General features: G+C 68.2%; 112 protein-coding genes and 3 pseudogenes (2 of these 115 only partly in view). 51 read left to right on the top strand and 64 right to left on the bottom strand.

Annotation, left to right across the window (positions count from 1 at the left end):
• Together UAA55_RS12575 and UAA55_RS12570 are read left to right on the top strand one after the other, a co-directional pair.
• Positions 1–1,070, top strand: partial view of an O-antigen ligase family protein gene (locus UAA55_RS12575; protein ID WP_322953130.1) — the 3' portion only. It extends 328 nt beyond the left edge of the window; 1,070 of the gene's 1,398 nt are visible here — the last part of the coding sequence; the start codon falls outside the window, past its left edge; the stop codon is at positions 1,068–1,070.
• A gap of 105 nt (positions 1,071–1,175) precedes the next feature.
• Entirely contained in the window at positions 1,176–1,520 is a 345-nt protein-coding gene (locus tag UAA55_RS12570; protein ID WP_322953129.1) for a hypothetical protein, read from the top strand.
• A 67-nt stretch (positions 1,521–1,587) separates the two neighbouring features.
• Here UAA55_RS12570 and UAA55_RS12565 read toward each other — a convergent pair whose 3' ends face one another.
• From UAA55_RS12565 to UAA55_RS12550, 4 genes are all read right to left on the bottom strand, one after another.
• Positions 1,588–2,550: an NAD(P)H-dependent flavin oxidoreductase gene (locus UAA55_RS12565; protein ID WP_322953128.1), complete on the bottom strand. Its 963-nt coding sequence runs from the start codon at positions 2,548–2,550 to the stop codon at positions 1,588–1,590.
• 263 nt (positions 2,551–2,813) lie between these two features.
• Positions 2,814–3,095 carry a hypothetical protein gene (locus tag UAA55_RS12560; RefSeq protein ID WP_322953127.1) on the bottom strand — a complete coding sequence of 94 codons (282 nt, stop codon included), beginning with the start codon at positions 3,093–3,095 and terminating at the stop codon, positions 2,814–2,816.
• Between the two features lie 267 nt (positions 3,096–3,362).
• Positions 3,363–4,259, bottom strand: coding sequence for an SDR family oxidoreductase (locus UAA55_RS12555; RefSeq protein WP_322953126.1), 897 nt, complete (start codon positions 4,257–4,259; stop codon positions 3,363–3,365).
• 34 nt (positions 4,260–4,293) lie between these two features.
• Entirely contained in the window at positions 4,294–5,040 is a 747-nt protein-coding gene (locus UAA55_RS12550) for an SDR family oxidoreductase (protein ID WP_416235186.1), read from the bottom strand.
• 144 nt (positions 5,041–5,184) lie between these two features.
• Between UAA55_RS12550 and UAA55_RS12545 the strand changes: the two genes are divergently transcribed.
• The gene (locus tag UAA55_RS12545; protein ID WP_322953125.1) at positions 5,185–6,069 is read left to right on the top strand and encodes a LysR family transcriptional regulator; all 885 of its coding nucleotides are present in this window, start codon (positions 5,185–5,187) and stop codon (positions 6,067–6,069) included.
• Between the two features lie 102 nt (positions 6,070–6,171).
• Here the strand turns inward: UAA55_RS12545 and UAA55_RS12540 are convergent, their stop codons facing one another.
• From UAA55_RS12540 to UAA55_RS12515, 6 genes are all read right to left on the bottom strand, one after another.
• Positions 6,172–7,125 (bottom strand): NAD-dependent epimerase/dehydratase family protein, encoded by a 954-nt coding sequence (locus UAA55_RS12540; protein ID WP_322953123.1) that lies wholly within the window; start codon positions 7,123–7,125, stop codon positions 6,172–6,174.
• An 83-nt stretch (positions 7,126–7,208) separates the two neighbouring features.
• On the bottom strand, positions 7,209–8,039 hold the full coding sequence (locus UAA55_RS12535; protein ID WP_322953122.1) for a substrate-binding periplasmic protein: 831 nt from the start codon (positions 8,037–8,039) through the stop codon (positions 7,209–7,211).
• A gap of 137 nt (positions 8,040–8,176) precedes the next feature.
• On the bottom strand, positions 8,177–8,506 hold the full coding sequence (locus tag UAA55_RS12530; RefSeq protein ID WP_322953121.1) for a hypothetical protein: 330 nt from the start codon (positions 8,504–8,506) through the stop codon (positions 8,177–8,179).
• Positions 8,507–8,626: 120 nt separating this feature from the next.
• Positions 8,627–9,997, bottom strand: a complete 1,371-nt coding sequence (locus tag UAA55_RS12525) for an MFS transporter (RefSeq protein WP_322953120.1) — start codon at positions 9,995–9,997, stop codon at positions 8,627–8,629.
• A 9-nt stretch (positions 9,998–10,006) separates the two neighbouring features.
• A complete protein-coding gene (locus UAA55_RS12520; protein ID WP_322953119.1) occupies positions 10,007–10,408 on the bottom strand; it encodes a hypothetical protein in 402 nt (133 codons plus the stop codon).
• Positions 10,408–10,716, bottom strand: coding sequence for a PadR family transcriptional regulator (locus UAA55_RS12515; RefSeq protein WP_322953117.1), 309 nt, complete (start codon positions 10,714–10,716; stop codon positions 10,408–10,410). The genes UAA55_RS12520 and UAA55_RS12515 overlap by 1 nt, the downstream gene beginning before the upstream one ends.
• Before the next feature lie 134 nt (positions 10,717–10,850).
• On the opposite strand from UAA55_RS12515, the gene UAA55_RS12510 reads away from it, so the two are divergent.
• On the top strand, positions 10,851–11,198 hold the full coding sequence (locus UAA55_RS12510; RefSeq protein WP_322953116.1) for a winged helix-turn-helix domain-containing protein: 348 nt from the start codon (positions 10,851–10,853) through the stop codon (positions 11,196–11,198).
• Between the two features lie 8 nt (positions 11,199–11,206).
• On the opposite strand, the gene modC is transcribed toward UAA55_RS12510, so the two are convergent.
• Genes modC through modA form a run of 3 tightly spaced genes read right to left on the bottom strand, consistent with a single transcriptional unit; the run spans position 11,207 to position 13,853 of the window.
• Complete coding sequence (gene modC / locus UAA55_RS12505) at positions 11,207–12,301, bottom strand: molybdenum ABC transporter ATP-binding protein (RefSeq protein WP_322953114.1); 1,095 nt, start codon at positions 12,299–12,301, stop codon at positions 11,207–11,209.
• On the bottom strand, positions 12,301–13,014 hold the full coding sequence (gene modB / locus UAA55_RS12500) for a molybdate ABC transporter permease subunit (RefSeq protein WP_322953113.1): 714 nt from the start codon (positions 13,012–13,014) through the stop codon (positions 12,301–12,303). The genes modC and modB overlap by 1 nt, the downstream gene beginning before the upstream one ends.
• Positions 13,015–13,037: 23 nt before the next feature.
• Positions 13,038–13,853, bottom strand: a complete 816-nt coding sequence (modA, locus tag UAA55_RS12495) for a molybdate ABC transporter substrate-binding protein (RefSeq protein ID WP_322953112.1) — start codon at positions 13,851–13,853, stop codon at positions 13,038–13,040.
• A 286-nt stretch (positions 13,854–14,139) separates the two neighbouring features.
• On the opposite strand from modA, the gene UAA55_RS12490 reads away from it, so the two are divergent.
• Both UAA55_RS12490 and UAA55_RS12485 read left to right on the top strand, forming a co-directional pair.
• Positions 14,140–14,517 (top strand): hypothetical protein, encoded by a 378-nt coding sequence (locus UAA55_RS12490; protein WP_322953111.1) that lies wholly within the window; start codon positions 14,140–14,142, stop codon positions 14,515–14,517.
• Between the two features lie 111 nt (positions 14,518–14,628).
• On the top strand, positions 14,629–15,111 hold the full coding sequence (locus UAA55_RS12485; RefSeq protein WP_322953110.1) for a glutathione peroxidase: 483 nt from the start codon (positions 14,629–14,631) through the stop codon (positions 15,109–15,111).
• A 138-nt stretch (positions 15,112–15,249) separates the two neighbouring features.
• On the opposite strand, the gene UAA55_RS12480 is transcribed toward UAA55_RS12485, so the two are convergent.
• The 5 genes from UAA55_RS12480 to UAA55_RS12460 form a co-directional block, all read right to left on the bottom strand.
• Positions 15,250–16,347: an IS5 family transposase gene (locus UAA55_RS12480; protein WP_322953108.1), complete on the bottom strand. Its 1,098-nt coding sequence runs from the start codon at positions 16,345–16,347 to the stop codon at positions 15,250–15,252.
• 128 nt (positions 16,348–16,475) lie between these two features.
• A complete protein-coding gene (locus UAA55_RS12475) occupies positions 16,476–17,099 on the bottom strand; it encodes a GNAT family N-acetyltransferase (protein ID WP_322953107.1) in 624 nt (207 codons plus the stop codon).
• 96 nt (positions 17,100–17,195) lie between these two features.
• Positions 17,196–17,624, bottom strand: coding sequence for a hypothetical protein (locus UAA55_RS12470; RefSeq protein WP_322953105.1), 429 nt, complete (start codon positions 17,622–17,624; stop codon positions 17,196–17,198).
• Between the two features lie 107 nt (positions 17,625–17,731).
• On the bottom strand, positions 17,732–19,165 hold the full coding sequence (locus tag UAA55_RS12465; RefSeq protein ID WP_322953103.1) for a short-chain fatty acid transporter: 1,434 nt from the start codon (positions 19,163–19,165) through the stop codon (positions 17,732–17,734).
• 83 nt (positions 19,166–19,248) lie between these two features.
• Positions 19,249–19,833, bottom strand: a complete 585-nt coding sequence (locus UAA55_RS12460; RefSeq protein WP_322953101.1) for an RDD family protein — start codon at positions 19,831–19,833, stop codon at positions 19,249–19,251.
• 669 nt (positions 19,834–20,502) lie between these two features.
• Here UAA55_RS12460 and UAA55_RS12455 point away from each other — a divergent pair.
• Positions 20,503–20,649 (top strand): annotated as a pseudogene (locus tag UAA55_RS12455) (transposase); the annotation flags it as partial.
• 295 nt (positions 20,650–20,944) lie between these two features.
• Here UAA55_RS12455 and UAA55_RS12450 read toward each other — a convergent pair.
• The 11 genes from UAA55_RS12450 to UAA55_RS12400 all read right to left on the bottom strand — a co-directional run bounded on the left by UAA55_RS12450 (position 20,945) and on the right by UAA55_RS12400 (position 30,567).
• The gene (locus UAA55_RS12450; RefSeq protein ID WP_322953100.1) at positions 20,945–22,057 is read right to left on the bottom strand and encodes a type I restriction endonuclease; all 1,113 of its coding nucleotides are present in this window, start codon (positions 22,055–22,057) and stop codon (positions 20,945–20,947) included.
• 130 nt (positions 22,058–22,187) lie between these two features.
• A complete protein-coding gene (locus UAA55_RS12445) occupies positions 22,188–22,436 on the bottom strand; it encodes a hypothetical protein (RefSeq protein ID WP_322953099.1) in 249 nt (82 codons plus the stop codon).
• 1 nt (position 22,437) lies between these two features.
• Positions 22,438–23,331 (bottom strand): retroviral-like aspartic protease family protein, encoded by an 894-nt coding sequence (locus tag UAA55_RS12440; protein WP_322953098.1) that lies wholly within the window; start codon positions 23,329–23,331, stop codon positions 22,438–22,440.
• A 285-nt stretch (positions 23,332–23,616) separates the two neighbouring features.
• Complete coding sequence (locus tag UAA55_RS12435; RefSeq protein ID WP_322953097.1) at positions 23,617–24,630, bottom strand: retroviral-like aspartic protease family protein; 1,014 nt, start codon at positions 24,628–24,630, stop codon at positions 23,617–23,619.
• A gap of 171 nt (positions 24,631–24,801) precedes the next feature.
• Complete coding sequence (locus UAA55_RS12430) at positions 24,802–25,269, bottom strand: VOC family protein (protein WP_322953095.1); 468 nt, start codon at positions 25,267–25,269, stop codon at positions 24,802–24,804.
• Between the two features lie 111 nt (positions 25,270–25,380).
• Positions 25,381–26,730 carry a 2-hydroxycarboxylate transporter family protein gene (locus UAA55_RS12425; protein WP_322953093.1) on the bottom strand — a complete coding sequence of 450 codons (1,350 nt, stop codon included), beginning with the start codon at positions 26,728–26,730 and terminating at the stop codon, positions 25,381–25,383.
• Between the two features lie 120 nt (positions 26,731–26,850).
• Positions 26,851–27,465, bottom strand: a complete 615-nt coding sequence (leuD, locus tag UAA55_RS12420) for a 3-isopropylmalate dehydratase small subunit (RefSeq protein ID WP_322953092.1) — start codon at positions 27,463–27,465, stop codon at positions 26,851–26,853.
• Entirely contained in the window at positions 27,465–28,889 is a 1,425-nt protein-coding gene (gene leuC, locus UAA55_RS12415; protein ID WP_322953091.1) for a 3-isopropylmalate dehydratase large subunit, read from the bottom strand. The genes leuD and leuC overlap by 1 nt, the downstream gene beginning before the upstream one ends.
• A gap of 72 nt (positions 28,890–28,961) precedes the next feature.
• A complete protein-coding gene (locus UAA55_RS12410) occupies positions 28,962–29,873 on the bottom strand; it encodes a LysR family transcriptional regulator (RefSeq protein WP_322953090.1) in 912 nt (303 codons plus the stop codon).
• Between the two features lie 14 nt (positions 29,874–29,887).
• Positions 29,888–30,253 (bottom strand): Crp/Fnr family transcriptional regulator, encoded by a 366-nt coding sequence (locus tag UAA55_RS12405; protein ID WP_322953089.1) that lies wholly within the window; start codon positions 30,251–30,253, stop codon positions 29,888–29,890.
• Entirely contained in the window at positions 30,241–30,567 is a 327-nt protein-coding gene (locus UAA55_RS12400) for a Crp/Fnr family transcriptional regulator (protein WP_322953088.1), read from the bottom strand. Before UAA55_RS12400 ends, UAA55_RS12405 begins: the two co-directional genes overlap by 13 nt.
• A gap of 105 nt (positions 30,568–30,672) precedes the next feature.
• Between UAA55_RS12400 and UAA55_RS12395 the strand changes: the two genes are divergently transcribed.
• On the top strand, positions 30,673–31,461 hold the full coding sequence (locus UAA55_RS12395) for a class II aldolase/adducin family protein (protein WP_322953087.1): 789 nt from the start codon (positions 30,673–30,675) through the stop codon (positions 31,459–31,461).
• A gap of 44 nt (positions 31,462–31,505) precedes the next feature.
• On the opposite strand, the gene ppk2 is transcribed toward UAA55_RS12395, so the two are convergent.
• A complete protein-coding gene (gene ppk2, locus UAA55_RS12390) occupies positions 31,506–32,489 on the bottom strand; it encodes a polyphosphate kinase 2 (protein ID WP_322953086.1) in 984 nt (327 codons plus the stop codon).
• Between the two features lie 186 nt (positions 32,490–32,675).
• On the opposite strand from ppk2, the gene UAA55_RS12385 reads away from it, so the two are divergent.
• Complete coding sequence (locus tag UAA55_RS12385) at positions 32,676–33,173, top strand: PaaI family thioesterase (protein WP_322953085.1); 498 nt, start codon at positions 32,676–32,678, stop codon at positions 33,171–33,173.
• A 4-nt stretch (positions 33,174–33,177) separates the two neighbouring features.
• On the opposite strand, the gene UAA55_RS12380 is transcribed toward UAA55_RS12385, so the two are convergent.
• The 3 genes from UAA55_RS12380 to UAA55_RS12370 all read right to left on the bottom strand — a co-directional run bounded on the left by UAA55_RS12380 (position 33,178) and on the right by UAA55_RS12370 (position 37,934).
• Positions 33,178–35,409 carry a CocE/NonD family hydrolase gene (locus tag UAA55_RS12380; RefSeq protein WP_322953084.1) on the bottom strand — a complete coding sequence of 744 codons (2,232 nt, stop codon included), beginning with the start codon at positions 35,407–35,409 and terminating at the stop codon, positions 33,178–33,180.
• A 113-nt stretch (positions 35,410–35,522) separates the two neighbouring features.
• Positions 35,523–36,407: a LytR/AlgR family response regulator transcription factor gene (locus tag UAA55_RS12375; protein ID WP_322953083.1), complete on the bottom strand. Its 885-nt coding sequence runs from the start codon at positions 36,405–36,407 to the stop codon at positions 35,523–35,525.
• A 42-nt stretch (positions 36,408–36,449) separates the two neighbouring features.
• Entirely contained in the window at positions 36,450–37,934 is a 1,485-nt protein-coding gene (locus UAA55_RS12370; RefSeq protein ID WP_322953081.1) for an MFS transporter, read from the bottom strand.
• A gap of 283 nt (positions 37,935–38,217) precedes the next feature.
• Between UAA55_RS12370 and UAA55_RS12365 the strand changes: the two genes are divergently transcribed.
• Positions 38,218–39,267, top strand: a complete 1,050-nt coding sequence (locus UAA55_RS12365; protein ID WP_322953080.1) for a LacI family DNA-binding transcriptional regulator — start codon at positions 38,218–38,220, stop codon at positions 39,265–39,267.
• A gap of 19 nt (positions 39,268–39,286) precedes the next feature.
• Here UAA55_RS12365 and UAA55_RS12360 read toward each other — a convergent pair whose 3' ends face one another.
• Complete coding sequence (locus UAA55_RS12360; protein WP_322953079.1) at positions 39,287–40,939, bottom strand: tryptophan halogenase family protein; 1,653 nt, start codon at positions 40,937–40,939, stop codon at positions 39,287–39,289.
• A gap of 346 nt (positions 40,940–41,285) precedes the next feature.
• Between UAA55_RS12360 and UAA55_RS12355 the strand changes: the two genes are divergently transcribed.
• The 6 genes from UAA55_RS12355 to UAA55_RS12330 all read left to right on the top strand — a co-directional run bounded on the left by UAA55_RS12355 (position 41,286) and on the right by UAA55_RS12330 (position 49,786).
• On the top strand, positions 41,286–43,589 hold the full coding sequence (locus tag UAA55_RS12355) for a TonB-dependent receptor (RefSeq protein ID WP_040849611.1): 2,304 nt from the start codon (positions 41,286–41,288) through the stop codon (positions 43,587–43,589).
• Between the two features lie 225 nt (positions 43,590–43,814).
• A complete protein-coding gene (locus tag UAA55_RS12350; protein ID WP_322953077.1) occupies positions 43,815–44,882 on the top strand; it encodes a LacI family DNA-binding transcriptional regulator in 1,068 nt (355 codons plus the stop codon).
• Positions 44,883–44,936: 54 nt separating this feature from the next.
• Positions 44,937–46,403 carry a D-xylose transporter XylE gene (gene xylE / locus UAA55_RS12345; RefSeq protein ID WP_322953075.1) on the top strand — a complete coding sequence of 489 codons (1,467 nt, stop codon included), beginning with the start codon at positions 44,937–44,939 and terminating at the stop codon, positions 46,401–46,403.
• A gap of 97 nt (positions 46,404–46,500) precedes the next feature.
• Positions 46,501–48,090, top strand: a complete 1,590-nt coding sequence (locus tag UAA55_RS12340; RefSeq protein ID WP_322953074.1) for an MFS transporter — start codon at positions 46,501–46,503, stop codon at positions 48,088–48,090.
• A 104-nt stretch (positions 48,091–48,194) separates the two neighbouring features.
• A complete protein-coding gene (locus tag UAA55_RS12335) occupies positions 48,195–48,950 on the top strand; it encodes a hypothetical protein (protein ID WP_322953072.1) in 756 nt (251 codons plus the stop codon).
• A complete protein-coding gene (locus UAA55_RS12330; RefSeq protein ID WP_322953071.1) occupies positions 48,947–49,786 on the top strand; it encodes a hypothetical protein in 840 nt (279 codons plus the stop codon). Before UAA55_RS12335 ends, UAA55_RS12330 begins: the two co-directional genes overlap by 4 nt.
• A gap of 21 nt (positions 49,787–49,807) precedes the next feature.
• On the opposite strand, the gene UAA55_RS12325 is transcribed toward UAA55_RS12330, so the two are convergent.
• Both UAA55_RS12325 and UAA55_RS12320 read right to left on the bottom strand, forming a co-directional pair.
• Entirely contained in the window at positions 49,808–50,794 is a 987-nt protein-coding gene (locus tag UAA55_RS12325; RefSeq protein WP_322953070.1) for a tetratricopeptide repeat protein, read from the bottom strand.
• A gap of 35 nt (positions 50,795–50,829) precedes the next feature.
• On the bottom strand, positions 50,830–51,783 hold the full coding sequence (locus UAA55_RS12320) for a LysR family transcriptional regulator (RefSeq protein WP_322953069.1): 954 nt from the start codon (positions 51,781–51,783) through the stop codon (positions 50,830–50,832).
• A gap of 190 nt (positions 51,784–51,973) precedes the next feature.
• Between UAA55_RS12320 and UAA55_RS12315 the strand changes: the two genes are divergently transcribed.
• Genes UAA55_RS12315 through UAA55_RS12295 form a run of 5 tightly spaced genes read left to right on the top strand, consistent with a single transcriptional unit; the run spans position 51,974 to position 56,720 of the window.
• Positions 51,974–53,218 carry an acyl-CoA dehydrogenase family protein gene (locus UAA55_RS12315; protein WP_322953067.1) on the top strand — a complete coding sequence of 415 codons (1,245 nt, stop codon included), beginning with the start codon at positions 51,974–51,976 and terminating at the stop codon, positions 53,216–53,218.
• Positions 53,219–53,222: 4 nt separating this feature from the next.
• Positions 53,223–54,113, top strand: a complete 891-nt coding sequence (locus UAA55_RS12310; protein WP_322953066.1) for an SDR family oxidoreductase — start codon at positions 53,223–53,225, stop codon at positions 54,111–54,113.
• A complete protein-coding gene (locus UAA55_RS12305) occupies positions 54,110–55,237 on the top strand; it encodes a phosphotransferase family protein (protein ID WP_322953063.1) in 1,128 nt (375 codons plus the stop codon). The genes UAA55_RS12310 and UAA55_RS12305 overlap by 4 nt, the downstream gene beginning before the upstream one ends.
• 4 nt (positions 55,238–55,241) lie before the next feature.
• Positions 55,242–55,961 carry a histidine phosphatase family protein gene (locus tag UAA55_RS12300; protein ID WP_322953061.1) on the top strand — a complete coding sequence of 240 codons (720 nt, stop codon included), beginning with the start codon at positions 55,242–55,244 and terminating at the stop codon, positions 55,959–55,961.
• 9 nt (positions 55,962–55,970) lie between these two features.
• Positions 55,971–56,720, top strand: coding sequence for an SDR family oxidoreductase (locus UAA55_RS12295; RefSeq protein WP_322953060.1), 750 nt, complete (start codon positions 55,971–55,973; stop codon positions 56,718–56,720).
• On the opposite strand, the gene UAA55_RS12290 is transcribed toward UAA55_RS12295, so the two are convergent.
• Together UAA55_RS12290 and UAA55_RS12285 are read right to left on the bottom strand one after the other, a co-directional pair.
• Positions 56,717–56,857, bottom strand: coding sequence for a hypothetical protein (locus UAA55_RS12290; protein WP_322953059.1), 141 nt, complete (start codon positions 56,855–56,857; stop codon positions 56,717–56,719). The genes UAA55_RS12295 and UAA55_RS12290 overlap by 4 nt on opposite strands.
• Positions 56,858–56,876: 19 nt before the next feature.
• Positions 56,877–57,746 carry a DUF4349 domain-containing protein gene (locus UAA55_RS12285; protein ID WP_322953058.1) on the bottom strand — a complete coding sequence of 290 codons (870 nt, stop codon included), beginning with the start codon at positions 57,744–57,746 and terminating at the stop codon, positions 56,877–56,879.
• A 247-nt stretch (positions 57,747–57,993) separates the two neighbouring features.
• Here UAA55_RS12285 and UAA55_RS12280 point away from each other — a divergent pair, with 247 nt between their 5' ends.
• The 5 genes from UAA55_RS12280 (at position 57,994) to UAA55_RS12260 (ending at position 65,073) form a co-directional block, all read left to right on the top strand.
• Positions 57,994–59,487 (top strand): metallophosphoesterase, encoded by a 1,494-nt coding sequence (locus UAA55_RS12280; protein WP_322953057.1) that lies wholly within the window; start codon positions 57,994–57,996, stop codon positions 59,485–59,487.
• Between the two features lie 25 nt (positions 59,488–59,512).
• On the top strand, positions 59,513–60,214 hold the full coding sequence (locus UAA55_RS12275) for an HAD family acid phosphatase (protein ID WP_322953056.1): 702 nt from the start codon (positions 59,513–59,515) through the stop codon (positions 60,212–60,214).
• 102 nt (positions 60,215–60,316) lie between these two features.
• Positions 60,317–61,666 carry a DUF3667 domain-containing protein gene (locus tag UAA55_RS12270; RefSeq protein WP_322953055.1) on the top strand — a complete coding sequence of 450 codons (1,350 nt, stop codon included), beginning with the start codon at positions 60,317–60,319 and terminating at the stop codon, positions 61,664–61,666.
• Between the two features lie 209 nt (positions 61,667–61,875).
• Complete coding sequence (locus UAA55_RS12265; RefSeq protein ID WP_322953054.1) at positions 61,876–62,277, top strand: hypothetical protein; 402 nt, start codon at positions 61,876–61,878, stop codon at positions 62,275–62,277.
• Between the two features lie 234 nt (positions 62,278–62,511).
• Positions 62,512–65,073: a DUF3141 domain-containing protein gene (locus UAA55_RS12260; RefSeq protein ID WP_322953053.1), complete on the top strand. Its 2,562-nt coding sequence runs from the start codon at positions 62,512–62,514 to the stop codon at positions 65,071–65,073.
• A gap of 6 nt (positions 65,074–65,079) precedes the next feature.
• Here the strand turns inward: UAA55_RS12260 and UAA55_RS12255 are convergent, their stop codons facing one another.
• Positions 65,080–65,958 (bottom strand): hydrogen peroxide-inducible genes activator, encoded by an 879-nt coding sequence (locus tag UAA55_RS12255; RefSeq protein ID WP_322953052.1) that lies wholly within the window; start codon positions 65,956–65,958, stop codon positions 65,080–65,082.
• Positions 65,959–66,112: 154 nt separating this feature from the next.
• On the opposite strand from UAA55_RS12255, the gene UAA55_RS12250 reads away from it, so the two are divergent.
• Both UAA55_RS12250 and UAA55_RS12245 read left to right on the top strand, forming a co-directional pair.
• Positions 66,113–67,594: a catalase gene (locus UAA55_RS12250; RefSeq protein WP_322953051.1), complete on the top strand. Its 1,482-nt coding sequence runs from the start codon at positions 66,113–66,115 to the stop codon at positions 67,592–67,594.
• A gap of 498 nt (positions 67,595–68,092) precedes the next feature.
• Positions 68,093–68,800, top strand: a complete 708-nt coding sequence (locus tag UAA55_RS12245; protein ID WP_322953050.1) for a LysE family translocator — start codon at positions 68,093–68,095, stop codon at positions 68,798–68,800.
• An 8-nt stretch (positions 68,801–68,808) separates the two neighbouring features.
• On the opposite strand, the gene UAA55_RS12240 is transcribed toward UAA55_RS12245, so the two are convergent.
• From UAA55_RS12240 to UAA55_RS12225, 4 genes are read right to left on the bottom strand one after another with little or no spacing between them, the layout of a single operon-like run.
• On the bottom strand, positions 68,809–69,267 hold the full coding sequence (locus UAA55_RS12240) for a periplasmic heavy metal sensor (RefSeq protein WP_322953049.1): 459 nt from the start codon (positions 69,265–69,267) through the stop codon (positions 68,809–68,811).
• A gap of 46 nt (positions 69,268–69,313) precedes the next feature.
• Positions 69,314–69,748 (bottom strand): hypothetical protein, encoded by a 435-nt coding sequence (locus tag UAA55_RS12235; protein ID WP_322953047.1) that lies wholly within the window; start codon positions 69,746–69,748, stop codon positions 69,314–69,316.
• A complete protein-coding gene (locus tag UAA55_RS12230) occupies positions 69,745–70,359 on the bottom strand; it encodes a sigma-70 family RNA polymerase sigma factor (RefSeq protein WP_322953046.1) in 615 nt (204 codons plus the stop codon). The genes UAA55_RS12235 and UAA55_RS12230 overlap by 4 nt, the downstream gene beginning before the upstream one ends.
• Complete coding sequence (locus UAA55_RS12225; protein WP_322953045.1) at positions 70,356–71,228, bottom strand: sterol desaturase family protein; 873 nt, start codon at positions 71,226–71,228, stop codon at positions 70,356–70,358. Before UAA55_RS12225 ends, UAA55_RS12230 begins: the two co-directional genes overlap by 4 nt.
• A gap of 180 nt (positions 71,229–71,408) precedes the next feature.
• Between UAA55_RS12225 and UAA55_RS12220 the strand changes: the two genes are divergently transcribed.
• From UAA55_RS12220 to UAA55_RS12190, 7 genes are all read left to right on the top strand, one after another.
• On the top strand, positions 71,409–71,690 hold the full coding sequence (locus UAA55_RS12220) for a cysteine rich repeat-containing protein (protein ID WP_322953044.1): 282 nt from the start codon (positions 71,409–71,411) through the stop codon (positions 71,688–71,690).
• Between the two features lie 154 nt (positions 71,691–71,844).
• Positions 71,845–72,603, top strand: coding sequence for an ATP phosphoribosyltransferase (gene hisG, locus UAA55_RS12215; RefSeq protein WP_322953042.1), 759 nt, complete (start codon positions 71,845–71,847; stop codon positions 72,601–72,603).
• Complete coding sequence (gene hisD, locus UAA55_RS12210; protein WP_322953041.1) at positions 72,593–73,885, top strand: histidinol dehydrogenase; 1,293 nt, start codon at positions 72,593–72,595, stop codon at positions 73,883–73,885. Before hisG ends, hisD begins: the two co-directional genes overlap by 11 nt.
• A gap of 12 nt (positions 73,886–73,897) precedes the next feature.
• Positions 73,898–74,398: a UPF0262 family protein gene (locus UAA55_RS12205; RefSeq protein WP_322953040.1), complete on the top strand. Its 501-nt coding sequence runs from the start codon at positions 73,898–73,900 to the stop codon at positions 74,396–74,398.
• Between the two features lie 8 nt (positions 74,399–74,406).
• The gene (locus tag UAA55_RS12200; RefSeq protein WP_004272607.1) at positions 74,407–74,895 is read left to right on the top strand and encodes an arsenate-mycothiol transferase ArsC; all 489 of its coding nucleotides are present in this window, start codon (positions 74,407–74,409) and stop codon (positions 74,893–74,895) included.
• 112 nt (positions 74,896–75,007) lie between these two features.
• Entirely contained in the window at positions 75,008–75,526 is a 519-nt protein-coding gene (locus UAA55_RS12195; protein ID WP_322953039.1) for a T6SS effector amidase Tae4 family protein, read from the top strand.
• Position 75,527: 1 nt separating this feature from the next.
• Positions 75,528–75,926: a hypothetical protein gene (locus UAA55_RS12190; protein ID WP_145608715.1), complete on the top strand. Its 399-nt coding sequence runs from the start codon at positions 75,528–75,530 to the stop codon at positions 75,924–75,926.
• 12 nt (positions 75,927–75,938) lie between these two features.
• Here UAA55_RS12190 and UAA55_RS12185 read toward each other — a convergent pair whose 3' ends face one another.
• A complete protein-coding gene (locus tag UAA55_RS12185) occupies positions 75,939–76,877 on the bottom strand; it encodes a hypothetical protein (RefSeq protein WP_322953037.1) in 939 nt (312 codons plus the stop codon).
• A 267-nt stretch (positions 76,878–77,144) separates the two neighbouring features.
• Between UAA55_RS12185 and UAA55_RS12180 the strand changes: the two genes are divergently transcribed.
• From UAA55_RS12180 to UAA55_RS12170, 3 genes are all read left to right on the top strand, one after another.
• Positions 77,145–80,495 (top strand): S41 family peptidase, encoded by a 3,351-nt coding sequence (locus UAA55_RS12180; protein ID WP_322953036.1) that lies wholly within the window; start codon positions 77,145–77,147, stop codon positions 80,493–80,495.
• An 86-nt stretch (positions 80,496–80,581) separates the two neighbouring features.
• The gene (locus UAA55_RS12175; RefSeq protein WP_322953035.1) at positions 80,582–80,818 is read left to right on the top strand and encodes a type II toxin-antitoxin system Phd/YefM family antitoxin; all 237 of its coding nucleotides are present in this window, start codon (positions 80,582–80,584) and stop codon (positions 80,816–80,818) included.
• Between the two features lie 8 nt (positions 80,819–80,826).
• Complete coding sequence (locus UAA55_RS12170) at positions 80,827–81,279, top strand: PIN domain-containing protein (RefSeq protein ID WP_322953033.1); 453 nt, start codon at positions 80,827–80,829, stop codon at positions 81,277–81,279.
• Here UAA55_RS12170 and ybaL read toward each other — a convergent pair whose 3' ends face one another.
• The 6 genes from ybaL to tyrS all read right to left on the bottom strand — a co-directional run bounded on the left by ybaL (position 81,280) and on the right by tyrS (position 90,997).
• The gene (ybaL, locus tag UAA55_RS12165) at positions 81,280–83,025 is read right to left on the bottom strand and encodes a YbaL family putative K(+) efflux transporter (RefSeq protein ID WP_322953032.1); all 1,746 of its coding nucleotides are present in this window, start codon (positions 83,023–83,025) and stop codon (positions 81,280–81,282) included.
• Positions 83,026–83,250: 225 nt separating this feature from the next.
• Positions 83,251–86,868, bottom strand: coding sequence for a M1 family aminopeptidase (locus UAA55_RS12160; RefSeq protein WP_322953031.1), 3,618 nt, complete (start codon positions 86,866–86,868; stop codon positions 83,251–83,253).
• 53 nt (positions 86,869–86,921) lie between these two features.
• Positions 86,922–87,812 (bottom strand): ABC transporter ATP-binding protein, encoded by an 891-nt coding sequence (locus tag UAA55_RS12155; protein ID WP_322953030.1) that lies wholly within the window; start codon positions 87,810–87,812, stop codon positions 86,922–86,924.
• Between the two features lie 138 nt (positions 87,813–87,950).
• Positions 87,951–89,246 carry a hypothetical protein gene (locus UAA55_RS12150; protein WP_322953028.1) on the bottom strand — a complete coding sequence of 432 codons (1,296 nt, stop codon included), beginning with the start codon at positions 89,244–89,246 and terminating at the stop codon, positions 87,951–87,953.
• A gap of 159 nt (positions 89,247–89,405) precedes the next feature.
• Positions 89,406–89,726, bottom strand: coding sequence for a hypothetical protein (locus tag UAA55_RS12145; RefSeq protein ID WP_322953027.1), 321 nt, complete (start codon positions 89,724–89,726; stop codon positions 89,406–89,408).
• Positions 89,726–90,997: a tyrosine--tRNA ligase gene (gene tyrS, locus UAA55_RS12140; protein WP_322953026.1), complete on the bottom strand. Its 1,272-nt coding sequence runs from the start codon at positions 90,995–90,997 to the stop codon at positions 89,726–89,728. Before tyrS ends, UAA55_RS12145 begins: the two co-directional genes overlap by 1 nt.
• Before the next feature lie 110 nt (positions 90,998–91,107).
• Between tyrS and UAA55_RS12135 the strand changes: the two genes are divergently transcribed.
• Entirely contained in the window at positions 91,108–92,202 is a 1,095-nt protein-coding gene (locus UAA55_RS12135; protein WP_322953025.1) for an anhydro-N-acetylmuramic acid kinase, read from the top strand.
• Here UAA55_RS12135 and UAA55_RS12130 read toward each other — a convergent pair whose 3' ends face one another.
• Complete coding sequence (locus tag UAA55_RS12130; RefSeq protein ID WP_322953022.1) at positions 92,203–93,105, bottom strand: AraC family transcriptional regulator; 903 nt, start codon at positions 93,103–93,105, stop codon at positions 92,203–92,205.
• Positions 93,106–93,271: 166 nt separating this feature from the next.
• Between UAA55_RS12130 and UAA55_RS12125 the strand changes: the two genes are divergently transcribed.
• Positions 93,272–94,030 (top strand): SDR family NAD(P)-dependent oxidoreductase, encoded by a 759-nt coding sequence (locus UAA55_RS12125; protein WP_416235185.1) that lies wholly within the window; start codon positions 93,272–93,274, stop codon positions 94,028–94,030.
• An 8-nt stretch (positions 94,031–94,038) separates the two neighbouring features.
• Here the strand turns inward: UAA55_RS12125 and UAA55_RS12120 are convergent, their stop codons facing one another.
• Both UAA55_RS12120 and UAA55_RS12115 read right to left on the bottom strand, forming a co-directional pair.
• A complete protein-coding gene (locus tag UAA55_RS12120) occupies positions 94,039–94,815 on the bottom strand; it encodes a substrate-binding periplasmic protein (RefSeq protein ID WP_322953020.1) in 777 nt (258 codons plus the stop codon).
• 94 nt (positions 94,816–94,909) lie between these two features.
• Complete coding sequence (locus tag UAA55_RS12115; protein WP_004271979.1) at positions 94,910–95,566, bottom strand: alpha/beta hydrolase; 657 nt, start codon at positions 95,564–95,566, stop codon at positions 94,910–94,912.
• 261 nt (positions 95,567–95,827) lie between these two features.
• On the opposite strand from UAA55_RS12115, the gene cysE reads away from it, so the two are divergent.
• The 4 genes and pseudogenes from cysE to UAA55_RS12095 all read left to right on the top strand — a co-directional run.
• Positions 95,828–96,568, top strand: a complete 741-nt coding sequence (gene cysE, locus UAA55_RS12110) for a serine O-acetyltransferase (RefSeq protein WP_322953018.1) — start codon at positions 95,828–95,830, stop codon at positions 96,566–96,568.
• 36 nt (positions 96,569–96,604) lie between these two features.
• The gene (locus UAA55_RS12105; RefSeq protein ID WP_322953016.1) at positions 96,605–97,768 is read left to right on the top strand and encodes a cysteine desulfurase family protein; all 1,164 of its coding nucleotides are present in this window, start codon (positions 96,605–96,607) and stop codon (positions 97,766–97,768) included.
• An 80-nt stretch (positions 97,769–97,848) separates the two neighbouring features.
• A complete protein-coding gene (locus tag UAA55_RS12100; RefSeq protein WP_322953014.1) occupies positions 97,849–98,529 on the top strand; it encodes a hypothetical protein in 681 nt (226 codons plus the stop codon).
• Positions 98,530–98,711: 182 nt separating this feature from the next.
• Positions 98,712–99,446, top strand: a pseudogene (locus UAA55_RS12095) (YoaK family protein); the annotation flags it as partial.
• Positions 99,447–99,505: 59 nt separating this feature from the next.
• Here the strand turns inward: UAA55_RS12095 and UAA55_RS12090 are convergent.
• On the bottom strand, positions 99,506–100,279 hold the full coding sequence (locus tag UAA55_RS12090) for a CocE/NonD family hydrolase (protein WP_322954446.1): 774 nt from the start codon (positions 100,277–100,279) through the stop codon (positions 99,506–99,508).
• A gap of 204 nt (positions 100,280–100,483) precedes the next feature.
• Positions 100,484–101,310: pseudogene (locus UAA55_RS12085) on the bottom strand (CocE/NonD family hydrolase); the annotation flags it as partial.
• 578 nt (positions 101,311–101,888) lie between these two features.
• Between UAA55_RS12085 and UAA55_RS12080 the strand changes: the two are divergent.
• The 7 genes from UAA55_RS12080 (at position 101,889) to UAA55_RS12050 (ending at position 107,046) form a co-directional block, all read left to right on the top strand.
• A complete protein-coding gene (locus tag UAA55_RS12080; RefSeq protein ID WP_040848268.1) occupies positions 101,889–102,203 on the top strand; it encodes a ferredoxin family 2Fe-2S iron-sulfur cluster binding protein in 315 nt (104 codons plus the stop codon).
• Positions 102,204–102,316: 113 nt separating this feature from the next.
• Positions 102,317–103,453: a tRNA 2-thiouridine(34) synthase MnmA gene (gene mnmA, locus UAA55_RS12075; RefSeq protein ID WP_322953012.1), complete on the top strand. Its 1,137-nt coding sequence runs from the start codon at positions 102,317–102,319 to the stop codon at positions 103,451–103,453.
• Positions 103,454–103,506: 53 nt separating this feature from the next.
• A complete protein-coding gene (locus UAA55_RS12070) occupies positions 103,507–104,421 on the top strand; it encodes a class I SAM-dependent methyltransferase (RefSeq protein WP_322953011.1) in 915 nt (304 codons plus the stop codon).
• A gap of 96 nt (positions 104,422–104,517) precedes the next feature.
• Positions 104,518–105,039, top strand: a complete 522-nt coding sequence (locus UAA55_RS12065) for an META domain-containing protein (protein ID WP_322953009.1) — start codon at positions 104,518–104,520, stop codon at positions 105,037–105,039.
• A gap of 951 nt (positions 105,040–105,990) precedes the next feature.
• Entirely contained in the window at positions 105,991–106,347 is a 357-nt protein-coding gene (locus UAA55_RS12060; protein WP_322953008.1) for a hypothetical protein, read from the top strand.
• Between the two features lie 10 nt (positions 106,348–106,357).
• The gene (locus tag UAA55_RS12055) at positions 106,358–106,603 is read left to right on the top strand and encodes a hypothetical protein (RefSeq protein WP_322953007.1); all 246 of its coding nucleotides are present in this window, start codon (positions 106,358–106,360) and stop codon (positions 106,601–106,603) included.
• A gap of 251 nt (positions 106,604–106,854) precedes the next feature.
• Positions 106,855–107,046 (top strand): hypothetical protein, encoded by a 192-nt coding sequence (locus UAA55_RS12050; RefSeq protein ID WP_322953006.1) that lies wholly within the window; start codon positions 106,855–106,857, stop codon positions 107,044–107,046.
• Positions 107,047–107,105: 59 nt separating this feature from the next.
• Here UAA55_RS12050 and UAA55_RS12045 read toward each other — a convergent pair whose 3' ends face one another.
• The 9 genes from UAA55_RS12045 to UAA55_RS12005 all read right to left on the bottom strand — a co-directional run.
• Positions 107,106–107,804 carry an SOS response-associated peptidase gene (locus UAA55_RS12045; protein ID WP_322953005.1) on the bottom strand — a complete coding sequence of 233 codons (699 nt, stop codon included), beginning with the start codon at positions 107,802–107,804 and terminating at the stop codon, positions 107,106–107,108.
• Positions 107,805–107,829: 25 nt separating this feature from the next.
• Positions 107,830–108,177 (bottom strand): hypothetical protein, encoded by a 348-nt coding sequence (locus UAA55_RS12040; protein ID WP_322953004.1) that lies wholly within the window; start codon positions 108,175–108,177, stop codon positions 107,830–107,832.
• A gap of 341 nt (positions 108,178–108,518) precedes the next feature.
• Positions 108,519–108,788 (bottom strand): hypothetical protein, encoded by a 270-nt coding sequence (locus UAA55_RS12035; RefSeq protein WP_322953001.1) that lies wholly within the window; start codon positions 108,786–108,788, stop codon positions 108,519–108,521.
• A gap of 125 nt (positions 108,789–108,913) precedes the next feature.
• Positions 108,914–109,039 carry a hypothetical protein gene (locus UAA55_RS12030; protein ID WP_322952999.1) on the bottom strand — a complete coding sequence of 42 codons (126 nt, stop codon included), beginning with the start codon at positions 109,037–109,039 and terminating at the stop codon, positions 108,914–108,916.
• Between the two features lie 3 nt (positions 109,040–109,042).
• The gene (locus UAA55_RS12025; RefSeq protein ID WP_322952998.1) at positions 109,043–109,486 is read right to left on the bottom strand and encodes a hypothetical protein; all 444 of its coding nucleotides are present in this window, start codon (positions 109,484–109,486) and stop codon (positions 109,043–109,045) included.
• Complete coding sequence (locus tag UAA55_RS12020) at positions 109,483–109,941, bottom strand: 3TM-type holin (RefSeq protein WP_322952997.1); 459 nt, start codon at positions 109,939–109,941, stop codon at positions 109,483–109,485. The genes UAA55_RS12025 and UAA55_RS12020 overlap by 4 nt, the downstream gene beginning before the upstream one ends.
• 59 nt (positions 109,942–110,000) lie before the next feature.
• Complete coding sequence (locus UAA55_RS12015; protein ID WP_322952996.1) at positions 110,001–110,279, bottom strand: hypothetical protein; 279 nt, start codon at positions 110,277–110,279, stop codon at positions 110,001–110,003.
• Between the two features lie 108 nt (positions 110,280–110,387).
• Positions 110,388–110,837, bottom strand: coding sequence for a structural protein (locus UAA55_RS12010; protein WP_322952995.1), 450 nt, complete (start codon positions 110,835–110,837; stop codon positions 110,388–110,390).
• 4 nt (positions 110,838–110,841) lie between these two features.
• On the bottom strand, positions 110,842–111,050 hold the 3' portion of the coding sequence (locus UAA55_RS12005; protein ID WP_322952994.1) for a hypothetical protein. The gene runs 4 nt beyond the window's last position; 209 of the gene's 213 nt are visible here — the last part of the coding sequence; its start codon lies beyond the right edge, outside the window; it ends in the stop codon at positions 110,842–110,844.

The raw sequence follows: 111,050 nt of genomic DNA, 5'->3' as shown, positions 1-111,050 counted from the left end.
GGGCGGTATCCGTGCTGTGGACGCCTGTGCGCAAGGACGGCGTGGGGCAACTGCTGACTTTCCTGTACACGGTCGTGCCCTTCCTGTTCTGGATCGGCACCCTGCGCGAGGTGGATGACCGGCGGCGCTGGCTGCTGATCCGCTGGGCCGTCATCGGCATGGTGGTGGGCCTCGCCATCTTCGCCATCGAGGTGGTGGGCGACCAGCCCATCTATCGCCTGGAAAAGGCGCTGGAGGGCACCAAGGTCGACCACGACCGGGCGCTGAACCGGCCGGCGGTGCTGTTCGCCACGCTCGCCTGGCCCCTGGGCCTGGGCTTGGCCCGCCTGGCCTGGGTCACGGGCCGGGGGGCCTTCGCCCGCCTACCGGCGCTGACGGCGATACGGCCGCCCCCGGCGGGGCGGGCCATGCCCTGGGCCTGGGTGATGCCGGCGGCCTTCTTCCTGACGGCGCTGGGTGGCACCAGCGCCTCGGCCAAGGTGGGCCTGGGTGTGGGCCTGGTGTTCTACGGCTTGGCGCGGCTGTCGGCGCGCGCGGCGCGGGTGGTCGTGATCGCGGTCCTGGTGGCCGGTCCCATCCTGTCCATCCCCATCTCGTTGAGCCTGCACCGCGCCGGTCTGACGGAAGAGGCGCGCATGCCGTGGAGCTTCCGCCACCGGGTGGAGATCTGGGACGTGGCCGCCCGCCGCATCCTGGAAAAACCCCTGGTCGGTTGGGGCCTGGACAGCTCCCGCAACATCCCGGACGAGGGCGAGGTCTCCAAGTTCCATCCCGAATCCCCCATCATCCCCCTGCATCCACACAACATCTTCCTGCAGGTGCTGCTGGAATTGGGGGTGGTGGGCAGCCTGCTCTACGCCTGGCTGGGCGTGGGCCTGGTCTGGGGCACACGGCGCCTGCCGGCCTATGCCCAGGCCTCGGCGCTGGCCGCCATCGCCGCCACCATCGCGGTGGGCTGCTTCTCCTACGGCGCATGGCAGACGTGGTGGCTGTGCGGCATCATGTTGGCGGTGGGCCTGCTGGAACTGAACCTGCCGGCCGGGTGGTGGACGCGGGCCAACAAGGCCTGACGCGGGCAGGCCAGCATTGCTGGCGACTTGCCCCCGGCGGGCTGGCGGGGGTAAATGGCAACCCCATATCCATCGCCTAACCGCTCTTCCTTCGAGGATCCGTCCATGCCGCCCGTGAAAAAGAACCCGCTGAACCTGAACGCCCTGCAGCTGAAGACGCTGACCCTGCTGCAGGTCCTGGCCGGGCTCGAGGGCGTGGGCCAGCCGGTGGTCGAGGGGGGCGTGATGGTCGACCGCTTCCCGCACGCCCACGGCAACCACTTCCACCTGGGTCCCTACACCGTGATGTCCGCGGACGCCACGGGTCTGTCCAACCAGGCGGCCTGGGTGGCGCTGGAGCGCAAGGGCCTGATCAAGTCGCAGTTCCCCAACGCCGCCATCGTGACCGAGGCGGGCCTGGCCTACGACACGGGTATCCGCGGCCAGATCCTGCACGGCTCCGACCACTGAGGTCGGTCCGAAACGACGAGGGGCGCGACGGCCGGACCGTCGCGCCCCTTTTCATTGATCCGTGCGCTTACAGGCCCAGCAGGCGCTTCCTGGCGGCCGCGTATTCGTCTTTAAGCTTGGCGATCAACTCGGCCGTGGGCAGGACGTCGCCAATGGCGCCCACGCCCTGGCCGGCGCCCCAGATGTCCTTCCACGCCTTGGCGCCCGAGGCCGCCGCGCCGAAATTCATCTTGCTGCGGTCCACCTGGGGCAGGTTGTCCGGATCCATGCCGGCGGCCACGATGCTGGACTTCAGGTAGTTACCGGCGACGCCGGTGAAGAAGGGCGTGTAGACGATGTCGGACGCGCTGGCGTCCACGATGGCCTGTTTGTAGCCGGCGGCGGCGTTGGCTTCCGTCGTGGCGATGAAGCGTGTGCCCATGTAGGCGAGGTCCGCGCCCATGGCCTGCGCCGCCAGGATGGCGCCGCCGGTGGCGATGGCGCCCGACAGGATGATGGGGCCGTCATAGAAGCGCCGCACCTCCCCCACCAGGGCGAAGGGGCTCAGCGCTCCGGCATGGCCGCCGGCCCCGGCCGCCACCAGGATCAGCCCGTCCACCCCGGCCTCCAGCGCCTTTTCCGCGTGGCGCAGGCTGATGACGTCGTGGAACACCAGGCCGCCATAGCCGTGAACGTGCGGGACGATGTCGCCGGGCGCGCGCAGCGAGGTGATGATGATCGGCACCTTGTGGCGGACACACACCTCCATGTCGTGCTCCAGCCGGTCGTTGGACTGGTGGATGATCTGGTTCACGGCGTAGGGCGCGATCTTGGCGTCCGGATTGGTGGCGCGGGCGTCGGCCAGGGCGGCGTCGATGCGCGTCAGCCATTCGTCCAAGGCCTCCTTCGGCCGGGCGTTCAGCGCCGGGAAGGATCCGACGATGCCGCCCAGGCACTGGGCGATGACCAGGTCGGGGTTGGACACGATGAACATGGGCGAGGCGATGACCGGCAGCGCCAGGTTCTGGGCAAGGACGGGCGGCAGGCTCATGGAATGGCGTCTCCCCTGGGATTCTTTTAGACGGCCGCGCGGGGCCGGCCCCGCCTCAATGCCATGGGGTCCAGGGGCCGTCAATGCGGGGGAGAGGGGCGCTTTTCCAGCCAAAACCACAAAGCCCAGGCGCAGCCCACTGCGGCGGGGCGGAAATTTTCGGCATGACGCGCATAAGAAAACGGGTGGGGACCGGGGGCGGCCGGCCCCCACCCAAGAAGCCTCGGGCGGGAGGGGGAACCACGGGACTGGGGTTGGAAACCTTAAGGATAGTTGCGCGGCACCGGCGCCGGGGGCGGCGCCATGGTGGCGGAGTTGGGCGGGGCGACGCTGCCGATCAGGTTGTTGTCGGCATCGTAAACGGCGCCGCCGCCGGCGGGATAGAACACCACTTGGCCGGCGGTGCGGCCGCGCTCGTCCACCATGCGGTAGCTGTGGCTGAGATCCACGCGCTCGGATCGGGGCGACCCGCAGGCGGCGACGGTGGTCAGGGCGGCTGCGGCCAGCAGGCCGCGCCACGGGAAACGGTGGCGATTACCTTCCATGATTTTCTCCGGTCAGCATGGGTTTCAACGCGCCCCCAAGTCTTCTTCACGGATCAGGACATGACGCTGCAATAACCAATCACAGGTGGAACGCTAACATGGGAACCGCCACCTGTCATGAAGCAGTCCGACGTAGGCGGAAAGGACGGTGAATTCCCTTGCTTTGCTTTCAAATGACAAAATGGGGGTGGCCTAGTACTGGTACACCCCCTTCCGGCCTACGCGGCTTGGTTTAGAAACGCCGGGCGGACTATGCGGCTTGACGCTTCAGGACGCCTTGGGCGACAGCAGATCCTCCAGCCCGATGCGGCGGAACATCTCGGCTCGCACCCGGTCGGCGACGCCGTTCACCACTTCCGCGCCGTCCTGCGACGGGTCGATGTGGGTGCGGAAGGGGCGCTTGCCATGGGGTAGGCCAACCACCCGCGCGATGGCCTCGGCCACGCTGGCGGCGTCGGCGTCCGGTGGCTCCAGCGCCGCCAGGCCCTCCAGCGCCCGGGTGGGCACTCCGGCATAGGGCCCCTCGTTGTATTCGGCGGCGCGGACCGTGTCGGCCGGCGATCCCGAATGGGCGAAGTGGTTGGTGCCTTTGGTGAAGGCGCCGGGGACGATGATGGCGGTCTCGATGCCCCAGCGGGTCAGTTCCGAGGCGTAGCTGACGGCCAGGCTGTCCATGGCGGCCTTGGCGGCGAAATAGGGCGCCAGGTAGGGCGGGGTGCCGCCCCGCGTGCTGCTGCTCGACACCCACACCACCAGCCCCTTGCCCTGGCGTCGCAGGTGGGGCAGGGCCGCCCGGTTCAGCCGCTGGGTGCTCAACACGTTGATGTCGAACAGCTGGGCATATTGCTCCGGCGTGAAGGCCTCGGCCGGGCCGAAGGACATGTGGCCGGCATTGTGCACGATGACGTCCAGGCGGCCGGCCTCATTGATGATGTGGGCCACGGCGGCTTCGACCGAGGCGTCTGACTGCACGTCCATCTCGGCCGTGCGCAGGTCCACGCTATGCTCGGCGGCATAGGCCTTGGCCTTCTCCACCTGGGGGGCGTTGCGGCCTTGGGTGTCGCGCATGGTGGCGTAGACGGTGTGGCCGGCATGGGCCAGGGCGCGGGTGGCCAGGGCGCCGAAACCGCTGGAGGCGCCGGTGATGACGATGATCTGCCTCATGATCGGGTGCTCCTCAATTCCAGGGTTTCGGACTTCAGATGATGCCGCCGTTGGCGCGCAGGACCTGGCCGTTGATCCAGGCGCCGTCGGGGCCGGCCAGGAAGGAAACGGCGGCGGCGATGTCCTCGGGCTGGCCCAGGCGCTCCAGCGGGGCCTGCTTGGCCAGGCGGTCCACCACCTCTTGCGGCTTGCCGTTCAGGAACAGCTCGGTGGCGGTGGGGCCGGGGGCGATGGCATTCACGGTGATGGACCGGCCGCGCATCTCCCGCGCCATGATGGCGGTCAGCGCCTCCACCGCCGCCTTGGTGGCGGCGTACGCGCCGTACGTGGGCGGGTACAGCCCCACGACGCTGGAGGAGAAGTTGATGACGCGGCCGCCCTCACGCAGGCGCTGCGCCGCCTCGCGCAGGGTGTTGAAGGTGCCCTTCAGGTTGATGTCCACCAGTTTGCTGAAGGCGTCGTCGCCCATGTCGGCGATGGCGCCCAGCGTCATGATGCCGGCGTTGTTGACCAGGATGTCGACGCCGCCGAACGCGGCCTCCACCCGGTCGAACATGGTCTTCACGGCCTGGGTGTCGGCCACATCAGCCTGGACGGTCAGGGCGCGGCCGCCGGCGGTTTCGATCCTGGTGGCGACGGCTTCGGCGGCGGCGACGCTGCCGGCGTAGTTGACGATGACGGTGTGGCCATCGCGGCCCAGCCGCTCGGCGATGGCGGCACCGATGCCGCGGGCGGCACCGGTGACGAGAGCGACCTTCTTGCCGTTCGTGTTCATGGTCATGATGTGATCCTTTCCTTCCGCCGGGCTGGCGTCGTCGCGGCCCGCCGCAGTCGATGAAGGAAAGGTGCGCTCTAGGTGTTTCTGGATAAATGGCGTAAATTTGCCATCATTATCCAAAAATGATCAATAATCAGCAGGCGACCTATGGACCGTTTCGACGCCATGCGCGTCTTCACCCGCATCGTGGAACGGCGCAGCTTCACCGCGGCGGCGGAGGATTTGGGCATGCCGCGCGCCACCGTGACCCATACCCTGCAGCAGCTGGAGGGCCGGCTGGGCACCCGGCTGCTGAACCGCACCACCCGGCACGTCAGCCCCACCCTGGACGGCGAGGCCTTCTACCAGCGCTGCCTGCGCCTGCTGGCGGATGTGGAGGAGGCGGAGGGCGCCTTCCGCGCCACCGACCCCAAAGGCCTGCTACGGGTGGACGTGCATGGCAAGCTGGCGCGGCACTTCCTGTTTCCCACCCTGCCGGACTTCCTGGGCCGCCATCCCGGCCTGGACCTGAACATCAGCGAGGGCGACCGGCTGGTGGACCTGGTGCGTGAGGGCGTGGACTGCGTGTTGCGCGCGGGCGAACCGCGCGACAGCGCCTTGATCGCCCGCCGCGTGGGCCTGATGCCGCAGGCCACGGTGGCCAGCCCCGCCTACCTGGAGCGCCACGGCGTGCCCGCCACGCCCGATGACCTGGCCGACGGGCACCAGGCGGTGAATTTCGTGTCGTCCACCACCGGCCGGCCTTTCCCTTTCGAATTCATGGTTGGGGACGAGATGCGCAGCCTGACCCTGCCGGGGCGGGTCAGCGTGGCCAGTGCCGAAAGCTTCACGGAGGTGGCCCGCCTGGGTCTGGGCCTGATCCAGACCCCGCGCTATCACCTGGGCCCGGATCTGGCGGCGGGCCGGTTGGTGGAGGTGCTGCCCCTCTACCCGCCGCCGCCCATACCCGTCTCGGTCCTTTATCCCCACAACCGACAGCTGTCGCCGCGCGTGCGGGTATTCGTCGACTGGGTGGCCGGGTTGTTCCGATAGCGTTCCCTCACGCGCCGGGCGGCCACATCCGTGGCCTGTATGCGCGTCCTGGGGCTTCCCCGCATTTTGGTCCGCTGGCGCTCTCCTAAATGCCGCCGCCTATTAGAGGGTGGATCGGGTGCCGTGCAGATAGGCCCGCACGGTACGGGCCAAAGCCTCGTCCTGGTTCAGGGGCGGGTGCCAGTCGAAGGCGTCGCGGAAAGCCGTGTCGTCGATTTCCAGCGATCCCGTCAGGCGGTCGGCGATACCGGACAGGCCGGGCAAGTGGCCGGCCAAACTCCAGAACGCCGCCGGCAGGGGAAGCAGCCAGGGCCGCTTGCCGGCGGCGGCGGCCAGGGTGGCCACCAGGCTGCTGGTGGATAGGGCTGGCTGGTCGGCCACCAGGAAGGTGCCGGTGATGTCGTCCCGTTCAACCGCCCGGGTGATGGCGTCGGCCAGGGTGTCCAGGCTGACCAGGCTGCGCCGGTTGGAGATGCCGCCCAAGGGCAGCACCGGCCAGCGGGTGGCCAGGCGCAGCAGGGCCGCCATGTTGGCCTTCACCCCCGGCCCATGCACCAGGGGCGGCCGCAGGATGGCCAGCGACAGCGGGCCGCCCGGCGGGCACAGGGTGGTCAGCGCCTCTTCCGCTGCGCGCTTGGATTCGCCATAGGCGTCCTCCGGCAGGGCGGGATCCAGTTCCGTCAGAGGACGGCCGGGGCTGTGGTCGCCCTGGGCCTTGACACTGCTGACATAGACCAGGCGACGCAGCCCCGCCACTTGCGCCGCCTGGGCCAGACGCACGGTGGCGGTGACGTTCAGAGCCTGCAGCGCGGTTGGCGTGACGTTGCGCTGATGCGCCAGGCCCGCCAGGTGGACCAGGGCCTGCGCCCCCTCCAGCACCGGAGCCCAGTTCACCGGGCCGGCCAGGTCGCCCACCGGTGCCGGGGTCACCCCGGTGGGCAGGCCGGCGCCGGCGTTGCGCACCACCGCGATGACTTCATGTCCCCCGGCCAGCAGCCGGGGCAGCAGGGCCCGGCCCACGAACCCGGTGGCCCCGGTCACCACGATCTTGGCCATGTTCGTTTCCCTTGATTACCCGTGATCCCGCGCTTGAATCGCATGGAGGCGGCGGGCAGGGCAACGAAGGAAACCGCCAGGCTTTACTGATAGTTCCGGATGATGCGGTCCAGGGTGCCGTCGCGGCGCAGGGTGTCCAGCGCGGTGCGCAGGCGGGCCACCAGGTTGGCGTCGGTGCCCAGGTTGCAGGCGATGCCCACCGGGGCCACGCTGAAGGTCAGCACCGGTTCCACCGCCACCCCCGCCTGGCGCGCCAGCCAGCGGCCGCTGATGGCCCCGGCGGCGGCCAGGTCGGCACGGCCGGCGGCCAGCATCGGCATCTGGTTGGCCAGCGCCACCTCGGTGATCTCCAGCCCTTGGTCCCGCAGCGTGGTGGCCAGCATGGTGCCCGCCGGCACCAGGATGGACAGGGGTGCCCCCCGCGCCTGGGCCTCGGCCGCCAGGGTCTTCACCTCATCCAGGCTGGCCAGGGCATGGGTGCCATCGGGATGGGCGCGGTCGTAGTGCAGCCAGTCGGTCCGGGCGAACAGGGCGGCCCCGCCCTGCGCGATGGGCGCCACCCATTGGAACTGGGTCTGCCGCTCCGGCGTCTCGTTCGCCGCGAACAGGCAGGTGCCCGGCAGCTCCTGCACCATGTGATAGCCCCGCCGCCACGGCATGACCTGCACCTGGTAGGCGATCCCGGCCGACGCCATCAGGGACGGCAACAGATCGCCCATGATGCCTGTCAGCCGGCCAGTGGCCGGGTCGGTATAGTTCAGCGGCGGGTTCTCCTCGGTGATCAGCGTCAAGGAAACCGCCGCCTCCCCCGCCCCCGCCGATGGTGTCATCCATAACAAGGCGCCCAGGCACAGCGCCAGCCGCACCAGGCGGGGCACACGGGAAAGAGGGGCTGCGGCGGGGGTACCGGACATCGCTTCCTGGCGGCGGCGCTGCGGAGGACGCTCCGCGCCGGGAAGGGTTGGGACGGACGCCGGGCGGAATGAGGCAGTCTCCGCCCGGATTACCTACCAAGTTCTTAACGACGTCGGAGGCAAGGTTCCCGCCGGCGTCATTGCAGGTTCGCGGCGGTGGCGATCTTGTGCCGCACCACGCCGCTGGCGGCCGCCAGGGCCGCCGCGCGCTGCAACAGCCAGCCCCGCATCTCCGGCGGCTGGCGGTCCAGGATGGCCTCCACCGCCAGCGCATCGCCCGCCGTCATGTCGGTGGCGGCGTTCAGCAACAGTTCCGCCAGTGCCCGGCAATCGGCCGCTTGGTCGGCCGAGCCGGCATGGAAGAGGTGGCGCATGCGTGCGGCGGCGCCATCGGGATCCTGGCTGTACAGGCGGCACGCCGGGTCGGAGATCTGTGGATCGGTATCGGGGCTATCCGGTGGCGTCATCTGGCCGTTCCTTCGGGGAAGAAGAGGTCAGTGGGGACGGCGAATACCCTAACATCCGCCCCAGGCCGGGGGGAGGTCGCCAAACGGAGAGGGTCGTTCGGGCTAGCCCCCCACGGGGACCTAAACCGCCGCAGGATTCTCGATGGGCGTCTCCGCCGGTGCCGCCACCGGAGGGGTGCGGACCGGCATGGCGATGGCGCGCAGGGATTTCGACGTCAGGCCCAGGGCGACGATGCCCCACAACGCCAGGCCGCTGCCCAGGAACATGATCTGCGGCGGGACATAGCGCATCAGCCAGCCGCATAGCGCCGCCGAAAGGGGCGCGAGGCTCATGACGATGAACATGAACAGGCTCATGCCACGGCCCAGCATGGCGGGGGGGATGCGGCGCTGGATCCAGGTGAAGACGCCGATCTGGATGAAACCCGCCAGGCAGCCGGCGATGGCCATCAGCAGCGCGGCCTGCCAGGTGTGCCGGGCCAGGCCCATGGGCATGAACACCAGGGCCACCAGGCTGTCGATCAGCAGGATGGTGGCGCCCAGGGTGCGCAGGCGGAAATTAGGCCGGGCGCCCGACACCGTCATGCCCACCAGCGTGCCCACGCCATGCAGGCCCATCAACAGGCCGAAGCCGTCGGCGCCGTCGGCCAGCCGGTCGCGGGCGAAGACGGGCAGCACCGCCTGCAGGGGGCCGCCGATAAAGAAGGTGGTGGCGGAGAAATAGAGGCACAGGGCCCGCAACTCCGGATCCCGCCAGAAGTGGCCGATGCCGTCGCCGATGGAGCGGAAGACGGCGCCCAGGCTCTCCCCCTTCCGCGCCAGGCCGTCGCCCGGCAGGGTCAGCATGCGCACCTGGTACAGGGTGAGGGCCGAGATGACGAAGCTGGCGCAATCCACCAGGAAGGCGGCGCCCAGCCCAGCCAGGTCGCTGGGGGCCTGGGCGCCCGCTGCGGCCTTGCCGCTGCCGCCGACCATGGCGATCAGGCCGCCGGCCATCAGCGGGCCCAGCAGCAGGGTGGCCTGGCGCAGGCCCATCATCGTGCCGTTGGCGGCCTGCAACTGGTCGCCTGGCACCACGCGGGGCAGGATGGTGGTGCCGGCCGGGATGCTGAAGGCGCTGGCCAGGCCGATGCCGAAGGCGACGACGCACAGCACGGGAATGGTCAGGGTGCCGGTCAGGACCCCGGCCCCCAGCCCGCCCAACAGCACCGCGTTCACGTATTTGGTCAGCAGCAACACGCTGCGCGCGGGATAGCGGTCCACCAGCGCCCCGCCCACCAGCAGGAAGACGGCGCGCGGCAGGCTGATCAGGCCCAGCACCAGGCCCATGGCCAGGGTGTCGTTGGTGACGGCCAGCACCAGCCACGGCATGGCCAGCAGGCTGAACTGGTCACCCAGCATGGAAATGACGCCACCGCCCACCAGCCACAGGAAGTTGCGATTGCGCATCAGAGGGTTGGGCGGGCGCTTCGGCTTTGTCTCGGTGGACATGGGGCTGCCTCAGGACAACGGGGGTTTGGTGGGGCTGTTGACGGTTGGCTTGGGCGCTCGCGCGCGTTTGATCTTGGCCGCCGGTGGTGGTGGCACCGGCGGTGGCGCCTGGGTGTATTCCGGTGGCAGGGGTGGTTGACCGCCGGGGAACAGGCCCATCAGACGCGCCCGTTCATAATCGGGCGGGCGGATGTCGCCCGCCTCGACGGTTTCCACCAGCTTGGCCAGCCAGGCGTTCTCCGTTTCCAGGTGGGCCAGGCCGTTTTCCAGGATGGCCCGCATGCCTGTGGAATGGATGGGGGCCAAATAGTCCGCCAGGGCCTTCAGGGGACGATAATAGTCCCGTTGCACGGCCAGGCGCTGGCGTAGCGCGTCCGCCACCGCGCCGTGATCCGCATGGTGCAGGAACATCAGCGCCGGATAGAGCGGGTGATAGCGGGGGAGACGTCGGCCAGCCGTTCCGCCATCAGGGAGTGGAACCGGGCACGGCCGGCGGGCGTCAGGCCGTAGGTGGTGCGTTCGCCGCCACGGGCCACCGCCTCCACCCCCTTGGCCTCGATCAGGCCGTCCCGGGCCAGGCTGCGCACGGCGTAGTACAGCGTGCCCACGTCCACATCGATGTAGTGGTCGACATGGGCAGCCGTCAGCCGCCGCTTGATTTCATAGGGGTGCAAGTCGCCGCTCTGCAGCACGCCCAGGATAAGGAGTTCCGCCTTCATAGTTTAATCAAACTAATATAGTTTAATTCAACTATCAACGGGATTTCACCCGGGTCTTATGTCCCCAGGTTTTGCGCCCGGGGGGCGCGCATGCCCCTTGCGGGCGAACGCCACCCGCAATTCAATGCGCACCCATGAACCGCCTCACCCTCCGCATCGATTTTGGTGACCAGGGCGCCGTCGGCCCCGGTAAGATACGTCTGCTGGAAGCCATCGCCGAGCACCATTCCATCTCCGCCGCCGGGCGGGCGATGGGCATGTCCTATCGCCGCGCCTGGCAGCTGGTGGACGCCCTGAACCAGACCTTCGCCCAGCCGTCGGTCACCACCCAGGTTGGTGGCGGCGGGGGTGGGGGGGCCGCCCTGACGGAGTTCGGGCATGAGCTGGTGGCCGCCTACCGCGGCATGGAAAAGGCGGCGGCGGAGGCGACGGCCGACATCCGTGCCAGTCTGGTCAGCCGCTTGCGCGCGCCCGGCGCCTGAAGGGACACTCAACTACCGAGCGCCACCGCCTTGACGATGGCCCACAGGGGCTGGCCCGCCGCGATGCCCAGCGCGTCCGCGCTGGTGCGGGTGACGCGGGCCAGCACCGGGGCGCCCACGCAGTCCAGGCGCACCACGCGGCTGCCGTCCGCGTCCTCCCGTACGTCGGCGACGATGCCGGGAAGGATGTTCAGGGCCGACAGGCCCTGCGGTGCCCTGTCGGACAGCAGCACGTCTCGGGCAGGAATGCGCAGGCGGGTGCGGGCGCCCGGTGTCAGATAAGCGGGCAGATGGGGCACCAGGATGCGGCCGGCGGCGGTGTCCAGTTGGAACAGGCCGTCGCCCGTGCGGTTCGCCACCACGGCGTCCAACAGCGACCCGGCCTCCGCCCCGCCGGTCAGGTCCATCAGATCGGGGCGGGACCACAGGGTGGCGGGCGCACCCACGGCGCGCACCCGGCCCTGGTCCACCATCACCACCGTCGTGGCCAGGCGTGCCACCTCCGCGACGGCGTGGGTGACGTAGAGGATGGGCAGTCCGCCGTGGTCGCGCAGCCGTTCCAAATAGGGCAGGATCTCGCCTTTGCGCGCCTCGTCCAAGGCCGCCAGCGGCTCATCCATCAGCAGGATGCGCGGGGCGGCCAGCAGGGCGCGGCCCAAGGCCACGCGCGCCTTTTCGCCCCCTGACAGGCCGGCGGGCCGGCGGGCGAGCAGATGCGCGATGCCCAACAACTCGGTCACCAACTCCAGCGTCGGGGCGTCGCGCGTCAGGTGGCGGCGGGCGAACCAGCGACCGTACAGCAGATTCTGCCGCACCGTCAGGTGGGGCAGCAGCCGCGCCTCCTGGAAGACATAGCCGACGCGGCGGCGGTGGGGCGGCAGCCACAGGCCGGCCCCGGTATCCACCAGCGGCACGCCATCCACGGCGATGCGCCCCCGGTCGGGCCGCTTCAGCCCCGCCACCAGGTCGATCAGGGTGCTTTTGCCCGAGCCTGACTGGCCGAACAGCACGGTCAGGCCCCGGCCGGCCGTCACCTGCGCCTGCAGGTCGAACGCACCCTGGCGCAGGGTGACGTCCAGGTCGAGGGAGGCGGGCGCGGCCATCACGACACCCCACCGATACGCCGGCTGACGCTGCGCGCCAGCGCCTCCGATAGCAGCAACGCCATCAGTGACAGCGCTACTGACACCGCCACCAGGCGCAGCGCGCCGGCGTCGCCGCCGGGCGACTGGGTATAGGCGTAGATGGCGCCCGATAGGGTCTGGGTGCGGCCGGGGATGTTGGAGACGAAGGTGATGGTGGCGCCGAATTCGCCCAGGGCCTTGGCGAAGGCCAGCACCGCCCCCGCCAGCACGCCGGGCAGCATCAGGGGCAGGGTCACCGTGGCGAACACCCACAGGGGCGGGGCGCCCAGGGTGCCGGCCGCCTGCTCCAGCCTGGTGTCCACCGCCTCGATGGACAGGCGGATGGCCCGCACCATCAGGGGGAAGCCCATGACCCCGGCGGCCAGGGCCGCCCCCGTCCAGTTGAACGCGAAGACGATGCCGATGCTGGACAGCGGCTTCCCCAGCCAGCCCTGCCGTCCCATCAGCAGCAGCAGGGCATAGCCCGTCACCACCGGCGGCAGGATCAGGGGCAGGTGGACGATGCCGTTCAGCAGATCGCGCCCCCAGAACCGGCCGCGGGCCAGCGCCAGGGCCACAGCGATGCCGGGAGGCAATGCCGCCAGGGTGGCCCAAATGGCAACCTTCAGGCTGAGCTGGATGGCGGCCACCTCGTCCGGGCCAAAGCCTAGAAGGCCGCTAAGATTGTTCATGGATGCCGATTGGTCAGGCGGGGTCACTTCGCCGACAGTACGGTGAAACCCTGGGCCTCGAACAGGGGGCGCGCCTGGGGGCTGGCCACGAATTCCAGGAACACCCGCGCCTGGGCGCTGGTGCTGTCCTTGGCCAGGGCGATGGGATAGAGGATGGGGGCGTGGCTGTCGACCGGGAAGGTGGCGACGATGCGCACGCCCGGCTCCGCCACCGCGTCGGTCTTGTAGACGATGCCGAATGGCGCCTCGCCCCGGGCCACCAGGGCCAGGGCAGCGCGCACATTCTCCGCCGGGGCCAGGCGGTCCTGCACCTTATCCCAGGCGCCCAGCTTTTGCAGGGCGGCCTTGGCGTACTTGCCGGCGGGCACGGCGGTTGGGTCGCCGACGGCCAGGCGACCACCCTTTTGCGCCGCGTCCAGCGCCTGATCCAGGGCGAAACCCTGTTTGATCTCGAGGGTGGTTTTGCTGTCGGCGGTGGCCACCAACACCAAATCGTTGCCCAGCAAATCACGGCGGGTGGTGGGCTGGATCAGGCCCTTGCCAGCCAGATAGTCCATCCAATCCTCGTCGGCCGAGATGAAGACGTCGGCGGGGGCGCCGGCCTCGATCTGCTTGGCCAGCGCGGAACTGGCGGCATAGGTGATGGTGGCCTTGGCCCCGCCGCCGGCGACGTAGGCGGCGTTGGCGTTGTCCAGCGCGTTCTTCAGGCTGGCGGCGGCGAACACCAGGGGGCCGCCTCCCTGCGCCCGGGCGGGGGCGGTGCCCAGGCCCATCATCACCATGACTGCCATGCTCGCCGCCATCCGGCCCAGCATCCGCCAATTCAACGTCTCATGCATTTTCTTGCCCCCTCGCGTTCCAAGTCGACGCTATATTTTGATGAATATAGCGTGCGCGAGGAGCGGTCGCCATGCGTATCCGCCGCCCGTGCCGATCATTTCATCGCAGTGGTGCGAACTGTTGCCTTCCGCAACGGCGGACAGGCCTAAGGCTGTCGCGCGATTTGCAAGCGGGCCGCATGCCCTCTTGTCGCTGGCGGCGGGCCGGGGGCGGCATCACCCTGGCCCCGCCACTCCCGCAGGGACTCCGCCCTGCGCCTGTTTCATGTCTCGGGGGATCATCGCCATGACCAGCATTTCGTCCGGCACCAACATGACCGTCTCGCTCAGCTCCCTGCTGCAGGGCGGCGGGGCCACGTCGAGCAGCGCGTCCTCCTCGGCGTCGTCGTCATCCGCCGCGTCCTCCGACAGCGCCGGGGCGGCCAGCGGCAGCTCCGCCACCAAGACGGTGACCAGCACCGTCACCACCACGGCGCCGGACGGCTCGACCACCACCACCGTCACCTATTCCGACGGTTCCACGACGACGACGACCACGCCGGCCACCCAGTCGGCAAGCAGTGGGTCGTCGGCCAAGGATGGCTCGGGGGCGGGTAACGACAGCGATGCCAGCGACGCCAGCGGCCAGGGCGGGCAGATCAGCGCCGTCAATATGCTGGTGTAATCAAATTACCTTGCGCACAATATAATCCATCCTGTAGCCTTGGGGAACAATCGGGAATCCCAGGGCGCTGGACCTTGGGGCCTTCCCGCCAGACGACACGGGGGGAAGGCCATGGCCACGGTTTACGATTATACGGTGCGGGACGCGACCGGCGCCCCGGTGGACATGGCGGCCTTCAAGGGCAAGGTCGTGCTGGTGGTCAATGTCGCCAGCAAGTGTGGCTTCACCCCGCAGTACAAGGGGCTGGAAGCCCTGTACCGCAAGTACAAGGACCAGGGCCTGGTCATCCTGGGTTTCCCCTGCAACCAGTTCGGGCAGCAGGAACCGGGCGACGCCCAGGAAATCCAGAACTTCTGTTCCCTGACCTATGACGTGACCTTCCCGGTGCTGGCCAAGGTCGAGGTCAACGGCGACAAGGCCGAGCCTCTGTATGAGCATCTGAAGGGCCGCGCCCGGGGCTTCCTGGGCAGCAAATCCATCAAATGGAACTTCACCAAGTTCCTGGTGGGTAAGGACGGCCGGGTGAAGCGTTATCCGCCGGTGGCCAAGCCCGAGAAGCTGGAGAAAGCGATCCAGGCGGCCTTGGGCGTTTAGCAGGGTGCGGAAGAATGGAGCGTTAAGGCCCCTTTCCCCATGAGCCAAGCCGATTGAAGGCTTGATCAAGAGGCTACGGGCCGCTTTTGTGGCCATCTTCCCCGGATACCGCCGTTTGAAGGCGGAGTCCGGATATGGTCAGGCGGCCATCATCAGCTTTGGCAGCCTGACGAGGTTGTAGGCGGCGGCGGTCAGCATGAAGGCCCAGCCGACGCGATCGGTTCCCTTGTGGCGGGTCTTGCGCAGGGCGCCGGTGGTCTTGATCCAGCCGAAGACCTCCTCAATGCGCTTGCGGATACGCAAGGAGACGCCATAGCCGGGGTGGCGGGTGGTGCGTCCATCAATGGCGGAAGTGCGCCGCGCCCCGGTCTTGGTCAGATGGTCATTCCGGGCGATATGCGGCGTCACCTTGCGGGCGCGCAGTTCCCGGACGAACTCACGCGCATCAAAGGCCTTGTCGGCGCCCAAGGTGATCCGCCGCGTCGGCTTCAGCCCGTCGACCAGGGCCAACGCCGCCTCGCGTTCGGCAGTGCCGGTCGCTTGGGTCAGCGTCGCGCCAACCACCAGGCCGTTGCGGTTCTCCATCAGCACATGGCCCATGTAGGCCAGGCGTGATGGCTGACCGTCGCTCTTGCGGTACAGCTTGGCTTGGGGGTCGGTGGTGGAGGCGTGGGTCTCGTTGGACCGCTTCTCCCCGTGGAAGTCGCGCTCCCCGTTGCTACCGGGACCCGGCGGCTCGCCACCGCCGTCCTTGGGCCGGAAGCTCTTGATCGACGCCCAAGCCTCGATCAGCGTGCCATCCACCGAGAAGTGGTCGTCCGACAGCAAGTTCCGGCCTCGCGCCTGGGCCACCACCGCCCCCAGGAACTTCGCCGCGACGTCACCCCCAAGAAGCCGCTCACGGTTCTTGGTGAACACCGTCACGTCCCAAACCGGGGCGTCCATCGCCAACCCGACAAACCACCGGAACAGCAGATTGTAGTCCATCTGCTCCATCAGTTGTCGCTCCGACCGGATCGAATAGAAGGCCTGGAGCAGCAGCGCCCGCAGCAGCTTCTCCGGCGGGATCGAAGGACGACCCACCTTCGCGTACATCGCCTCAAAGTCCGGCGACAAAACCTCCAGCGCCTCGTCACAGATCGCCCGGATCACCCGAAGCGGATGGCTTGGCGGAACACGCGCTTCGCAACTCACGTACGAAAACAAGCCTTCCGTCCGAATGTCTCCGCCACGCATCCCATCCTCCTCATCGTCATGAGGAAGCGAATCACGACAGGAACTCAGACGGAAGGGTTTTTCCGCATCCTGTTAGAGCCCCTCAAGGTCGTGGGCTGTTCCGCTCATGCCCTTGATTTAGGTTTCACCTAGGGGCGGTATTCCTCGGCCAGCAGGCCCATGACCAGGCTGTCGTGCCATTGGCCCAACAGGGAATAGGTCTGCCGTTCCCGTCCCTCAATTCGGAATCCCAGCTTTTCATAGCAGTGGATGGCACGGGTGTTGATGGCCAGCACCCTCAGCCCGATGCGGTGCAGGCCCAGGGCGCCGAAGGCGTAGGGGAACAGCAGGCGCATGGTCCGCATGCCCAGCCCCCGGTCCAGCACGGCTGGATCCAGCAGGCCTATGCCTAAGCTGGCGGTGCGCAGGCCCGGTGCCAGCGCGTCGTTCACGCCGCCCAGGCGCACGCTGCCGATCATGCGGTCGGGTAGGGGGCCGTCAAGCCCCTCCACCCCTGGCTCCGGCAGGGCGATGGCCCAGCTGTACGGGAACTTCAGCTGGTCGGCCATCCACAAGTCGGCGTCCGCTTGGGTGTAGCCCGCAGGCGCGCCGCTGCCGTCCCAGCCCATCAGATGATGGATATCCCGATCGCGGCCCAGAGCCAGCCGGGCGGCGACGTCGTCCGGGCGTAGCGGCCGCAGGATGACGGCGCCGTCGCCCAGGATGGGGATGATTGGGGGGGCGGGCACCGCCGCCGTTTCCGCATTCGCCATGAAGGCATCCTTCCGTCATCCAAGTTCCGCGCCCACCTTCCCCGAAAGGGCGCGGACCTGGCAAGGCGTCAGACGGAATGGAGGGGGATGAAGCGGTCAGGACTCGATCTTGATCTGGTCCGGGTCGGATACCACGATATGGGTCTGGTAATAGGACTTGCCGGTGCGTTCCCCGGTCTGTGTCACGTACCAGATGGTCACGCGCCGGGCCTCGCCCAGCACGGTGATGCGGTGGCCCTTGAAATAGGCGTCGGCGTCCTGGCCGTAGGCTTGGCGGAAGGCGGGCAGGGCGCCGGGCAGTATCTCGATGCACAGATTGTGCGGGTCGCGATAATCCTCCTGCGAGTTCAGGAAGATGCGGCCGTCCTGCCGGCCGGTCGCCACCACATCCAGGATGTAGGTGTCGGAATAGACGTCCGGCGCCACGGTGGCGGCGTAGTGGATGGCGTCTTCGGTGGTCAGCGGCTGGGTGGCGCAGCCCGCCACAAGGACTGAACCGAGAAGCAGAACGGCGGCGGTCTTCATGGGCATATCCCTGCAAGGTGAGGCGCCGGCAGGATAGCCCATGCCGGCGCCCTCGTTCAATTTAGTGGCGACCCTGCGGCATTCTTGCAACCGGACCGCCGGCCTTGTCAGGCCGCCGGTGCCAGCAGCCACAACAGGAACAGCACCAAAGGTAGGTGGAACAGCAGCTGGGTAAAGCTGAAGCCCACGATATCCTTGGCCTTCAGGCCCAGCACGCCCAGCAGCGGCAGCATCCAGAAGGGATTGATCAGGTTGGGCAGGGCCTCGGCCGCGTTGTAGACCTGCACCGCCCAGCCCTTGTGGGCGTTCACGTCGATGGCGGCCTGCATCACGTAGGGCGCCTCGATGATCCACTTGCCGCCGCCCGACGGCACCAGGAAACCCAGGATGGCGGAATAAACGCCTATGACCACGGGGAAGGTGCCGCCGCCGGCCAGGCTGACGAACAGGTGCGCCAGGTGGTGGGAGATGGACTGTCCGTCCGACCCCGGCACCTGGGTCAGCAACTGGGCGATGGCGCCATAGAAGGGGAATTGGATCAGCACGCCGGCGGTGCTGGGCACGGCCTTCGACACCGCGTTCAGGAAGCTGCGCAGCCGCCCGTGCAGCAGCAGGCCCAGCATGATGAAGAAGAAGTTGTAGGTGTTGAGGTTGGAGATGACGCCGAGGGCGGGCTTGTTCTGGAACTCATGCACCAGGAAGCCGGCGCCCAGCGCCACGACGACCAGCGGCAGGATGGGCGTCAGCTCCAGCCAGTCGCCGGGGCGGCCTGGGCCTTCCTCTTTCTGGCCGCCGGCTTCGGTCACGTCCACGCCCAGGTCGGCGGCGGTGCGGGCCCGCGCGTCGCCGGGCGCGGAGTAATAGGCGATGGCGACGGAGGCCACCAGGATCACCAGCCCCATCACCATGGACTGCCACAGGAAGATGGTCTGGCTCAGGGGGATGACGCCGGTGATGTCGGCCACCGCCTTGGGCAGGCTGGCCGGGTTGGCCTGCAGCATGGCGGCCGAGGAGCTGAGGCCCAGGGCCCAGGTGGCGCCCAGGCCCAGATAGGCGGCCGCCCCCGCCGCGCGGTAATCCACGCGGATGTCCTGGCGCCGGGCCAGCGCCCGCACCAGCAGGGCGCCCAGCACCAGGCTGAGGGCGTAGTTGAGGTAAGAGGCCGCCATGCTGACGAAGGCGGTGAAGGCGACCGCCCCCCGGCCGGTGGCCGGCACCCGCGCCAGCCATTCGATCAGGCGCAGCACCGGTGGTGAGCTGGCCACGACATAGCCGGTGATCACCACCATGGACATCTGGATGGTGAAGGGGATCAGGGACCAGAACCCGTCGCCCACGCCCGTGGCGACGGCACCCACCGGCGCGCCCGTGGCCAGGTTGCCGGCCGCGACGATGATGACGCCCAGGACCACGAACACGAAGGCGTCGGGAAACCACTTTTCCGCCCAGCGGGTGAAGGCGATGGCGCCACGCGCCAGCACCCCTTCGTCGCCCGCCCCGGCGCCACCTGCCGTCTTACCGGCCATCTTGTTGATTGCCATTCACGTTTCCTCCACGCGGGTCTTCCCCCGCAGGCATTAACCTTAGCGGCGGGGGCGGGGAAAACCAGCGTGAAGGTGGGGCGTCATACTCCCTCGTCCGGGGTCTTGAACACCCGGGTGCCGCAGATGCGATCATGGCCGGCGGTTTTCTGGTCGGTGAAGGCCACCATCAGGTAGTTGACCAGAATCGCTACGCAGACGATCACCACCACCACCATGTACAGCACGGGCGCCGACTTGGCCTGGGACTGTAACAGGATCAGCGGCAGGGTCAGCAGCTCCTGCACGCCGGTGCGGGCGAAGGCGAGGCCCAGCCCCACCCGCCCGCCATCGGGCCGGCCCACCACCAGGCTCATAAAGCGCTTGCCCGGCGTCGCCCGCATGCTGCTGGCGACAAACAGCGTGTGGTAGCTCAGGTATAACGCGATGTTGACCACCGCCGCCGTGGGCAAGGCCAAAAGGGTGCCCGGCGACGTTCCAGACCCGGCCGCCGTCGTGGGCGCCAGCGGATAGTCGAACGCCACGGCCAAGGCCAGCGAGGCCACGAACAGGATCAGGCCATCAATGACGGCTGCGAGGGCCCGGCGCCAGAAGCCGCCATAGGTCCACCCGGTGGGAATGCCGCTGAATTGTAAGGGAAACGTGGGGGCGGTCGTCTCGACACTCATGAGCCCCTCTGTCCTTTGGTTGAAGGTCGGGTCCATGAAGGTAAGCCCATCGGCAGGATAAGGACAATGCCGCCACAACGGGTGTCACCGTCTTGAATGAGACGGGGCCTGTGAGGGCGGCGGCAATGCCTGAAATATTATCGCCATTAAAGCGCCGTTTACATTAAATCTGAGTGATTTGCCGAGTTAATTGGCCATTCATCTCAAGTAAACGATGCTGTGATTATTGTGTGGAGACTTTTATCATCCCCCATCCGACAGGGCAAGGGGCTAGGCGTGACGATTTGTTGACCATCGATCCCTTTGTGACAGGTTCTGACAATTTGGGTGGTGGGCTGGAGCCATAGCGGGTTGTGCCGATTGATTTACATTGAAAAATTTACCTCTTTTGATGGAGGGGCGTGCGGAATGGTTTGGCAGCTCCATCAGGACGAACGGGCTGATCGCTGCCATACGGGCCTTGGCGCGGTTAAATGGAAGACGGATTGGGCGCGAGTTGGTACCCAGGGTAGTCGATCAAATGAGACGGGTTAATATCCCGGGGGGCAGGCAACGATGAGCCAGGGCGAGGTCAGCACCACCTGCGCCCGCAACCAAGAAAAAAGCTAGGGAACCTGCGAGAGGGGGTACTAGGGCCTGTTGACAAACGGGATTGAACGAACCCGCTGCCGCAACCGCATCGAGCGCATGTTCAATCGGCTGAAGCAATTTCGACGCATCGCCACCCGATACGACAAAACAGCGAAATCCTTCCTCGCCTTCCTCAACATCGCCGCCGCCAAAATCTGGCTACCGCGCTTTGTCAACAGAACCTAGGTACTTTCTTGTTTTCGCTAAGTCGGTCTCCGCTGTGAAGGAGGCGGCGATCCCAGGCCGACATCACCGACATCTTGGGTGGTGGTAGGACTATGATCTAAACGAACATGGAGCCTGCACCGTCTGGCATATGCTACGCTCGGGTATGCGGGGGTCCTACCACACTGATGGCTCCGATTAAGGGCGGCCCGAAGTCCGCCAACATTCGCTTGAACGAATCGATGGATATGGATGGGCAGGTAGAACAGCCACGCGCATACCGGGAGTGTTGTATTGAGAGAAAGTTAGCGGAATGCTAAGCGGGAATCTTGGCGTTTTCCAAGTTATAGCTCTGAGCAGTCTCTCTAAGTTGTTCCGAATATAGATAGATGTCGTCAATGGTATCTATCTTAATCTTATCTTCCGTTTTTTCCTTGAACAGGCTTATGTATTTTATAGATTTAGAGTTAAAATGGAGACGAATGAGAGGCTTTCGATTGTTGTCATCCAGCAGTATGGCGCAGTAACTCTTCGCGTCACGCAGAAAGATACGATCGGGTTTCACTACACTGCGGACGATGGCCTTCACAATATAGAACCCCTCCAGCTCTTCTTCTGTTGTTTCTATGTCCGTTTCGATCTCAAGAGCAGAAACCGAAGAGGGCGGAGCGCTAGGAGTAGGGGCCGCACGACTAAGTACATTGGGCGTTCCCGTTGTCGCCTCGAGGGCATTGGTCAACTTAACGCTTAATAGATCTAATATACTATCATGTATAGCCGTGGCTACGAGGGGTGTGAAATCATCTTTAATTTTGGCAGTAAACCGGCCATCGAATACGCGCGCGACTAGCATTCGTATAAATTCTTCTGATGGGTTCTGTATTTCCTTCATAAATTCCGCTTTTAATGCGGAGCTATATTTCAAGTTGCTTGCGGTTGATAAAATTGTTCCCACGTCAAATGCATCTGAAGAAAATTTCTCGAGCTCGCATATTTCATTTGGTCGATGTTCAACGATATTGAATTTGAAGAACGGTCGTTGATCCATTTTGTTTGGTGCATCAAGATCAGAATAGAACCAATATTCAATACCATTGGTCAATATGGCAAACCTAGCGTCTGTAACAGAGAAATATCTAAAAAGCTGAGACATGTGAGCTTGAGCTAGATTGGTTCCGCACCCCTTGCATTCGACGAGAATAGACAACTTGCCATTTATGTTAATTGCGTAATCGACCTTCTCACCTTTCTTCGTGCCAACATCTGCGGTAAATTCTGGAATAACGATCTCAGGATTGAAGACGTCATACCCAAGGGCGCTTAGGAATGGCATTACGAAGGCATTTTTACAGGCTTCCTCGGTAAGGACGCCGCCTTTCTGTCGTTCAATACGTCCGGCCAGACTTTTAATTTTATCGACAAGTTCCATAATTTCCCCCTCGAGAAATTTAAGAGCGCAATACCTAGAAGTGGCAATCGGCGACTTCAGAATCCAATGAATCCACAAATACGACATAAGCGCAACCAGTGGATGACCTCGAGTTCCTATCCCAAATTTCCTAACGGTGAGAAGGGGTTTCGAGGGGACTCTCCTCGACGGCCTTTTTATTGGGATTTTCCGTCGTAGTTGTTTCGCCAGCTTTGCCCTCTGGCGCCACGTCCGGCTGGGGTGCGACCCGGCGCAGGTGGGGACCCGTCACCTGGAACACCGGACCACCGACATAGGTGAAATAGATGCGGTGCTGGCTGTGGGCCACGAACATGCGATGGGCGCGCAAAAAATCCAGCCCCAGCAGCATGTCCGGCACCTCAGAATCCCCGGCTGTCGAACAATTCGCCGAACCGCAGGCGCACATGCTTGATCTGTTCCCCGCCCAACTCGAAGGTATCGAAGGTGCCGATGTAATCCTCGACCTTGTTGTCGCCGATGCCGGTGGTGGCGCCCACGTGAACCACGCCGGGGCTTTCTGGCGTCAGACCCGCCCACTTCGCCGCCCGTGTGGTGAGGATGGAGGTGTAGGCGCCTGTGTCCAGGATGGCCCGGACTTCCTCGCCATTCAGTTTCACGGTCAGCCATATCTTGGGGTTTAATTGGCTGGACCGTCCGATCTCCGCCTCTTCATAAGGGTCGCCCCAATAGGCCAGGGCGGTGTTGCCGCAATCCACGGGGTGGAACAGCCCCAGGCGATTATGGGCGACGTCGATGTCCAGATCGAACTTGGACAGGACATTCTCCCCCAGCACGCCGATGATGTCCGGATTGTCCGTCAGGTCGTGATTGCCGAACACGGGGAAATCCAGGTTGTGCGCCGCCCCATCCCCCAGCTTCAGTTCATCCAGGCGGGCCTCATCCACGGTGACGCGGCCGCCCACCCCTTCCATGTAGACGTCCGGTATCCAATGGTGGCGCAGCTTCAGACGGTCGGCCGCCGGCTTGGTGATGGTGCTCACGGCGGCGCCCGTATCCATCATCAGGTAAGCTTTCTGACCGTTCACCGCCGTGTCCAGCAGGGGCATGTTGCCGTCCAGTACCAGGTTCAACGTACCAGTTCTGACCAGCTTGCACTCGGTCTCGGCCGCACCCGCGTGAGGGCCGGCAAAGCCTATTCCCAAGACCACCGCCACCACCCCGGCGGCGATGCGCCACCATCCCATCGGCACCGGTACGCCAGCCGTTCCCCGCGCCCACATGCCCAAGGTCATGTTTCCCCCAAACGCCGAACGTGCCCACGCCCACACCTCTTACGCGAGGATAGTACGGGTGAATTCTTGTGGATATCGGATTCGGCGACGGATGCCCAGGGGGGCCGCATCACGCGGGGGCCCACAGGAAGTCCAGGCCCAGCAGCTTGTCCGGCAGGCTGTGCCGATTTTCGGCGCCGCGTATCCCACAGAGGCCACCGATGCGCAGACGACGGCATGGGTGGTGCCGGTCGGCTTGGCGCCCGGACGGTCGGCGGGCACGCCCAGCCATTCCGGCGCGCGTCGTCAGCGCCCTTGCGTCTCCGCCGACGCCGCCTCGGCCTCCTGGTCGGCGCGGGGCAGGCGGGGGCCCACGACCTGGAAGATGGGGCCGCTGCCGACATAGGCGAAATAGAGCCGGTGCTGGCTGTGGGAGATGAACACCCGGTGGGCGCGCAGGAAGTCCAGGCCCAGCAGCATCTCGGGCGTGTCCCATCCGCCATGGCCGAACATGTTGCCGAAGCGCAGGCGGACGCGGCGGATTTCCTCGTCCCCCAGCTTGAAGCTGTCGAACAGGCCGACATAGTCGTCGACCTCGTCATTGCCGATGCCGCTGGACTTGCCGGCGTGCGTCACGCCCGGGGTCTGCGGCGTCATGCCCACCCGCTCCGCCGCCTGCAGGGTCAGGACCGAGGTCTCGGCGCCGGTGTCCAGGACGGCGCGCACCGGCTGGCCGTTCACCATGACGGTCAACCAGATCGGGGACCCATCCTCCCGCATGCGCTCGATCTTGGTGTAGTCGTACGGAACGCCCCAGTAAGAGGCCAGCGCCGTGTGCTCGCAGTCTTCGGGATGGAAGAGGGTCAGGCGGTTGTGGGCGATGTCGATGTCCAGGTCGAAGTTCGACAGGAAGCGTTCGCCCAGCACGCCGACGACATCCGGCCCGTCGCCGATGTCATGGTTGCTCAAGACGGGCATCTCGACGCGGTGGACCAGCCAGTTGCCCAGCGTCATGTCGTCGATCTGGCTGGAATACATGGCGACATGGCCGCCCACGCCCTCCGCGTGGAGGCCCGGTTCCCACCCATGGCGCAGTTTCAGCCGCTCGGCGGCCGGCCTGGTGATGAAGTTGGTGTCGGACCCGGTGTCCAACAGCATGTGCACCTGCTGGCCGTTGATGCCCACGTCGATCAGGGGCATGTTGCGGTCCATGGTGATGGGCAGGGCGCTCAGCGGCTGCGGTCGGCATTTCGACTTCTCGGCCGCGGCGGGCGTGGCCGCGAGGCCCAGGCACAACAGGCCGCCGGCCTTGATCACCATGACAAGCCGACGCCACGTCCCCGTCGGTCCGACAGCCGGACCCACGTTCCCCATTCCCCAGACCATGCGTTCCCCCGTGCCGGCGCCTGCGGTCGCGCCTTGTTCCCGCATCAGGATAATACGGCGCGGGCGGGCCGGCACGGGGGATTATTTGCAGAGGCTTGCGGGCGTTCAGTCCTTGGCCGGGAACATCTGGGCCGTGACCTCGGCCATTTCCTCCGCCGAGGGTTTGCGGCGGGGGCTGGACATCGACCAATCCTGGCCGAAGGGGTCGGTCAGCTTGCCGTAGCGGTCGCCCCAGAACTGGTCGGCCAGGGGCATGGCGATGGTGGCGCCGGCGGCCACGGCCCTCTCCCAGGCGGCGTCCACGTCGGCCACGGTGATGTGCAGGGTGATGGAGCAGATGCCCACGGCCTTGGGCGCGCGGCTGCGGCCGCCGGCGAACTCCGGAAAGTCGTCGTTCAGCATCAGCACGCCACCGTCGGGAAAGACCAGGCTGGCGTGCAGCACCCGTCCGTCCGGCGTCAGGTGGCGGCTGGCCTCGGTGGCGCCGAAGGCCCGGGTATAGAAGTCGATGGCGGCGGCGGCGTTGTCGACCGTCAGATGGGGCAGGGGATGGCGGGGGGTGGGCTCGGTCATGGCTGGTCTCTCCCTGTTTGTCATGGCCGGTACCGTGGCGTTCGCCGCCCCCGTCCGGCTGCCCGCATCCTACACGCTTGGGATGACGTTTACGCGGTCGTCCGGCACGCCTCAGGACACCCCGCCCAGGGCCCGCAGCAGCACGGTGGCGATAACCACCATGGCGGCGCCGCCGATGCGGGTGGAGATCTGGGCGAAGGGCATCAGGCCCATGCGGTCGGACGCCGACAGGATGGCGACGTCGCCCGTGCCGCCCAGGCCGCTGTGGCAGGCGGTGACGATGGCGGCCTCCACCGCGTACATGCGCATCCGGTGGCCGATGAAGAAGCCGGCGGCTATCATGGCGGCCACGGTGGCGGTGCAGATGGCGACGTACCCCATGGTGAATGACCCCACCAGCTGCGGCCACGACACCAGCAGGGCGCCCATGGCCACCAGGATGGCGAAGGTCAGGTTGGTCGACATGAAACGGTTGATCTGATAGGCGCCCAGCTCCATTTCCGCCGGCAGGACGCGGGCCAGCTTCAAAAGGGCGGAGCCGACGATCATCAGGATGGGGGCGGGGATGCCGGTCACGGGCGCCAGCTGGGTGCCCAGGATGAACAACCCGCACGCCAGCAGCAGGCCGGCACCCATCAGGCGCAGCTCGATGGGCCGGTCGGGCGCGCGCTCCGCCAGCAGGTCCTGGTCGGCGCCGGAGCGCACCAGCATGCCCTTGCCGTTGTAGTGGGGGTTGCGTTGGCCGAAGCGGTTCAGCAAGCCGCAGCCGATGATGGCCGCGACATTGCCCAGCAGGGCCGCCGGCACCATCATGCCCATCAGGTCCGCCTGGGGCCGGCCCAGGATCTCGGCATAGCCCGCCGAGAGCGGCAGCACGCCCTCGCCCAGGCCACCGCCCAGGATGGGCACCAGGATGAAGAAGAAGGTGTGGGCGGGGCCATAGCCGAACAGCAGCCCCACACAGATGCCGATCGCAAGGGCCGCCAGCGTGCCGCCCAGCAGGGGCGCGAACATGCGCAGGAAACCCTGGACCAGCACGCGGTGCGGCATGCCCAGGATGCTGCCCGCCACCAGGCAGGCGATGTAGAAATATTGGAAGTTGGCGGTCTTGAAGGTGGTGGTCACCGCCTTGACCATGGCCGGGTCGGCGACGCCGTTGCCCACCAGGGCCGCCGGCACGAACAGGCACAGGATGGCGGTGCCGCCGATATGGCGCAGCACCGGCAGCCGCCCGCCCAGTTCCCCCAGCAGGAAGCCGGTCAACATCAGGACGGACAAGCCGCCGATGACGTCGTTGGGCAGGCGCCCGGACACGGCGGCCAGGATGGTGACGGCGCACAGCGCCAGGTAGACGGCCAGGGGCAGGGGCCCGATGCGGATGGTGCGGATGGTGGCCAGGCGCCCCAGGGCCAATCGTGTTCCACGGGGTGTCTCAGGCGACACGGCTGGAATCTCGGTCACGGGCGTTTCCTCCCAATGTTGTTTTGTCTTGGCAAAGCGGGACCGTCGCCGCGGCCCGGCAGAGGGGTGCAAGCAAGGGGCGCGGGCGGCGAAACGGGCTAAGGGTCAGCGGTCAACGGGTCAGTAGAACCAGGGGCTGGCCTGGCGGTGTCCGACTTCGAAGGCGCGAATGGCGGCGGCGTGGCGGGCCAGGGTGGCGCTGACGCCGTCCAACCCCTGGACCAGGGCGTCGCGGCGCAGGGCATCGATGGCGAAGGGGATGGTGCGGCCGTCGGCGTCCACCGTTATCACCTGCCCCGGCAGATCGATGGTCAGCCCGTTGGCGTCAGGCCGGCTGATCCGGGCCATCAGATCATCGACGATGTCGACGGGCAGGGTCACGGTCAGGATGCCGTTGCGCTGGCAGTTGTCGTTGAAGATGCCGGCGAAGCTGGTGCCGATCAGGGCGCGGATGCCCAGCTGCGCCAGGCCCCACACGGCATGCTCGCGCGAGGAGCCGCAGCCGAAATTCGGCCCCACCACCAGGAAGCGGGCGCCCTGCCAGCCGGGACGGTTCAGGATGAAGTCGGGGCGCGGCTGGCCGTCGGCGCCGAAACGCAGGTCGTAAAACACGCCCCGGTCCAGGCCCTTGCGGTCCACGCCCTTCAGGAACTGCTTGGGCATGATGACATCGGTGTCGACGTTGGGCTGGGGCAGGGGGGCGGCGGGGCCGGTGACGCGGGTGAAGGGCTGCATCAGGCGACCTCCTCCAGGGTGGGGAACGCCCGCACGTCGGCCAAGTGGCCGGCGATGGCGGCGGCGGCCACCATGGCGGGGCTCATCAGATGGGTGCGGGCGCCTTTACCCTGGCGGCCCTCGAAATTGCGGTTGGTGCTGGAGGCGCAGCGGTCGCCCGGCCGCAGCACGTCGTCGTTCATGGCCAGGCACATGGAACAGCCGGACTGCCGCCATTCGAAGCCGGCCTCGATGAACACCCGGTCCAACCCCTCACGCTCCGCCTGCGCCCGCACCTGGGTAGACCCCGGCACGATGATGGCGCGCACGCCCGCCGCCACCCGCCGGCCGCGCAGGATGCGGGCGGCGTCGCGCAGATCCTCGATACGGGCGTTGGTGCAGGACCCGATGAAGGCATGGCTGATGGCGATGCCGTCCAGCGCCGCACCGGGCGCCAGGCCCATATAGTCCAGCGCGCGGGAAAGGGCTGCGCGGCGGCCGGGCTCCATCTCCGCCTCCGGCGCCGGAACCTGGGCGGTGATGACGGCCGCCTGGTCGGGGCTGGTGCCCCAGGTCACCATGGGGGCCACGTCCTCCGCCATCAGGTGGACCTCGCGGTCGAAGATGGCGCCCTCGTCGGTTCTCAGGGACAGCCAGGCCTGCGCCGCCCGGTCCCACATCGGGCCCGTCGGCGCGCGGGGCCGGCCGTGGATATAGGCCAGCACCTTTTCATCCGCCGCGATGACGGCGCCGCGGGCGCCCGCCTCCACAATCATGGTGCAGACGGTCATGCGGCCCTCCACGCCCATGGCGTCGATGGTGGGGCCGGCGAACTCCACGGCATAGCCGGTGGCGCCATCGGCGCCGATGCGGCGGATGACCTCCATCACCAGGTCCTTGGGCGTCACGCCGGGGGCCAGCACCCCGTCCACCAGGACGCGCAGGGTCTTCAGCCGGCGGTACACCAGGGTCTGGGTCGCCAGGTAATGCTCGATGTCCGAGGTGCCGATGCCGAAGCCCAGGGCGCCCAGGGCGCCATAGGCCGTGGTGTGACTGTCGCCGGCCGCCACCACCATGCCCGGCATGACCAGCCCCTGCTCCGGCGCCACCACATGCTCGATGCCCTGGCGCGGGTCCAGGATGTCGAACAGCTCGATGCCGAAATCCCGGGCGTTCTCGCGGAAATAGGCGATCTGCGCGGCGGCTTGCCTGTCCGCCACCTCCAGGGTGCGGTGGCTGGCGGTGGGGTTCACGTGGTCCACCACCATCAACGCGGCGGACGGGTTCCACACCGGCCGCCCCGCCTCACGCAGGCCGCTGAAGGCCTGGGGGCTGGTGTACTCGTTCAGGATGGTGCGATCGACGTACAGCAGCAGCTGGCCATCATCGTCCAGCGGGCAGACGGTATGGGCGTCGATGATCTTGTCGTACAGCGTGCGCGGCATATGCGGCTTCTCCCTATGGAAACCACTATGGAAGCCGCCCCGGCCTTCGCCCAATGCCGTGTGGTTATAAACTTATGCGGCGGCACACCCGGCCACATGCGTCCAGAACTTTTCCGCCACGGCGGATTGCCGCGCGCGCGACCGGTAGAGGTGGATTTCCATGGGGATGTCCCAGCTGTCGTCGCCCGCGCGCACCAGTTCCCCCCGCTCCAGATGTTCCGCCACCAAGCTCAACGGCGACCAGCCCAGGCCGCGTCCGTCCAGCGCCATGGTGACCAGCAGCTTGGCCAGATGCGAGGTGAAGGTGGGCTTCAGGTGCGTAGCGGGCAGGGCCGTCTCCAGCGCCGCCGCCACGATGCGGCCCATGCCGGATTCCGGGCGATAGGCGACATAGGCCACGGGCGCGTCGGTATGGCCCGGCAGGGTGTGCAGCGGCCGCCCCGCCGCGTCCGGCGCGCTGACCGGCACCAGCACGTCGTCACCGATGTGGACGGAGCGGAACTGGCCGGGCGCCAGCAGGGTGCTGGCCGCCGGATAATGGTGGCACAGCAGGAACTGCGACTGGCCCTGGATCATCATGCGTTCGCAGATCTCCATATGGTTGGCCACCATCTGGACGTTGATGTTGAAGGGCAGCGTCGCCTCCACCCGGCGCAGCCAGGCGGGGAAGAAGGTCAGCGACAGGGCGTTGGTGGCGGCGAAGCGCAGCAGCTCGGTATGGCCCTGCGCCACCTCCCGCGCCTCATCCCGGCCGCTGGCCAGGCGGCGCAGCGTCTCCTCCGCCGTCACCTGGAAGGACTCGCCCGCGGCGGTCAGCTCCACCGAGTGGGTGGTGCGGTGGAACAGGGGCGTGCCCACCCAATCCTCCAGCGCGCGGATGCGCCGGCTCAGCGCCGGCTGGGTGATGTTGCGGTTCTCCGCCGCGCGGGAAAAGCCGCCATGCGCCACCACCGCCAGGAAATCCTCCAGCCACGCGACTTCCATGTCCCATCCCGCCTTTAACCGACAAAGCGCTCCAGCCGGCCTGCGTCCCGCACCTCGATGCCGCCATAGCCCCGGCGCACCAGGCCCGCCCGCTCCAGCCGCCCTAGCGCCCGGTTGGCGGTCTGGCGGCTCAGGCCCAGCATGCCGGCCAGATCCTCCTGCGACAACGGCAGAAGCATCGGCCCGCTTCCCGCCTCCTCCAGCCGGCACAGCAGGGCCAGCAGGCGGGCGGTGCGCTGGGGCGTGGGCAGGGCCAGCACCTCCCCCAGGTAATGCGTGGCCTGACGCAGGTGGCGGCTGAGGATGCCGGCGAAATTGGCCCAACGGCGGGGATCGGCCCCGACGATCTGCGCGAAGGCCTGGGCCGTCAGGTGCAGCACCACGCTTTCCCCCGCGCCACCGCCGTCTGCCCCCGGGGCAGGCCGTCGACCATGGAGACCTCGCCGAACCAATGCCCCGGCCCGGCATGCAGGATCACCACCTCCCGCCCGTCCTCCTGCACCGTGGCCAGGCGCATGCGGCCCGTGACCAGGGCGTACAGCCCATCCGGCGCGTCGCCACCGCGATAGACCGCCTGGCCGTCGGGGTAAATGCGCAGGCGTCCCCGCGCCAGGATCTCGGCGCGCAGATCCGCCGGCTGCTCCGCCAGCCACCCCCGCGTCTCCAGCACCTGGGCCGCCGCGTGCTTGTCCACCTTCGCATCCCCCAAACGGTTCGGCTCAGATTGTCAAATTCGCGACATTCTGGGAAGCCGTCCGGGCGTAGGCTGTCGCTATCACAAAAACACCGGGAGGACCCCATGTTCGATACCGCGCCCACGCTGGCCCCCGCCGACCAGCCGCCTTTGCGTGACCGCGTCTCGGCCGAGGAATGGCGGTCGCGCGTCGATCTGGCCGCGGCCTACCGGCTGGTGGCCCTGTTCGGTTGGGACGATCTGGTGTTCACCCACATTTCGGCCCGGGTGCCGGGGCCGGAGCACCATTTCCTCATCAATCCCTACGGCATGCTGTTCGAAGAGATCACGGCCAGCAGCCTGGTGAAGGTCGACATGGACGGCAAGGTGGTGCTGGACACCGGCTTCCCTGTCAATCCGGCGGGCTTCACCATTCATTCCGCCGTGCACCAGGTGCGCGAGGACGCGGGTTGCGTGCTTCACCTGCACACCGCCGATGGCACGGCGGTCTCCACCCTGGAGGAAGGGCTGCTACCCCTGAACCAGACGGCGCAGCTGGTGATCGACGACCTGGCCTATCACGATTACGAAGGCGTGGCGTTCGAGCATGACGAGCGCCCGCGCCTGCAGCGTGACCTGGGCACCAAGAACACCATGCTGTTGCGCAACCACGGCACCCTGACGGTGGGCCGCACGGTGGCGGAGGCGTTCACCCGCATGTATTTCCTGGAACGGTCCTGCACCATGCAGGTGCGCACGCTCACCATGGGCCGGCCGCTCTACCCCGCCGCCCATGAAGCCATCGAGCGTAATATCCACATCAGCCGCATGGGCGTGTCCCAGGCCGCCAACCTGCTGGTCTGGCCGGCCCTGCTGCGCCGGCTGGGCCGCCAGATGCCGGGGTTTCAGGACTGAGGACGGAGTCGGGCGAGGGGGCCGACGTCCTCGCCCATCCTCTATCAATACCCCTCATTCACCCAGTGTTGCGTCGACTTCTTGGGCCGCTTGTAGCCGTTGTCCGGCTGGCGCGGGGGCAGGGGCAGTTCCACCGGGCTCAGATCCTTGTAGGGAATCTGGTGCAGCAGGTGGGCGATGCAGTTCAGGCGCGCCTTCTTTTTGTTGTCGGCGTCGACGATGTACCAGGGCGCGTGGGCATGGTCGGTGTGGGCCAGCATCACGTCCTTGGCCTTGGAATATTCCACCCAGCGGCCGCGCGACTCCAAATCCATGGGTGACAGCTTCCAACGCTTCATGGGGTTGTGCATGCGCTCCACGAAGCGCTTCTCCTGCTCCTCATCGCTGACCGAGAACCAGTACTTGATCAGGATGACGCCGGACTTCACCAGCATCTCCTCGAACAGGGGGCAGGCGCGCAGGAACTCCTGGTACTCATCCTCGGTGCAGAAGCCCATGACCTTCTCGACACCGGCACGGTTGTACCAGCTGCGGTCGAACAGGATCATCTCGCCTTGGCCGGGCAGATGCTGGACATAGCGCTGGAAGTACCACTGGCCCTTCTCCCGCTCCGTGGGCGTGCCCAGGGCCACCACGCGGCAGATGCGGGGGTTCAGGCTTTCGGTGATGCGCTTGATCACCCCGCCCTTGCCGGCGGCGTCGCGCCCCTCGAACAGCACCACCACCTTCAGGCCCTGGATGCGCACCCATTCCTGCAGCTTCAGCAGCTCGAACTGCAGGCGCGCCAGCTCTTCCACGTACTTGTAGTGCTTGGGCGGCCGGCCCGGCTTGCCCGGGCCCAGGATGTTCCAGCGGTCCTCGATGCGCTTGTGTTCCTTGGCGTTGCGCAGGATTTCGCCGTCCAGCGGCGGGGCCGGGCTGATGTCCGCCAGCTCTTCCGGCGCGGGCTCCCCCGCCTCGCCGCCGGGGGCGGCGCCGTTCGTGTGCTGCGTGTTCTGGTTCGCGTGCTTCTTGGACTTGCCGGCCATGGCGTGTCAGGCCTCCCAGTAATGTGTGCGGGTGAACCGTTGTGGTTCCTTGCCAAGCACCTTGTTCCTGAATGGGGCGCCCCATCCTTGCGCCATGTCAATGCCACAGCACTTATGAAACTTGCATAATGATAGCTTCAGGGGCAGGATCGGCGCGGTGCGGTATCCGATGTGAAGAGGACGGCGATGACGGCCCCGGAAGAGAAGCAGGTGGGTGAGGCGGAGCGCATGGCGGCGCTGGCCCGCATGGACGGGCTGGATTTCTTGCGCGCCATGATGGCGGGCGACCTGCCGCCGCCGCCCATCTCCCACACCTTGGGCTTCACGCTCAGCCATGCCGAACAGGGCTACGCCGTCTTCACCGGCACGCCGGCCCACGCCTACTACAATCCCATCGGCTCGGTCCACGGCGGCTGGATCGCCACCCTGCTGGACAGCTGCATGGCCTGTGCCGTGCAGACCACGCTGACCGGCGGGCGCGGCTACACCACGCTGGAACTGAAGATCAACTACATCCGCGCGGTGACGGAGGCGACGGGCCCTGTGCGGGCCGAGGGCCGCGTCATCCACAGCGGCGGCCGCACCGCCACCTCCGAAGGCCGCCTGATCGACGCCGAGGGCCGGCTGCTGGCCCACGGCACCACCACCTGCCTGGTGTTCGACCCCCGGCCGCCCAAGGCTTGAAGGCTTAATCGCCAGGCGGACGTGTTCCCAGCCGCAGGTAGCTGCCGGGCAGGAAGCGGACGCGCAACGGGATGCGGGCGTCGGCGATGAACTCGTCGCTGACGTCCTTGCCGGTGCCGTAATTGATCTGCATGTCCGGGCGCTTGGGCACGCCCACCACGGCGATGATGCGGCTGCCCGGCGCCAGCAGGCGGGCCGTCACCGTCTGGCTTTGAAATTCCAGCACCGTCCGGCCCCCCGGTGTCAGCAAGTGGCGCCTCGTGCGGTTCGCCATATAGCTCGCCCGGCCCAGATATGAGGCCAGCGGCAGGGTGCGCCCGTCCGCGCGCTGCTCATAGAAATCCACGGCAAGGTCGAGGTCGCGCTTGTTGGCGCGCAGGACAAGGCGGCCCTGGAACAGGCCATCCACCTCGGTGGCGGCGGACAGCGGCGCCGTGGTGAAAACCAGGGCGTTGCGCGTGTCCGGGCCATCCGCCGGGGGCTGGTACGCCACGTCGCCGCGATCGGCGAAATCGACCGTCAGTTCCGGCCCCGCCTGTCCCTCCGCCGGCGGGCTTCGGCTGAAGCGGAAATGGCCGCCCTCCCGGCGGCTGGTCAGATAAAGCCGCAGGGACCGTGTGGCCATCCGCGACAGGCTGGCGACGTGCCGCCACCGGTTCGCACCCATCACCTGGAAATTGATGCGGTCGCTCAGCACCTCCGGCAGGGGGGTGCCGTGAAAGACGTGATCGAACCATCGCAGGCGTATGGCCTGCAGGTCGACGCGGGCGGCGGGATCGATGGTGTAGCCGTCGATGACCGGCAGGACGCCGGCCTGCATGGCGGTGTGGTGATAAGGGCCGACCAGCAGCCGATGGTCGGCCGTGGGGCGATGGCGGTAGTGCTGTTCAAGGTAATACAGCGCCCCGACCATGCCACCGTCGTAATAGCCGGTCTCCACGAACACGGGGATGTCCACGTCGGCGAACTCCGGCCCATAGGGCAGCAGGCGTTGCCAGTAGGCGTCATAGGCGGGGTGGTCCAGCCAGGCGTCGAACACCGGGTTGGACGTGCCATCGATCTTGTCCAGGTCGCGATAAGGCCGGCCGCTGGCGTACCACCGGCGCTCCAGCCCCTGCCACCGGGCGGGATCGTCATAGGTCCGGTCGTCCAGGCCCTTGAGGTCGGTGGTGTAGAGCGGCCATGGGTAGACGAAGCTCTGGAACACGTTGCCCCGCATGGGCGTGTCGATGCCGGGCGCGTTGCTGGCGTTGGTGGCGATGGCCTTCAGCGCCGGCGGGTGGTGTTTCGCCGCCGCCCATTGGGTGGAGGCGTTGTAGCTGCCGCTGAACATGCCGACGCGGCCGTCGCTCCAGTCCTGCCGTGCCAGCCAGCCGATCACAGTGGCGGCGTCCGCGCCGTCATGGATGTAAGGCACGGCGGATCCAGGGCCGCGTCCCTTGCCCCGGGTGTATGCGACGGCACCGGCATAGCCGTACGCCGCCATTTTCACCGCGTCGGCGAGGCTCCAGTCATCCCGGGCGTAGATGGTGAAGTTGAGCAGCGCCACCAGCTTGTCGCCGGTCACGGTGCGGGGGCGCACAACGATCAGCGCGATCTGGGCGCTGTCAGGCGTGGGCACCAGCAGTTGGTCGTCGATGATGAACCGCCGCTCCGCATCGGCGCGCACCAGGCGCGGGGCCAGCGCCGCCATCGCTTCCCAGGCGGTCAACGCCTCCCGAGCGGCGACCGCCTGGTCCCCGGTGGGGCAGGTCGCCAGGGGGGTGCCGCCGCAGGCGGCGGCCGTGCGGTCGGCCTCGGCGCGCAGCCGGCCGAAGTTTACGGTCCACCACGGCAGGACGTCGGCCATGCGGCGGTCAGGCAGGCTGGCGTACAGCTCGGTGAAGGCCTGGGTGAAGGCGGCGGGAAAGGCGGCCTGCGGATCGTCGTACGCCTGGGCGTACAGGCGGGCGCGGGCATAGACGCGCCAGGGAAGCAGGCCATTGGCGCGGCCGGGTTCCGTCCGGTCGTACAGCGCCTGCAACCTGTCCAGTGTCGCCTCCCCGTCCGTGTAGCGGTTGGCGGCGAGTTGCAGGCGGTAGAGCGTGGTCAGGTCGGCGGCGGAGGTTGCGGCGTGGCCGGCGATCAGCGTTTCCGCGTCGGCCAAGGCGGTGGCCTGACCAGCGGTGGCTGGGGTCACGGGCAGAATGAAGGCGAGGCTGAGGGCCATCGCCAGGCGGCGTGGGAAGAGGGGCATTCGGCGTCTCCATTCGTCCGAGCGATAGACGCGGGCCGAACGGGGGCGCTGGAAATTCGGTGAAAGGCTGCCGGCGTGCGGTGAACGGCACCGGGCTGTCGGCCAAATGATCGTCAGATGATACGATCCCGCAGCAGCTTGGTGCCGGCGCGGCTGGCGGGCACGATGTGGCCTGTGCTCAGATGCAGCAGCATGCGGCCGCCGCCGGCGGGCTCCATCCTTTCCACGCAGTCCAGATTGACGATCCAGGAGCGATGGACCCGGGCGAAACGTGCCGGGTCCAGGTTGCGCTCGAACTCCGCCAGCGTCATGCGCACCAGGTGCTTGGCCGTGGCGGTGGTCACCTCCACATAGTCGTCCGCCCCGCCGATGCACGCCACGCCGCCGAGGTCGAGGGGACGTATGTCCTCCCCATCTCGAACGAAGATGCGCGCGGGTTCCGGCGCGGGTGCGGGGCTGGTGGGTGGTGGGGCATGGGCTGCCGGTTGTTCCACTGGGGCCACGGGCGGGATCACAGGCGGGACCATGGGCGCCGGTCGGGTGAAGCGGGCATAGGTCAGCGCCGCGAGGACGGCGTAGGTGGTCACGTCCTCCAGACCCTGCCAGACCATGCCGGCGCCGGAAAAGGAACGGACGGAGAAATCGGTCGGTGACAGGCCGTCAGCCATGCCCAGCAGCACGACCAGCAGCCACAGGGACAGCAGGGAAAAGGCGGCGCACAAGGCGATGTGGCCCACGGCCTGGAAAAGCGGCGGCCGGCCCAGCAGCCGCTTGACGATGACGTCCCGGGCCAAGGCTCCAAAGATGACCACGGGTATCGTATTGGCGGCGGCGCCGATGACGGACGCGCCCAGGCCCGCACCGTGCGCCTGCCACAGGGTCACGGTGTAGGCCAGGAATACCAGGCCGATCGCCAGAAGGTCGGGGCCGTGCCGGGTCCAGGCTGGTTTGGCGGCGGTGAGGGCGGCGTGTGCGCCCGTGCCCGGAAATGCGATCATGCGGGGTCCAGGGACTGGTTCCATCAACAGGGAGATGGTACCTCAAACCCGGGCGCCGCGCGCCTGATGGCCGGGTCCCGCGTGCCCGTTCGCCGCCGGCTCCTTGCCCGGGCTGTTGGCCGGCACCGGCTCCACGACACCCTCGGCCCGCCGGTCCAGGTCCTCCACGATCCGCCGGTGCAGGGCTCCGTCCAGGGGGTAGCCCGCCATCAGCGCCAGGGTGGTGACGAACAGCCCGCAGGGCAACAGCGACATCAGTTGGCGCAGGCCGCTCAGCGTTTCCGCCGACTGGGTGGCGTTGGGCACGAAGCCGATGGCGGACAACAGCCAGCCCAGCAGCGCGCCGGCCAGGCCCAGCGCCACCTTCTGCGCCAGCGAGGCCACGCCGAATATCTTGGCCTCGTCCCGGCGGCCGAAGCGCCATTCGTTGTAGTCGACCAGGTCGGGCAGCATGGCCCAGAAGCCCACGGCGTGGACGGTGCAGCCCACGAACAGGGCGGCGATGGCCGCCACCGCCAGGGCCGGCTGGGTGCTGGGCACCATCAGGAAGGCCAGCGACGCCAGGGCCGCCAGGCCCGTGCCCAGCTGCCACGACACCTTTTTGCTGCGGCGGCGCGATAGCCACACCCAGAAGGGCACGCTGATGGCGCTGGCGGCGGAGAAGGCGGGCATGGCGTAGGCGGCCAGGTCCATGTCGCCCACGTCGTATTTGAAGAAATAGACCAGGTTGCGGAACTGCAGGGCGCCCGCCACCTGGATGAGGCCGATGGACACCAGCAGGCGCATCAGCGGGCCGGAGCGGCCCAGCGTGCGCAGGAATCCGATGACATCGCTGTCAAGGGTGGAGCGTGAGGCCGGCGTCAGGGCCGGCCACGGATCTTCCTTCACCACGGCGGCGCATAGCCAGAACAGGGCGACGGACAGGGCGCCCACCACCAGGCCGCTGACGCTGTAGCCCAAACCGCCATAGGCGCCGCCATGTCCGCCCGTCGCCATGCGGTCGACGCGGGCGGCCAGGGCCGGCAGCAGGAAGGACACGGTGATGCCGCCGATGAAGGCGCAGGTCATGCGATAGCCGGTCAGGCTGGACCGTTCCTCCGCGTCCTGGGTGATGCGGGCGGACAGCGAGGCATAGGGGATGGAGACGATGGTGTAGACGCCCCGCCACGCCATGTGGCTGAGGATGGCGTAGGCGATCAGGCCGCCCTGACCGAAGCCGGGTGCGGTGAAGCAGGCGGCCATGACGGCGCCCAGCGGCACGCCGCCCCACAGGATGAAGGGGCGGTAGCGACCCAGGCGCGTGCTGGTGCGGTCGGCCCACACGCCCATCAGGGGATTGGCCAGGCCGTCGGCGATGGCGGCCACCAGGAAACCCACGCCCACCCACACCGGGGGCACGCCCTGCACATCCGTCTGGAAATAGGCCAGGAACAGGGTCATCGCCTGCCAGTGCAGGTTCAGGCCCAAGTCACCGATGGCGTAGCCCAGCTTGGTCTTCAAGGCGACAGGCGCCTGTCCATAAGCCATCTTCCCCCCGGGGAATTTTTGTCTTGGGGCCAGGAGTGCGTCGGCGGGAATGACAGCGGTGCCATCATCCCGTTTCCGCCCCCGGGCCGCTTCCAGAAAACAACATCCTGTGGCGGTCGCGCCAGCGTACCTTTCGGCCAGGGGCGGTCAAATGATGGACGGGCGCGCTTTTTTGCGCCATCGATGCAGGATTGCCGCAGCCGGGCGCCTCGGGTGATTGTAGGCCCGCGCCGGCGCCCATGAGGGGGAAAGCGGCGCTGACATAGGGATGGGGAGTGGACATATGGCGGGGCCTGACCGCAAGCCGACGATCATCGATGTGGCGCGCCTGGCGGGGGCGTCCATCAAGACGGTGTCGCGGGTCATCAACAAGGAACGCTATGTCAGCCCCGACATGCAGGAGCGCATCGAGAAGGCGGTGGCCGAACTGGGCTACCAGCCCAACATGATGGCCCGCAGCCTGGCCAGCGAACGCTCGAACCTCATCGGCCATCTCTACGGCGACGCCGGCGGCCCCTATACCCTGGAAATCCAGGTGGGCCTGCTGAACCGCTGTCGCGCCCACGGCTATCACCTGATGATCGAGGAAATCGACTATCGCAGCCCCAACGTGGAGCAGCGGGCCAGCGCCATCGTCAATCAGATGCGGCTGGACGGCGTGGTGCTGACGGCACCCGTAACCGACAACCCCATCGTGCTGCGCATCCTGGAAGAGGCGGGCGTGCCCTATGTCCGCGTCACGCCGCAGCAGGAATTGGAAACCTCGCCTTCCGTCCGCATCGATGAACGGCAGGCGGCCTACACCCTGACCCAGCACCTGCTGGCCCTGGGGCACCGGCGCATCGGCTTCATCAAGGGCAAGGCCAACCACACCGCCACCATCCTGCGCTACACCGGCTATTGCGAGGCGCTGACCGACGCCGGCGTGGCGGTGGATCCGGTGCTGGTGGAGCAGGGGGAATTCACCTATGCCTCGGCCGTGGCCTGCGCCCGCCGCCTGCTGGACCAGCCGCACCGTCCCACCGCCATCTTCGCCAGCAACGATGAAATGGCCGCCGCCGTGGTGGCGGAGGCGCACAACCGCGGCTTCAGCCTGCCGGCCAATCTGTCGGTGGTGGGCTTCGACGACACGCCGCTGGCCGAGATGATGTGGCCGCCGCTGACCACGGTGCGCCAGCCGGTGCGGGAAATGGCGGAAACGGCGGCCGACATCCTGATCGGCCTGCTGTCGCAGCGGGGCAAGGTCGACTGGCCCAAGCCCGTGCCGCACCAGGTGCTGGCCCACACCATCCTGCTGCGCCAGTCCACCGCCCGCCCGCCGGGCAAGGCCTGATCCCCCGAAGCATGGACCCCTAGCGGCGCCCGCCCACGGCCGGCGCGGCCTGGGGCGGGCGGAAGCCGTTGCGGTAGACCTCCTCCACCAGCTCGCGGTGGGTGGGCAGGCTGGACACGGCCTGGGGGGCCACGGTGCGCAGGCCCCGGAACTCGTGCCGCGCCTCATCCATGCGGCGGTGAAGGGCGCGCGCCGGCTCCAGGTCGGTTTTGAAGCCCATGCCGTACAGGACGTATTGGTAGCTGGCCGGCAGGAAGGTCTCGTGGTCGGCCACGAAGTCGAAGCGTCCGGGCGGCCGATGCGCCCATACGGCCAGGCGGTCGCGCAGGCTCTCCGGTATGGTGGCCGGGTCGGCGTTGTCCCGCCAATAGGCGCTGTCGGTACGGCGGGTGATGCAGTAGTGCAGCTTCAGGAAATCGACGATGCGCTCATACCGCTTGCCCATCAGCGCGTTGTAGGTGCGGGCGGTGGCGGCCATGGACGCGGCCGTCTGGGCGCTGTCCAGGCCCGTTTCCCCCCAGGGGAAGTATTGGGCGATCATGTGGGCCGCCACCTCGATCAGCATGATGCCGGTCAATTCCAGGGGCTCGAAAAAGCCGCCGGACAGGCCCACGGCCACGCAATTGCCCACCCACTGGGCAGCACGGCAACCCGAGTCGAACTTCAGCAGGCGCACCTCCCGCCCCTCTGCCACCGGGCCCAGGTAGCGGCGCAACACTTCCTCCGCCCGGGTGTCGTCGGTGTGGCGGCTGGAATAGACGTAGCCGGTGCCCCGGCGATCGTTCAGGCCGATGTCCCAGGTCCAACCCGCCTCATGCGCCGTGGCCACGGTGTAGGAGGGGATGGGCGCGTCCGGCCGGTCATAGGGCACCTGCAGCGCCACCGCCCGGTCGTTGAACAGCACGTCCTGATAGGACTTGAAGGGCACCTTCAGGGCCCGGCCGATGATCTCCGCCCTGAAGCCGCTGCAGTCGACGTAGAGGTCGGCGCTCAGGCTGCCGTGCTCGCGCGTGTCCACCCGCGCCACGGCACCACTGCCGTCCAGCACCACGTTGGTGACGGTGCCCACCCGGTGGCGCACGCCCAGCTCGATGGCCACGGTGCGCAGCAGCGCGGCCAGGCGGTTGGCGTCGAAGTGATAGGCGTAGTTCAGGGGCGCCGCATAGGGCGGGTCGATGGCCCGCTTGGGTCCCCGTGACGCGTCCGCCACCGCCTTCTGGAGGGTCACGGCCTGCGCGAAGGGCAGATCCCCGGCCTCGCCCAACAGCCAGTAAGGCAGCAGCTCCGGCCCGTTACCAACATGCGGGAAGTTGAAGGGATGGAAATAATGGGTGTGGCCGGGCACGGCGCCCAGGGCCTGGATGGGGCTGGCGTCGGGGGCCGGCGTTTCCGCCCAATCCACGAAATGGACGCCTTGCTTGAACGTGGCGGTGCTTTCCCGCAGGAAGCGCGCCTCATCGATGCCGATGGCGGCCAGGGTGGAGCGGATGGTGGGGAAGGTGCCCTCGCCCACGCCGATGATGCCGATGTCGCTCGATTCGATCAGGGTGATTTCCGTCCCGCCGGACAAATTGGCGCCCAATGTCTTGGCCAGATAGGCGGCGGTCAGCCAGCCGGCGGTGCCCCCGCCCACGATCAAGATACGGCGCCGGGCGCCCTCCGCTGCGGTCATCACTTCCTCCCTCATGGCCGTCCGTTCCCCTTGCCGGAACGGCGGCGGTTCTTATGTTTCTCAAACTCTTAAGGCGGGACCGTCGCTTCCCGCGTCGGGCCGTCACCCGGTGGTTGACGGCCGATTTGTTGCGCCGCCGCGGGGACTGTCCTGCACATGAGGCCAGAATACCACGGTTCCCGCCATATGACAGCGCTGTGCGACAACGTTGTCATAATTTTGTTGACAGCATTGTCAGCCCCGCTAAACATGCGACCCACAGCGGCGCCGCACCCATCCCGTGTGGGCGGCAGCCGCCGAATATCCGCCTTGAGCAACCAGGCTAGAATAAAAGGGAGGAAGCGAGATGAAGGCGAGACTCGGACTCTATCTGCAAGCAGCGGCTGTGATTGCCCTTTCCGGTGGCGCGTACGCGCAGACCGCGACGGCGCCGGCCGGTCCCTCCGATACCATTGCCGAAATCGTCGTTACCGCGACCAAGCGTGAGACCAAGCTGCAGGAAACCCCGATCGCCGTGTCGGCGTTCAGCCAGGAAAGCCTGGACAAGCAGCAGGTCAAAGACATCACCGATCTGTCCAAGTTCGTGCCCAGCCTGCAGTTCGGCCAGCAGGGCGACCAGAACGCCATCACCCTGACCCTGCGCGGCATCGGCAACGACAGCGCCTACACCGAGGTGGCCGACCCCGAGGTCGCCATGTACGTCGACGGCATCTACTCGCCGCGCGCCCAGGGCGCCTCTGTGCTGATGTACGACATGGAACGCGTGGAAGTGCTGCGCGGCCCACAGGGCACCCTGTTCGGCCGCAACGCCACCGTCGGCGCCGTCAGCCTGATCTCCGCCAAGCCGACCTTCGATAAGGAATACGGCAACGCCGAGGTCGTCGCCGGTTCCTACGGCCGCTTCGGCACCCGCGGCATGTTCAACCTGCCCGTCTCCGACAAGCTGGCCTTCCGCGTCGCCTTCGTGACGGACAAGCACGACGGCTATGTCGACTACCAGCCGGCGCCGAACGTCCCGGGCGTGAACCCGGCCGCCTACGTGACCAGCGGTCCGAAGTACTACGCCGGCGACCAGAAGTCCTTCCGCGTCAGCGGCGCCTGGCGCCCGACGGACCGTTTCAGCTGGGACCTGAACTTCGAGTGGTATGAGGACACCGGCACCCCGGTCGAACCGCTGATGCAGACCCCGCGTCCGGGCACCAACCTGTGGTCGGTGCAGGCCGACACCGCGCCGTTCCAGGACCGCACCGCGAAGTCCGTCCACAGCAAGATGGACTACGACATCAACGACTACCTGCAGCTGTCCTACATCGCCGGCGCGTCCTGGCTGGGCGGCAACAACCAAGTGGACGCGGACAGCGGCGTGCTGCCGCCGACCAGCGCCACCACGCCGTCCGGCGCGTTCGAGCAGAACAGCACCGTCTGGTCCAGCTACGACTTCTTCAGCCATGAACTGCAGCTGAAGTCGTCGGGCGTGCACACCATCGACTGGATCCTGGGTGCGTACTACTCGCACGAAACCAACAAGATCCGCTTCGACATCGATCAGGCCAACGGCTACCGCCTGGGCACCTTCAGCTGGGCCGGCAGCTTCATCCAGTCCGATCGTGAAATCGAATCGGCCGCCGGCTTCGGCCAGGCCACCTGGCACGTCACCGACGACATCCGTCTGACGGGCGGCGTGCGCTACACCCGCGACGACAAGGAAGACATCGGCGGCCGCAACGTCACCTGCAACGGCTGCACCCAGGGCATCTTCGGCCGCGACCCCTACTCCATCCCCGGCTACACGGCGTCGCCCAACGACGTCTACGGCCAGTGGAGCAAGGCGACCTGGCTGGTCCGCGCCGACGCCGACATCATCAAGGACGTGCTGATGACCTATGCCAGCGTCGGCACGGGCTTCAAGTCCGGCAACATCGAGGACGGCGGCAAGCTGGCCGGCCCCGAGACGCTGACCAACTATGAAGTCGGCGCCAAGACGACGCTGTTCGGCGGCCGCGCCACCTTCAACGTGGCGGCTTACTATGAAGACTTCACCGGCTACCAGGTGAACCAGGCGGTCACCACCCGTGACGCTGCCGGCCACGTCATCGGTTCGCAGATCGTGACCCAGAACGCCCAGGGCGCGAAGGCCTACGGTCTGGAAGCCGAACTGGCCGCCAAGGTCACGCCGCGTGACACGATCAACCTGTCGCTGTCCGCCCAGCACACCGAGATGGAAGAACTGCAGAGCATCGACGCCCGCCTGTACAGCGGCGGCGACGTTTCTCACCTGGTCGAGCTGAAGGGCAACGAGCTGCCCCACGCCCCGGCCCTGTCGGGCACCGTCGGGTATGAGCATGTGTTCGATCTGCCCAACGGCGGCACCCTGACCCCGCGCGTCTCCACCCATTTCGAGACGCGCAGCTACCTGTCCTTCTTCAACGCCGGCACGTACGACGAGCAGAAGGCCTATACCCGCACCGACCTGGCCGTCCGTTACGACGCGCCCAGCGGCAAGTGGTCCTTGGAAGGCTTCGTCCAGAACGTGGAAAACGCCAACATCAAGTCCAACGCCGGCGCTTTCGGCGGCCCGGCGACCCCGGTGTGGACGGCCGTGTACCAGCCGCCCCAGACCTGGGGTGTGCGGGCGCACGCCAGCTTCTGATCCGGTTCGTTCGCGTTGTTCGACCCCCGGGCGCGGGGGGGGGCCTCTTCCGCCCCGCGCCCCGGCGTTTGCCCTTCTTGGCAGGATGCACTCTCCCCGAATCCTGCACCTTGATGGGCGGTGCCCCCGCACCGCCCATCCCTTTACCCCCTCTTGTCATCGCCCGTCTGACGCAATGACAAAAGGCGTCGCACCCCTGATTTGCCCCTGATTTGGGAGACCCCATTGGCCCAGCCAGAGAAGCGGTCGATCACCATTCGGGAGGTTGCGGGCCTGGCCAAGGTGTCCATCAAGACCGTGTCGCGCGTCATCAACCGCGAGGCCGGCGTCTCCCACGAGACGCACGCCCGGGTCATGGATGCCATCGCCCGCCTGGATTACCGCCCCAACCTGAACGCCCGGGGCCTGGCCGGCGACCGCTCCTTCCTCATCGGACTGTTCTACGACAACCCCAGCGCCCACTATATGAGCGACGTGCAGGCCGGCGCCGTGGCCCGCTGCCGCGAGGGCGGCTTCCACCTGCTGGTGGAGCCCTGGGACAGCACCGACCCCAACGTTGGCGACCAGGTCCTGAACCTCATTTCCCAGCTGCGGCTGGAGGGCGTCATCTTGACCCCGCCGCTGGTCGACCACGCCGGCGTGGTGGAGGCCCTGCGCGCCTCGCGCATTCCCCTGGTGCGCATCGCGCCCGACACGGATCGTGAGACGGCGCCCTTCGTCTACATGGACGACTACGCCGCCTCCCGCCAGATGACGGCCTACCTGATCAGCCTGGGCCACCGCCGCATCGGCTTTCTGCTGGGCCATCCGGACCATGGCGCCACGGAGCAGCGCTACCGCGGCTTCCGGGACGAGTTGGCGGAACACCGCATCCCGCTGGACCCGGAACTGGTGCGCCCCGGCCATTTCTCCTACCGCACCGGCATGGCCTGCGCGGAACAACTGCTGACCCTGGCCGATCGCCCCACCGCCATCTTCGCCAGCAACGATGACATGGCGGCCGCGTCGGTGGCGGTGGCGCAGCGCCTGGGCCTGTCGGTTCCGGCCGACCTGTCGGTGGCGGGCTTCGACGATACGCCGGTCGCCCGCATCATCTGGCCGCAGCTGACCACCATCCGCCAGCCCATCAGCCGCATGGCGGCGGCGGCGGCCGACCTGCTGATCGACCGGGCGGTGCGGCGCCAGCCTTGGACCCATCCCATGCCGCGCCGGTTGCTGGAGTTCGAGGTGGTGGTGCGGGAATCGACCGCCCCGCCGCCCAGCCTGCCATCCCTCGGCCGCGCCCGGCGCTGATCCAGACCATCAATCAAGGCGCATGGGACATCGATCCCGTGCGGGAGGACGATCGTGGCCAATGATCCGAAAGTTAAGGCCCCCGGCGGCACGCGTCATGACGCGCATGCCGGCTCGGGCCTGGTGGTGATGCTGACCCTGGTCGCCACCCTGGGCGGCCTGCTGTTCGGCTACGACACCGCCGTCATCTCGGGTGCGGTGAAGTCCATCGACGCCAACTTCATCGACCCGCTGGGCCTGGCCGATACCGCGCGCGACAGCCTGTCGGGCTTCACCATTTCCAGCGCGCTCATCGGCTGCGTCGTCGGCGGCATGATCGCCGGCTGGGTGGCCGACCGCTTCGGGCGCAAGCGCGGGCTGTTCCTGGCGGCCGTGCTGTTCCTGGTTTCCGCCATCGGCTCCGCCCTGCCGGAACTGGGCCTGGGCACCATCGGCCGGATGGGGCCGGCGGCGCTGACGCCCTTCATCATCTACCGCGTCATCTGTGGCGTCGGCGTGGGCATCGCCAGCATGCTGTCGCCGCTCTACATCGCGGAGATCGCGCCGCCGCACGCCCGCGGCCGTCTCATCTCCTTCAACCAGATGGCCATCGTGCTGGGCATCGCCGGCGTCTATTTCGTGAACTGGGCCATCGCCGCCCAGGGCGACGGCGCCTGGTTGAACAGCGTCGGCTGGCGCTGGATGCTGGGGTCGGAGGCGCTGCCGGCCGCGCTGTTCCTGGTGCTGCTGGCCTTCGTGCCCGATACGCCGCGCTGGCTGATCATGGTGGGCCGGGGGGCGGAGGCCGAGGCCACGCTGACCCGCCTGATGGGCCCGGCCGAGGCCGCCCTGACGCGGCGTGAGATCGAGGGCAGCCTGATGCAGCATACCGACCGCCTGCTGGCCTACGGCGCCCTGGTGCTGGTGGTGGGCATCATGCTCTCCCTGTTCCAGCAGCTGGTGGGCATCAACGCCGTGCTCTATTACGCCCCGCTGATGTTCGAGAACATGGGGGCGGGCACCGACAGCGCGCTGCTGCAGACCGTGGTGGTGGGGGCGGCCAACGTGCTGTTCACCCTGGTGGCCATGTTCACGGTGGACCGGCTGGGGCGCAAGCCGCTGCTGATCGCCGGTGCCGCCGTCATGGCCACGGCCATGCTGGCGCTGGGCTTCCTCCTGAACCGGCACCAGATGGGCATCGGCGCCCTGGTGGCGGTGGTGGTCTACGTCGCCGGCTTCGCCTTTTCCTGGGGTCCCGTCGTCTGGGTGCTGCTGGCCGAAATCTTCCCCAACCCCATCAAGGGCAAGGCGCTCAGCATCGCGGTGGCGGCCCAGTGGATCGCCAACTGGGTGGTCTCCTGGTCGTTCAAGGTGCTGGACGGCAACGCCGCGCTGAACGCCATGTTCAACCATGGCTTCGCCTATTACCTCTACGGCGCCTTCAGCATCCTGGCCGGCCTGTTCGTCTGGCGCTTCGTCCCCGAAACCAAGGGACGCAGCCTGGAGGAGATGGAAGGCGTGTGGAAGGCCGCCGGCCGTTGAGCGTTCCCGCTGGCGGTTGGTAACGCTCACAGCTATAGGTTGGGTGGCGCGTCCGGATTGGGCGCGCCGCTTTCCTTCGTCCAGCGAGGTGGCTTGGGTGGCGTCGTTCTTTGAGACTGGCCCTGAGGATGGGGGCCGGGTGCTGGCCGACCGGCGGGCGGTGCTGGCTTTCTGGATCGGTTGCGCCGTGGTGACCGCGGGCGTGGTGCTGCACCTGCCCATGTTCCTCATGGCCAAGGATGCCGGCTATCGCCTGGCCGACATGCCCATGGACATGGGCATGACCGTCGGCATGGGCCTGATCATCGTGGGCGTTCTCATCGCCGCCTATGGCCTGCTGCCGCGCAAGACGGCGGCGCCGGCCGCCGACCTCGCCGTGGTGCACGATGACGGCCCCCTGCGCGCGGCGCACTGGCGGCTGATGGCGGTGATCGTCGTGGCCCTGGTCATCGACGTGATGAAGCCGGCCAGCCTGGGCTTCGTCCTGCCCGGCATGCGCGACGAATACGGCGTGGACAAGACGACGGTGGCCTGGCTGCCCATGGCGGCGCTGGCCGGAACGGTCGTGGGTTCCCTGATCTGGGGGGCCTTGGCCGACGTTTACGGCCGCCGCGCCTCCATCCTGCTGTCCTCCGTCATGTTCGTCGGCACCTCCATCTGCGGGGCCATGCCCGACTTCTGGTGGAACGTGGCCATGTGCTTCCTCATGGGGGCGGCGGCGGGCGGCATGCTGCCCGTGGCCTATGCCCTGCTGGCGGAGACCATGCCGCTGCGTCACCGGGGGTGGAACCTGGTGCTGGTCGGGGGCCTGGGCGGCATCGGCGGCTATCTGGCGGCCAGCGGCCTGTCGGCCCTGCTGCAGCCCCTGTTTGGCTGGCGCATCATGTGGCTGCTGAATCTGCCCACCGGCCTGATCCTGGTGTTCCTCAACGGCCAGATTCCGGAATCCCCCCATTTCCTGCTGTTGCGCGGGCGCCTGCGGGAGGCGGAGCGCACGCTCGCCCGCTTTGGCGCCACCCTGGCCGCGGCGGCGGAAGGGACACCCGCGTTCAAGGAGGGGGAGACACATTTCCTCAGCGGCCGCACCCTGGCCCTGACGGTCACCGCCCTGGCGTGGAGCTTCACCAATTTCGGCCTGCTGCTGTGGCTGCCGGCCGAGCTGACCGCCCGGGGCATGGACGTCGTCGTGTCCAGCCGCCTGCTGGCGGCGTCCGCCCTCATCGCCTGCCCCACCATCGCGCTGGCGGCGCTGCTCTATTTCCGTTGGAGCACGAAGTGGACGCTGGCGCTGATGATCATCGTCGCCATCGCCGGCCTGGGCGGCGTCATGCGGCTGGACGAGGGGGCCGGTCTGCTGGACGTGGTGGCGCCGGTGGCGCTGCTGATCGTCGGCGGCAACGGCATCCTGGCCGTGCTGTTGCCCTACACGGCCGAGAACTACGCCGTGGCGCTGCGGGGACGCGCCACCGGCTGGGTGGCCGGGTGCAGCAAGGCCGGTGGTCTGGTGACCCAATGCCTGGCCATCGCGGCGCTGGTCCCAGGCCTGGGAACCCTGGCGCTGGCCATCTGCGGCCTGATGGCGGCCTCCCTGCTGCTGGTCATCTATTTTGGATCCGAAACAAGGGTGGCGCGACGGGATTCGGATTCCCCGCCGACGGCGACGGTGGCGGAAACCGGGGGCGCCTGAGGCTGCCTGTCCCGGCGGGCTACCCCGACCGTCTGAGTTCTCGTCAGCCCGTCGGGGGGGCACCATAGACGCTGTACTGAGCGAGCGGGGTTTTAAGCGGCGGCATGTCCAGTCTGATCAACAAAATTACGACTTGGTGGCTGGGGGACGGCCAACCGCCGGCGACACCCGCCCCTTCCCCCCGCCCAGCCGCCATCGAGTCCATCACGTCCGACGCGGGGGCGGACGATATCCAGGACAGGCTGGGCGCCATCCTTGAGCATCAGGCACGCATCAGCGCCGGCACCGTCCAGCTTCTGGGCCTGGAAAGCCTGAAGGAAAGGCTGGGGTCCCGTTGGGCCTCGGTACGTGACCGTGTGCACCAGCTGACCGAGCGGCTGCTGAACCAGTCGCTGAGCCCCGGCGACGTGGTCTTCCCCTACGGCCCCGACACTTATCTGGTGGTGTTCGCGCAGATGGATGAGCGCGCGGCCAGCCTGCTGTGCGCCCGCGTGTTGCACGACCTGCAGCGTCTGCTGCTGGGCGATGCCGACACCGGCACCATCGTGGTGCGCACCGCCGTACGCCAGGTCACGGGCGACCTGGTGCTGAAGCAGCATCGCCTGGCCGACCTGCTGGCCGGCGCGGCCCGCGCCGACGCCTTGGCCATGGGGCGGGAAGCGGCGGCGTCGGGGAAGGCCGCCGCCCCCGGCTGGACCGATCTGCACGGCGTGCCGGGCCGGGGCGGGGGCGGCGGCACCCTCATCCAGGAAGCCGCTGGCGCTTCCGGCGATCCCCGCTGGGCGCCGCTGCCCAGCCAGGGCGGCGGCAAGGCGGGGGCTGGTGGGGGGAAACACCGCCCTTCCGCCAGAGCGAGGTGACGGCCGCCTGGGCGGCGCATGGCCAGCTCGGGCCGCTGGAAATCGTCTACCGCCCGGTCTGGGACGCCAACCACCAGGCGCTGTGCCTGTACATCACCCGGGGCCGACGCATGCGGCGGGGTGGCCAGGCGGTCTTCGGCTATGATTCCATCCCGCAGTTTGGCAGCCCCGGCACCCTGTCGGTGGAAACCATGAACGCCATCCTGGACATGGATGAGGAGGCGATGCGCCAGGCCATCGGCACCTACCTGGAACTGTACGAGAACCGCTTCCGCTTCTTCCTGTCCCTGCCCGTGCATTATGAGACCCTGGCCAGCGTGCAACGTCGCCGGTCTTACGTGGCGCTGGCCAGCCGCATCCCGGCCCACCTCATTCCCTTCCTGACCTACCATCTGGTGGGCCTGCCCGAAGGCACACCCGCCGGTCGGCTAGCGGACTTCGTCACGGCGCTGCGCCCCTTCGGGCGCAACCTGATGGTGGGGGTGGCGTTGGGCCGGCAGGACATGACCACGCTGGCGGCGGCCGGGGTGAAGGGCGTGGGCGTCGTCCTGCCCGGTGCCGGGGACAAGATGGCCATCGATCGCCTTGGGGCGGAGCGGCCCAGCCCGGAGCGGTTGGCGACCGACCTGGGCCTGGTGGCGGTCGAGGCCCGGCGCCACCGCCTGAAACTGTATGTCGAAGGTGTGGACTCGGTGGAGACCGAGGGCCTGGTGGACCGTGTGGGCGCCGACTTCGTGGCCGGCGACCTCATCGGCGGCTGGACGGAAACGCCGGAACACATCGTGCGCATGTCGCGCGTCGACCTGCTGGCCAATTCACGGCAATCGCCGGGCTGACGGGCGGTTCCCCATCGGATGTCATTGCGCCTTGGACCCCGGGCGCTGGTCGGCGGGCAGCTTGGCCCATAGGCGCTGGGCCTCCGCCACGTCCTTGGGCGCGCCATCGCCGCTTTCATACATCTGTGCCAGCAGGGCGATGGCGCCCTGTTCGCCGCCGTCCGCCGCCTTGCGCAGCCAGTGCAGGGCCTGGGCGTCGTCGCGGGCGACACCTTCGCCTTGGCGGTACTGGAAGCCCAGGGCGAATTGGGCGGGGACCCAGCCGCGTTCCGCCGCCATCATGTTCCAGCGGGCCGCCTCCACCGGGTCCTTGGTGACGCCCACGCCCGCCAGGTAGATCGCCCCCATCTGGCCCTGGGCGCGGACGAAGCCCTGGCTGGCCGCCTGCTTGTACAGGCGCGCGGCTTCGGTGGGGTTGCGGGGCACGCCGGCGCCGTTCTGATACATCCAGCCCAGGTTGGTCTGGCCGGCGGCGTCGCCCTGGCGGGCGCCCAGGGTATAGAGGCGCACCGCCTCCGCCACGTTCTTGGGCACGCCGCTGCCGTTCTCGTAATGCCAGCCCAGGCTGACCTGGCCCCGGGCGTTGCCCTGGTCCGCCGCCAGCTTGTACAGGCGCGCGGCCTCCGCCGGGTCCTTGGGCAGGCCGTTGCTGCCCTGGTCGTACAGCACCGCCAGGCCCACCTGGGCCTGGGCGTTGCCCTTTTCCACCGCCTGGCGCAGATAGGCCAGCGCCTTGTCCTGATCCACCGCCACGCCCAGGCCCTGGCCGTAAATCTTGGTCAGCTCCACCATGGCGCCGGCGTCGCCCTGGTTCGCCAGCTGGGTCAACGTGGGCAGGGCCCCGGCGTAATCGTGCCTGGCCATGGCCAGACGCGCCATGGCCAGGTCGGACGCGTTGTCGGCCCAGGCCGGTCTGGCGTTTCCGCCGAGCGCCAGCAGGGCGGCAATGGCCAGGGGCAGGGCCAGTTTCGAGACGTGGTGGGCGGCTTGGGGCAGGAATCGCGGCATGGCGGTGGTCCTTGGCCAAAGAATTGGGGCGCCCGTCAGGCCGGGCGCAGAACGTCGCGCAGCCAGCGGTTGGCGGGGTCGTCGTCGCTGGCGCGATGCCAGTAGAGATTAAACGCCAATGGCGGCATGTCCAGTGGAAGGGGCAGGGTGACCAGGGCCCCCCGGCTGCCGTCCACCAGCGGCTGGCTATGGTGGCGACCCATGGTCAGCAGCAAGCCCCCGCCTTTCAGGCCTGCTTCCGCTACCACGCGGCAGGCGGTCTCATACCGTTGGCAGCGCAGGGAGATTTTTCGCTGTATGCCCAGGCGCAACAGGGCGTAGTCCTCCACCGCCGGCCCGCTGCGGCGGGAGGAGACGGCGATGTGCGCCGCCGCCAGATACCCCTCCAAATCCACGGGTGGGTGGCCGGCCGCCGCCACCAGGCAATAATCGTCGCTCAGCAGCGGCAGGTGGCGCAAATCAGGGTCGGGCGCCAGTGTCACGTCCACCGCCAGATCCATGCGCCCCCGCGCCAGATCGGCTTTCATGGTGGCCCGATCCAGGCGCACGCTGTCCAGACGGGGATTGGACCCGTCCGCCAGGTGTTGGCGCAGGCGGGCCATCATGGCCGGCAGCAGGGCGGGCTCCACCGCCTCCGGCATGGCGATGATGGCTTGGCGCAAATCGCGGTCCGGCTGGAAGTCCTGGGCGTCGGCCAGGGCCCGCCCCAGGGCCGCCAGCGCCTCACGCACCCTGGGGGCCAGGCGGCGGGCCAGGGCCGAGGGGGCGACCCCCCGGCCGTCGCGGGGGAACAGCGGCTCATCACCCGCGCCCAAATGCGGGCCCAGCTGGTCGCGCAGGCGGGCCAGGGCGTGGCTGACGGCCGATTGCGACAACGCCAGCTCATCCGCAGCGCGCGTCAGGCTGCGCGCCCGGTGGACGGCATCGAACACCCGCAGCAGATTCAGGTCCAGCCTGGCCAGCAGGCGCATATCATGAACATCATTCATGATTTATCGCGCATAAACTTCCCATCCGTTCATGTCAATACGGCGCTACACTCCTTTTAACCTAGGACGCGACGGCGTCTGCCGGAGTGAGCACCGCCCAGTTAGTGTAAGGGGGGGCGGAGCGGGGATAGCCAAGCCCGCGGATGCGGGCGCCCGGCGCGTGAGGGAAAAGAAAAGGGAGAGAACGCCGATGGACTTCCAGCCCAGCGCCCGTGGCCAGGACTATCTGACCCGGGTCCGCCGCTTCATCGCCGACCACATCGCCCCGGTGGAGGCCCAGTATTGGCGCGACGTGGCCGCCCATGACGGCCCCGACTGGACCGCCTGGCGCGTGCCGCCCAAGATGGAAGAGCTGAAGGCGCGGGCCAAGGCCGAGGGCCTATGGAACCTGTTCCTGCCCGACGCGGAATTGGGCGCCGGCCTCAGCACCCTGGAATACGCCCCCATCGCCGAGGCCACGGGCCACAGCCTGATGGCGCCGGAGGTGTTCAACTGCAACGCCCCCGACACCGGCAATATGGAAGTGCTGTGGCGCTACGGCAGTCCGGCCCAGCAGGACCAGTGGCTGAAGCCCCTGCTGGCCGGCGAGATCCGCAGCGTGTTTTGCATGACGGAGCCGGAGGTGGCCTCCTCCGACGCCACCAACATGGCGGCCACGGCGGTGGTCGAGGGCGACGAGGTGGTGGTGACCGGCCGCAAATGGTGGTCCAGCGGCATCGGTGACCCCCGCGCCCGCATCGCCATCGTCATGGCCCGCACGCCGGATGAGAGCCGCGACCGCCACCATCAGCATTCCATGGTGCTGGTGCCGCTGGACACGCCCGGCGTGCGCATCGAGCGCATGTTGCCCGTCTTCGGTAGCCTGGATGCCCCCCACGGCCATGGCGAGGTGACGTTCGATCGGGTGCGGGTGCCGGCAAGCAACCTGATCGCCGGTCCCGGCATGGGGTTCGAGATCGCGCAGGGCCGTCTGGGCCCCGGCCGCATCCACCACTGCATGCGTTGCCTGGGGGCGGCCGAGGCGGCCCTGGACCTGATGATCCGCCGGGGCACGGCCCGCACCGCCTTCGGCCGGCCGCTGATCGACCTGGGCGGCAACCGCGAACGGGTGGCGGAGGCGCGCGTGGCCATCGACCAGGCCCGCCTGCTGACCCTCTATGCCGCCTGGAAGATGGACAAGGTGGGGACCCAGGCGGCCCTCACCGAGATTTCCGCCATCAAGGTGGTGGCGCCCAGCGTGCTGGAACGGGTGGTGGACGACGCCATCCAGATGCATGGTGGGGCGGGCGTGTCGGGCGATACGCCGCTGGCCGGCTTCTACGCCCAGGCGCGGTCCCTGCGCTTGGCCGATGGACCGGACGAGGTGCACAAGGCCATGATCGCCCGCATCGAGTTGGCCAAGCGCGGCTACAAAAAGACAAAAGGGGAGGGTTGAGGGCATGGTGGCGATAACACCGAAGACGGGCCCCCAGGGCGGACGCATCTTCATCACCGGCGGGGCCAGCGGCCTGGGCCTGGCGCTGGGCAAGCGCTATGCCCGCGCCGGCTGGCGCGTGGCGGTGGGCGACATCAACCCGGACGCCATGGCGACAGCGGTGGCCGAACTATCCGCCATCGCCCCCGACGCCTTTTCCATCCCCTGCGACGTGCGCGATGACGCGGCGCTGGACGCGGCCGCCCAGGCCCTGACCCAACGTTGGGGCGGGGTCGATATCGTCGTCAACAACGCGGGCGTGGCCCAGGCCGGCAATATCGATGACACGCCGCTGGACGACTGGCGCTGGATCATCGACATCAACCTGATGGGCGTGGTGCGGGGCTGCAAGGCCTTCACGCCGATGTTCAAGGCGCAGGGCCACGGCTATTTCGTGAACACCGCCTCCATGGCCGGCTTGCTCGATATGCCGACCATGAGCGCCTACAACGCGACCAAGGCGGCGGTGGTCTCCCTTTCCGAAACGCTGCAGCACGAACTGGCGCCCAGCGGCATTGGCGTCAGTGTCATCTGCCCCTCCTTCTTCAAGACCAATCTGGCCAGCAGCCTGCGCACCACCGACCCGCGCCTGCGCGCCCGGGTGGACAAGCTGCTGAACCGCCCCGGGATCACGGCGGAGGATGTGGCGGAATATGTCTACCAGGGCGTGGCCGCGGGCCGCTGCCACCTGTTGCCGCACAAGGAGGGCCGCCGCTTCTGGCTGATGAAGCGGCTGATGCCGCGCGCCTGGTACGTGGCCATGATCGACAAGCGGGCGCGCAGCATGGCGACCCCGTCGCGTACCGCCGCCGCCCCGCCCCAGCAGCCGGCGGCCCCAACCGGGTCGCGCGGATGACGGCGGCGTCCGTGGCGGCGGGGAAGGCCCCGTCCCGTCCTGTGACCGACCGGGCGGGCCCGGTTCGGCCGGGCGAGGATCTGGACGTCGCGGTGGTCGACCGCTGGCTGAAGGAACGGCGGCCGGACCTGCGGGGCCTGCCGGCCGTGACGCAATATTCCGGCGGGGCCAGCAACTGGACCTACCGCCTGGCCTATGGCCAGGACGGGGCTGAGGGGGACTTCATCCTGCGCCGGCCGCCGGCCGGCACCAAGGCCAAGTCCGCCCACGACATGGCGCGCGAATTCCGGGTGCAGCAGGCGCTGAAGCCCGTCTTCCCCTGGGTGCCCACCATGGTGGGGCTGTGCCAGGACGAACGGGTCATCGGCGCCGATTTCTATGTCATGGAACGCATCGCCGGCATCATCCCCCGGGCCAACCTGCCGCGCGGCCTGGACATGGGGCCGGACGCGGTGCGCCGCCTGTGCCTGGCCATGGTGGACAAGCTGGTGGCCCTGCACCGGGTGGACCCGGAGGCGGCCGGCCTGTCGGCCCTGGGCAAGGGCGACGGCTATTGCCGCCGCCAGGTGGAGGGATGGTCCGGCCGCTACCAGAAGGCGCGCACCTGGAACGTGCCCTCTTTCGCCAAGGTGCGGGCCTGGCTGGCCGCCAACACGCCGGCGGACAGCGCCGCGTGCGTCATCCATAACGACTGGCGTTTCGACAATCTGGTGCTGGATGCGGCCGACCCCACCCATGTCATCGGCGTGCTGGATTGGGAAATGGCCACCATCGGCGACCCGCTGATGGATCTGGGCGGAGCGCTGGCCTACTGGGTGCAGGCGGATGACGATTTCTTCATGCGCTCCATCCGCCGCCAGCCCACCCATCTGCCCGGCATGCTGACGCGGGACCAGGTGGTGGCGCACTACCTGGCGGCCATGGGCGACCGGCTGGATGCGAAAGCGGTGGACTGGACCTTCTATGAGGTGTTCGGCCTGTTCCGCCTAGCCGTCATCGCCCAGCAGATCTATTACCGCTATCACCACCGCCAGACCCGCAACCCGGCCTTCAAACGCTTCTGGCTGCTGGTGACCTACCTGGATTGGCGGTGCCGCCGCATCCTGCGTCGGGCAGGGCGCTGATCCCATGGTGGCGCTGCACCTCATCCGCCATGGCCAGGCCTCCTTCGGGGCGGACGATTACGACCGCCTGTCGGCGCTGGGCATCGCCCAGGGCCGGGTGGTGGGCCAACAGTTGGGCGCCCGGTTGGGGGCGGCGGACATCGTCGCCGTCAGCGGCAGCCTGAACCGTCACCGCGACACCGCCGCCGCCTGCCTTGAGGCCATGGGCCGGGGCGGCGTGGTCCTGGCCATCGACCCGGACCTGAACGAGTACGACCCGGCCGACGTGGTCGCCTGCCATCGCCCCGATTTGGCCGATGCCGCCGCGCTCAAGGCGGAACTGGCCACCGCGCCCGATCCCCGGCGTGCCTACCAGGCCCTGTTCGCCGAGGCGGTGGCCCGCTGGATGGGCGGCCAGCACGATGGCGACTACACTGAATGCTGGCCGGTGTTCCGCAACCGTGTGCTGGCCGGCTTGGCCCGGGCGGCGCAAGCGGGCGCCCAGGCGGGCAACACCGTCCTGGTCTTCACCTCCGGCGGGCCCATCATGGCGGCAGTGCAGGCGGTGCTGGGTTTGGATGACGCCGGCGCCCGGCAGGTGCACTGGGCCCTGGTCAACGGCGGCGTCACCAAGCTGCTGGCCTCATCCAAGGCCGCGGGCCGGGTGGGGACGGGCTGGTCGCTGTCCAGCCTGAACGAGCAGGCGGGCCTGGACGGGCCGGACGGCCTGCTGACATATCGCTGAGGAACCGAGATGCCGGCCAAGACCATCCTCATCACCGGCGCCAGCTCCGGCTTGGGCCTGGGCATGGCCCGGCAATTCGCCGCCCTGGGCCGCGACCTCGCCCTGTGCGCCCGCCGCACCGACAGGCTGGAGGCGCTGCGGGACGAGCTTCTGCGGGCCCACCCTGGCATCCGGATATCCATCCGCCCGCTGGACGTCACCGACCATGCGGCGGTGTTCGAGACCTTTCGTGCTTTCGATACCGAAATGGGTGGGCTGGACCGTGTCATCGTGAATGCTGGCATCGGTTCCGGCCGGCGCATCGGCACCGGGCACTTCGCCGACAACCTGGCCACGGCCCAGACCAACTTCGTGGCGGCCCTGGCGCAGTGCGAGGCTGCGTTGGAACTGTTCCGGCCCCGGAACAAGGGCCATCTGGTGGTTATCTCCTCCATGAGCGCCTTGCGCGGCCTGCCCAAACACATGACCACCTACGCCGCCACCAAGGCCGGCCTGGCCGCCCTGACGGAGGGCATCCAGGCCGACCTGCTGCGCAGCCCCATCCGGGTCAGCAGCATCCTGCCCGGCTACATCCGCACCGAACTGAACGAGGGCGCCAAGCGCCTGCCCTTCGCCATTCCCGGCGACGTGGGCAGCCGCCTGCTGGTGCGGGCCATCGAGCGGGAACCGGCCAAGGCCTATGTTCCCGCCTGGCCCTGGGCCTACATGGCGCCAGTCATGAAGCTGTTGCCCCTGTCGCTGGTGGCCAAGCTGGCTTAGGCCGCCTTGCGGCGCCAGCGGCGCCACACCAGGCGCAGCAGCCAGGGGGCGGCCGGCGTCCATAAGATGATGCCCACGCCCAGATAGCCCTCGACCTGCGCCACCGGCCCGCCATCAGCGGCGGGGGGCGGAGGCATGTGCCGTGTGAGCTGAGTTTTAGCGCCGCAACAGGCGCTTCAGCGGATGACGCAAGACCCAACCGGCCAGTAGGATCAGCGGCAGCCAGGGCAGCAGCCCTGCGATGGTGGCGATCAGAGATGCGGTGGCGCGGACCATGGTCCGGCCAAAGCCCTTGAACGCGCTGCTGATGGGGGTGAGGTCGGTGTCCCCGGCCACCGCCACCTCGCCGTTATAGTCAACGTCAATCCTCACCATCTCCGTCTGCCGGCGCAGATAGTCACGTTGGGCCGTCAGGCTCTCAATCTCCCCCTGGGTATTGGCCAGTTCACGCTCCGCCGCCACCAAATCGGAGACCGTCATGTGGGTGGGGCCGTGCATCAGGGCCGTCAGGCGGTCACGCAGGGCGGTTTTACTTTCGAGACGCTTGTCCGTATCCAGCACCGTCGTCGTCATGTCTTCGGTGGTGATGCTGTGCGAGGTCACACGGGCGGGCGGCGCCGTCAGGTCGGCCACCAGCGCCGCCACCCCTTGTGGTGGAATGCGGATGGAGGTCCGGGCTGTGATCCTATTGGCATAGCCATGGTCCAGGCTGCTGTCCAAAACGAGGCAGCCCAGCTTGGCGCAGGTTTCCAGATGACGATTCTGCACCAACTCAACGGCACTGGCCGGCAGGCTGAGGCTGTAGGACTGCGTGACGGCGAGATATTTGCCTTGCTCCGGCTCCCCTCGCTGGGCACCCGTCACGACAATCCCTTCGGTGCCGGCCTTGTCCGCCACGGGCGCTCGCGCGGCAATCACAGGCGGAGGTGGCGGTGCCGGCGCGCCGGTGGACGTATCGTTGTCACACCCCACCAAGGCCATCAGCGTCACAGCCGCGACCGCCAGACTCCATCCCGTCCGTCCCATGTTCCATCCCCCCGGAAGGCCGCCCGCGCTGAAACGCGGCGTTAATGCGAAACGGTATCGGGCCTTTCCGTTGAATACAACCAGGAATGCCAAAGGCTTCCGGGCAACAAATAGCCAGCGGTTGTGACAAATCCTGTCCATCTGGTCATGTTTTCCCGGCGAGGTGGTCAGGAGCATTGACAGGGCCGGGTCGGCCCGCCATCAACGGGGCGCGGGTTTGGTGAGGGTGCAACCAGGGGGGCAGCTGGTGGTGAAGCGAAGGATCTGGCCGGTCTGGGCCATGGCGGTGGCGATGAGCCTGTCGCTGCTGGGGGCAGGCGTTTCAGCGGCCCAGGCGGCCGAACCGGTCGCGGTGGCCACGCTCACCACCGAGGCCGCCCCCTTCCTGGTGGTCAGCGACCTGCACTTCAACCCGCTGGACGACGCCAGCCTGGCCGCCCGGCTGGACGCCGCCCCGGCCAAGGACTGGCCAGCCATCCTGGACGGCACCCCCGGCCGCCACCTGTCGCCCTTCGGCCGGGACAGCAACTGGTTCTTGCTGCGCTCCGCCTTCGCCGCGATGCGCCAGGCCCAGCCGCACCCGGCCTATGTCCTGCACACGGGCGACATGCTGGCCCATGATTTCCGCGACACGTTCGAGGCGGCGCTGCCGGCGCACAAGGGGGATGAGGCGGCCTATCGCGCCTTCGCCCTGAAGACGGTCACGACCCTGATGGAAACCCTGCGCGGCACCTTCCCCGGCGTGCCGGTGCTGACGGCCCTGGGCAACAACGACAGCTACTGCGGCGACTATGCGGTGCAACCGAACGGCCCCTTCCTGGGCGACACCCTGCCGCTGCTCATCCAGGGTTTCGGTCGCGGCCTGGGCGGGCGGGCGGACCAGGACGGTGTCGGGCGCGATTGGCGCCAGGCCGGAAACTACGTCATTCCCCATCCGACCTTGAAGGGCGTGCGCATCCTGTCCTTCGACACGGTGATGCTGACCCGCAAGTACAAGAACGGCTGCGGCCGGCCGGACGACACGCCGCAGGACACCACGCTGGCCTGGCTGCATCAGGCCCTGGCCGACGCCAGGGCGGCCGGCGACAGCGTCTGGCTGATCACCCACGTGGTGCCGGGCATCGACGGCTTCGCCACCGCCAGCAATTGGTCCAAGGCGGCCAAGGCGGCCGCCGCCGCCGGCCAGCCGGCGCCCGCCTGCACCGCCCCGGTGGAGCTGTTCGCCCCGGGCCTGGAGGCGCGGTTCGAGGCGGAGCTGGCGCAATACCACGACATCATCAAGGTGCTGTTCGCCGGCCACATCCACATGGACGACTTGCGGCTGGTGGGCCCGCCGGGCGCCGGCGTGCCCGTGCTGGTGACCCCGGCCGTCAGCCCCGTCTACCAGCAAAGCCCATCGTTCAAGCTGGGCCAGGCGGCGGCCGACGGCGCGGTCGCCCACCTCACCACGTATTACCTGACCAATCTGAGCGACCAGCCCAGCGTGACCGGCGCCCATTGGGTGCCGGAGTATGACACGGCCGAGGCTTGGGGCGTTCGCCCCCTGACGCCCGACGCCCTGCGCGCCGTCATCGCCCACATCCGCGACAGCGGGCCGGCCCGGGCGTTGTACCGCAGCATCTACAGCGTCGCCAGGCCCCAGGTCTCCGCCATGATTCCAGACAACCAGCCGCTGTATCTCTGCGCTCTGGATAACACCTTGGCCGACGCCTACACCCGCTGCGCCTGTCCGGCCCCCTGACGCTGACACCCTGAAGGAAGCCCCCATGTCCGTCCGCGCGCTCAGAATCGCCCTGTCCCTGACGGTGCTGGTCGGCTGCGCCCACCAGGCGCCTCCGGCGGCGGTGATGGATCTGCCCAACCTGGGCGTGGTCAAGACGCAGTTGCTGGCCTATCACGACGGCGGCGCCTATGACCGCGACCTGGCCCGCGTGGCTGCGGAGGCCGGGGCGTGGATCAAGACGCGCGCCGCCACCCTGCCGGCTGGCGCGAAACCCGCCCTGGTGCTAGACATCGATGAGACGTCGCTCAGCAATTGGCCGCAGCTGAAGATCAACGATTTCGGCTACATCAAGGCCGGCGGGTGCGACCTGGACCGGGGCCCTTGCGCCGCGCCGGCGTGGGAGATGATGGGCCGGGCGACCGTCATCGCGCCGACGCTGGAAGTCTATCGCCAGGCGCGGGCGTCCGGCGTCGCGGTCTTCTTCATCACCGGCCGGCCGGAGGCGGAGCGCGAGGCCACCGCCCGCAACCTGGCGGCGGCGGGGTATGAGGGCTGGGCCGGCCTGGTGCTGCGGACGCCCGGCGCCCAGGGCGGGGCGGCGCACTACAAGGCGGCGGAACGGGCCCGGATCGAGGCCCAGGGCTACACCATCATCGCCAACATGGGCGACCAGGACAGCGACCTGGCCGGCGGCCATGCCGAACGCACCTTCAAGCTGGCCAACCCCTTCTACTTCATCCCCTAAACCTGTAGGCCGGCCCGCCAACCTTGCAATTAAGGCGGGCCGCCGCCATCCTCGGCCCGGGCCCCGCGCCGCTGCGGGGAAATTGCCTTTGGGGGGCGGGGGATGAGCGGGGAGATGGACGCGGCCGGCGGCCTGGCTGAGGCCAGCCTGGTCGCCCGGGCGATCGAAGGGGAACGGCACCATACGGCGGTCAGCCATGAGGACGGGCATCACCGGTGCGCCAACTGCGGCGCGCATTTGGCCGGCGCCTATTGCCACGCCTGCGGCCAGCCGGGGCACGTCCATCGTTCCATGCTGCACATCATGGAAGAGTTCTTCCACGGCATCCTGCATTTCGACAGCAAGGTGTGGCGCACCTTCCCCATGCTGGCCTTCCGGCCCGGCGACCTGACGCGGCGCTATGTCCATGGGCACCGGGTGCGCTACGTCTCACCCCTGGCGCTGTTCCTGTTCAGCGTCTTCCTCATGTTCTTCTCCTTGTCCTTCATCGATACGCCGGGCAAGGAGATCGGCGGCAACGCGCTGAAGAACCTGGATCACAAGTCCCTGTCCGACGGTAGGGTGGAACTGGAATCGGCCGTCAACGACGCCAAGGCGGAGTTGCAGGACGCGGAGAACGACCTGGCCGACGCCAAACAGGACGGCGGCAACGTCGACAAGGCCGCCGCCCGCCGTGACAAGCGCCAGCAGGAACTGAAGGTGGCGGAAGCCATGCTGAAGGCCTTCGACGCCGCGGCGGCCGCCGGCCTTAAGGCGACGGCCAAGATCACGCCGGACGCGCGCGCCGCCGCCGCCCCGGCGGGGAAGGCGGCCCAGCCGGCGGAAGGTGGGTCGCCGCCCGCAGTCGTCCCTGAGGCGGCCGAGCCGCAAAAGCCCACCAAGGAAGAGCATCGCCAGCAGCAGATGGCCAAGCTGTTCGGCGCCACGGACGAGGAGCCGGCGACGGGGGATGAGCCGTCCTGGGCCCGCGCGGCCAAGCGCCTGGCCAATTCCAAGGGGATGTTCGACGTCGATCTCGGCATGCCCAAGCTGGAGGAGCATATCCGTCACGCCCTGCGCAACCCGGAGCTGACGCTCTACAAGATGAAGGAATTGGCGTCCAAGCTGTCCTTCCTGCTGGTGCCGCTGTCCGTGCCCTTCATCTGGCTGATGTTCCTGTTCAGGCGCGGCATCTACCTTTACGACCATGTGGTCTTCGCCCTGCACTCCCTGTCCTTCATGGCGGTGCTGACGGCCATGGCCGCCCTGGGCTCGCGCGCCGGGCTGGGGGCGGCGGCCATCGGCAGCCTGATGTGCTTCGCCCCGCCCATCCACATGTACGCCCACCTGAAGGGCGCCTACCGGCTGGGGACCTTCGGCGCCCTGTGGCGCACCATGGTGCTGCTGTGGGTGGCGCTGCTGGCGCTGACCTTCTACCTGCTCTTCATCGTGTCCATGGGCCTGGTTGAGTGATAGGCGCTTGTTTCTGACCTCCTGTCAGGCTCGCGGCAACGGCGCGGGTGGCGGTTGCTGCTGGCGCGCTTGCCGCGATGGCCCGGGTCCCTGGGGTCCGGGCCGTTTCTTTCAGGGCTTTAATGAACGGCCAGCCCTTCTGCTATGGAATTTTAATGCCCTGATGGCGGCTCAATGGGGGCCTGGACGACCCTGCCGGACACGCCGCCATGTTGGGCTTCAACACCCTGATCGACCTCATCACCCACTCCACGGACCAGCCTCCGCCGACCTCTCCTCGCGCGGCCGACTGGGCTTTCGCCACGCCAGCCCATTTGCCGGCCGGCGGTTCCGTTTCCGTCAACCTCGCCGCCGGCCGGGTGTGGATCAGCGATCCCCGGCGCGCGGGCGATTTCCCCCTGGCGGAGGTGGCGGTGCAGCCCATCCGCCCCGCCGACATCGCCCAGCCGGAGGCGCTGGCCCAGGTGGTCCTGTGGGCCGGCGAGCCGGTGCCCTGGCGCTACCGCATTCCCTGCGCCTCCTGGCGGCAGGCCCGCACGGCGGCGGCCGAACTGGCCATTGTTCTGGACCGCGCCGCCGCTGACGAGGGAACGCGCTGCCTCAGCTTCTGACCCGTTTTCGATTTTCGCCTGGCGGGCGGGGTACCGCGTCAAGCTGGGTGGGGGCTTGGCGAGCGGCCCGCCCTGGGATAGGCCGCCGGTTGAACCCTCCCCGCGGCCTATTTCCTTTGTGCGACGCAAAACCTTCTTCGCGCCTGCGAGAACGGTTGGCTATACTGCGACCTCGCGGGGTTATCCCGGCGCCCGGGCAACCGGCGCCTGGGAAAGACTGAAGAGGGAAAGCTGATGGCCTTTACCGACGCGATCAGCCCGAAGGGTCCGTTCGAGATGCCCGAGGGTTTCCTGGATCCCAGCAATCACTGGCCTTTCCGCCTGTGGCAGGACGGGCTGGCCTACACGGTCGACGCCTTCCAGCGCACCGCCCTGGTGATGGATGTGCTGCGCCAGCGCGGCGCCCAGTACCATGAGCACATGGCCCAGACGGCGCCCACGGTGCTCAGCTTCGAAAGCGAGACGGTGCTGGACGGCGCCACCTTGCCCCGGCCGGTGAATTATTCGTTGCAGCGCATCATTCCGCCGGCGGGTGTCGAGCTGGACCTGAAGAAGCGCCCCTTTGTCATCGTCGATCCCCGCGCCGGCCACGGCCCTGGTATCGGTGGCTTCAAGTCGGACAGCGAGATCGGCGTGGCTCTGGCCGCCGGTCATCCCTGCTATTTCATCGGCTTCCTGCCGCGTCCGGTGCCGGGCCAGACGGTGGAGGACGTGATCGCGGCCGAGGCCGCCTGCTTGGAAAAGGTCATCGAGTTGCATCCGGAGGCGGAAGGCAAGCCGGTGGTCATCGGCAACTGCCAGGCCGGCTGGCAGCTGATGATGACGGCGGCCATCCGCCCCGACCTGTTCGGCCCCATCATCATCGCCGGCACGCCCCTGTCCTTCTGGGCCGGCCATCGCGGGCAGGACCCCATGCGCTACAGCGGCGGCCTGCTGGGCGGCAGCTGGCTGACGGCCTTCGCCAGCGACCTGGGCGCCGGCCTGTTCGACGGCGCCTGGCTGGTGCAGAATTTCGAGAACCTGAACCCCGCCAACACCCTGGTGGGCAAGCAGTACGCCCTGTGGGACAAGGTCGACACCGAGGCGCCGCGCTACCTGGGCTTCGAGAAGTGGTGGAACGGCCACGTCCTGCTGAACGGCGAGGAAATCCAGTACATCGTCGACAAGCTGTTCGTGGGCAACCGCCTGGCCACCGCCGACATCGTCACCAAGGATGGCGTGCGCGTGGACCTGCGGGCCATCCGCTCCCCCATCATCGTCTTCTGCTCCAAGGGTGACAACATCTCCCCGCCGCCGCAGGCGCTGGGCTGGATTTGCGACCTGTATGAAAGCGTGGACGACATCCGCTGCCACGGCCAGACCATCGTCTACGCCGTGCATGAAAGCGTGGGTCACCTGGGCATCTTCGTCTCCGCCGCCGTGGCGCGGAAGGAGCATCGCGAGTTCGCGTCCAACATCGACTTCATCGACGTGCTGCCCCCCGGCCTGTACGAGGCGCAGATCCTGCCGGCCGAGGCGGCACCCTCCGGCCAGTCTGGGCAGGAGGGCGACCCCAACGTCCTGCGCTTCGCCGCCCGCAGCATCAATGACGTGGCGGCCCATGTCGAACCCCTGCCGGATGACGAACGCCGCTTCGCCACCGTGTCCCGTCTCTCCCGCGTGACGCTGGGCCTCTACCGCGACCTCATGCAGCCCTGGGTGCGCCAGCTGGTGGGGGAGACGACGGCGGAAATCCTGCGCGGCCTCCACCCCCTGCGCCTCAGCTACGAACTATTCTCCGACACCAACCCCTGGCTGAACGGCGTGCCGGAGCTGGCCGCCGCCGCCCGGCGCGATCGCCGCCCGGTGGGGTCGGAGAACATCTGGCGCAACCTGGAACAGCGGCTGGCCCGCCAGATGGAAACGGCGCTGGACGTCTACCGCGACCGCCGCGACACGACGGCGGAGGCGCTGTTCATGGGCGTCTACGGGCACCCGCTGACCCAGGCGCTGTTCGGCCTGAACGCCGACGACGCCCCGCCCCGGAGCCATCCCGGCGAAACTCCGGAACACCGCCGCTTCCTGGCGGAACAGGGGGCGGAGCTGCGCCGGCGCCTGCATGAGGGCGGCCTGCGCGAGGCCGGCATGCGCGCCCTGCTGCATGTGGCGCTGGCGGAGCGCATGGCCGACGCCCGTGGCTTCAACGCCCTGCGCGGTTTGCGCGACATCCACGGCCGGGGCCTGGAACTGGCGGAGTTCAAGCAGCTGGTGCGCGACCAGTTCCTGATGTTGCTGCTGGATCCGGCGGCGGCCCTGGAAACCCTGCCCGAGTTGCTGGCCGGCGCCACGGCGGAGGAAATCACCCGCCTTTCGGAAGGCCTGGTGATGGTGGCCGGCGCCGCCGGCCCGCTGGACACCAAGGGCCGGGAACGGCTGGACAGCGTGGTGGCCTTGTTCAAGGACCTGGCCGCCAAGGCGCCCACGGCCCCGGGCACGGCGTCAGCCGCCGCCACCGCGCCGGCCCCCGACCCGGCATTGCCCGGCCCCGCATTGAACGAGGCCCCGGCCGTCGCTGGGGAGCCCGCGGCCCCGCCGCCCGCCGTATCCAAGCCCCCCGCCGCCAAGGTGCGCCGGGCCAAGGCGGCGCCCACGCCCAAGGAAGCGCCACCGGCCGAGACCTCCGTCATCACTGAAAAGCCCACCAGCCCGCCGGTGGATGCGGCGGCGGAACCCAAGCCCGGCCCCGTGGCCACCACGCCGGTGACCGTGCCCAAACGCGCGCCCGCCCCTCGCCGCGCCAAGGCGCCCCGGCGGTAAGGAACCTCAGGTCGCGACCGCCCGCACCAGGTCGGCCAGCGCGTCCAGGGCCGGCTGGCGGGTGAAGGTGGGACGGCTGACCAGGCGGATCAGGCGGCCGGCCCCCGGGCCGGCCAGGGGACGGAAGGCCACGTCCTGACGGCCGGCATGGACGTCCGCCGCCAGGGCCGGCACCAGGGTCGTGCCGTAGCCGGCCGCCACCATGTTCAACAGCGTCTCCAGGCTGGTGGCGCGCAGGGACCAGCCGCCAGGATCGGGCCGGGCGCAGGCGGCCAGGGCCTGGTCGCGCAGGCAATGGCCGTCGGCCAGCACCAGCAGGTCGGGGCCAAGCGCCGCTTCATCCACCGGGCCGCCGCCGTCGGCCAGCGCATGGTCCGGGGGCAGGGCCGCCAGGAAGCCCTCCTGGAACAGGGGCCGTTCCACCAAGTCGTCACCCGGCACCGGCGTGGCGATCAGGGCGGCATCCAATTGGCGGCGGCGCAGGCGCTCCACCACCGCGTCGGTGGTGTCTTCCCACAATTCCAGGGTCAGGGCGGGGCAGCGCCGGCGCAGGGGCGCGAACACCCGGGGCATGAGGTAGGGTCCCAGGGTGGGGATGACGCCCAGGGTCAGGGGACCCGCCAGCGGGTCGCGGGCACCCGCCAGGGCCACGATGGCATCCGCCTCCGCCACCGCCCGGGCGGCGTGGATCAGCACCTCCTCCCCCAGCGGCGTGGGGGCCACCCATTTGTTGGTGCGCTCGAACAAAGGCGCGCCCAGCCGCGCCTCCAGCTTGGCCACCTGGCTGCTGAGGGTGGGCTGGCTGACGTTGCAGGCGGCGGCGGCCCGGCCGAAGTGGCGGTGCTGGGCCACGGCCAGCAGGTATCGCAGGTCACGCAGGTTCACGAGGGCGCCCTTTCGAAAGCGTACTGACGATATACGTTGTCTATTGTCTTGATACAAACAATCGATTTTACGCATGAACGTCGGGCGGCGTAGCTTTTCCTCGTCGGGCGCACGGACGCCCAAGCCCATCAGAAGACGACGAGGGACGATAGTCATGACCAGCCAGCCACCCCGCATGACCACCACCGGGGGCGCCCCCATCGCCGACAACCAGAACAGCCTGACCGCCGGCCCACGCGGTCCTGTCCTGATGCAGGACTATCAGCTGATGGAAAAGCTGGCGCACCAGAACCGCGAGCGCATTCCGGAGCGTGTGGTGCACGCCAAAGGCTGGGGCGCGTTCGGCACCCTGACGGTGACGCACGACATTACCCGCTACACCCGGGCCAAGCTGTTCGGCGCCGTGGGCAAGAAGACCGACCTGCTCATCCGCTTTTCCACCGTCGCCGGCGAATTGGGCGCGGCGGATGCCGAGCGCGATGTGCGCGGCTTCGCCGTCAAGTTCTACACTGAGGAAGGCAACTGGGACGTGGTGGGCAACAACACGCCGGTTTTCTTCATCCGCGACCCGCTGAAGTTCCCGGACTTCATCCACACGCAGAAGCGCCACCCCCGCACCAACCTGCGCAGCCCCGCCGCCATGTGGGACTTCTGGTCGCTGTCGCCGGAAAGCCTGCACCAGGTCACCATCCTGATGTCGGATCGCGGCTTGCCGCCCAGCCCGCGCTTCATGAACGGCTACGGCAGCCACACCTACAGCTTTTGGAACGACCAGGGCGAACGCTTCTGGGTGAAGTTCCACTTCAAGACCCAGCAGGGCCACAAGCACCTGACCAACGATGAGGCCGCCCAGGTGGTGGGGCGGTCGCGCGAAAGCTACCAGGAAGACCTGTTCGGCAGCATCGAGACGGGTGACTTCCCGCGCTGGACCCTGCAGGTCCAGGTGATGCCCGAGGCCGACGCCGACAAGACGCCCTACAACCCCTTCGACCTGACCAAGGTGTGGCCGCACGCCGACTATCCGCTGATCGACGTGGGCGTGGTGGAGCTGAACCGCAACCCCGACAACTACTTCGCGGAGATCGAGCAGGCGGCGTTCAGCCCATCCAACGTCGTCCCCGGCATCGGCCACAGCCCGGACAAGATGCTGCAGGCCCGCATCTTCTCCTACGCCGACGCCCACCGCTACCGCCTGGGCACGCATTACGAGGCGCTGCCGGTGAACCAGCCCAAGTGCCCGGTGCACCACTACCATAAGGACGGGGCCATGCGCTTCTTCCGCAACGACACCGGCAACCCCGACGCCTATTACGAGCCCAACAGCCTGGGCGGCCCGGCGCAGGACCCCAGCGTGGCCGAACCGCCGCTGCGCCTGTCGGGCGAGGTCGGCCGCCATGACCACCGCGCGGGCAATGACGACTACAGCCAGCCGCGCGCCCTGTTCAACCTGATGGACCAGGGGCAGAAGGACCGGCTGTTCGCCAACATCGCCGCCGCCATGCAGGGTGTGCCATCGGCCATCGTGGAGCGCCAGCTGGGCCATTTCGCCCAGGTCCATGCCGACTACGCGGCGGGCGTGCGCCGGGCGCTGGCCCGGGGCGAGGGCGCCGGCCGGCCGGAGACCGCCATCCCCTGATCTGCCGTCCCCTGATCTGACATCCCACCCTGGAGCCCGTCCCCCAAACCGGCCCTTCCCCGTGATCCCCCACCGGGAACCGGCCTTGGCACCAGGGAACCTGGTGACCGGGTGTGCCTAAAAAGCCACCCGGTCACATTTTTCTTTAACCATCGCGCACTTTCAGGTTGTGACCGGGCGGCCCGGCGGCTTAGCCTCCAGCCCATCACAACAAAGGGTCATATTCCGATGCGCCTCGTCACCCAATTCAGCCAGCAAACCGCTGTGCCGCTTGGGGCGGGGCTTTGTCTGTTTATGACACGGGGTTTGGGGGACAACGGCTAACCGCCGTCCCCGACACACCCGATAACAGGCCCCGCGAGCAGCTGCCCGCGGGGCTTTTTGTTGTGCCCCAATCCCGCCGATGCCGCCGTCCCATCCCTTGCGGGGCGGTGGCGTCACCACCCTGGCAATGCCGGCACGGCGCGGGAACGACCTTTTAAAATTGGGATGGTTCTCATGGACTTGGACACGCTGATCACCATCGCGCCCAACCTGTTCTTGCCCGCCGCTTTTGCCGGCGTCTTCCTGAAGGCCATGCTGCTGGGCCTGGGCGTGGCGGCGCCGGTGGGCCCCATGGCCTTCCTGTGCATGCGGCGGACGCTGGCCGGCGGCTGGCGCCTGGGCCTGGCCACCGGGGCCGGCATCGCCACCGGCGACGGCGTCTACGCCGGTGTCGCCGCCTTGGGCTTGACGGAGGTCTCAGCCTTCGTCACCCACCATGGCCGGCCGCTGCACCTGCTGGCGGGGCTGTTCCTGGCCTGGCTGGCCTATGCCGCCCTGCGGCCCAAGCCCGCCGGCCCTGAAACGCTACAGGGCGATAGCCGGCCCGCTGCCCTTTCGACGCTGTCCCTGCCGCGCGCCTGGGCCTCCTCCTTCCTGCTGACCCTGACCAATCCGCCCACCATCATCGTCTTCGCCGCCATGCTGACGGCCTTCGTTCCTCTCTCGGCCCTTTCCGGCGCGGAGGTGGCACGCCTGCGCATTGCCACCACGGTGGCGGGCGTGGCGGCGGGTTCCCTGTTGTGGTGGGTGGTGCTGGTGGCGGGTGTGGCGGCCTTGCGCGGCATGATGGCGCCGCGCGTGGCACGGGCGCTGGACATTACCGCCGGCCTGGCCTTCCTGGCCTTCGCGGCGGTGGAGCTGCATCGGGCGGTCCTGCCGTGAGAGGCGCGTCAGCGTCCGCGGTATCGGGCCAGGACATGCCGGCCCTCGGGCGACATCTTGGGCAGCACCTCCATCATGATGTCCTCCAACACCGGGCCGATGGGTTGGCGCTGTTCGCGGGCGTTGGCCATGGCGGCGCGCAGGGCGTCGGGGTCCAGCGGCGTGCGGTCGATTTCCGTCCGCACCTGATCCATGGCGGCGGTGAAGCGGCCCTGCGCCGCCTCCAGCTGCGCCATATGACTGACGATGGCGCCGCGCAGCAGGCTGCGATCCCCCGCCGGCAGCTGTTCCGCCAACTGCCCCACCAGGGTGGCCAGCGCGTTGCCGGCGGCGGAGCGGGCCAGCACCGGGGGCAGGGCGCCCAGGGCCGTCCGCTGGCGCCATTGCTGGGCGCCCAGGAAGGCCAGCAGGAACAGGTTCAGGGCCAGGGACAGGAGGAAGAGGAAGCGCAGAACCGGTGAGCGCATGGGGGCAAACCTTCGGTGAAGAATTGGGCGGACGGGAACGGGGGCGCTACTGCACCAGCCAGTCACCGCCCACACCCGCCAGGGTGAACAGGGTGGACAGCGAGGCCGTGGCTGGCGCCGCCGCCTCGGCCGGCGGTGTCAGCCAGGTGCCGGCCAGCCAGCCGGCCACCGCCATGGTGGCGAAGACGGCGCCGGCCGGCCGCCAGGACAGCCATGGGGTCGACGGGGCCGGAACCTGCCGCTGGCGGATGCGGCGCAGGCTGGCGTCGATGCCGGTCTGGACGCGGACGGCGCCCGGCGCATCTTCTTCCAGGCCGTCGCCGGCAAGCGGGGCCCAGCGGCGCAAGGCGGCTTCCCACAGGTCGCGCGCGTCCGCGTCCTGGGCACGCAGGCGCCGGGCGGCGCGCCGGGTCCCCGGCGGCCAGTGGTCGATGTCCGGCCCGTGGGCCGCCAGCAACTGGGCGAATTCCTCAATGGTCATGGCTCACCCTTCCTTCCAAAAGGCTCCTTGCCGCCCCTGGTCAGCGCCCGCTCCAGCGCGCCCCGGGCACGGTACAGCAGCGACCAGTAGGCGCGCAGGTTCAAGCCCAGCACGGCCGACGCCTGGGGCCCCGGCATTTCCTGGTAATAGAACAGCACCAGGGCCGCGCGCTGCTTTTCCGGCAGGCTGGCCAGGGCATCGCGCACGCGCCGTTGTTCCGACCGGCGTTCCATAGTCTCCGCGGCCCCCTCACTGGGGTCGGCCACGTCCATCGCCGCCTCCAGCGGGGCGTGCCGGCGACCGCGCAGGCGGTCGAGGCACAGCCGGTAGGTGACGGTGTAAAGCCAGGTGGACAGCTGGGCGCGGCCGGGCGTCCAGCGTGCCGCATGGTTCCACACCCGCACCAGCACCTCCTGCGCCACGTCGTCGGCCTCCGCCTCCGAGGTCAGCAGGCGCTTGGCCAGCCGCCAGGTGGCCGCGTAGTGGCGCTGGCCCACTTGGCGCAGCGCCCGCTCGTCCCCCTGGGCGACGCGGGCCATCAGGGCGTCGTCGTCCGCCCCATCGTCCCCATGGGCGGCGGACAGGCGGCCCCAGGGCTGCTGGCCCGTCACGGGACGTCCTGTCGCAAGGACGCGCCCCGCGCGCTCAGGCTGTCGCCGGGGCGGCCGAACAGCTGGCGCAGACGGGCGCGCATCCCCTGCGCCCGGGCCACGTCACGGGCCATGGCCGTCCACTCGCGAAGGCACACCACCAGCGGATTGGCGCTGGGCGCGACATGGGCCAGGCCGTAGGTCAGTGGCGCGTCGGGCGACGCCTGGCCGAAGGTGCCGAACAGCCGGTCCCAGACGATGACCACGCCGCCGTAGTTGCGATCCAGGTATTCCGGGTTGCTGGCATGGTGCACCCGGTGGTGGGCGGGGGTGTTCAGCACCCATTCCAGCGGGCCCAGGGTGCCCACCGCCTCGGTATGCAGCCAGAACTGATAGAACAGGTTCAGCGCCAGCATCGCCGTCACCGCCACCGGGCTGAAGCCCAGGAAATACAAGGGAACGTAGACCAGCCAGCCGCAGGACAGCACTTCCGTCACCCCCAGCCGAAAGGCGCTGGCCAGGTGCAAGGCGGTGGGGGAATGGTGGACGCTGTGCGATGCCCAGACCCAGCGCACCTCATGACCCAGGCGATGGCCCCAGTAGTAGCAGAACTCTTCTCCCGCAAACAGCAGGGTCAGACCCCACCAGCGGTCCAGCGGCACGGTGGCGATGCGGTGGGTCCAGGCGTACCAGGCCACCGGCGCCACGATGCCGGCCAGCGCCAGCTTCATGGGTATGCGCATCAGCAGGACCGCCACCGAGGTTGCCGTTTCCGACCAGGGATAGGGCCGCCGCCGCGCGGCGTACCACGCCACCTCCGCCGCCACGGCGGCTGCGACGACGGGGTAGAACTTCAGGGGGAGGACGCTGGCGCCACCCAGGATGGCCATGGCCGAACCTCGCGGGAAACGGTGGATTTGGCGCTGATACGCAGGCCGTGCCGGTCCGTGTTCGGGCGGGTTCGCAGGATTTTTGAAAAACGGGATCGAATAGTTGGCGGGGGGCGTGGCGTACCAGGGCCAGGCGGCGGAAATGGCCGTCCCTGTCCCCCTCCAACACGGATACCTGAAATGATGTCCAAGACGCTTGTCGGCACTTCCCTCGCCCTGTCGTTGGTCCTGGCGCCCATGGCGGCCCTCGCCCAGTCCCAGGATGGCCAGCCGGCCCATCCCGCCGCGCGCGCCGCCATGAAAGCCTGCCAGCCCGACCGCCAGGCCCTGTGCAAGGACGAACAGCCCGGCGGCGGCCGCATCCTCGCCTGCCTGAAGGCGCACGAGGACAAGCTGTCGCCTGACTGCAAGGCGGCCCTGGCCACCCTGCCGGCCAAGGGCCAGGCGCCCCAGAACCAGTAAGGCCGGGCCAGCAAGGTCGGGTGCACGGGCGGCCCCCTCTGTGCAAACAGACAGGGCTGCCCTCCAACCCAAGGCGTTGGCGGGGGCGGACGATCTGCTATTCTGCGGCCCTCCGGACCCGGAATGGGGTTCGTCCTTCGGAGCCCGCGTTTCCATGCCTGCCGCCGCGCCGCCACCATCCGCCCCGTTGTCCCCGGTCGCCACCGCCCCGGTTTCGACATCCGGGCACGCGCATAGCGCCGCCGCGTCCGGCGCGCCGGAGCGGCTGACCCTGGCCCTGCCCAAGGGTCGCATCCTGGATGAGGTGCGGCCGCTGCTGGAGGCCGTGGGCCTGCGGCCCGAGGCCGCGTTCGACGATCCCAGAAGCCGGGCGCTGCGCTTCGCCACCAACCTGCCGCATGTGGAGATCATCCGCGTGCGCAGCTTCGACGTCGCCACCTTCGTCGCCTTCGGCGCCGCCCAGATGGGCGTGTGCGGCAACGACGTGCTGATGGAATTCGACTATCCCGAAATCTACGCGCCCCTGGACCTGGGCATCGGCCATTGCCGCCTGGCCGTGGCCGAGCCGGTGGCCGAGGCGCAGGGCGACGACCCCTCGCGCTGGAGCCATGTGCGCGTGGCCACCAAGTATCCGGAGGTCACCCGCCGCCACTTCGCCCGCCGCGGCGTGCAGGCGGAATGCATCAAGCTGAACGGCGCCATGGAGCTGGCGCCCAGCCTGGGCCTATGCCAGCGCATCGTCGACCTGGTGTCCAGCGGCGCCACCCTGAAGGCCAACGGCCTGGTGGAGATCGAGCATATTGCCGACGTGACCTCGCGCCTTATCGTCAATCGCGCCGCTTTCAAGACCCGCCATCCGGAGATCCAGGACTGGATCAACCGTTTCACGGAGGTTGTCGCCCATGCCGCGTGAACTGCGCACCACCGATGCCGGCTTCGAGGCGGACTTCGACCGGCTGCTGCATGCCAAGCGGGAATCCCAGAGCGACGTGGCCGACGCCGTGGCCGAGGTGCTGCGCGACGTGCGCCTGCACGGGGATGAGGCGCTGATCAAATACACCAGCCGCTGGGACCAGCTGGACCTGACGCCCGACCGGCTGCGCATCGCCGAGTGCGAGATCGAGGCCGCCGTGGCCGCCTGCGACCCCGAGGTGATCGAGGCGCTGAAGGTCGCCGCCGGTCGTATCGAGGCCTTCCACCGCCGCCAGACCCCCGACACCTACGATTACGTGGACGAGGCGGGCGTGCGCCTGGGCGCCCGCTGGACGCCGCTGTCCGCCGTGGGCCTGTACGTGCCCGGCGGCCTTGCCTCCTACCCCAGCTCCGTCCTCATGAACGCCATCCCGGCCAAGGTGGCGGGCGTGAGGCGCCTGGCCATGGTGGTGCCGACGCCGGAAGGGGCGCTGTCCCCCCTGGTGCTGGCCGCTGCCCGCATCGCCGGCGTGGATGAGATCTACCGCGTGGGCGGGGCCCAGGCGGTGGCCGCCCTGGCCTATGGCACGACCACCATCCGCCCGGTGGACAAGATCGTGGGCCCCGGCAACGCCTATGTCGCCGCCGCCAAGCGCCAAGTGTTCGGCACCGTGGGCATCGACATGATCGCCGGCCCCTCGGAAATCCTGGTGGTGGCCGACGGCGCCAACGATCCCAGCTGGATCGCCGCGGATCTGCTGTCGCAGGCGGAGCATGACAGCAGCGCCCAGTCCATCCTGATCAGCGATGACGCAGCCTTCATCCAGGCGGTGCGGGCCGCCGTGGACACCCACCTGAAGGCCTTGCCGCGCGCCGTCATCGCCGGCGCCAGCTGGCGCAACAACGGCGCCACCATCCTGGTGCGTGACCTGGACGAGGCGGTGGCCCTGGTCGACCGGCTGGCGCCGGAGCATCTGGAGCTGGCGGTGGCCGACCCGGACGCGCTGGCGGCCAAGGTCAACCACGCCGGCGCCATCTTCCTGGGCCGCTACACCCCCGAGGCCATCGGCGACTACATCGCCGGGCCCAACCACGTGCTGCCCACCGCGCGTAGCGCCCGCTTCTCCTCCGGCCTCAACGTGCTGGACTTCATGAAGCGCACCACGCTGGTGGGCTGCGACGCCGACAGCCTGGGCCGCCTGGGTCCGCAGGCCGCCATCCTGGCCGATGCGGAGGGGCTGGGCGCGCACGCGCTGTCGGTTCGCGTCCGGCTGGGCCGCTGAGGAAACGCCCGGATGTCGGATGCCCCGAAGCCGGACGCTGGCCGCCAGCGCATCGTCCATGTCGAACTGGTCGAGCAGACGGCCATCCGCCGCCGGCCGGAGGTGGAGCATGAGCGGGCGGTGGCGCTGTTCGACCTGGTGGAGGAGAACCAGCAGTTCCAGCTGGTGGACCATCCGGCCTCCGGCCCCTACCGCCTTTTCATCTCCATCGAGGACAACCGCCTGGTCTTCGACCTGCGGGACGAAGGGGATGCGGAAGTCGACCGCATCACCCTGCCGCTGACGCCCCTGCGGACGGTCATCCGCGACTATTTCCTGATCTGCGAGGGCTATTACAAGGCCATCAAGACCGCCAGCCCTTCGCAGATCGAGGCCATCGACATGGGACGGCGGGGCCTGCACAACGAGGGCTCCGACCTGCTGCGCGAGCGGCTGGCCGCCAAGGTGACCATGGATCATGGCACCGCCCGCCGCCTGTTCACCCTCATCTGCGTCCTGCATATCCGGGGCTGAGGGGAAAGATGGCGGAACGCCCGGATCCTTTCGCCGCCTTCGCCCCCGCCGTGCATCCGGCCCAGATCACCAGCGTGCTGTTCGCCTGCACCCACAATTCCATCCGCTCCCCCATGGCGGCGGCGCTTTTGCGCCACCTGCACGGCCACCGCCTGTATGTGGACAGCGCCGGCGTGCGCGAGGGCGACCCCGACCCCTTCGCCGCCGCGGTGATGGAGGAGATGGGCATCGACATCAGCCGCCACCGCGCCAAGACCTTCGACCAGCTGGAGGACACCAGCTTCGACCTGGTGGTGTCGCTGTCGCCGGAGGCGCAGCACCGCGCGGTGGAAATGACCCGCACCACGGCGTGCGACGTGGAGTTCTGGCACACCTTCGACCCCAGCTTCATCGAAGGCAACCGCGAGACCCGCTTGGCCGCATACCGCCAGGTGCGCGACAGCCTGCTGGCCCGCATCAAACAGCGCTTCCCGTTGGGGCCTGTGCCGGTGTTGTAGCCCATCCGGCTGTGCTTGAAGGGGATGTTTCTCGCTCTAGTTCATCGTCCCGGGTCGCTCAGGATAAATGCCCGAGTGTCCAAACAGCCTGTTTAGGGTTGGGAGGAAACGGATGAAATCGAACTTCAATCGCATGTGGGCGGCGTTTCCCGACCATGCGACATATCCGACGTTGAAGGACCTTTACACTTGGCTGGGTGGCGCCGCCGCCAATAACATCAATGAGCCTGGCTTCGGTCCCAATGGAAATACCTGCGCCAGCCGGATGAGCGTGGCGCTGAATCAAAGTGGTGTCCCGATCCTTAGTTCCACTGCGAGTGCAGCCGGTGCCCGCACCATTGGCACGGCCGATGGTTCCCGCATCATCTACGCGGTGTCGGACCTGCGCACGTATCTGCGGCATACGCTGGGTAAGCCATCTTTGGACAACACAAGTCCATTCGACGACGCTTTCCTTAACAAGCAGGGCATCATCGCCTTCAGCGTGAATTGGTCGAATGCTACGGGGCATATCGCGCTATGGAACGGCTCCAACTACCGTGAACCGAGCCACGACAATTACGCGGCTTACGTCGACCCGGTAAATACCAAGGTTAAGACATCAAAGGGCGAATTCTGGGAGTTGCCGTGACATGATGACCAAACACTATGGCCTGTTACTGGCGGCTGGTCTCCTCGGTTACACGTCCGTTGCCTTCGCCGCGGGGCGTAGTGAGGCGCAGCGGGACGTGGAGGGCTACGCCGTCGCCACCTGTTTGGTGGCTCAGGATCAGCCTTACCTGAAGGAGCAGGGCTATGGCTGGGGCGAGACTATCGTGCAAGGCAGAGGCCGTGATCCTGTGATGTTGGCGCCGGTGAGGGCGGCCGTTACGGCGGCCCTGGCCAAGGGCGACATGCCGGTGGCGCGGGATGAAGGCAACCCACAGCAAGGCAAAGCGCTACCCGTTCTCTATTGCGGGGAGATCATCGACAAGCCGGGTGTGCGCGCCGCGATCACAAAGGTTCTGGCCAAGCTGGGCAACGGCCGGTGATGCTTAGCCCGGTCAGCGCCCATCCCTGCCATACCAGAATCGATCCGGCAGGGCCGCCGTCTCGGGGGACAGCAGCGGATTGGGGAGCTCGATGCGGCGGCGGCTGTCCAGGTGGGCTTCGGTCAGCATCTGCCGGATGTAGGGGCTGTCGTTGAAGTACTTCAGGAAGGTGCCGTCCTCATAGGCCTTCAGCAGGCCCTTCTCGATGGCGGCGGCCAGGGCCTCGTTGGCCTTGGTGGTGTAGAAAAAGCTGTCGAAGGGGTAGACCAGGACAAGATCGCTTTCCACCGCCAGGTCGGGCACGTCGAGCGAACGCTGGGCGACCTCGGCGAAGATCTCGTTGGCGCCGCGGGGGAAATAATCGATGCGGTTCAGGCCCACCAGGCGGAACAGCAGGTCATAGCGGAAGGCCTCCACCGGCAATCCGGCGGCCTGCAGGATGTCCACGTCGGGCCAGCCCAGGGCTTGGCCGGCGGTCAGGCGCCTCAGGTCGTCCAGGGTACGGACGGCGGAGAACTTGGCCTGCGCCGCCTTGTTGATGATGAACAGGCGATAGCCCAGCACCCCCCGGAACAGGGGGATGCGGATGGGCCGCAACTCCCGCTCCAGCTTGGCGGACATGCCGTTCCACAGCAGCGTCACCTCCGTGCCCTGCTGCAGGGCCACGGCGGCGCGGGCCTGTTCCATGACCGTGGCGCTGGGGCGGATGGTGTAGCGCACACCCACCTTGTCCAGGGCCAGGCGCAGGAGGCCCAGCGGGTATTCGTCCCGGGGGTCGGTGGCGCTTTCCGTCGCGCGCGGATAGATGATGGTGAAGACCTCATCGTTCTGCCCGCGCGCCGGCGCCGGGTGCGCGTCATCCGCCGGCGGGGCGGTCTTACCGGCACCCCGCGCGTTCGTCGTCACCAAGGCCGTGCACAACAGTGCCGTGGCCACCCTCGTCCACCCCATGGGATCGGTCCCCCCGCAGGCCACGCCGCATCCCCCCGGCGGCGGCGCGTCCCCTGATCTTGCCTTATGCCGGCACCATTTGCGGCGCGTATTTTGACAAATGAAATCGTTTCCAGGTACCGCCATCAGAAATCGTTGCGTGCCGTTTCAGCGCCGTGGCGCCGGCTGACACGGTATGGAACAATTACCTTCAGCCCTTTCACAACCCGGCGGTGTCTGATGCGTTGGCTTGGCGTGGCGCTCGCGTGCCTGTTGGTTCCCGTTTCCTTGTCCGGTTCTTATGCCCAGGCCCAGACGAAGCCGCCCGAAGTACCGTCCCCGGGGGCAAAGCCCGCCTCCGCCCCGCCACCCCTGATGCTGCAGCACCCCAGCCTGTCGGCCAGCCTGATCGCCTTCGACTACGGCGGGCAGATCTGGACGGTGCCGCGCGCCGGCGGCCAGGCCACCCTGCTGGTGGCGGGCCAGGGGCAGAACAGCGGCCCCGTCTTTTCCCCCGACGGCAGCCTGGTCGCCTACACCGGCACCTATGACGGCAACACCGATGTCTATGTCGTGCCCGCCACCGGCGGCCAGCCGCAGCGCCTGACCTGGCATCCTGGCCGCGACGTGGCGGTGGGCTGGACGCCGGACGGCAAGAACGTGCTGTTCCGCACGCCGCGCACCACGCCGCGCGACCTGGAGCAGCTCTACACCATCCCCGTCACGGGTGGCGCCGCCACCCAGCTGCCGCTGCCTTCTGGATTCCAGGCCAGCTATTCCCCGGATGGCGGGCGCCTGGCCTATGTGCCGTTCTCACAGTGGCAGCCGGCGTGGAAGCATTACCGGGGTGGCCAGACCTCGCGGGTGTGGATCGCGGCGCTGAGCGACAGCGGCGTGGTCAAGATCCCGCGCGACAACTCCAATGACCGCAACCCACTATGGGTGGGCGACACCGTCTATTTCCTGTCGGACCGCGAGGGGCCGGTGGCCCTCTACGCCTATGACGTCAAGACGGCCAAGGTCACGTCCGTCGTCCGTAATGAGAAGGGCTTCGACATCGAATCGGCGGCGGCCGGCCCCGGCGGCATCGTCTATGACCAGTTCGGCACTCTGAACCTGTACGACACCACGACCCGCCAGGCGCATGCCGTGCCGGTGACGATATCCGGCGAACTGCCGCAGACCCGGGCGCACCTGGAAACACTGGATCCCGGCCAAATCCTGCACGCCGCCCTCTCGCCCACCGGCAAGCGGGTACTGTTCGAGACACACGGCGAGATCCTGTCCGTGCCGGCGGAAAAGGGCGATGTGCGCAACCTGACGCAAAGCCCCGGCGTGGCCGACCGCGACCCCGCCTGGTCGCCGGACGGCAAGACGGTGGCCTGGTTCTCCGACCAGGGTGGGGAGTACGCCCTGCACCTGCGCTCCGCCGATGGGCTGGGGCCGGTGAAGGTCATCGGCCTGGGCCAGCCGCCCAGCTATTTCTACGGCCCCCTCTGGTCCCCCGACAGCAAGAAGATCGCCTATACCGACAAGCGGCTGAATCTGTGGGTCGTCGATTTGGACCACCCCACGCCGGTTAAGGTGGACACAGACCGTTATGACAGCCCGGCCAGCCAGTTGAACCCGGCCTGGTCGCCGGACAGCCGCTGGATCGCCTACGCCAAGCAGTTGCCCAACCACCTGCACGGCATCTTCGTCTACAGCCTGGCCGACAAGAAGGCGCAGATGGTGACGGACGGGCGCAGCAACGCCACCTCTCCCCGCTTCGATCGCGGCGGCAAGTACCTGTACTTCGTGGCCTTCACCAACAACGGCCTGGACCAGGGCTGGCTGGACATGTCCAGCATGGGCCGCGCCACCGACGGCCGCGTCTACGTCATGGTGCTGCGCCGCGACCTGCCTTCGCCCCTGGCGCCGGAGAGTGACGAGGAAGCGGCGGCCGATGGCAAGAAGGCCGGCCAGGATGACGGCGACAAGAAAGGGGATGACAAGAAGGGCGACGGCAAGAAGGCCGCGGAGGTCCGTATCGACTTTGCCGGCCTGGACCAGCGCACCCTGGTCCTGCCCATCCCGCGCGTGAACCTGGCGGGCATCGAGGTCGGGACGGAAGGCATCGTCTTCGCCGCCGCCCAGCCGGTGGCCCTGACGGACGAGGATTACCTGGATGGTGACGAGAACGGCCCGCCCAGTCTGGAGGTCGCGCGTTTCGACCTGAAGACGCGCAAGACCGACAAGTTCGTGGACGGTGTGGACGCCGGCAGTTTCTTCGTCTCCGCCGACGGGCGCAAGGTGCTGTACGCCCAGCATGGCCGCTGGTTCGTGAACGGCGCCGACAAGGCGCCCGACGCCGGGGCCGGCGCCCTGAAGCTGGACGAGATGCAGGTTTGGGTCGACCCGCGCGCCGAATGGCGGCAGATGTACCATGAGGCCTGGCGCATCGAGCGCGACTTCCTCTACGACCCCAAGGCCCAGGGCCTGGATTTGGCCAAGGCCGAACAGGTCTACGCTCCTTTCCTGGAGGCGCTGGCCGGCCGCGTGGACCTTAACACCCTGTTCGCGGAGATGACCGGGCATATCGGCGTGGGCCACACCTTTGTGGGCGGCGGCGCCTTCCCCAAGCAGGACAAGGTCAGCGTCGGTCTGCTGGGCGCCGACTATCGTGTCGTGGCCGGCCGTTACCAGTTCGCCCGCATCCTGGAGGGCGAGAACTGGACGCCCGGGGCCCGGGCCCCGCTGACCCAGCCGGGCGTCAACATCGCCGTGGGCGATCTGTTGCTGGCGGTCAACGGCAACGAGGTGAAGACGGACCAGGAGGTCTACCGCTACTTCCTGGGCACGGCCGGCAAGCAGACGGTACTGACCGTGGGCCCCAAGGCCGACGGCGGCGGCTCGCGCCAGGTGACGGTGGTGCCCTTGCCCTCGGAAACCAAGCTGCGCCTGCACACCTGGATGGAGGAAAACCGGCGCAAGGTGGATCAGCTGTCGGGCGGGCGCCTGGCCTACGTCTATCTGCCTGACACGGCGGCGGGCGGCTTCGCCAACTTCAACCGCTACTACTACTCGCAAGTGGGCAAGCAGGGCGCCATCGTGGATGAGCGCTTCAACCACGGCGGCCAGATCGCGGACTTCATCATCGAACAGATGAAGAAAACGCCGCAGATGATCGACGCCACCCGCGAGGGGGAGGAGATGGTGGAACCGGCGCAGGCCATCTACGGCCCCAAGGTCATGATCATCAACCAGATGTCGGGCTCCGGCGGCGACGCGCTGCCCTGGCTGTTCCGCAAGGCCAAGCTGGGCACCCTGGTGGGGGTGCGCACCTGGGGCGGCTTGGTGGGCATCGGCGGCTATCCCCCGCTGATGGACGGCGGCTCCATCACCGCGCCGCGCTGGGCGCTCTACGGCACCCATGGCGAGTGGGAGGTGGAAAACATCGGCATCCCGCCGGATGTGGAGGTGGAGCAGGACCCCGCCCTGGTGCGCCAGGGCCACGACCCGCAGCTGGAAAAGGCGGTGGCCGTGGCGCTGGACCAGCTGGCCAAGACCCCGCCCCAGACCTTCACCCGCCCGGCCTACCCGGACCCGCAAGCCGGTGCTGCCGGAGACGGGTCGGTGAAAGCGAAGAGGGCGATGTAGGTATGTACCTACATCGCCCTTGATTCACGGGATCACGGGGGCCATGCTGGCAGGGTGGCTCTCACCCCCGTCTCTTGGCGACTATCATGACCCGCATTGTTTCGGCCCGTGATGCCAATCAACAATTCTCGGACATTCTTGGCGAAGCCGCTGACGGGGAAACGGTGATCATTACCCGCAGGGGGACGCCGGTTGCCAAGCTCGTGCCCTATACAACTCCGGCGGACGAGGGGGCTTGGGATAGGCTGTTGGCGATGCTTGAGGAAGGACTGCCTCTAGGGGGCGGAACCTTCAGCCGGGATGAGTTGTATGAGGACCGCTGAGCGTATCCATGCGGTTCGCAATCGACACAAACGTTCTGGTCTACGCCGCTGACAACCAGGCCGGGGAAAGACATCGCAAGGCGGTGGACGTCTTGGCGCGGGCTCGTGGGCGTGACTGCGTCCTGACGGTTCAGGCTCTGGCGGAATTGTTTCGCGCGTTGACAGGGCGTCACAAGGTGCCGGCTGCGCGGGCGGCGGCCATGGTTCAGGTATGGCGCGACGCCATGCCCGTCGTGGCGGCGGACGAGATTTGCCTGGTGGAAGCCATGGATGCGGTAGCCGCCCATAACTGGTCATTCTGGGATGCCATGATGTGGGCGACCGCCAAACGGGCGGGATGTCGATTGTTGATCACCGAAGATGGCCAGGACGGTCGGACTTTGGGTGGGGTCACCCTGGTCAACCCCTTTGCCGACAGCCCATCACCCCTGTTGGAAACGGCCCTCGACCGCAAAACTTGATTATACCGCCTCCGCCACCAAGCCGTCGGGCGGATCCGTTCGGCTGGGGGCGGGGTCGGGGATGCGCAGGCCGTGGGTGTGGGACAGCATGGCCTGGGCGATTTCCCGTTCCCCCATGATGACCAGGCTGGCGCCGTGCTGGCGCAGATGGTCCACGGCGGCGTCCGTGTGGGCGCGGGCGATGATGTCCAGCTGCGGGTTGCGCTTGCGCGCCTGGGCCACCACCTGCCCCGCCTCGAAGCTGTTGGGCACGGCCACGAACAGCCACCGCGCGCCCTCCAGATTGGCGGCGGCCAGCACGTCCGGCTGGGCCGCGTTGCCGGCGATCACCTCCTGCCCGGCGCCACGCAGCTGTTCCAGGATGCCAGCGTCCTCCTCCACCACCAGCACGGGCGTGCCGTCCTGGCGCAGGGCCTCGCCCACCAGGCGGCCGACCCGGCCGTAGCCGATGATGATGGCGTGGTCGGCCAGGGCAGTCGGTTCGGGGGCCGTGAAGGTCTTGACCTTGGCCGGAACCTCCGCCGTCTCCGCCTCGCCGGTGGCCGCCGCCGCTTTGCGTTGGCGCTGGGCGGCCAGACGCTGCAGGCCGATGAACACCAGGGGGTTCAACAGGATGGACAGGATGGCCCCCGCCAGGATCAGGCTCTGCCCCGTGGGCGGCAGCAGTCCCAGATCCACGCCGAAGGCCGCCAGGATGAAGGAGAACTCGCCGATCTGCGCCAGGCCGCCGGCGATGGTCAGTGCCGTGGGGGCGCTGTGGCGGAAGGCGCGCACCAGCACATAGGCCGCCACCACCTTGCCCACCAGGATGATGGCCAGGGTGCCCAGCAAGGGCAGCGGGTGGTCGATCAGGATGTGCCAGTCGAACAGCATGCCCACCGACACGAAGAACAGCACGGCGAAGGCGTCGCGCAGGGGCAGCAATTCCTCCGCCGCCTCATGCGCCAGGGGGGATTCGGCCAGGGTCATGCCGGCGAAGAAGGCGCCCAGCGCGAAGGACACGCCGAACAGCTCGGCCGCCCCGAAGGCCACGCCCAGCGCCACCGCCAGCACCGCCAGGCGGAACAGCTCGCGTGAGCCCGTCTGGGCGATGCGGTGTAGGATCCAGGGGATCAGGCGGCGCCCGCCCACCAGCATCAGGGCGACGAACAGGGCCACCTTGCCCAGGGTCAACGCCAGGGTCAGGGCCAATTGCGACAGCGGGGGCGAGCCCATGCCGCCCAGCAGGTCGCCCAGCGCCGGCAGCAGCACCAGCGCCAGCACCATGGCCATGTCCTCCACCACCAGCCAGCCGATGGCGATCTTGCCGCCCTGCGTTTCCATCAGCCGGCGTTCCTGCAGCGTGCGCAACAGCACCACCGTGCTGGCGACCGACAGGGCCAGGCCGAAGACCAACCCCGCCCCCAGGCCCCAGCCCATCAGGCGGGCCAGGCCCATGCCCATCAGGGTGGCGACGCCGATCTGTGCCAGCGCGCCCGGAATGGCGATCAGCTTGACCGACATGAGGTCGGACAGGGAGAAGTGCAGGCCCACCCCGAACATCAGCAGGATGACGCCGATCTCCGCCAGCTGCGACGCCAGGTGCTGGTCGGCGACGAAGCCCGGCGTGAACGGGCCCAGGATGACCCCCGCCAGCAAATACCCCACCAGGGGCGAGATGCGCAGGCGGGTGGCGATGGCGCCCAGGACGAAGGCGCAGCCGAGGCCGCCGACGATGATGGCGATCAGGGGGGTCTCATGCACCATGGGTGGGGGGTGGCCTCCGGATATGGTTTTGGGGGCGCTTATGCCCCGGCTTCGCGGGGCACCCTAGCAGGCCGGGCCGTCCCATCCCATCCTGCAACGGGCGGAATCCGCCTGGCGCCGGCATTTTACGCGCAGGAATGGAAACGGCAGTGACGGGGGGCACCAGGACCCCGCGTCACCGCCCCCCGCGTCACTGCCGTTGTTCACGCCGTCACTGGTCCAGGTTCACGGACCAAGCCGCGCCACGTTGTCGTCGGAATTGCGGTCGATCAGCTTGTTGTAGGGATCGATGCCGACGAACGCCGGCTTCCTATCCACCACCAGCTCGATGGTCTGGTCGCCGAAATGAAGCGGGTGCTTGGCCAGGTGGATGACGTCGTGGTCACCGAAGGCCCCTTTCCCCGGCTCGGCGCTGAACAGACCGATGTCGATGGGCATGGCGACGAAGGGGATGGGCGCCTCCTTGCCTTGGCCGTCCGCCTCGAATTTGGCGGCGCTGACGGTCACGCTGACCTTGTACCGGCCGTCGGGCAGGGCCTCGGCATGTGAGGCCGTGACCTTCAGGTCGTACAGGATGATCTTTTCCAGCATGTCGCTGATCAGGTCGGCCTGGTCCGGCGCCTCCGCCTTCAAGGCCGCCACCAGGTCGGTGGACAGGGCGTAGCGGTCGGTGCGGGCCCGGCTTTCCTTCAGCAGGCGGGCCAGCGCCCGGTTCACCGTCTCCTCGCCCAGATAATCCTTGAGCGCGTACATGGCCAGCGAGCCCTTCTGGTAGTGGATGTAGGGCTGCCCCTCCACCCGCACCAGCGGCAACTCCTCCAGATCCTCGTGCCCACGCGCGCCCAGGTAGCGGTCCAGTTCGAACTTCAGGAACTTGCGGATCTGGTTGGGGCCGTATTCATGCTCCATCACCATCAGGGCGGTGTACTGCGCCAGGCTCTCCACCAGCAGGGTGCCGCCCTGGACGTTGGCGGCGATCAGCTGGTGGCCCCACCATTGATGGGCGACCTCGTGCGCCGTGACATAGAACACCGGATCGATCTTGGTCGTGTCGCGCAGGTCGCTGACGAAGCCGATGCCCTCGGAATAGGGAACCGTGTTGGGAAAGCTTTGGGCGAAGCGGCTGTAGTCCGGGAACTCCAGCACCCGCAGCTGCCGGTGCTGATAGGGGCCGAAGTTCTGGCTGGCGTAGGTCAACGCCCGCTTCATGCCCAGCATCATGCGGTCCACGTTCCAGGCGTGGGGCTGATGGTAATACACAGCCAGGTCCACGGCGTGCTCGCCCTCGCCCCAGGTGTCCCGCGCCACGGTGTAGCGGGCGGACAGCCAGGATTCGAAATGGGCGATGGGGGTGTCGGTGCGATAGTGGAAATAGCGGCGGTCGCAGCCCATCGCATCCTTGGCCGTCCATTCCTTTTCCAGGTAGCCCGGCGCTATGGCGATCTGGTCCGGCACGGTGGAGATGGTGGTCTCGAAATCCACGAAGTCGGCGTCGGGCCCCAGGTCCGACACCGTCCACTGGCTCTGGTCCTCCAGCTTGGCCATGCGGTCGATGGACTCCAGCCCATGCTTGCGGCGGCGGAACCGGTCCTGCAGCAGCCGGGCCTTGGTGAAGCCGATGACGGGCAGCGCGCGGCCATAGCCGATGAAGCTGCCGTTATCCACCACCATGGGGGCGCGGGCGTTGTTGGTGAAACCCGGGTGGCGCTGGCCGATGGTGAAGTCCAGGGACCGGCGTTCCCCGGGGGCCAGCGGCTGGTCCAGGGTGAAGATGTAGTAGTTCAGCGCGTGGTCCTCGGTCGTCAGCCGCGCCCCCTCCAGCGACGCTTTCTCCAAGTCGATGCCGGTGGGCAGGACCATGTGCACCTGGGACAGGGGGGCTTGCGTATGGTTCTCCAGGACATAGCGTCCCCGAGCGTCAAAGCCCTGAACCGCGGGATAAAGGTCCACATCGACCGACACGCTCGTGATGCGCGGCTGGGGCAGGGTCTCGTACTGGCGGTAGGCATGCTCGAAGGCCACGTCGCGGGTCTCGTCCCCGTCTCGGCTGTGGAAGGTGTTCAGGACGTGGGTGTTGTGGTGGATCCACACGCCGCTGGCGATGAAGGCCGCCAGCAGCAGGCCGGCCAGGGCGCCGGTGGGCAGCGTCCACCCCGCCACCAGCGCCCGGCGCCGGTCGCGCCAGGTCAGGGTGCGGCTGCGCGGCCACATCACGTGGGTCAGCAGCAGCAACAGCACGGCCGCCGCCCCCCAATAGACGTTGAACCAGGTATGGCCCGCCAGGAAATGGCCATAGCCGTTCATATCGGACAGGTGCAGGTCCGGCGCGCCGCCGTACAGCAGCAAGTTGTCCTCCAGCCCCAGGCGTTGCGCCGTCGCCAGCAGGACGGTGTAGACCACCATGACGGCATAGCCGACGAACTTGTTGGGCGACAGCACCTGCGCGAACAGGGTCAGCGCCGCCACGATCAGCATGTCGGGGAAGGCCATGCCCAGCAGGGGCGTCAGGTACAGGCCGGGCTCGATGGCCACGGGTCCCCGGGCGATCTGCACCCCGACCGACGGCAGGATGGCGACCAGCCATAGGCCGGCCATGACCAAGGCCACCGTCAGGAATTTGGACAAGGTGAAGACCCAGCCGGGGGCCGGTGTGGCGCCCACGATGTCGGCCATCCCCGCCTGGCGTTCCCGCCACACCAGTTCACCCGTGTAATAGCTGGCGATGGCCAGCGGCGCGATGGTGAAGGTGCCCAGGATCAGCAACACCATGAGGCGGGTCACGGGGTAGGTCTCCGTGCCGTACCATTTGTTCTGCAGCAGCAGCGACGCCGTCATGTTGATGGTGCTGAGCGCCAGCAGGATCCAGAAGCTGGGGCTGCGCAGCGTGGCGCCCACCTCGAACGCCAGGCGGCGGCGGAGCATCAGCCACGCCGCGCCCAAACCCAGGCGGGGCGGGACGGGCCGGAGCACGGCCGGCGGAGGGGCCGCGTCCGTGGCCGGCTTGGGCGGTGCGGCCGGCCGAGGCCCCCGCCGCGCCGCCCAGGCGTCCCCCGCCAGCCCGATGCCAAACAGCGCCAGGCCGACCCCGACCCATATCGCCCGGTTGGCCAGCAGGATCCCGGCCAGGGGCGGCAACTGGGTGTTGCGCTCCACCACCGTCCAATAGCGGGTGACGTTGGCGTAGGGCGCCAGGCCGAAGGGATCGAGATAACCGACCAGCGTGCGGTAGCTGGGGTCGGACATGGCGTTGCTGCTGACGGCGTAGATGCCGATCAGGGCGATCATGACCACATACGTCGCCATCTGGCGCCGGGTGAAGGCTGCCACGGCGAAGAACAGCGCGCCCGTGACCAGCATGTTGGGCACGCTGAACACGCCCAGCGCGTACAGGTAATCCAGCGGGCGGAAAGCGCCGAAATGTTCCGGATCCACCCACCAGGCCAGGCGTCCGACGATGACGCCCCATTGGCAGGAGGAGATGGCGATGGCGCAGGCGATGATGGCGCCCATCAGGCGCCCGCCCAGCAGCAGGGGGCGCGGAACCGGGGTCGCGCCCACCATGCCGGCCATGCCCGTGTCGGCGTCGCGTAGCACCGGGTCGGTCAGGCCGCGCAGCACCATGGTCATGGCGAACAGGCTGAGGATGCCGGCGATCTGCAGCACGACGAAGGGGCTGTCCATGTGGACGCCGTTGCTGCGGCCGCCCACCTGTATCTGCTCCACCGTCGTGGCCAGGAAGGTGATGAGGAAGAAGATGAGGAAGTTGATGATCAACGCCGGCTGGCGCAGCTGATAGCGCAGCTCGAACCAGGCGATGCGGGCAAGAAGGCACAGCGCGGCCATGGGGTGACCTGTCCGTTGCGGAAAAGGGGAAGGGCGATCAGGGGTCGGCGGCGTCAGGCGGCCAGCACGGCCGGGTGGCGCCGCTGGTACAGGGCCGCGAAATAGACGTCCTCCAAATCACCCGCCACCGCCTCGAACCCGGCACCGGGGTCGCTGTCGGCCAGGACATGCAGCACGCTGCGCCCGCCCACCAGTCGCGTGGCGATGACCTGGTAGGATTGGCGGTAGGCCTCAACCTCCGCCTTGGCCACCACCTTGCGCCAGACGCGGCCGCGCATGCCCTCGATCAGGGCGGCGGGGTCGCCCTGGGCCACGATCTGCCCGCCCTCGATGATGGCCATGCGCGGGCACAGGTCGGCCACGTCGTCGACGATGTGGGTGGACAGGATGACCACCACATTCTCCCCGATTTCCGACAGCAGGCCATGGAAACGGTTGCGCTCCTCCGGATCCAGGCCGGCGGTGGGCTCGTCAACGATGATCAGGCGCGGGTCGCCCAGCAGGGCCTGGGCGATGCCGAAGCGCTGGCGCATGCCGCCGGAAAAGCCGGACAGGGCCTTCTTGCGCACGTCGTACAGATTGGTCTGCTGCAGCAGGGCGGCGACCTGCTCCCGCCGTTCCGCCTTGTCCGCCAGGCCCTTCAGCACGGCCAGGTGGTCCAGCATGTCCTCCGCCGAAACGCGGGGATAGACGCCGAATTCCTGGGGCAGGTAGCCCAGAACCTGGCGCAGGCGCTGCGGCTCCGCCAGCACGTCGACACCGTCGAAGGTGACGCGGCCTCCGGTCGGCTGCTGCAGGGTGGCGACGATGCGCATCAGCGTGGATTTGCCGGCGCCATTGGGGCCCAGCAGGCCGAACATCCCCCGGGGGATGTCCAGGGTCAGGCCGCGCAGTGCCCGCACGCCGTTGGCATAGGTGTGCGTCAGACCGTCGATCTGCAGCATGGTTTCAGTGTCCCCCGCGTTCATCCCCGCAAATCAGGGTGTTAGCGTCCATGGTATTGCAGGGGCGACGCAAATCAATGCCATTATGGGATGATGGCAAGGAGCCAATTTCAGCCGCCGCTTGTGCACCGCCTTGGCTCAGGCGCCCGTTGCCAGGTCGCCGACCAATGGCGGGGCGGGCGTCGGCGACGCTGTGGCCTTACGCCGCGTCCGCTTGCGCCGGGGCTTGGGCGGCGGCGCCTCAGATGACGATATCTCGGACGGCACCACCGTCTCCAGCGCCGCCAAGGGCGGCGGGTCGATCGTTTTTTCGACGGGCATCTCCACCACCGGCACCGGTTCCGGCATGTCCGTTTCTTCGGCCGTTGCCGGGCCGGGCGTCTCCGCCTTGGGCTGGTGGGCCTGCATCCAGGTGTAAATGATGGCCATCAACACGAAGGCGGTGGCCAGCAGGCCGCCGGCCAGCATGTGCACCGTGTCGCCCCGGCGCAGCAGGCTGAGGCCGAACAGGATGCCGGCGGCGCACTGCGCCGGCACCAGCAGGCGGGCGCCCAGGCGGCGCCACGGATAGGTGCGGGCACGGGCCAGGGTGGTTCGGAAGCGGGTCCCCAGGGCGGCGCGCGCCATCCGCGCCAAGCGGGGCGGGTGGCGCGCCAGCCATTGCCGGGCCGACGCGATGGCTGGCCGGACGCGGTGGGCGTGGAACCGGCGCAGCAACGCCAAGCTGGCGGCGCCCAGGGTGCGGCCCTGACGCAGGGCCGCGCGCAGGAGGCGGCCGGTCCCCGCCCTGCTTGCCGTGCCGACCCGCCAAGCCAGTCGACCCGCCCCGTCCAGGCCCTTGGCCACTCCTTCCAGGCCGCCCCAGCTCAGGGTGCCGAGGCGGGTGGCCAGGCGGGACGGGGCGCCTTGGCCCTTCCGGGGTGGCGGGGCTGCCCGGGGCGGGCCGGCAGCCTCGCGCTCCAGCAGACGCAGGGTGCGGGCCAGGCGCCAGGTCAGGCGGCTGGCCTGATGATCCAGGGCATACCCCACCCGCACGGCCAGGGCGATCCAGGCGCGGCGCAGGCGCGCGCGCGCGCCGCCGCCTTGCGGGGCGTTCATGCGGCGGGCGGCATGGTCCAGGGCGCGGTCGCGCCAATGGCGCAGGCTGGTGGCCAGGGCCAGCGGTCCCGTCAGGGTCAGGAACAGGGACAGGCGATGACCCAGGACGCGGCCGCGCCCGACCAGGACGGCGCCGGCGCGGTGTCCCGCCGTGCCCAGCCACAACAGCGTGAGGGTCCAAGCGATGGCGGCGCGTCGGCCCAGGCTGGCCCGGGCCCGATAAATAAGACGGGTGGTGGGGCCGGCCGGCAGTCCTGCCCGCGCTGGCGCCCCGGTGACGGGCGCGTTGACCGCGTGTACGCTCGCCGCCCCTTGATCGCTGCCGTCCCCCGACATGGCGCCCCTGTATGCTTCGGGACGGCGCCGCCCCCGGCCGCCATCCCAGGGATACAGTCTGGCATGTTCGCGGCGACCCGCAAGGTGCGCCGCCTATGCCCTTCGGACGGGGCGCGCGGCCGCGGGCGGCGGGCCTTGAGTCCTATGGACAGGCGGGGGTCAAAGTGCCAGGCCGAAGGCCAGGCGCAGGCCCTCATGCAACTGCACGCCATAGCCGCCCAGCACGGCCAGCCGCTCGATCAGCACCAGGATCAGGGCGGAGAACAGCACCAACCGCAGGGTGGCGCGCAAGCGCCGCTCCGGCTTCACCTTGGTCCACACCCGCAGCAGGGCGGCCAGGAAACCGACACCCAGCAGCACCGCCGACACCCGCAGGCCCACGACCACGCCCAGCGTGCCGAACAGGGCGACCAGCGCCGCCATGCCCACCAGCACCAGGCGCAGGATCATGCCCCGGCCCCCGTTCACTTGAAAGGGCATCAGCGGACGACCTTCACCAGGGCATGGTTCTTCTTGCCGGACGACAGCTTGATGATGTCGCCGTCGGTGATGTCGGCGGCGGTGATCTTGGCCTGCTCGTCGGCGATGCGGATGTCGTTGACCTTGGCGCCGCCGCCCTTGATCAGGCGCCGGGCCTCGCCGTTGCTGCCCGCCAGGCCGGAACGCAGCAACAGGGCATAGGCGGGGATGCCCTCCTCCAGTTCCGCCAGGCCGACGTCGATGCTGGGCAGGCCCTCGGACGTCGCACCCTGCTCGAACGTCTGGCGGGCGGTCTCCGCGGCGGCGGCACCGGCCTCCTCACCCCGCATCAGGGCGGTGACGGCGTTGGCCAGGATCTTCTTGGCCTCGTTGATCTCGGCCCCCTGCAGGGCTTCCAGCCGCGCGATCTCATCCAGCGGCAGCTCGGTGAACAGCCGCAGGAAACGACCAACGTCCGCGTCTTCGGTGTTGCGCCAGTACTGCCAGAAGTCCCAGTCGCTCAGGCGCTCGGGATTCAGCCAGACGGCGCCGTTGGCGGTCTTGCCCATCTTGGCGCCGGACGCGGTGGTCAGCAGCGGGGCGGTCAGGCCGAACAGGGCCGCCTGCGACACGCGCCGGCCCAGCTCCACGCCGTTGACGATGTTGCCCCACTGGTCCGACCCGCCGCACTGCAGCTGGCAGCCATAGCGGCGGTTCAGCTCCACGAAGTCATAGGCCTGCAGGATCATGTAGTTGAATTCCAGGAAGGTCAGCGGCTGTTCCCGGTCCAGCCGCGTCTTCACGGAATCGAAGGTCAGCATGCGGTTGATGGTGAAATGGCGGCCCACGTCGCGCAGGAAGGGGATGTAGGCCAGCTCATCCAGCCAATCGGCGTTGTTGGCCAGGATGGCGCCGTTGGGGCCGTCGTTGAAATCCAGCAGCCGGTCCATGGGCTTGCGGATGCCCAGGATGTTCTGGGCGATGGCGTCGTTGGTCAGCAGCTGACGGGATTCGTCCTTGCCCGACGGATCGCCGATCTTGGTGGTGCCGCCGCCCATCAGCGCGATGGGCCGGTTCCCCGTCCGCTGCAGCCAGCGCAGGATCATGATCTGCACCAGGCTGCCCACGTGCAGGCTGTCCGCCGTGGCGTCGAAGCCGATATAGCCCGTCACCGGCCCGGCCAGGAAGGCGGTGTCCAGCGCCTCCAGATCGGTGCACTGGTGGAAGAACCCGCGCTCCGTCATGACGCGCAGGAACTCGGACTTGGGGGCGTAGGGGGACGCGCTGCTCATGGGTGAACTCTGCCAGCTGGGAAACGTCTGTCGAAAAGGAAGACGTCTGTTATCACATCCCCCATTCCTATAAAACGCCGGCTCGTAAGACCAGCCGGCTTTGGGCAAGGATGAGCATGACGGAAATGGTGCTGGCGCTCGGCCTGATGAGCGGCACCTCGCTGGACGGCATCGACGCCGCCCTGGTGTGTACGGATGGCCGCGAGCGGGTGTGGACCGGCGTCCACCTGACCCTGCCCTATGATGACGGCTTCCGCGACCGCCTGCGCGCCGTCCTGGGCCGGGTCGGTGGTGCCGAGGTGCGGGCGGTGGAAGGGGAACTGACCCGCCTGCACGCCCGCGCCGTCGCCGCCCTGCTGGACCAGGCGGGCGTGGCGCCGAGGGATGTGGACCTCATCGGCTTCCACGGCCACACCATCCACCACGCGCCGCACCAGGGCGTCACGCGGCAGATCGGCGATGGCGCCCTGTTGGCGGACCTCACCGGCATTCCGGTGGTCAATGATTTCCGCAGCGCCGACGTGGCGGCCGGCGGCCAGGGCGCCCCCCTGGTGCCGCTGTTCCACCGCGCGCTGGCGGCCCGCCTGCCTCGGCCGGTGGCCCTGCTGAACATCGGCGGCGTCGCCAATGTCACTTGGCTGGGGCGGGATGCCGACGCCGTGCTGGGCTTCGACACCGGCCCGGGCAATGCCTTGATCGACGACTGGGTGCGGGCCAAGGCGGGCTTGGCCTATGATGACGGCGGCGCGTTGGCGGCCCGGGGCACGGTCGATATGGCCGTGCTCGATGCCCTTATGGCCCATCCCTATTTCGCGGCCGCGGCGCCCAAGTCGCTGGACCGCGACGCCTTCAACCCCGCGCCCGTGGCCCACCTGTCGCCGGCCGATGGCGCCGCCACCCTGACCCATTTCACCGCCGCCGCCGTGGCTGCCGGCCTGGCGCACCTGCCAGCGGCGCCCCGCACCTGGCTGGCCTGTGGCGGCGGGCGGCACAACGCGACGCTGATGCGGGCCCTGTCCGACCGGTTGGGTGTCAGTGTGGACAGTGTGGATGACCTGGGCTGGTCGGGCGACGCGCTGGAGGCGCAGGCCTTCGGCTATCTGGCCGTTCGCTCCCGCCTGGGGCTACCCCTGTCCCTGCCCGGTACCACGGGTGTGCCGGCGCCGCAGACGGGCGGACAATTCCACCCGCCGCCGCGCGTCTGATCAAGCCGCCCGGGTGCCTTCCAGCCGGCGCAGCGCCTCCGTATCGCGCCGGGGCGGGGCGCCGAACATGCGGGCGTATTCGCGGCTGAACTGCGACGGGCTTTCATACCCGACCTGGAAGGCCGCATCCTCGACAGTGGCGGCACCCGAGACCATCAGGCGCCGCGCTTCCAGCAGGCGCAGCCGCTTCTGGTACTGCAGCGGCGTCATGGAGGTCAGGGCCTTGAAATGCCGGTGGAAGGCGGAGGGGCTCAACTGGGCGATGCCCGCCAGCTCCTCCACGCGGATGGCTTGGGCGAAGCGTTCGCGCAACGCGTGGATGGCGTTGATGACCCGCTGGGTATGGTTCTGCGCCAGGGTCATGCGCGCCACCTCGGCACCATGGGGGCCGCTCAGCAGCCAATAGCAGATCTCACGCATGATGGCGGGGTACAGCAGGGAGATGGCCTGGGGCCGGTCCAGCAGGCGCACGGCGCGCAGGGCGCAGTCCGCCAGGGGGCCGTCGAAGTCGGTGACGAAGACGCCGGGCCCGGTGGCGTCGCTGGCGGGCAGGGGGGTGTCCAGTCCCTCCCACACCTCGCGCAGGATGCCCAGGTCCAGCTGGATGACGATGCCCAGGTAGGGCTTGTCGGGGCTGGCCTCGCTGACTTGGCCGGAGGCGGGGATCTCCACGTTGACCATCAGGGCCTGGCCGGCGCGGTAGTGATAGCGCCGATCGCCGAAGGCCGTCCACTTGGCGCCCTGAACCACCAGGCACAGGGCCGGCTTGTGGACGAGGTGGGATGGCGGCTTCCGCTGGTTGGTGCGCAGCATGATGAAGCCGTCGATGGCGGTGAGGTAGGGGCTGTCCCCCTTTTGCGCATCCGTGTAGCGGGTCACCGCCTGCACCAGGGCATCCAGCATGGCCCACACTCCCCCGCAAGAACCGTCGCCAAGGCAAGTGGGGAGTGGGGCAGGATTAGGCAAGAACCAGATGGGTTCCGGCATTCAAGCGAAGCGACCGCCGCCTATCCTCAGGGCCAACAACGGGTTCTCAAGGAGATGAGCGATGACCTCGGAAAACGCGGTGATGTCAAAGGGTAGGCTGGCCGTTGTCACCGGCGGCAGCCGCGGCCTGGGCCGGAGCACCGTCCTGGCCCTGGCCCGCGACGGCATGGACGTGATCTTTACCTACCACGTCAATCAGGGGGAGGCGGGCAAGGTGGTGGCCGCCGCGACGGAACTGGGCGCCAGGGCGATGGCCCTGCGGCTGGACACCGGTGCCGCCGCCACTTTCGGCGGCTTCGTGGACCAGGTGCGCGCCGTGCTGGCGGATTGGGGCGTGGAGCGCTTCGACTTCCTGGTGAACAACGCCGGCACCTCGCACCACAACGCCATCGCCACGACGACGGAGGCCGAGCTGGACGCCCTCTATCATGTCCACTTCAAGGGTGTGTTCTTCCTGACCCAGGCGCTGCTGCCCCTGATGAACGATGGCGGCCGCATCGTGAACGTCTCCACCGGCCTGACCCGCGTCGCCTTCCCGGGCAGTGCCGCCTATGCCGCCATGAAGGGGGCCGTTGAGGTGCTGACGCGCTACCTGGCCAAGGAACTGGGCGAGCGGCGCATCGCGGCCAATACGGTGGCCCCTGGCGCCGTCATGACCGATTTCAGCGGTGGCATCGTCCGCGACAATCCCGAGGTCAACCGGCAGGTGTCGCAGGTGACCGCTCTGGGTCGCCCCGGCCTGCCCGAAGACATCGGCCCCATGGTCGCCAGCCTGCTGACCGAAGCCAATCGCTGGGTCAACGGCCAGCGCATCGAAGTCTCCGGCGGCATGCTGCTGTAAGGCGGGTCTCAGTCGTCGGCCACGGGCACGCGGGCTTCTTCGGCGATGGCCTGGTTCAGGCGGTCGATCAGGGCGCTGGCGGTGGACAGGGTGCACATGACGCGGCCTGGCTGGCTGGGTCCGGCGTCGGGTGCCGGAATAACGCGCAGGTCCGCCGGGGCGATGTGCCGCTCCGCCAGCATGCGGTCCAGCGTCAGGCGGTTGACGAGGGTGAAATCGATCCGGCCCTTGGCCACCATGGCCACCAGGGTGCTCTGGCCGCTGCGCACCCGCTCGCGGTTCGGAGCGTCGGGCGGAGGGGCCGCCTTCGGTTCGGTATGGAGCGGGGGCTGCACGTATCGTTCGTCCACCCAGGACCCGTCGGAAAAGCCGAAGACCAGATCGGGGCGGGCCAGCAGTTCCGCCAGCGTGGGGGCCTGCCCGATGCGCGGGTCGCTGGCCCGGACCAGCAGCACCCAGTCCGGCGCCGGGCCCAAGGGGTCGGTGAATTTGAAACGGTGGGCCCGGTCGGGTGTCAGCGCCCAATTCGGGGTGCACAGGGGCTGGCGGCTGGCATCCATGTCGGTCAACAATCGGCGCCGCGTCCAGGGTTCCTGCCACACCAGGGTCAGGCCGGCGCGGGCGGCAACCCGGTTCATGGTGTTGACCAGCGGCCCGTAGGGCCGCTGCGTCTCGCGGTTCCAGTTCAGGACGGGCGGCTGCTCCGCGAAGACCATCACCAGCGTGGGATTGGGCGGGGGGGCGTCATCGATAACCGCCCGCGCCGCCGGTGCGTAGCCCAGCATGGCGCCGCATGATATCAGGACCACCACCCGGAAAACGGCCGCCAGGGCGCGTCGTCCGGGCCACTTAGGTACTCGGGAAAAGGCTGGGCCGTTACTATTCGGCGGCAAGCGTCTTGCCCAGGTTGCTGTCCAGATAGGTGCCGACGACCTCGTTCAGCGCGTCGGACCGATCGTTGAAGAAGTGGTTGGCGCCCTCGACCTTCTTGAAGTCGATCTTGATGTCGCGCTGGTTGGACAGCTTGTTGACCAGCTTGGTCACCGCCGCGTCCGGCACCAGTTCATCCTTGTCGCCGTGGACGATCAGACCGGAGGAGGGGCAGGGCGCCAGGAAGCTGAAATCGAACATGTTGGCGGGCGGGGCCACCGACACGAAGCCGTCGATCTCCGGCCGGCGCATCAGCAGTTGCATGCCGATCCAGGCGCCGAAGGAGAAGCCGCCGATCCAGCAGGCCGTGGCGTTGGGGTTGTAGGTCTGCAGCCAGTCCAGCGCCGACGCGGCGTCCGACAGCTCGCCCTCACCCCGGTCATAGGTGCCCTGGCTGCGGCCGACCCCGCGGAAGTTGAAGCGCAGGCAGGAGAAGCCGCGCTGCGCGAAGGCGTGGAACAGGGTGTAGACCACCTTGTTGTTCATGGTCCCGCCGTACTGCGGGTGCGGATGCAGCAGCAGGGCGATGGGGGCGTTGGTCGACTTGCCGTGAAGGTAGCGTCCCTCGATCCGGCCGGCCGGTCCATTGATGATGACTTCAGGCATCGTGCTCCGTTTCCGCTGCTGTATGGGACTTGGTCCCCGTACCGTTGGAACCCGCATGGGGGGGAAACAGCCGCATCATGGCCCGTGGCGCTGGCTTCGCTTGACCCAGCATGCAGGCGATCTTATATCGCAAGGCTGGGCCTCCTGGAGCCGTGTGCGGACGCATCGTACAATCTGACCCCCCGGTTTCTCGGGACGGTCAGGCTGCATTGACGGCAGACGACCATTCCGGGCGCGATTTATACCACAGCGAGCGCATCGGTGTTCAAGCGTCTTCAAGAAGAGATCGAGGGTATTAAAGCCCGAGACCCGGCGGCGCGCTCCACCTTGGAGGTTCTGCTGTGCTATCCAGGCCTACATGCTGTGCTTTTGTACCGGGTGGCCAACCATTGCTGGCGTAGCGGCTGGCCGACGCTGGGCCAATTCATTTCGCACCTGGCCCGCATGGGCACCGGCATCGAAATCCACCCCGGCGCCACCATCGGCGAGGGATTCTTCATCGACCATGGCATGGGCGTGGTGATCGGCGAGACGGCGGAGATCGGCCGCAACGTCCACCTCTATCACGCGGTCACCCTGGGGGGCACGTCGCTCAGCAAGGGCAAGCGCCACCCCACCGTGGGCGACAACGTCATCATCGGCGCCGGCGCCAAGATCCTGGGCGCCATCACCATCGGGCCGGGTGCCCGCATCGGCGCCAACGCCGTGGTGGTGGCCGACGTGGCCGCTGGCGCGACCATGGTGGGCATCCCCGCCCGCGCCGTCACGGCCAGGGCCAAGACGGAAAAGGACCAGTTCCTGGCCTACGGCACGCCCTGCAACAACTTGCCCGACCCCGTGGCGCGCGCCCTACAGGTGCTGACCGACCAGGTCGGCACCCTCAGCCGCCGCATTGAAGAGCTGGAGCAGGCGGCCCCCATCGTCCCGTTGGTTCCCCCGGAAATGATTCCGGGCGGGGCTGGGGACGAGGAGGGCGGCAAGCCTGGCCGTCCGCCCTGCTGAACGGCCGGACCGTGTTCTTCCAACCGGTTATCCCTGATGCCGTCGACCTATCTCGACCATAACGGCACCTGCCCGCCCCGGCCCGAGGCTGTCGCGGCCATGGTGGCGGCGCTGTCCCTGCCGGGCAACCCATCCTCCGTCCACGCCCAGGGGCGGGAGGCGCGGCGGCGGGTGGAGGTGGCACGCCGCCAAGTGGCGGCGTTGCTGAACCTGCCGCCCGCCACCCTGGTCTTCACCGGCAGCGGGACCGAGGCCAACGCCCTGGCGCTCGCCGCCGTCGGCGACCGCCCCGTCATTACCAGCGCCATCGAGCATGCCAGCGTGCTGGAGGCCACCCCCGGCGCCTTGCGCTGCCCGGTCGGTGCCGACGGCGTCGTCGACCTGGGCGCGCTGGACGGCCTGCTGGCCGGCCGCCCGGCCCTGCTCTCCCTCATGGCGGTGAACAACGAGACGGGCGTCATCCAGCCGGTGGCCGAGGTGGCGGCCCTGGCGCGGCGGCACGGCGCCCTGTTCCATTGCGACGCCAGCCAGGCGGTGGGGCGGCTGGCCTTGGACTGGGCCGCCATCGCCCCCGACTACCTGACCATCTCCGCGCACAAGATCGGTGGGCCCCAGGGTGTGGGCGCCCTGGCGGTGCGCGACGGCGCCCCCCTGGCTCCCATCCTGCGCGGCGGCGGGCAGGAACGGCGGCGCCGGGCGGGGACGGAGAACGTGGCCGGCATCGTCGGCTTCGGCGCGGCCGCGGCGGCCTGTGACGTCGACGCCTTCAACCGGCTGGCGGCCCTGCGCGATGGGCTGGAAGATCGCCTGCGGGCCGCGGCGCCGGCCCTGGTGGTGGCTGGCGCGGGCGCGCCGCGCGTGGCCAACACCAGCTGCCTGGTGACACCCGGCTGGCGGGGGGAGACGCAGGTGATGGCCCTGGATCTGGCGGGCTACGCCGTCAGCAGCGGCTCCGCCTGTTCCAGCGGCAAGGTCGCGGCGTCCCATGTCCTGGCAGCCATGGGCCTGGGACCGGATCTGGCCGGCTCCGCCATCCGTGTCAGCCTCGGCTGGTCCACCACGGCGGACGAGGTCCAGCGCTTCGCCGACGCCTGGATCGCGCTGCACGCCCGCCGCGCGCCGTCGCCGGTGGCGCAGCAGACGTCTCTATCGCCACAGGATAAGCAGTCTGTCGTTTCGCGGACGGCACAGCAGCAGTAGGGTGGCGCCCCCGGCTGGCGTCGGGGGCCGGTCGGGTAATGAATCCCCGGGAGCGGGGTGATGCAGGGGTAGGCGGGCGCATGGCCGAGGGTACGGGCGGGAACAAGATCCCGGAGAATGGTGCGGGACAGGGTGTCTCCGGTGTGGTGCCGGGCGGCATGGGCGATTGCTGGGCTTGTGGCAAGCCGGTTTCCGGCCGGGCGCTGTTTTGCCACAACTGCGGGTCCATCCAACCGCCGGCCGATCTGGACGCCTTCGCGCGGCTGAACCTGGAACGGCGTTTTGATGTGGAGCGCGCGGTGCTGGACCGCCAGCGCGCCGGCTTCACCCGCATCCTGGACCCGGAACGGCTGAAGTCCCGGGGGGCCCAGGAGCGCGCCTTGGCCGACCGGCACCGCCAAGCTGTGGAACAGGCCTACGCCACGCTGCGCGATCCCGCGGCCCGCGCCCGTTATCTCCTGGACCTGGTGCGCCCCGACGGCGACCTGCCGGGCGTGCCGGGTAAGGGGCCGGAGGATGCCGACATGGCCGACCTGGCGGCCCAGGTGGCGGCGCTGCATGCGGCCAATCCTGTGGATGAGGACCAGTTGGAACAGGCGACATTGGGCGTCATCGGCGCCATCGCCGGCACCCTGGTCGACCTGTCGGCCGCCTTCCACAACGACAATCTGGCCGCCGTGCCGGCATTGGCCGACCGCCTGGCCCTGTGCCAGCAGTTGGGCGAGGCGCTGGGCGCCGTGACGCCGCCCGACGCGGACTGATCCCCGCGCCGTTCGATCCACGTCCTTGATCATCCCCCGCCCTCGGGCGCTATGCTTGGACGTGGGCGGCGCCTGGGCCGCCCGGCAGCCACCGGATGCGGGGCATGGATAAGATTTACACTGGCGCTTCCTCTTTTGACGACATCCCCCGGCGAGCGGGCCCCACCGGGCCGTTCGACCGCCTGCGCCGCCTGATCGCGCCGGAGCGCGGGGACCGCGAGGATGTGCAGTTGGCCGTGGCCTTGTGCTTCGTCGCCGGCATGACCAATGCCGGCGGTTTCCTGGCGGTGGGTCAGTATACCTCGCACATGTCGGGTGTGGTGTCGGGCCTGGCCGACAATCTGGTGCTGGGCGCCACGGACATGGTCATGATGGGGCTCGGCGCCCTGGGCGCCTTCCTGGCTGGCGCCGCCTGTTCCGCCATCCTGATCAACTGGGGCCGGCGGCGGGGCAACACCAGCCAGTACGCTCTGCCCCTGTCGCTGGAGGCCTCCCTGTTGCTGCTTTTCGGCGCGCTGGGTGTCCTTCGCCCCGCCGTTCCCTATTTCCTGGACGTCGCGGTGCCCCTGCTGTGTTTCATCATGGGGTTGCAGAACGCCATCATCACCAAGATATCCCGCGCCCGCATCCGTACCACCCACCTCACGGGGATGGTGACGGATATCGGCATCGAGCTGGGTAAGATGCTCTATTGGAACCGGCGTTCGCCGGATGCCGTCAGGGCGGTCGGCCAGGACGCCGCCCGCGTCCAGGCAGACCTGCCCAAGCTGCGCCTGCTGGTCAGCTTGGTCGGGTCGTTTTTCATCGGTGGGGTCCTCGGCGCCTTGGGCTTCAAGGCCATCGGCTTTTCCGTGACGGTGCCATTGGCCCTGCTGCTCCTGCTGTTGGCCATCGTGCCGCTGATCGACGACCTGCGGCGCGCTCCCGCCCCGCGCTGAGCCCCGCGTTCGGCCTCAGGGCGCCCCTACTCCCGGCATCACGCGCACCTCCAGGGCCGAGGGATAATCGGGGAGCGATAGACCCGCTCGCGCGCGGCCTTGAAATCCTCCGGCTTGGCGTTGGGGATGTCGACGAAGGTTTGCGGGTTGCGGTCGGCCAGGGGGAACCAGCTGCTCTGGATCTGCACCATGATGCGGTGGCCCCGGCGGAAGGTGTGGTTGATGTCGGCCAGGGCATAGCGGATGGGCGTCACCTGGTCCGGCACCATGGGTTCCGGCTTCTCGAAGCTGTTGCGGAACTTGCCCCGCAGCGGATCGCCGCGCACCAGCTGCTGGTAGCCGCCCAAATCCACCGACGGCGGCGGCACGTCGGCCTTGGGGTCGGTGGATCCTTCGGCACCACCGGTTTGGCCGGGCGGCAAATCCTGCGGATAGACGTCGATCAGCTTCACCACCCAGTCGCTGTCGGTGCCGGAGGTGGAGACGAACAGCTTGGGCGACACCGGCCCGACGATGGTGACGTCGTTCTCCAGCGGGGCGGTCTGGTAGACCAGCACGTCGGGCCGCGTCGTGGCGAAGCGCTGGTCGGCCACCATGTACTCCTTGGGCACGTCGGTGGTGACGTAGCCGACATAGGGCACCGGGTGGGCCGGGTCGCTGACGTACTCGTCAAATTTGGTCCCGTTCTTGGCCGCCGCCGGTACTGTCCAGGCCAGGCCCCCGCCCGGCTGCAGGTACAGGGTGCGGGTCTGCGCCTGCTTGGGCGGCCAGGAGGCATACTGGCGCCAGACGTTGGTGCCCGTCTCGAACACCGTGGCCTTGGCCAGCTTGGGGTCGGGCGCGCCCTTCAGGTGTTGTTCGAAGAAGGGGAAGAGGATGTTCCGGCGGTAGTAGTCGCTGGTGTCGGACGCGAAGTCGACCGCCCCCAGCCTGCGGCCGTAGGACCGGGCCCAGCCGCCGTGCACCCAGGGCCCGATCACCAAGTTGTTGGGCGTGCCTGGGTTCTGCGCCTCGATGGCGTTGTAGGTGGTGAAGGGGCCGTGCAGATCCTCCGCGTCGAACCAGCCGCCCACGGTCAGCACGGCGGCCTTGATGTTCTTCAAGTGCGGGGCGATGGCGCGCGGCTTCCAGTAATCGTCGTAGGTGGGGTGGTCCACCATTTCGCGCCAGTTGATCCCGTCCTCCTTGCTGAACAGGTCGCTGATCTGCGCCAGGTTGCCCTTCTTCAGGTAGAAGTCATAGCCGTCGGTGGTGCCGAAATCGTAATCCGACCAGCCACGCGGGTCGGTCGTGGGATTCTTCTGCGGCTTGAAGGCGGCATAGAAGCTGAAGTTGGCCGCCAGCATGTAGGCGCCGCCGTGATAGGCGTCGTCGCCCATGTACAGGTCCGTCACCGGCGCCTGGGGGAGGCCGCCTTGATGGCCGGATGGCTGTCGATGATGCTGGCCGAGGTGAAGAAGCCCGGGTAGCTGATGCCCCAGATGCCCACCTTGCCGTTGTTGCCCGGCACGTTCTTCAGCAGCCAGTCGACGCTGTCGTGCATGTCGCTGCTGTCGTCGGTGTCCGTCTTGGACTTCTTGACGTCGATGTGGGGGCGCATTTCCATCCAGCTGGCGCCGGACATATAGCGGCCGCGCACGTCCTGGAAGACGAAGATGTAGCCGGACCGGTCGAAGTCCGGTGACGGGCCCAGTTGCTTGGGATAGGCCTCGCTGCCGTACCACAGCTCCTTGCCCACCCGGGCGCCGGAGCCGTAGGGCGTGCGCACCATCAGGAAGGGATAGGTCTTGGACTGGTCCTTGGGCACGTAGACGACGGTGAACAGCTCCACCCCGTCGCGCATGGCGATGCGGTACTCGTATTTGGTGTAATGCTCGGGCACGCTGTAGGGCTTGTCCTGGCCCTGTTGGGCCGCCCCTTGCGCCAGGGCCGCCGGCGCCGTCATCGGTCCCGCCAGCGTCAACGCCAAACCCAAGGCGGCCACCGCGCGCCCCGCGCCCTTGCCCATCGTCATGCCATTCCCCATCCAGCCAAGTCCCATTGTGGGCGGTCAGGCGCCCGAACCGTTTGGCGGTCAAGCTAAGCCATTATGGATATTGGCGGAAGCGGGGATTGGGATGGGGTCAGGAACAGCCGTCGGCATTCTCTGGCGCCTCGCTGTCGGCGGGGCGGGGATAGGCAGCTCGGTTGCCGGGGCGTCGTCGCTTGCGTGGCGGTGGCCCCCTTTCCTACAGCGCCGCCCGTGTCGGTTCCATGAAGCGCCCAGCCGCGGGCGTCCCGTTGGCGGCCGGCATGCGTGACGCCATCTTTACAAGTGGGCCGCCGCCCTCTACCAAAGCAGGCTGATCCGGGCGGCGTCTGGGGCGCCCGCCGGTGATGACCCATTTATTGGCCAACCCCTATCAGAGTGATCCAGATCCCATGCCCAAGATGACGTTCGTTGAGACCGATGGAACCCGCCGCGAGGTGGACGCGCCGCTGGGCCTGTCGATCCTGGAGGTCGCGCGGCGGCATAACATCGATCTGGAAGGCGCCTGCGAGGGCTCGCTGGCCTGCTCCACCTGCCACGTCGTCGTGGCGCCGGAATGGTACGACCTGCTGCCCGACGCCAAGGAAGACGAGGAGGACATGCTGGACCTGGCCTTCGGTCTGACCAAGACCTCGCGCCTGGGTTGCCAGATCCGCATCTCCGAAGAGTTGGACGGCCTGGTCGTCCAGTTGCCGGGCGCCAAGTAAGCCGACCCCGCGCCCCTTGTCCTTCTGATTTTCCAAACGCACAGGCCGGCCTTGCGGGAATGACCGCCAGGCCGCGCTTGCGCTTTGGCGCGTCTTGGCCCATATGCGGGCCCATGAATTCCCTAGGCTTCGATAAGGCGCCGGCCGACACCCGCGTGGTGGTCGCCATGTCCGGCGGGGTGGACAGCTCGGTCACCGCGGCCCTCCTGAAGGAGGAGGGCTACGACGTGGTGGGCGTCACCCTGCAGCTGTACGACCACGGCATGGCCGTAGGGCGCAAGGGCGCCTGCTGCGCCGGCCAGGACATCTACGACGCGTCGCGCGTGGCCGAGACCATCGGCATCCCCCATTACGTCCTGGACTACGAATCCCGCTTCTCCGACGCGGTGATGCAGGATTTCGCCGACAGCTATCTGCGCGGCGAGACGCCTATCCCTTGCGTGCGCTGCAACCAGCGGGTCAAGTTCCGCGACCTGCTGGACCAGGCCCGGGATTTGGGCGCGGAGGCGCTGGCCACCGGCCATTACGTGCGCCGGGTCCAGGGGGCCGACGGTGCGGAACTGCACCGCGCCGCCGATCCCTCCAAGGACCAGAGCTACTTCCTGTTCGCCACCACCCAGGCGCAGCTGGACTTCCTGCGCTTTCCCCTGGGCGGCATGCCCAAGACGGAGACCCGGGCGCTGGCCGACCGCTACAACCTGCCGGTGGCCGACAAGCCCGACAGCCAGGACATCTGCTTCGTCCCCAACGGCTCCTACGCCGCGGTGGTGAACCGCCTGCGACCCGGCGCCGTCACGCCGGGCGACATCGTCCACGTCGACGGGCGCGTGCTGGGCCGGCATGAGGGCGTCATCAACTACACCGTGGGCCAACGCAAGGGCTTGGGCCTGGGCGGCAACGCCACCCTGGCGGTGGAACCCGGCGGCGACACCGATCCGCTGTACGTCGTGCGCGTGGACGCCGCCAGCGCCCAGGTGGTGGTGGGGCCGCGCGCGGCGTTGGCCCGCACCCGGGTGACGGTGCGTGAGGTCAATTGGCTGGGCGCCGCCGCCCCGGCCGACGGCGTACCCGTGACGGTCAAGTTGCGCTCCGCCCAGCCGGCCCTGGCGGCCCGCCTGTTCCTGGACGCCCAGGGCGGGGCGACCGTGGAGCTGGACCAACCCCAGTTCGGTGTCGCCCCCGGCCAGGCCGCCGTCTTCTACCGGGACGACCGGGTCCTGGGTGGCGGTTGGATCATGGGCGCGGCGTAAGCTTTACCCTTCGTGATAAAGTGGGGCTCCTCACCTTCAGGAGCGGAGTTCCCATGCAGCAAGGCCGCCCCAGTCGCACCGCCCTGGCCGTCGCCGCCTTGCGGGCGGCACATCAGTTGATGGACGTGCCCGTCATCTTCGCCGACCCGGTGGCCCTGCCCATCCTGGGGCCGGAGGCGGAGGCGCGCATCCGGGCGGATGAGGCGCGGTTGCACGCGCCGCCGGCGCGCTTCCTGCGCGCGGCCCTGGTGGCGCGCAGCCGCTTCGCCGAGGATGCGCTGGCGGCGGCCGTGGCCCGGGGCGTGGACCAGTACGTGGTGCTGGGCGCCGGCCTCGACACCTTCGCCTATCGCAATCCCCATTCCGGCCTGCGCGTGATCGAGGTCGACCATCCGGCGACGCAAACCTGGAAGCGGGGGATGCTGGCCGCCGCCGGCATCGCGCCGCCGGCCAGCGTCACCTTCGCGCCTGTGGATTTCGAGCGCGACACCTTGGCCGACGGCTTGGCCCGTGCCGGTTTCGATGGGAACCGGCCGGCCTTCGTCGCCTGGCTGGGCGTCACCGTCTATCTGACGCGGGACGCCATCCTCGACACCCTGCGCCGGGTGGCGGCCTTGGCCCCCGGAAGCGGCATCGTCTTTGATTACGGCCTGCCGCCGGACCGCCTGACCGAGAGCCAGCGGGTGGCCTTCCAGGCCATGGCCGACCGCGCGGCGGCGGAGGGGGAACCGTGGCGCAGCTTCTTCACCCCCGACGCCCTGTTGGCCGACCTGCGCGGTCTAGGCTTCTGCGCGGTGGAGGATGTGGGGTCGGCGGAGTTGAACCCCTGCTATTTCTCCGGCCGCGCCGACGGCTTGGCCCTGGGCGGTATCAGCCGCCTGGCGCACGCGACCATTACCGGAGGCGGATCCGGCAACGGGTCGCTTAGGCCGGAGGGCAAGGCCCCTAGCCGGACGGTGCACGCATAAGGGGGTATCGCCAGCGGTTTTGCCCGCGCGTAGTCTGGCCGCACCACATTCGGCATGCGGAACAAGGGCTTGCCGACAGCCTGGGGAGAATCGAGGATGCTGCGTACCGTCGCGATCACGTGCCTGGCGGCTCTGGCCCTGGTCGGGTGCTCCATGCCCACGCCCGTGTCCAACGTCTCGGCGGAGGATCTGGCCGGCACGGGATGGGAACTGCAGCACTGGCAGCAGCGCAACGGCGGCGCCTATCCCCTCATGCCCGGCGGCAACGGTGGGCCGATCAGCATACGCTTCAGCCGCGATGGGGCGGCCAACATCCTGTCGGGCAGCGCCGGCTGCAACCGCTATCGCGGCGGCTATACCCTGGGCGGGGGGTACCTGCAGGTGCTGCCGGCCGCCACCACCCGCATGGCCTGCCTGTCGCCGGAACGCGCCAAGCTGGAGCAGGACTACCTGAACGTCCTGGCCAACGCCACCACCCTCACCCGCGACCGTGATCCCGGCCGCGATCTGGATACCCTGACGCTGGCCAGCAGCGAGGGCGACGAGCTGCTGTTCGTGCGTGTCTTGGGTGGCGAGGCGCCGGAACCGGGGTCGGTCGGCAATACGGTGGGCCAGTGAAAGGCTTGGAAACAACAAACCCCCGGGGTCCGTGCAGGTCGCCCCAGGGGTTCGTGTAAGCGGCCGGTGCGGGTTAGACACCGCCGGACTGGTAGCAGCGGAGTGCTACAATCTTGGCAGTACCGTCGTCAAGGTGATTTGCTGACCAGAAGTCCCCTGACGCTCCTCTTGTGGTCCTGGGTTAGGCGGCGGACTAAGCAGTTATCCGCGCCATATGGGCGCAGAAGCTGGAAAATGTTGCGGTCCTGTTGAATAGGCTGTCCGCCAGGCACAGCGAAAATGCCTCGTCTGCCCTACCAGATATGAAAAGCTCTTTGGCGCGATTTAGGATGCGCCGAGAGTTTTCTTGCTGCGCGGTCTCATTCAGCCTTTCAGCGTTCCGCCGACTCTTCGATGCAAAGTCAATTATGTCAGCCACGACACTCTCCAGCAATTTGGTAGTTGGCTTGTGCTTTCATTGATAAGCGATATCGGTTATGGTGTCAATAAGCGATATCGCTTTGGAGGCGCAGTTGACGGACAATCCGATATCGGTAACAAGTTCCCGCATGGGGCGACCGAAAATGCACGTAACGCCAACGTTGGTCCGGCTACCCGAGGGGGTGGCAGAGAGGATTGACGCTGTGGCAGGGAAAAACCGGCGAGCGGAGTTCATCCGCGAGGCAGTGGAGCGTGAGCTTCGCAGGCGCGAGCGCGACGCGACCAAGCCGGATGAGCAAGGGGAAAAGGTGCTTCCGTGACCGGGCTTGCCACCTATCCGGGAATGACTACAATGTCCGACCACAAGGAGACCTGCCGCTTCAGAAGGTGACCGTTGCCTGATATTCAGCCTCGCCTTGTTGGCTATGCCCGCATCTCGACAGACGAAGACTTTTTGTGACGCCGTCACTTTCTCCCTTGATATCGTGACGCCGTCACGATACTGTCCCCCTATCAAGACCGATGGAGGCGATGATGGAACGGACGAAGCGGATCATGACGGTAGCCTGGAACATCGCCCGTCAGGGCGCAGCCAAGCACGGCGGTTGCGCCCATACGTATATCGCCGCCGCCCTGCGGATGGCATGGAACGGTGAAACCACTATCCTGGTGGACCGCAAGTCTTTGGCCCGCCAACTCGACCGGATTGCCTCTCGCGCTGGCCATCGCGCCGCTACCCAGAAGCAAGTTTGGTTCCTGGCCGGCCTGATGTCGGAGCGCGGCGAGGATGAGCGGTCGCTGTTCGGTCTGAATGCTGGTAACTCCACCCTGTCCGTCTCGATGGCCAGCACCTTCATTTCCAGCTACCTGCGCGATCGCGCCGCTTAAGGAGAGCATCATGCTGACGGTTTATTCTGACGGACAGATCGCCCGCGACGGGAAGCTGATGGAGGGTATCCGCATCCGCCAGGAACCCAACGGAAAATTCCTGACCGGGGCGGGGCATGACGTCGATGTGGAATTGGCGTTCGGCCACGCCGCGTTGCCGGCTATCGTGGATGCGCTTATTGAGGGTCACGATCTGCCGTCCGGGTGGAAGCTGGGCACCCGCAAGGATGGGATCGCCCGCGTTTCTCGGGCCTAAAAACGAAGGGGGCGCCCCCGAAGGACGCCCCGCATTCGTTGCATCGCCCATCCCCGAAGGATTGGGATCTACGTGTTAACGGGTGGACGTGCCAGCCGCAACTAGTTTCCTGTCTCGCGAGCATCTCGATTTGACAGAAGACTTAGCGCCGAGCGGCGCCATCGTTTCCGATGGCGCCACCCAGCCGATAGGGACACAGTTAAGGTCCGCATCTATAGTAGGCCACAAGGGCCGCAGAGGATCAAGAGACGATGGCACGCACACCCAAAGGCGAAGCGCCGATGTCTGCGGCGGAGCGCACCCGCGCCAAGGAACAGCGTCGCGCTGCCGCCGGCCTGAGGGAAATTCGCGTCATCGTGCCAAATGAGGATGACGCCATACAACAGGTGCGCGGCCTGGCGGCGGCCCTTGTCAAGGCGCGCGATGACGCTAACCAGAACTGATCATAGGGTGAAGCCCCGAACGGCGTTCGTCGCGGCGGCACGCCGGCCGGTGTCCCGGACTACGCGGCCGGTGGCGTGATGGGGTGCAGCAGTTCGGCGCCCTCGTTTCGGACGTTGCCCACCGCCTTGGCCACGGGCCAGAACGTCAACGCGTCGGGCGGGGAGGGCTGTAGCAGGGCGTGCACGGCATCTGTCGTCGCGTCATCCTCCCCCAGCCAGGTGGCCCAGGCCTCGGGAGGCAGGACGGCCGGCATGCGGTTGTGGATGTGGGCCACGCTGGCGGCGGCGTCGGTGGTGATGATGGTGTAGGTCCGGATCCACACATCCCCCTCGGCCGCGGGGTCGCGCCAGTTTTCCCACAGGCCCGCGAACACCATCGGTTCGCCGCTGGCCAGGCCTATCGCATAGGGCTGTTTATCCTTCGGCCCCGTGGCCATCCACTCATAGTACGCCGTCGCCGGCACCAGGCAGCGCCGCTTGGCGAAGGCCTGGCGGAAGGAGGGTTTGTCCCGCACCGTCTCCGCCTTGGCGTTGATCATCTTGTACGCGTCGCGGGCATCCTTGCACCAGCTGGGCAGCAGGCCCCAGCGCAACAGGTCCAGCGACCGCTCCCCCGTCTCCGCGTTCCGGCGCACCACCGGCCCCTGTTGCGTGGGCGCCAGGTTCCAGCGGGGCTGGATGTTGGGCAAGGGGTTGGTGGTGCGGAACAGGCCGCGCATGGCCTCGGGGGGCAGGGTGACGCTGTACCGTCCGCACACGGGCACCTCCATCAGGGTGAGGCCATCAGGGCGATGGTACGGTACGCGCGCCGTCGGCAATGGCAAGCCCCTCGGCCATGCGGTCCAGGTCCGCCTGTATGCTGTCCGCCAGGGCGTCGGTCCACGGCCCCTCACCCTGCTGCCAATCGTTCAGGAACACGCGCACCTTGAGCAACAGGGCGGCCACGTCCGGGGAGGGCGTCGCCACCATGCGCCAGTGCAGCTGTCGCAGGCGGATGCGCGCCATGCGGACGATCAGGGGCGGCTGGACGCGCCGCCCCACGCACACCCCATCCGGCAGCCCATAGGCCAGCCGTTCGGACAGGCGCAGCTGGGCATGGATCTCGGGGAGGGAGGCGGCGTTGGTCAGCATCGGGCAAACCTTCGGCGGGCGCGGGCCATGGGGCCCACGGTGGCAGTGACGAGATGTGCCGGAAGCGGCAAGGCCAAGGTTGCTTAAGTCGCCACTGGCCGTCAAGCGCATAAATTGAATAATCGTGAGCTTATCGCTTCACAGTGGAGATGTTACCGGGAGAAAGTGCTGCGGTCAGATTGCGACTTTCAGGACAACTTTTCGGACGTCAGTCTTATGTATTACTGGCACCGCACGCAACCGGCGCTCGAAACCCGTTAACATTGGCGGGGATGGCGCCTATTTTCTCGGCAATACTGAGCCCATGCCGTCGCGATACCACCGGGAGGGCACGCCGCCGGCTATCGCGGCCCCAGCCATTGCATGGTGGGGCGGCTGAGGATGTCGCGGCCCTTGCAACGGTGGCAGACCAGGGGCTTTTTCGCCCGCATCGCCCCAGCCTGGACGTCGAAGGGGTTGGTGTTCGACGGTATGCCGGCGGCGGTCAGGAACGTGACCGTGACCTGTTTTTCCCGGTTACAGTCCAGGCAGCGCAGGACGATGGTGCATCCCCCGGGCAGGTCAGTCAGGCTATCAAAAACCTTGGTGGACATGGCGGCGTCATCGTTCAATGTTCTCGTTCCGTTCACATTACGACTCGCCCCGTATCGGATGTCAAGGCATCCCAAAAAAGAAAGGCGGCGGCCCCGGGTGGGAACCGCCGCCTTTGGATCGGGGAAGACGAAGGGGATGGGGGCTACCCGATGATCAGCGCCCCCAGGATCAGCACGACGACGGCCGCCCCGAGCGTGCCGCCCACGACCCACCAGGGGTCTTTGTATTCCAAGTGTTCCGGCGCGTACTTGCCCGTAAACCTTTCCATGGCTCAGCCCTCCACCGGGGTGGCATCCAGGGCCAGGGCGCCGGACGCGTCGCCCATCAGGGCGGCGGAGGCCTTGCCAAAGGCGTCCTGCGCCGCCGTCAGGGTGGCCAGGGCGTCGGCCTTGCCTTCCTCAGCCGCCGTCAGGGCCAGGCGAGCCTGCGCCGCGGCGCTACGGGCGTCGCGGAATTCCTCCGTCGCGGCGCGCAGCTGCGCCGCCAGGTCGCCCAAGGTGGGGGTGACGGGGGCGTCCACGCCGCCGGCCGGCGGCAAGGGGGCGGGACCAGCGACGGGCGCGGGGGATGCCGGCACGGCCGGCGGGGTGGGATCGATCATGGTCTTTCCTTTCGAGAGATGGTTGTGGAGGGCGATGAGGCCGCTGGCCATCCAGGGCAGGATGCCGATGGCGGCGGTGATAAGGGCGCGGGGCCCGGTGATGGCGTCGGTCATTTGGTGTTCGCGACGCCCTTGAGCTTTTCGAAGGTGCGCAGGCCGCTCATGCCCAGCATGCTGGCCAGCAACCCCAGAAGGTCAGTGATGCCCAGGTCCGGGAAGGGCGGCGGGGCCGCCATGTGGTTCGCCGCCAGCAGGGTGTAGGACTGGTAGACCCACACCCATGTCATGACGATGGCCTTGGGCCAGTAGCACAGGGCCAGGGCCACGACGCAGACCCACCCGGCACCAGGCCGCCACCCCGCCACGAACACGGAACCGGACTGCGCCTCCGCCTTGTTCACATCCAGCTGTGCCAGGTCCAGCTGTTGCGCCCTGTCCATCGCCTCCTTATAGGCGGCGGCTTCGGCCTGGGCTTTGGCCGTGGGGTCCGGAATGAAATCGAGAAGCTTGTTCACCACGGGCGCGATTACCCCCGTGGCGGGCGACAGTAGGTCTTGCAGGATGCCCATGGTGTCCACCCCATGAAAAAGGGCCGCCCGGTGGAGCGGCCCGTTGCGCGATCCAGTCCTTAGGACGGCCGGATTTCGTCGATCACGATGACGGAACCGTCATGGACATAATCACGATGGCTTTCCGCCACCTGGCCCGGTTCTAGGACAAATTCCCGCACGATGGAGGCGACGATTTCCTCCACCGTGCGGCCACAGGTGATCGCCAAGCTGGCGGCGTGTTCCTCCGCCGCCTTGGCGATCGCGGCGTTCAGCACGTCTTGAGGCAACTGGATGACGCGAACGCGGAATGGATTGTGGTTGGGCTTTTTCGACAGGATGGTGACTTCGGTGGTCATGGCGGAAACTCCACAAGGGTTATGGCGGCCAACCCGCCGCCAGGGATGCTCACGGCATGAAAAAGGGCGCCCAAGGCGCCCCGGATTGCTGTCAGGTAGTGTGCTGGCCTACGCCGCCAGGTAGAGCCGGCGGGCCGTCTGGTAGGTGACGTCCGGGTACCAGTCTCCGCCCCGGTCGGCGGGCGCAGGGCCGTTTTCCTGCGATGTCATGGCCCGGACGATGGACAGCAGCGTGTCCGCGTCGCTCATGTCCAGGCCGTCGTCCGCCCCCACCTTCATGCAGCGGGCGACGTGGGCGATGTAGGCCCCCGTGTCGTTCTCGTTGTCGGGCGCCCACCGGCTGATGACCTTGGACACGGTGTCCAGGCCATACTTGGCGCCGTAGTTCCGGATGATCTTCATCGCGGCGCGCAGCCCGAATTCCGGCGCCCTGAAGACGACGAAGGCCGCATCGTTCTGATCCGCCGCCTGCCCGTTCCACACGGTGGGGGACTTGCGGATGTTGCAGGGGTTGTTGTTGCGGATGCCCCGGGGGACCTTCTGCGGGATGGCGTTCACGGTTTCACCTCTCGTGGTGGGGTTGGGATAGGACGCGCCCCAGGGCCGCGTAGGCCTCGCAGGCGCCGGAGACGGTCAGGATCAGCAGGGGCTTGCCGCCGGCCCACAGCTCCACCCGGTCGGCATCGATCAGGCGGACCCATTCCAGGCTGCACAGCGTGCCCTCCACCACGCGGCGGATGCCGGCGGCGTCGGTGGTGGTGTGGGTGACGG

Source organism: Nitrospirillum guanabarense (genome assembly GCF_034653355.1).
Lineage (GTDB): Bacteria > Pseudomonadota > Alphaproteobacteria > Azospirillales > Azospirillaceae > Nitrospirillum.
This window is presented reverse-complemented; position numbering and strand designations above follow the sequence as displayed.

What these genes read in the sequence shown, in the direction of transcription:
- UAA55_RS12570 (WP_322953129.1), top strand. Translation starts at nt 1,176, where the DNA reads ATGCCGCCCGTGAAAAAGAACCCGCTGAACCTGAACGCCCTGCAGCTG.
- UAA55_RS12565 (WP_322953128.1), bottom strand. Translation starts at nt 2,550, where the DNA reads ATGAGCCTGCCGCCCGTCCTTGCCCAGAACCTGGCGCTGCCGGTCATC.
- UAA55_RS12560 (WP_322953127.1), bottom strand. Translation starts at nt 3,095, where the DNA reads ATGGAAGGTAATCGCCACCGTTTCCCGTGGCGCGGCCTGCTGGCCGCA.
- UAA55_RS12555 (WP_322953126.1), bottom strand. Translation starts at nt 4,259, where the DNA reads ATGAGGCAGATCATCGTCATCACCGGCGCCTCCAGCGGTTTCGGCGCC.
- UAA55_RS12550 (WP_416235186.1), bottom strand. Translation starts at nt 5,040, where the DNA reads ATGACCATGAACACGAACGGCAAGAAGGTCGCTCTCGTCACCGGTGCC.
- UAA55_RS12545 (WP_322953125.1), top strand. Translation starts at nt 5,185, where the DNA reads ATGGACCGTTTCGACGCCATGCGCGTCTTCACCCGCATCGTGGAACGG.
- UAA55_RS12540 (WP_322953123.1), bottom strand. Translation starts at nt 7,125, where the DNA reads ATGGCCAAGATCGTGGTGACCGGGGCCACCGGGTTCGTGGGCCGGGCC.
- UAA55_RS12535 (WP_322953122.1), bottom strand. Translation starts at nt 8,039, where the DNA reads ATGTCCGGTACCCCCGCCGCAGCCCCTCTTTCCCGTGTGCCCCGCCTG.
- UAA55_RS12530 (WP_322953121.1), bottom strand. Translation starts at nt 8,506, where the DNA reads ATGACGCCACCGGATAGCCCCGATACCGATCCACAGATCTCCGACCCG.
- UAA55_RS12525 (WP_322953120.1), bottom strand. Translation starts at nt 9,997, where the DNA reads ATGTCCACCGAGACAAAGCCGAAGCGCCCGCCCAACCCTCTGATGCGC.
- UAA55_RS12520 (WP_322953119.1), bottom strand. Translation starts at nt 10,408, where the DNA reads ATGTTCCTGCACCATGCGGATCACGGCGCGGTGGCGGACGCGCTACGC.
- UAA55_RS12515 (WP_322953117.1), bottom strand. Translation starts at nt 10,716, where the DNA reads ATGAAGGCGGAACTCCTTATCCTGGGCGTGCTGCAGAGCGGCGACTTG.
- UAA55_RS12510 (WP_322953116.1), top strand. Translation starts at nt 10,851, where the DNA reads ATGAACCGCCTCACCCTCCGCATCGATTTTGGTGACCAGGGCGCCGTC.
- modC (WP_322953114.1), bottom strand. Translation starts at nt 12,301, where the DNA reads ATGGCCGCGCCCGCCTCCCTCGACCTGGACGTCACCCTGCGCCAGGGT.
- modB (WP_322953113.1), bottom strand. Translation starts at nt 13,014, where the DNA reads ATGAACAATCTTAGCGGCCTTCTAGGCTTTGGCCCGGACGAGGTGGCC.
- modA (WP_322953112.1), bottom strand. Translation starts at nt 13,853, where the DNA reads ATGCATGAGACGTTGAATTGGCGGATGCTGGGCCGGATGGCGGCGAGC.
- UAA55_RS12490 (WP_322953111.1), top strand. Translation starts at nt 14,140, where the DNA reads ATGACCAGCATTTCGTCCGGCACCAACATGACCGTCTCGCTCAGCTCC.
- UAA55_RS12485 (WP_322953110.1), top strand. Translation starts at nt 14,629, where the DNA reads ATGGCCACGGTTTACGATTATACGGTGCGGGACGCGACCGGCGCCCCG.
- UAA55_RS12480 (WP_322953108.1), bottom strand. Translation starts at nt 16,347, where the DNA reads ATGCGTGGCGGAGACATTCGGACGGAAGGCTTGTTTTCGTACGTGAGT.
- UAA55_RS12475 (WP_322953107.1), bottom strand. Translation starts at nt 17,099, where the DNA reads ATGGCGAATGCGGAAACGGCGGCGGTGCCCGCCCCCCCAATCATCCCC.
- UAA55_RS12470 (WP_322953105.1), bottom strand. Translation starts at nt 17,624, where the DNA reads ATGAAGACCGCCGCCGTTCTGCTTCTCGGTTCAGTCCTTGTGGCGGGC.
- UAA55_RS12465 (WP_322953103.1), bottom strand. Translation starts at nt 19,165, where the DNA reads ATGGCAATCAACAAGATGGCCGGTAAGACGGCAGGTGGCGCCGGGGCG.
- UAA55_RS12460 (WP_322953101.1), bottom strand. Translation starts at nt 19,833, where the DNA reads ATGAGTGTCGAGACGACCGCCCCCACGTTTCCCTTACAATTCAGCGGC.
- UAA55_RS12450 (WP_322953100.1), bottom strand. Translation starts at nt 22,057, where the DNA reads ATGGAACTTGTCGATAAAATTAAAAGTCTGGCCGGACGTATTGAACGA.
- UAA55_RS12440 (WP_322953098.1), bottom strand. Translation starts at nt 23,331, where the DNA reads ATGACCTTGGGCATGTGGGCGCGGGGAACGGCTGGCGTACCGGTGCCG.
- UAA55_RS12435 (WP_322953097.1), bottom strand. Translation starts at nt 24,630, where the DNA reads ATGGTGATCAAGGCCGGCGGCCTGTTGTGCCTGGGCCTCGCGGCCACG.
- UAA55_RS12430 (WP_322953095.1), bottom strand. Translation starts at nt 25,269, where the DNA reads ATGACCGAGCCCACCCCCCGCCATCCCCTGCCCCATCTGACGGTCGAC.
- leuD (WP_322953092.1), bottom strand. Translation starts at nt 27,465, where the DNA reads ATGCAGCCCTTCACCCGCGTCACCGGCCCCGCCGCCCCCCTGCCCCAG.
- leuC (WP_322953091.1), bottom strand. Translation starts at nt 28,889, where the DNA reads ATGCCGCGCACGCTGTACGACAAGATCATCGACGCCCATACCGTCTGC.
- UAA55_RS12410 (WP_322953090.1), bottom strand. Translation starts at nt 29,873, where the DNA reads ATGGAAGTCGCGTGGCTGGAGGATTTCCTGGCGGTGGTGGCGCATGGC.
- UAA55_RS12395 (WP_322953087.1), top strand. Translation starts at nt 30,673, where the DNA reads ATGTTCGATACCGCGCCCACGCTGGCCCCCGCCGACCAGCCGCCTTTG.
- ppk2 (WP_322953086.1), bottom strand. Translation starts at nt 32,489, where the DNA reads ATGGCCGGCAAGTCCAAGAAGCACGCGAACCAGAACACGCAGCACACG.
- UAA55_RS12385 (WP_322953085.1), top strand. Translation starts at nt 32,676, where the DNA reads ATGACGGCCCCGGAAGAGAAGCAGGTGGGTGAGGCGGAGCGCATGGCG.
- UAA55_RS12380 (WP_322953084.1), bottom strand. Translation starts at nt 35,409, where the DNA reads ATGCCCCTCTTCCCACGCCGCCTGGCGATGGCCCTCAGCCTCGCCTTC.
- UAA55_RS12375 (WP_322953083.1), bottom strand. Translation starts at nt 36,407, where the DNA reads ATGATCGCATTTCCGGGCACGGGCGCACACGCCGCCCTCACCGCCGCC.
- UAA55_RS12370 (WP_322953081.1), bottom strand. Translation starts at nt 37,934, where the DNA reads ATGGCTTATGGACAGGCGCCTGTCGCCTTGAAGACCAAGCTGGGCTAC.
- UAA55_RS12365 (WP_322953080.1), top strand. Translation starts at nt 38,218, where the DNA reads ATGGCGGGGCCTGACCGCAAGCCGACGATCATCGATGTGGCGCGCCTG.
- UAA55_RS12360 (WP_322953079.1), bottom strand. Translation starts at nt 40,939, where the DNA reads ATGACCGCAGCGGAGGGCGCCCGGCGCCGTATCTTGATCGTGGGCGGG.
- UAA55_RS12355 (WP_040849611.1), top strand. Translation starts at nt 41,286, where the DNA reads ATGAAGGCGAGACTCGGACTCTATCTGCAAGCAGCGGCTGTGATTGCC.
- UAA55_RS12335 (WP_322953072.1), top strand. Translation starts at nt 48,195, where the DNA reads ATGTCCAGTCTGATCAACAAAATTACGACTTGGTGGCTGGGGGACGGC.
- UAA55_RS12325 (WP_322953070.1), bottom strand. Translation starts at nt 50,794, where the DNA reads ATGCCGCGATTCCTGCCCCAAGCCGCCCACCACGTCTCGAAACTGGCC.
- UAA55_RS12320 (WP_322953069.1), bottom strand. Translation starts at nt 51,783, where the DNA reads ATGAATGATGTTCATGATATGCGCCTGCTGGCCAGGCTGGACCTGAAT.
- UAA55_RS12315 (WP_322953067.1), top strand. Translation starts at nt 51,974, where the DNA reads ATGGACTTCCAGCCCAGCGCCCGTGGCCAGGACTATCTGACCCGGGTC.
- UAA55_RS12310 (WP_322953066.1), top strand. Translation starts at nt 53,223, where the DNA reads ATGGTGGCGATAACACCGAAGACGGGCCCCCAGGGCGGACGCATCTTC.
- UAA55_RS12305 (WP_322953063.1), top strand. Translation starts at nt 54,110, where the DNA reads ATGACGGCGGCGTCCGTGGCGGCGGGGAAGGCCCCGTCCCGTCCTGTG.
- UAA55_RS12300 (WP_322953061.1), top strand. Translation starts at nt 55,242, where the DNA reads ATGGTGGCGCTGCACCTCATCCGCCATGGCCAGGCCTCCTTCGGGGCG.
- UAA55_RS12295 (WP_322953060.1), top strand. Translation starts at nt 55,971, where the DNA reads ATGCCGGCCAAGACCATCCTCATCACCGGCGCCAGCTCCGGCTTGGGC.
- UAA55_RS12290 (WP_322953059.1), bottom strand. Translation starts at nt 56,857, where the DNA reads ATGCCTCCGCCCCCCGCCGCTGATGGCGGGCCGGTGGCGCAGGTCGAG.
- UAA55_RS12285 (WP_322953058.1), bottom strand. Translation starts at nt 57,746, where the DNA reads ATGGGACGGACGGGATGGAGTCTGGCGGTCGCGGCTGTGACGCTGATG.
- UAA55_RS12275 (WP_322953056.1), top strand. Translation starts at nt 59,513, where the DNA reads ATGTCCGTCCGCGCGCTCAGAATCGCCCTGTCCCTGACGGTGCTGGTC.
- UAA55_RS12270 (WP_322953055.1), top strand. Translation starts at nt 60,317, where the DNA reads ATGAGCGGGGAGATGGACGCGGCCGGCGGCCTGGCTGAGGCCAGCCTG.
- UAA55_RS12265 (WP_322953054.1), top strand. Translation starts at nt 61,876, where the DNA reads ATGTTGGGCTTCAACACCCTGATCGACCTCATCACCCACTCCACGGAC.
- UAA55_RS12260 (WP_322953053.1), top strand. Translation starts at nt 62,512, where the DNA reads ATGGCCTTTACCGACGCGATCAGCCCGAAGGGTCCGTTCGAGATGCCC.
- UAA55_RS12250 (WP_322953051.1), top strand. Translation starts at nt 66,113, where the DNA reads ATGACCAGCCAGCCACCCCGCATGACCACCACCGGGGGCGCCCCCATC.
- UAA55_RS12245 (WP_322953050.1), top strand. Translation starts at nt 68,093, where the DNA reads ATGGACTTGGACACGCTGATCACCATCGCGCCCAACCTGTTCTTGCCC.
- UAA55_RS12240 (WP_322953049.1), bottom strand. Translation starts at nt 69,267, where the DNA reads ATGCGCTCACCGGTTCTGCGCTTCCTCTTCCTCCTGTCCCTGGCCCTG.
- UAA55_RS12235 (WP_322953047.1), bottom strand. Translation starts at nt 69,748, where the DNA reads ATGACCATTGAGGAATTCGCCCAGTTGCTGGCGGCCCACGGGCCGGAC.
- UAA55_RS12225 (WP_322953045.1), bottom strand. Translation starts at nt 71,228, where the DNA reads ATGGCCATCCTGGGTGGCGCCAGCGTCCTCCCCCTGAAGTTCTACCCC.
- UAA55_RS12220 (WP_322953044.1), top strand. Translation starts at nt 71,409, where the DNA reads ATGATGTCCAAGACGCTTGTCGGCACTTCCCTCGCCCTGTCGTTGGTC.
- hisG (WP_322953042.1), top strand. Translation starts at nt 71,845, where the DNA reads ATGCCTGCCGCCGCGCCGCCACCATCCGCCCCGTTGTCCCCGGTCGCC.
- hisD (WP_322953041.1), top strand. Translation starts at nt 72,593, where the DNA reads ATGCCGCGTGAACTGCGCACCACCGATGCCGGCTTCGAGGCGGACTTC.
- UAA55_RS12205 (WP_322953040.1), top strand. Translation starts at nt 73,898, where the DNA reads ATGTCGGATGCCCCGAAGCCGGACGCTGGCCGCCAGCGCATCGTCCAT.
- UAA55_RS12200 (WP_004272607.1), top strand. Translation starts at nt 74,407, where the DNA reads ATGGCGGAACGCCCGGATCCTTTCGCCGCCTTCGCCCCCGCCGTGCAT.
- UAA55_RS12195 (WP_322953039.1), top strand. Translation starts at nt 75,008, where the DNA reads ATGAAATCGAACTTCAATCGCATGTGGGCGGCGTTTCCCGACCATGCG.
- UAA55_RS12190 (WP_145608715.1), top strand. Translation starts at nt 75,528, where the DNA reads ATGATGACCAAACACTATGGCCTGTTACTGGCGGCTGGTCTCCTCGGT.
- UAA55_RS12185 (WP_322953037.1), bottom strand. Translation starts at nt 76,877, where the DNA reads ATGGGGTGGACGAGGGTGGCCACGGCACTGTTGTGCACGGCCTTGGTG.
- UAA55_RS12175 (WP_322953035.1), top strand. Translation starts at nt 80,582, where the DNA reads ATGACCCGCATTGTTTCGGCCCGTGATGCCAATCAACAATTCTCGGAC.
- UAA55_RS12170 (WP_322953033.1), top strand. Translation starts at nt 80,827, where the DNA reads ATGCGGTTCGCAATCGACACAAACGTTCTGGTCTACGCCGCTGACAAC.
- ybaL (WP_322953032.1), bottom strand. Translation starts at nt 83,025, where the DNA reads ATGGTGCATGAGACCCCCCTGATCGCCATCATCGTCGGCGGCCTCGGC.
- UAA55_RS12160 (WP_322953031.1), bottom strand. Translation starts at nt 86,868, where the DNA reads ATGGCCGCGCTGTGCCTTCTTGCCCGCATCGCCTGGTTCGAGCTGCGC.
- UAA55_RS12155 (WP_322953030.1), bottom strand. Translation starts at nt 87,812, where the DNA reads ATGCTGCAGATCGACGGTCTGACGCACACCTATGCCAACGGCGTGCGG.
- UAA55_RS12150 (WP_322953028.1), bottom strand. Translation starts at nt 89,246, where the DNA reads ATGTCGGGGGACGGCAGCGATCAAGGGGCGGCGAGCGTACACGCGGTC.
- UAA55_RS12145 (WP_322953027.1), bottom strand. Translation starts at nt 89,726, where the DNA reads ATGCCCTTTCAAGTGAACGGGGGCCGGGGCATGATCCTGCGCCTGGTG.
- tyrS (WP_322953026.1), bottom strand. Translation starts at nt 90,997, where the DNA reads ATGAGCAGCGCGTCCCCCTACGCCCCCAAGTCCGAGTTCCTGCGCGTC.
- UAA55_RS12135 (WP_322953025.1), top strand. Translation starts at nt 91,108, where the DNA reads ATGAGCATGACGGAAATGGTGCTGGCGCTCGGCCTGATGAGCGGCACC.
- UAA55_RS12130 (WP_322953022.1), bottom strand. Translation starts at nt 93,105, where the DNA reads ATGCTGGATGCCCTGGTGCAGGCGGTGACCCGCTACACGGATGCGCAA.
- UAA55_RS12125 (WP_416235185.1), top strand. Translation starts at nt 93,272, where the DNA reads ATGTCAAAGGGTAGGCTGGCCGTTGTCACCGGCGGCAGCCGCGGCCTG.
- UAA55_RS12120 (WP_322953020.1), bottom strand. Translation starts at nt 94,815, where the DNA reads ATGCTGGGCTACGCACCGGCGGCGCGGGCGGTTATCGATGACGCCCCC.
- UAA55_RS12115 (WP_004271979.1), bottom strand. Translation starts at nt 95,566, where the DNA reads ATGCCTGAAGTCATCATCAATGGACCGGCCGGCCGGATCGAGGGACGC.
- UAA55_RS12105 (WP_322953016.1), top strand. Translation starts at nt 96,605, where the DNA reads ATGCCGTCGACCTATCTCGACCATAACGGCACCTGCCCGCCCCGGCCC.
- UAA55_RS12100 (WP_322953014.1), top strand. Translation starts at nt 97,849, where the DNA reads ATGGCCGAGGGTACGGGCGGGAACAAGATCCCGGAGAATGGTGCGGGA.
- UAA55_RS12080 (WP_040848268.1), top strand. Translation starts at nt 101,889, where the DNA reads ATGCCCAAGATGACGTTCGTTGAGACCGATGGAACCCGCCGCGAGGTG.
- mnmA (WP_322953012.1), top strand. Translation starts at nt 102,317, where the DNA reads ATGAATTCCCTAGGCTTCGATAAGGCGCCGGCCGACACCCGCGTGGTG.
- UAA55_RS12070 (WP_322953011.1), top strand. Translation starts at nt 103,507, where the DNA reads ATGCAGCAAGGCCGCCCCAGTCGCACCGCCCTGGCCGTCGCCGCCTTG.
- UAA55_RS12065 (WP_322953009.1), top strand. Translation starts at nt 104,518, where the DNA reads ATGCTGCGTACCGTCGCGATCACGTGCCTGGCGGCTCTGGCCCTGGTC.
- UAA55_RS12060 (WP_322953008.1), top strand. Translation starts at nt 105,991, where the DNA reads ATGATGGAACGGACGAAGCGGATCATGACGGTAGCCTGGAACATCGCC.
- UAA55_RS12055 (WP_322953007.1), top strand. Translation starts at nt 106,358, where the DNA reads ATGCTGACGGTTTATTCTGACGGACAGATCGCCCGCGACGGGAAGCTG.
- UAA55_RS12050 (WP_322953006.1), top strand. Translation starts at nt 106,855, where the DNA reads ATGGCACGCACACCCAAAGGCGAAGCGCCGATGTCTGCGGCGGAGCGC.
- UAA55_RS12040 (WP_322953004.1), bottom strand. Translation starts at nt 108,177, where the DNA reads ATGCTGACCAACGCCGCCTCCCTCCCCGAGATCCATGCCCAGCTGCGC.
- UAA55_RS12030 (WP_322952999.1), bottom strand. Translation starts at nt 109,039, where the DNA reads ATGGAAAGGTTTACGGGCAAGTACGCGCCGGAACACTTGGAATACAAA.
- UAA55_RS12025 (WP_322952998.1), bottom strand. Translation starts at nt 109,486, where the DNA reads ATGACCGACGCCATCACCGGGCCCCGCGCCCTTATCACCGCCGCCATC.
- UAA55_RS12020 (WP_322952997.1), bottom strand. Translation starts at nt 109,941, where the DNA reads ATGGGCATCCTGCAAGACCTACTGTCGCCCGCCACGGGGGTAATCGCG.
- UAA55_RS12015 (WP_322952996.1), bottom strand. Translation starts at nt 110,279, where the DNA reads ATGACCACCGAAGTCACCATCCTGTCGAAAAAGCCCAACCACAATCCA.